This is a genomic window from Pantoea sp. CS_6, assembly GCF_041954745.1.
GTDB classification, from domain to species: Bacteria; Pseudomonadota; Gammaproteobacteria; order Enterobacterales; family Enterobacteriaceae; genus Pantoea; species Pantoea stewartii.
Genome location: NZ_JAVAYG010000001.1, coordinates 285,946 through 401,288 on the forward strand (window position 1 = coordinate 285,946; position 115,343 = coordinate 401,288).

The 115,343-nt window shown below is 54.0% G+C and carries 97 protein-coding genes and 1 tRNA gene (2 of these 98 only partly in view); 60 read left to right on the forward strand and 38 right to left on the reverse strand.

Features of this window, described 5'->3' with window-relative positions; all coding sequences use genetic code 11:
* The 5 genes from RAC90_RS01265 to RAC90_RS01285 form a co-directional block, all read left to right on the forward strand.
* On the forward strand, positions 1 to 480 hold the 3' portion of the coding sequence (locus tag RAC90_RS01265) for a flagellin (protein ID WP_006119482.1). 450 nt of this gene lie to the left of the window's left edge; only the last 480 of its 930 coding nucleotides appear in the window; its start codon lies off the left edge, out of view; it ends in the stop codon at positions 478 to 480.
* Between the two features lie 178 nt (positions 481 to 658).
* The gene (locus tag RAC90_RS01270) at positions 659 to 1,564 is read left to right on the forward strand and encodes a flagellin (protein ID WP_039342628.1); all 906 of its coding nucleotides are present in this window, start codon (positions 659 to 661) and stop codon (positions 1,562 to 1,564) included.
* 186 nt (positions 1,565 to 1,750) lie between these two features.
* Positions 1,751 to 5,443 carry a glycosyltransferase gene (locus RAC90_RS01275; RefSeq protein WP_375123847.1) on the forward strand — a complete coding sequence of 1,231 codons (3,693 nt, stop codon included), beginning with the start codon at positions 1,751 to 1,753 and terminating at the stop codon, positions 5,441 to 5,443.
* Between the two features lie 130 nt (positions 5,444 to 5,573).
* The gene (locus tag RAC90_RS01280) at positions 5,574 to 9,047 is read left to right on the forward strand and encodes a glycosyl transferase family 2 (RefSeq protein ID WP_375123848.1); all 3,474 of its coding nucleotides are present in this window, start codon (positions 5,574 to 5,576) and stop codon (positions 9,045 to 9,047) included.
* A 76-nt stretch (positions 9,048 to 9,123) separates the two neighbouring features.
* Entirely contained in the window at positions 9,124 to 10,266 is a 1,143-nt protein-coding gene (locus RAC90_RS01285) for a DegT/DnrJ/EryC1/StrS aminotransferase family protein (RefSeq protein ID WP_039342620.1), read from the forward strand.
* A 243-nt stretch (positions 10,267 to 10,509) separates the two neighbouring features.
* Here the strand turns inward: RAC90_RS01285 and RAC90_RS01290 are convergent, their stop codons facing one another.
* The 7 genes from RAC90_RS01290 to rfbA all read right to left on the reverse strand — a co-directional run bounded on the left by RAC90_RS01290 (position 10,510) and on the right by rfbA (position 17,461).
* The gene (locus RAC90_RS01290; RefSeq protein ID WP_375123849.1) at positions 10,510 to 11,616 is read right to left on the reverse strand and encodes an FkbM family methyltransferase; all 1,107 of its coding nucleotides are present in this window, start codon (positions 11,614 to 11,616) and stop codon (positions 10,510 to 10,512) included.
* A gap of 33 nt (positions 11,617 to 11,649) precedes the next feature.
* Complete coding sequence (locus RAC90_RS01295) at positions 11,650 to 12,759, reverse strand: Gfo/Idh/MocA family protein (RefSeq protein ID WP_375123850.1); 1,110 nt, start codon at positions 12,757 to 12,759, stop codon at positions 11,650 to 11,652.
* 9 nt (positions 12,760 to 12,768) lie between these two features.
* Positions 12,769 to 13,935, reverse strand: a complete 1,167-nt coding sequence (locus RAC90_RS01300; RefSeq protein WP_375123851.1) for an acetyl-CoA carboxylase biotin carboxylase subunit family protein — start codon at positions 13,933 to 13,935, stop codon at positions 12,769 to 12,771.
* A 403-nt stretch (positions 13,936 to 14,338) separates the two neighbouring features.
* Entirely contained in the window at positions 14,339 to 15,181 is an 843-nt protein-coding gene (locus RAC90_RS01305) for a WcbI family polysaccharide biosynthesis putative acetyltransferase (RefSeq protein ID WP_375123852.1), read from the reverse strand.
* Between the two features lie 12 nt (positions 15,182 to 15,193).
* Entirely contained in the window at positions 15,194 to 16,060 is an 867-nt protein-coding gene (gene rfbD, locus RAC90_RS01310; protein ID WP_039342611.1) for a dTDP-4-dehydrorhamnose reductase, read from the reverse strand.
* On the reverse strand, positions 16,060 to 16,593 hold the full coding sequence (rfbC, locus tag RAC90_RS01315; protein WP_006118884.1) for a dTDP-4-dehydrorhamnose 3,5-epimerase: 534 nt from the start codon (positions 16,591 to 16,593) through the stop codon (positions 16,060 to 16,062). The genes rfbD and rfbC overlap by 1 nt, the downstream gene beginning before the upstream one ends.
* Before the next feature lies 1 nt (position 16,594).
* On the reverse strand, positions 16,595 to 17,461 hold the full coding sequence (gene rfbA / locus RAC90_RS01320) for a glucose-1-phosphate thymidylyltransferase RfbA (RefSeq protein ID WP_058701498.1): 867 nt from the start codon (positions 17,459 to 17,461) through the stop codon (positions 16,595 to 16,597).
* A gap of 345 nt (positions 17,462 to 17,806) precedes the next feature.
* Between rfbA and RAC90_RS01325 the strand changes: the two genes are divergently transcribed.
* The 9 genes from RAC90_RS01325 to RAC90_RS01365 all read left to right on the forward strand — a co-directional run bounded on the left by RAC90_RS01325 (position 17,807) and on the right by RAC90_RS01365 (position 26,547).
* Positions 17,807 to 18,775, forward strand: a complete 969-nt coding sequence (locus RAC90_RS01325) for an HNH endonuclease signature motif containing protein (protein ID WP_006118886.1) — start codon at positions 17,807 to 17,809, stop codon at positions 18,773 to 18,775.
* 143 nt (positions 18,776 to 18,918) lie between these two features.
* Positions 18,919 to 19,641, forward strand: a complete 723-nt coding sequence (locus RAC90_RS01330) for an RNA polymerase sigma factor FliA (protein ID WP_006118887.1) — start codon at positions 18,919 to 18,921, stop codon at positions 19,639 to 19,641.
* A gap of 50 nt (positions 19,642 to 19,691) precedes the next feature.
* Positions 19,692 to 20,195, forward strand: coding sequence for a flagella biosynthesis regulatory protein FliZ (fliZ, locus tag RAC90_RS01335; protein ID WP_039342604.1), 504 nt, complete (start codon positions 19,692 to 19,694; stop codon positions 20,193 to 20,195).
* 191 nt (positions 20,196 to 20,386) lie between these two features.
* Positions 20,387 to 21,373: a D-cysteine desulfhydrase gene (locus tag RAC90_RS01340; protein ID WP_375123853.1), complete on the forward strand. Its 987-nt coding sequence runs from the start codon at positions 20,387 to 20,389 to the stop codon at positions 21,371 to 21,373.
* Between the two features lie 132 nt (positions 21,374 to 21,505).
* Positions 21,506 to 22,306: a cystine ABC transporter substrate-binding protein gene (tcyJ, locus tag RAC90_RS01345; protein ID WP_058707980.1), complete on the forward strand. Its 801-nt coding sequence runs from the start codon at positions 21,506 to 21,508 to the stop codon at positions 22,304 to 22,306.
* Positions 22,306 to 22,974: a cystine ABC transporter permease gene (gene tcyL, locus RAC90_RS01350; protein WP_375123854.1), complete on the forward strand. Its 669-nt coding sequence runs from the start codon at positions 22,306 to 22,308 to the stop codon at positions 22,972 to 22,974. Before tcyJ ends, tcyL begins: the two co-directional genes overlap by 1 nt.
* Complete coding sequence (tcyN, locus tag RAC90_RS01355) at positions 22,971 to 23,723, forward strand: L-cystine ABC transporter ATP-binding protein TcyN (RefSeq protein WP_006118892.1); 753 nt, start codon at positions 22,971 to 22,973, stop codon at positions 23,721 to 23,723. The genes tcyL and tcyN overlap by 4 nt, the downstream gene beginning before the upstream one ends.
* 237 nt (positions 23,724 to 23,960) lie before the next feature.
* Positions 23,961 to 25,043 carry an acyltransferase family protein gene (locus RAC90_RS01360; protein WP_058707981.1) on the forward strand — a complete coding sequence of 361 codons (1,083 nt, stop codon included), beginning with the start codon at positions 23,961 to 23,963 and terminating at the stop codon, positions 25,041 to 25,043.
* Between the two features lie 424 nt (positions 25,044 to 25,467).
* The gene (locus RAC90_RS01365; protein ID WP_033742227.1) at positions 25,468 to 26,547 is read left to right on the forward strand and encodes an acyltransferase family protein; all 1,080 of its coding nucleotides are present in this window, start codon (positions 25,468 to 25,470) and stop codon (positions 26,545 to 26,547) included.
* Between the two features lie 210 nt (positions 26,548 to 26,757).
* Here RAC90_RS01365 and putA read toward each other — a convergent pair whose 3' ends face one another.
* A complete protein-coding gene (putA, locus tag RAC90_RS01370) occupies positions 26,758 to 30,702 on the reverse strand; it encodes a trifunctional transcriptional regulator/proline dehydrogenase/L-glutamate gamma-semialdehyde dehydrogenase (protein ID WP_058707982.1) in 3,945 nt (1,314 codons plus the stop codon).
* Positions 30,703 to 31,143: 441 nt separating this feature from the next.
* Between putA and putP the strand changes: the two genes are divergently transcribed.
* The 5 genes from putP (at position 31,144) to phoH (ending at position 37,474) form a co-directional block, all read left to right on the forward strand.
* On the forward strand, positions 31,144 to 32,628 hold the full coding sequence (gene putP / locus RAC90_RS01375) for a sodium/proline symporter PutP (protein WP_033742030.1): 1,485 nt from the start codon (positions 31,144 to 31,146) through the stop codon (positions 32,626 to 32,628).
* A 190-nt stretch (positions 32,629 to 32,818) separates the two neighbouring features.
* Positions 32,819 to 33,646, forward strand: coding sequence for an iron uptake transporter permease EfeU (gene efeU / locus RAC90_RS01380; protein ID WP_006120218.1), 828 nt, complete (start codon positions 32,819 to 32,821; stop codon positions 33,644 to 33,646).
* A 50-nt stretch (positions 33,647 to 33,696) separates the two neighbouring features.
* Positions 33,697 to 34,818: an iron uptake system protein EfeO gene (gene efeO / locus RAC90_RS01385; RefSeq protein WP_375123855.1), complete on the forward strand. Its 1,122-nt coding sequence runs from the start codon at positions 33,697 to 33,699 to the stop codon at positions 34,816 to 34,818.
* 2 nt (positions 34,819 to 34,820) lie between these two features.
* Positions 34,821 to 36,107, forward strand: coding sequence for an iron uptake transporter deferrochelatase/peroxidase subunit (efeB, locus tag RAC90_RS01390; protein WP_375123856.1), 1,287 nt, complete (start codon positions 34,821 to 34,823; stop codon positions 36,105 to 36,107).
* Between the two features lie 578 nt (positions 36,108 to 36,685).
* Positions 36,686 to 37,474, forward strand: a complete 789-nt coding sequence (gene phoH, locus RAC90_RS01395; protein ID WP_006120221.1) for a phosphate starvation-inducible protein PhoH — start codon at positions 36,686 to 36,688, stop codon at positions 37,472 to 37,474.
* 78 nt (positions 37,475 to 37,552) lie between these two features.
* Here phoH and RAC90_RS01400 read toward each other — a convergent pair whose 3' ends face one another.
* The 5 genes from RAC90_RS01400 to ssuD all read right to left on the reverse strand — a co-directional run bounded on the left by RAC90_RS01400 (position 37,553) and on the right by ssuD (position 44,481).
* Positions 37,553 to 38,755 carry a monooxygenase gene (locus RAC90_RS01400; protein ID WP_058707985.1) on the reverse strand — a complete coding sequence of 401 codons (1,203 nt, stop codon included), beginning with the start codon at positions 38,753 to 38,755 and terminating at the stop codon, positions 37,553 to 37,555.
* Positions 38,748 to 40,202 carry an MFS transporter gene (locus RAC90_RS01405; protein WP_058707986.1) on the reverse strand — a complete coding sequence of 485 codons (1,455 nt, stop codon included), beginning with the start codon at positions 40,200 to 40,202 and terminating at the stop codon, positions 38,748 to 38,750. The genes RAC90_RS01400 and RAC90_RS01405 overlap by 8 nt, the downstream gene beginning before the upstream one ends.
* 197 nt (positions 40,203 to 40,399) lie before the next feature.
* Positions 40,400 to 41,809, reverse strand: a complete 1,410-nt coding sequence (locus RAC90_RS01410; protein ID WP_033742023.1) for an LLM class flavin-dependent oxidoreductase — start codon at positions 41,807 to 41,809, stop codon at positions 40,400 to 40,402.
* Between the two features lie 71 nt (positions 41,810 to 41,880).
* Positions 41,881 to 43,293 carry an FAD/NAD(P)-binding protein gene (locus RAC90_RS01415; RefSeq protein ID WP_375123857.1) on the reverse strand — a complete coding sequence of 471 codons (1,413 nt, stop codon included), beginning with the start codon at positions 43,291 to 43,293 and terminating at the stop codon, positions 41,881 to 41,883.
* A gap of 15 nt (positions 43,294 to 43,308) precedes the next feature.
* Positions 43,309 to 44,481, reverse strand: coding sequence for an FMNH2-dependent alkanesulfonate monooxygenase (gene ssuD / locus RAC90_RS01420; RefSeq protein ID WP_033742020.1), 1,173 nt, complete (start codon positions 44,479 to 44,481; stop codon positions 43,309 to 43,311).
* Positions 44,482 to 44,755: 274 nt separating this feature from the next.
* Between ssuD and RAC90_RS01425 the strand changes: the two genes are divergently transcribed.
* Both RAC90_RS01425 and RAC90_RS01430 read left to right on the forward strand, forming a co-directional pair.
* Entirely contained in the window at positions 44,756 to 46,645 is a 1,890-nt protein-coding gene (locus RAC90_RS01425) for an aliphatic sulfonate ABC transporter substrate-binding protein (protein WP_058707987.1), read from the forward strand.
* A gap of 94 nt (positions 46,646 to 46,739) precedes the next feature.
* Positions 46,740 to 47,687 (forward strand): sulfonate ABC transporter substrate-binding protein, encoded by a 948-nt coding sequence (locus tag RAC90_RS01430; RefSeq protein ID WP_375123858.1) that lies wholly within the window; start codon positions 46,740 to 46,742, stop codon positions 47,685 to 47,687.
* Between the two features lie 571 nt (positions 47,688 to 48,258).
* On the opposite strand, the gene RAC90_RS01435 is transcribed toward RAC90_RS01430, so the two are convergent.
* The 4 genes from RAC90_RS01435 to pmrA form a co-directional block, all read right to left on the reverse strand.
* Positions 48,259 to 48,346 (reverse strand) — tRNA-Ser (locus RAC90_RS01435).
* 197 nt (positions 48,347 to 48,543) lie between these two features.
* Positions 48,544 to 49,083 (reverse strand): peptide-methionine (S)-S-oxide reductase MsrA, encoded by a 540-nt coding sequence (msrA, locus tag RAC90_RS01440; RefSeq protein ID WP_006120229.1) that lies wholly within the window; start codon positions 49,081 to 49,083, stop codon positions 48,544 to 48,546.
* Positions 49,084 to 49,471: 388 nt separating this feature from the next.
* Positions 49,472 to 50,539, reverse strand: a complete 1,068-nt coding sequence (gene pmrB / locus RAC90_RS01445) for a two-component system sensor histidine kinase PmrB (protein ID WP_033742011.1) — start codon at positions 50,537 to 50,539, stop codon at positions 49,472 to 49,474.
* A complete protein-coding gene (pmrA, locus tag RAC90_RS01450) occupies positions 50,536 to 51,222 on the reverse strand; it encodes a two-component system response regulator PmrA (protein ID WP_054633630.1) in 687 nt (228 codons plus the stop codon). The genes pmrB and pmrA overlap by 4 nt, the downstream gene beginning before the upstream one ends.
* Before the next feature lie 844 nt (positions 51,223 to 52,066).
* On the opposite strand from pmrA, the gene otsB reads away from it, so the two are divergent.
* From otsB to RAC90_RS01535, 17 genes are all read left to right on the forward strand, one after another.
* Positions 52,067 to 52,855 carry a trehalose-phosphatase gene (otsB, locus tag RAC90_RS01455; RefSeq protein WP_375123859.1) on the forward strand — a complete coding sequence of 263 codons (789 nt, stop codon included), beginning with the start codon at positions 52,067 to 52,069 and terminating at the stop codon, positions 52,853 to 52,855.
* The gene (gene otsA / locus RAC90_RS01460; protein WP_058701775.1) at positions 52,852 to 54,288 is read left to right on the forward strand and encodes an alpha,alpha-trehalose-phosphate synthase; all 1,437 of its coding nucleotides are present in this window, start codon (positions 52,852 to 52,854) and stop codon (positions 54,286 to 54,288) included. The genes otsB and otsA overlap by 4 nt, the downstream gene beginning before the upstream one ends.
* A gap of 978 nt (positions 54,289 to 55,266) precedes the next feature.
* A complete protein-coding gene (gene flhD, locus RAC90_RS01465; RefSeq protein WP_006120236.1) occupies positions 55,267 to 55,617 on the forward strand; it encodes a flagellar transcriptional regulator FlhD in 351 nt (116 codons plus the stop codon).
* Positions 55,617 to 56,195: a flagellar transcriptional regulator FlhC gene (flhC, locus tag RAC90_RS01470; RefSeq protein ID WP_033742000.1), complete on the forward strand. Its 579-nt coding sequence runs from the start codon at positions 55,617 to 55,619 to the stop codon at positions 56,193 to 56,195. Before flhD ends, flhC begins: the two co-directional genes overlap by 1 nt.
* A 131-nt stretch (positions 56,196 to 56,326) precedes the next feature.
* Positions 56,327 to 57,214: a flagellar motor stator protein MotA gene (motA, locus tag RAC90_RS01475; RefSeq protein WP_006120238.1), complete on the forward strand. Its 888-nt coding sequence runs from the start codon at positions 56,327 to 56,329 to the stop codon at positions 57,212 to 57,214.
* Complete coding sequence (gene motB / locus RAC90_RS01480; RefSeq protein WP_033741999.1) at positions 57,211 to 58,470, forward strand: flagellar motor protein MotB; 1,260 nt, start codon at positions 57,211 to 57,213, stop codon at positions 58,468 to 58,470. Before motA ends, motB begins: the two co-directional genes overlap by 4 nt.
* Before the next feature lie 11 nt (positions 58,471 to 58,481).
* Positions 58,482 to 60,473 (forward strand): chemotaxis protein CheA, encoded by a 1,992-nt coding sequence (gene cheA / locus RAC90_RS01485; protein WP_172677647.1) that lies wholly within the window; start codon positions 58,482 to 58,484, stop codon positions 60,471 to 60,473.
* Positions 60,474 to 60,496: 23 nt separating this feature from the next.
* Positions 60,497 to 60,994, forward strand: coding sequence for a chemotaxis protein CheW (gene cheW, locus RAC90_RS01490; protein WP_006120241.1), 498 nt, complete (start codon positions 60,497 to 60,499; stop codon positions 60,992 to 60,994).
* 254 nt (positions 60,995 to 61,248) lie between these two features.
* Positions 61,249 to 62,811: a methyl-accepting chemotaxis protein gene (locus tag RAC90_RS01495; protein ID WP_039343187.1), complete on the forward strand. Its 1,563-nt coding sequence runs from the start codon at positions 61,249 to 61,251 to the stop codon at positions 62,809 to 62,811.
* Between the two features lie 109 nt (positions 62,812 to 62,920).
* A complete protein-coding gene (locus RAC90_RS01500; protein ID WP_039343223.1) occupies positions 62,921 to 64,597 on the forward strand; it encodes a methyl-accepting chemotaxis protein in 1,677 nt (558 codons plus the stop codon).
* Between the two features lie 82 nt (positions 64,598 to 64,679).
* On the forward strand, positions 64,680 to 65,552 hold the full coding sequence (gene cheR, locus RAC90_RS01505; protein WP_006120244.1) for a protein-glutamate O-methyltransferase CheR: 873 nt from the start codon (positions 64,680 to 64,682) through the stop codon (positions 65,550 to 65,552).
* The gene (locus RAC90_RS01510; RefSeq protein WP_006120245.1) at positions 65,552 to 66,601 is read left to right on the forward strand and encodes a chemotaxis response regulator protein-glutamate methylesterase; all 1,050 of its coding nucleotides are present in this window, start codon (positions 65,552 to 65,554) and stop codon (positions 66,599 to 66,601) included. The genes cheR and RAC90_RS01510 overlap by 1 nt, the downstream gene beginning before the upstream one ends.
* A gap of 39 nt (positions 66,602 to 66,640) precedes the next feature.
* Entirely contained in the window at positions 66,641 to 67,030 is a 390-nt protein-coding gene (gene cheY / locus RAC90_RS01515) for a chemotaxis response regulator CheY (protein WP_006120246.1), read from the forward strand.
* 9 nt (positions 67,031 to 67,039) lie between these two features.
* A complete protein-coding gene (cheZ, locus tag RAC90_RS01520; protein WP_006120247.1) occupies positions 67,040 to 67,681 on the forward strand; it encodes a protein phosphatase CheZ in 642 nt (213 codons plus the stop codon).
* A 190-nt stretch (positions 67,682 to 67,871) separates the two neighbouring features.
* The gene (gene flhB / locus RAC90_RS01525; RefSeq protein ID WP_162285809.1) at positions 67,872 to 69,023 is read left to right on the forward strand and encodes a flagellar biosynthesis protein FlhB; all 1,152 of its coding nucleotides are present in this window, start codon (positions 67,872 to 67,874) and stop codon (positions 69,021 to 69,023) included.
* A complete protein-coding gene (gene flhA / locus RAC90_RS01530; RefSeq protein ID WP_033741997.1) occupies positions 69,016 to 71,109 on the forward strand; it encodes a flagellar biosynthesis protein FlhA in 2,094 nt (697 codons plus the stop codon). Before flhB ends, flhA begins: the two co-directional genes overlap by 8 nt.
* Entirely contained in the window at positions 71,106 to 71,498 is a 393-nt protein-coding gene (locus tag RAC90_RS01535) for a flagellar protein FlhE (protein ID WP_375123860.1), read from the forward strand. Before flhA ends, RAC90_RS01535 begins: the two co-directional genes overlap by 4 nt.
* A 98-nt stretch (positions 71,499 to 71,596) precedes the next feature.
* Here RAC90_RS01535 and aqpZ read toward each other — a convergent pair whose 3' ends face one another.
* On the reverse strand, positions 71,597 to 72,292 hold the full coding sequence (gene aqpZ, locus RAC90_RS01540) for an aquaporin Z (protein ID WP_185199559.1): 696 nt from the start codon (positions 72,290 to 72,292) through the stop codon (positions 71,597 to 71,599).
* A gap of 322 nt (positions 72,293 to 72,614) precedes the next feature.
* Complete coding sequence (gene argS, locus RAC90_RS01545) at positions 72,615 to 74,345, reverse strand: arginine--tRNA ligase (RefSeq protein ID WP_375123861.1); 1,731 nt, start codon at positions 74,343 to 74,345, stop codon at positions 72,615 to 72,617.
* A gap of 630 nt (positions 74,346 to 74,975) precedes the next feature.
* Between argS and RAC90_RS01550 the strand changes: the two genes are divergently transcribed.
* Positions 74,976 to 75,536: a VOC family protein gene (locus tag RAC90_RS01550; RefSeq protein ID WP_375123862.1), complete on the forward strand. Its 561-nt coding sequence runs from the start codon at positions 74,976 to 74,978 to the stop codon at positions 75,534 to 75,536.
* Here the strand turns inward: RAC90_RS01550 and RAC90_RS01555 are convergent.
* Positions 75,533 to 76,675: a MalY/PatB family protein gene (locus RAC90_RS01555; protein WP_039343170.1), complete on the reverse strand. Its 1,143-nt coding sequence runs from the start codon at positions 76,673 to 76,675 to the stop codon at positions 75,533 to 75,535. The genes RAC90_RS01550 and RAC90_RS01555 overlap by 4 nt on opposite strands.
* Before the next feature lie 86 nt (positions 76,676 to 76,761).
* Here RAC90_RS01555 and cutC point away from each other — a divergent pair, with 86 nt between their 5' ends.
* Both cutC and RAC90_RS01565 read left to right on the forward strand, forming a co-directional pair.
* A complete protein-coding gene (gene cutC / locus RAC90_RS01560; protein ID WP_033741990.1) occupies positions 76,762 to 77,514 on the forward strand; it encodes a copper homeostasis protein CutC in 753 nt (250 codons plus the stop codon).
* Positions 77,515 to 77,757: 243 nt separating this feature from the next.
* Positions 77,758 to 78,603 (forward strand): hypothetical protein, encoded by an 846-nt coding sequence (locus RAC90_RS01565; protein ID WP_058701778.1) that lies wholly within the window; start codon positions 77,758 to 77,760, stop codon positions 78,601 to 78,603.
* Between the two features lie 3 nt (positions 78,604 to 78,606).
* On the opposite strand, the gene RAC90_RS01570 is transcribed toward RAC90_RS01565, so the two are convergent.
* Positions 78,607 to 79,704, reverse strand: a complete 1,098-nt coding sequence (locus RAC90_RS01570) for a glycerol dehydrogenase (RefSeq protein WP_033741989.1) — start codon at positions 79,702 to 79,704, stop codon at positions 78,607 to 78,609.
* Between the two features lie 146 nt (positions 79,705 to 79,850).
* Here RAC90_RS01570 and RAC90_RS01575 point away from each other — a divergent pair, with 146 nt between their 5' ends.
* Positions 79,851 to 80,474: a LysE family translocator gene (locus RAC90_RS01575; RefSeq protein ID WP_162285807.1), complete on the forward strand. Its 624-nt coding sequence runs from the start codon at positions 79,851 to 79,853 to the stop codon at positions 80,472 to 80,474.
* A 3-nt stretch (positions 80,475 to 80,477) separates the two neighbouring features.
* On the opposite strand, the gene cmoB is transcribed toward RAC90_RS01575, so the two are convergent.
* From cmoB to RAC90_RS01595, 4 genes are all read right to left on the reverse strand, one after another.
* Complete coding sequence (cmoB, locus tag RAC90_RS01580; protein ID WP_375123863.1) at positions 80,478 to 81,446, reverse strand: tRNA 5-methoxyuridine(34)/uridine 5-oxyacetic acid(34) synthase CmoB; 969 nt, start codon at positions 81,444 to 81,446, stop codon at positions 80,478 to 80,480.
* Positions 81,443 to 82,171, reverse strand: coding sequence for a carboxy-S-adenosyl-L-methionine synthase CmoA (cmoA, locus tag RAC90_RS01585; protein WP_039343163.1), 729 nt, complete (start codon positions 82,169 to 82,171; stop codon positions 81,443 to 81,445). The genes cmoB and cmoA overlap by 4 nt, the downstream gene beginning before the upstream one ends.
* Positions 82,172 to 82,251: 80 nt before the next feature.
* Entirely contained in the window at positions 82,252 to 82,647 is a 396-nt protein-coding gene (locus RAC90_RS01590; RefSeq protein WP_058701780.1) for an MAPEG family protein, read from the reverse strand.
* 52 nt (positions 82,648 to 82,699) lie between these two features.
* On the reverse strand, positions 82,700 to 83,521 hold the full coding sequence (locus RAC90_RS01595; protein WP_006120264.1) for a DUF72 domain-containing protein: 822 nt from the start codon (positions 83,519 to 83,521) through the stop codon (positions 82,700 to 82,702).
* A gap of 220 nt (positions 83,522 to 83,741) precedes the next feature.
* On the opposite strand from RAC90_RS01595, the gene aspS reads away from it, so the two are divergent.
* From aspS to ruvB, 6 genes are all read left to right on the forward strand, one after another.
* Positions 83,742 to 85,523, forward strand: coding sequence for an aspartate--tRNA ligase (aspS, locus tag RAC90_RS01600; protein ID WP_375123864.1), 1,782 nt, complete (start codon positions 83,742 to 83,744; stop codon positions 85,521 to 85,523).
* A complete protein-coding gene (gene nudB / locus RAC90_RS01605; protein WP_006120266.1) occupies positions 85,523 to 85,954 on the forward strand; it encodes a dihydroneopterin triphosphate diphosphatase in 432 nt (143 codons plus the stop codon). The genes aspS and nudB overlap by 1 nt, the downstream gene beginning before the upstream one ends.
* Before the next feature lie 268 nt (positions 85,955 to 86,222).
* On the forward strand, positions 86,223 to 86,966 hold the full coding sequence (locus RAC90_RS01610) for a YebC/PmpR family DNA-binding transcriptional regulator (RefSeq protein ID WP_375123865.1): 744 nt from the start codon (positions 86,223 to 86,225) through the stop codon (positions 86,964 to 86,966).
* A gap of 36 nt (positions 86,967 to 87,002) precedes the next feature.
* The gene (gene ruvC / locus RAC90_RS01615; protein ID WP_033741979.1) at positions 87,003 to 87,530 is read left to right on the forward strand and encodes a crossover junction endodeoxyribonuclease RuvC; all 528 of its coding nucleotides are present in this window, start codon (positions 87,003 to 87,005) and stop codon (positions 87,528 to 87,530) included.
* A 96-nt stretch (positions 87,531 to 87,626) separates the two neighbouring features.
* Entirely contained in the window at positions 87,627 to 88,241 is a 615-nt protein-coding gene (ruvA, locus tag RAC90_RS01620; RefSeq protein WP_006120270.1) for a Holliday junction branch migration protein RuvA, read from the forward strand.
* Positions 88,242 to 88,249: 8 nt separating this feature from the next.
* On the forward strand, positions 88,250 to 89,254 hold the full coding sequence (gene ruvB / locus RAC90_RS01625; protein ID WP_006120271.1) for a Holliday junction branch migration DNA helicase RuvB: 1,005 nt from the start codon (positions 88,250 to 88,252) through the stop codon (positions 89,252 to 89,254).
* Here ruvB and znuB read toward each other — a convergent pair whose 3' ends face one another.
* Both znuB and znuC read right to left on the reverse strand, forming a co-directional pair.
* Positions 89,255 to 90,040, reverse strand: a complete 786-nt coding sequence (znuB, locus tag RAC90_RS01630; RefSeq protein ID WP_375123866.1) for a zinc ABC transporter permease subunit ZnuB — start codon at positions 90,038 to 90,040, stop codon at positions 89,255 to 89,257. It lies immediately after the preceding gene.
* Complete coding sequence (znuC, locus tag RAC90_RS01635; protein WP_375123867.1) at positions 90,037 to 90,792, reverse strand: zinc ABC transporter ATP-binding protein ZnuC; 756 nt, start codon at positions 90,790 to 90,792, stop codon at positions 90,037 to 90,039. Before znuC ends, znuB begins: the two co-directional genes overlap by 4 nt.
* A gap of 77 nt (positions 90,793 to 90,869) precedes the next feature.
* Between znuC and znuA the strand changes: the two genes are divergently transcribed.
* From znuA to lpxM, 3 genes are all read left to right on the forward strand, one after another.
* On the forward strand, positions 90,870 to 91,817 hold the full coding sequence (znuA, locus tag RAC90_RS01640; protein ID WP_039343147.1) for a zinc ABC transporter substrate-binding protein ZnuA: 948 nt from the start codon (positions 90,870 to 90,872) through the stop codon (positions 91,815 to 91,817).
* 14 nt (positions 91,818 to 91,831) lie between these two features.
* Positions 91,832 to 93,163 (forward strand): murein DD-endopeptidase MepM, encoded by a 1,332-nt coding sequence (mepM, locus tag RAC90_RS01645; RefSeq protein ID WP_033741971.1) that lies wholly within the window; start codon positions 91,832 to 91,834, stop codon positions 93,161 to 93,163.
* 113 nt (positions 93,164 to 93,276) lie between these two features.
* Positions 93,277 to 94,251, forward strand: a complete 975-nt coding sequence (gene lpxM / locus RAC90_RS01650) for a lauroyl-Kdo(2)-lipid IV(A) myristoyltransferase (RefSeq protein WP_375123868.1) — start codon at positions 93,277 to 93,279, stop codon at positions 94,249 to 94,251.
* Positions 94,252 to 94,279: 28 nt separating this feature from the next.
* Here the strand turns inward: lpxM and RAC90_RS01655 are convergent, their stop codons facing one another.
* Both RAC90_RS01655 and pyk read right to left on the reverse strand, forming a co-directional pair.
* On the reverse strand, positions 94,280 to 95,512 hold the full coding sequence (locus tag RAC90_RS01655; RefSeq protein WP_054633646.1) for an MFS transporter: 1,233 nt from the start codon (positions 95,510 to 95,512) through the stop codon (positions 94,280 to 94,282).
* Positions 95,513 to 95,596: 84 nt separating this feature from the next.
* Positions 95,597 to 97,039: a pyruvate kinase gene (gene pyk / locus RAC90_RS01660; RefSeq protein WP_033741964.1), complete on the reverse strand. Its 1,443-nt coding sequence runs from the start codon at positions 97,037 to 97,039 to the stop codon at positions 95,597 to 95,599.
* Positions 97,040 to 97,842: 803 nt separating this feature from the next.
* On the opposite strand from pyk, the gene zwf reads away from it, so the two are divergent.
* The gene (gene zwf / locus RAC90_RS01665) at positions 97,843 to 99,318 is read left to right on the forward strand and encodes a glucose-6-phosphate dehydrogenase (RefSeq protein WP_006120280.1); all 1,476 of its coding nucleotides are present in this window, start codon (positions 97,843 to 97,845) and stop codon (positions 99,316 to 99,318) included.
* A gap of 189 nt (positions 99,319 to 99,507) precedes the next feature.
* Complete coding sequence (locus RAC90_RS01670) at positions 99,508 to 100,146, forward strand: bifunctional 4-hydroxy-2-oxoglutarate aldolase/2-dehydro-3-deoxy-phosphogluconate aldolase (RefSeq protein WP_375123869.1); 639 nt, start codon at positions 99,508 to 99,510, stop codon at positions 100,144 to 100,146.
* Between the two features lie 37 nt (positions 100,147 to 100,183).
* On the opposite strand, the gene purT is transcribed toward RAC90_RS01670, so the two are convergent.
* Positions 100,184 to 101,362 carry a formate-dependent phosphoribosylglycinamide formyltransferase gene (gene purT / locus RAC90_RS01675; protein WP_375123928.1) on the reverse strand — a complete coding sequence of 393 codons (1,179 nt, stop codon included), beginning with the start codon at positions 101,360 to 101,362 and terminating at the stop codon, positions 100,184 to 100,186.
* A gap of 172 nt (positions 101,363 to 101,534) precedes the next feature.
* On the opposite strand from purT, the gene RAC90_RS01680 reads away from it, so the two are divergent.
* Both RAC90_RS01680 and RAC90_RS01685 read left to right on the forward strand, forming a co-directional pair.
* A complete protein-coding gene (locus RAC90_RS01680; protein ID WP_033741961.1) occupies positions 101,535 to 102,179 on the forward strand; it encodes a tellurite resistance TerB family protein in 645 nt (214 codons plus the stop codon).
* Positions 102,180 to 102,296: 117 nt separating this feature from the next.
* Positions 102,297 to 104,369, forward strand: coding sequence for a prolyl oligopeptidase family serine peptidase (locus RAC90_RS01685; protein WP_375123870.1), 2,073 nt, complete (start codon positions 102,297 to 102,299; stop codon positions 104,367 to 104,369).
* Here the strand turns inward: RAC90_RS01685 and exoX are convergent.
* Positions 104,353 to 105,021, reverse strand: a complete 669-nt coding sequence (gene exoX, locus RAC90_RS01690) for an exodeoxyribonuclease X (RefSeq protein WP_375123871.1) — start codon at positions 105,019 to 105,021, stop codon at positions 104,353 to 104,355. The two genes, RAC90_RS01685 and exoX, sit on opposite strands and share 17 nt — an antisense overlap.
* Entirely contained in the window at positions 105,021 to 105,251 is a 231-nt protein-coding gene (locus RAC90_RS01695) for a DNA polymerase III subunit theta (protein WP_006120290.1), read from the reverse strand. The genes exoX and RAC90_RS01695 overlap by 1 nt, the downstream gene beginning before the upstream one ends.
* A gap of 150 nt (positions 105,252 to 105,401) precedes the next feature.
* Between RAC90_RS01695 and copC the strand changes: the two genes are divergently transcribed.
* The 4 genes from copC to RAC90_RS01715 all read left to right on the forward strand — a co-directional run bounded on the left by copC (position 105,402) and on the right by RAC90_RS01715 (position 107,848).
* The gene (copC, locus tag RAC90_RS01700) at positions 105,402 to 105,776 is read left to right on the forward strand and encodes a copper homeostasis periplasmic binding protein CopC (RefSeq protein ID WP_033741957.1); all 375 of its coding nucleotides are present in this window, start codon (positions 105,402 to 105,404) and stop codon (positions 105,774 to 105,776) included.
* Between the two features lie 4 nt (positions 105,777 to 105,780).
* Positions 105,781 to 106,656, forward strand: coding sequence for a copper homeostasis membrane protein CopD (copD, locus tag RAC90_RS01705; protein ID WP_033741956.1), 876 nt, complete (start codon positions 105,781 to 105,783; stop codon positions 106,654 to 106,656).
* Positions 106,657 to 106,684: 28 nt separating this feature from the next.
* Positions 106,685 to 107,032, forward strand: a complete 348-nt coding sequence (locus RAC90_RS01710) for a YebY family protein (RefSeq protein WP_375123872.1) — start codon at positions 106,685 to 106,687, stop codon at positions 107,030 to 107,032.
* A 357-nt stretch (positions 107,033 to 107,389) separates the two neighbouring features.
* Positions 107,390 to 107,848 (forward strand): MEKHLA domain-containing protein, encoded by a 459-nt coding sequence (locus tag RAC90_RS01715; protein WP_058701798.1) that lies wholly within the window; start codon positions 107,390 to 107,392, stop codon positions 107,846 to 107,848.
* A gap of 56 nt (positions 107,849 to 107,904) precedes the next feature.
* On the opposite strand, the gene RAC90_RS01720 is transcribed toward RAC90_RS01715, so the two are convergent.
* Entirely contained in the window at positions 107,905 to 109,449 is a 1,545-nt protein-coding gene (locus RAC90_RS01720) for a methyl-accepting chemotaxis protein (protein WP_033741952.1), read from the reverse strand.
* Between the two features lie 549 nt (positions 109,450 to 109,998).
* On the opposite strand from RAC90_RS01720, the gene RAC90_RS01725 reads away from it, so the two are divergent.
* Positions 109,999 to 110,193 carry a hypothetical protein gene (locus tag RAC90_RS01725; protein WP_006120296.1) on the forward strand — a complete coding sequence of 65 codons (195 nt, stop codon included), beginning with the start codon at positions 109,999 to 110,001 and terminating at the stop codon, positions 110,191 to 110,193.
* A gap of 42 nt (positions 110,194 to 110,235) precedes the next feature.
* Here RAC90_RS01725 and RAC90_RS01730 read toward each other — a convergent pair whose 3' ends face one another.
* The 5 genes from RAC90_RS01730 to betB all read right to left on the reverse strand — a co-directional run.
* Entirely contained in the window at positions 110,236 to 111,369 is a 1,134-nt protein-coding gene (locus RAC90_RS01730) for an acyltransferase (protein ID WP_058701800.1), read from the reverse strand.
* 309 nt (positions 111,370 to 111,678) lie between these two features.
* Positions 111,679 to 112,008: a multidrug/spermidine efflux SMR transporter subunit MdtI gene (gene mdtI / locus RAC90_RS01735; RefSeq protein ID WP_033741950.1), complete on the reverse strand. Its 330-nt coding sequence runs from the start codon at positions 112,006 to 112,008 to the stop codon at positions 111,679 to 111,681.
* Positions 111,995 to 112,339, reverse strand: coding sequence for a multidrug/spermidine efflux SMR transporter subunit MdtJ (gene mdtJ, locus RAC90_RS01740; RefSeq protein WP_006120299.1), 345 nt, complete (start codon positions 112,337 to 112,339; stop codon positions 111,995 to 111,997). The genes mdtI and mdtJ overlap by 14 nt, the downstream gene beginning before the upstream one ends.
* A 405-nt stretch (positions 112,340 to 112,744) precedes the next feature.
* Positions 112,745 to 114,427 carry a choline dehydrogenase gene (gene betA, locus RAC90_RS01745; protein ID WP_054633655.1) on the reverse strand — a complete coding sequence of 561 codons (1,683 nt, stop codon included), beginning with the start codon at positions 114,425 to 114,427 and terminating at the stop codon, positions 112,745 to 112,747.
* A gap of 23 nt (positions 114,428 to 114,450) precedes the next feature.
* Positions 114,451 to 115,343: the 3' portion of a betaine-aldehyde dehydrogenase gene (betB, locus tag RAC90_RS01750; RefSeq protein ID WP_006120301.1), read on the reverse strand. The gene runs 580 nt beyond the window's last position; only the last 893 of its 1,473 coding nucleotides appear in the window; the start codon falls outside the window, past its right edge; it ends in the stop codon at positions 114,451 to 114,453.

Below are 115,343 nucleotides of genomic sequence, written 5' to 3' on the forward strand. Positions count from 1 at the left end.
GGCGCAAAAGACGGCGAAACCATCGGTATCACCATCAGCTCAAGCGACGGCTTCGACCTGGCAGCAGCGGGCCAGTCTGGCACCACTCAGAACACCAGCTCAACAACCGGTCAGACCGTTAACGGCAACGCGCGTACCACTTCAGCTATCGGTTTCGACGTGCTGAAAGGCGCAGTAACCGGCGGTACCGGCGGTACTGCAGCAGGTACCACACCGCTGGCTGACATTGACAAGGCGATCAAAGCCGTTGACAACCAGCGCAGCCTGCTGGGTGCGTCTCAGAACCGTTTTGAGTCCACCATCAGCAACCTGAACAACACCGTGACCAACCTGACCGCTGCCCGCAGCCGTATTCAGGATGCGGACTACGCGACAGAAGTGTCGAACATGTCCCGCGCGCAGATCCTGCAGCAGGCCGGTTCTTCTGTACTGGCACAGGCCAACCAGGTGCCACAGACCATGCTGTCTCTGCTGCGTTAATCGCCGCACAGCCCGTCTGATTAAAAGCGCCCTCAGAAATGAGGGCGTTTTTTTTGCCGAATCGGTTAAAAAAATTTAAGTAATGTATAAAGTTTGTCCCCCGTTCGACGATAACAATAATGAAGGCGATAAAGCCGCAGCCCAAATCTGAACCCTATCATCATGAAGGATAATTATTATGGCAGTCATTAATACCAATACCCTGTCGCTGGTTACTCAGAACAACCTGACCAAATCTCAGTCATCACTGGGTACGGCGATTGAGCGCCTGTCTTCTGGCCTGCGTATCAACAGCGCAAAAGACGACGCAGCCGGCGAAGCTATCGCTAACCGCTTCAGCTCTAACATCAACGGCCTGACCGTTGCAGCCCGTAACGCCAACGACGGTATCTCTCTGTCGCAGACGGCTGAAGGCGCCCTGACTGAAGTGAACAACAACCTGCAGCGTGTACGTGACCTGACCGTTCAGGCGCAGAACAGCTCTAACTCAGCGTCTGACATTGACTCAATCCAGGCGGAAGTTAACCAGCGCATGGAAGAGATCAACCGCGTTACTCAGCAGACTGACTTTAACGGTATTAAAGTGTTGAATACCGGTTCAGGTTCTCAGACGTATAACTTCCAGGTTGGCGCAAAAGACGGCGAAACCATCGGTATCACCATCAGTGCAAGCAACGGTTTCAACCTGTTCAATACCTCTGGTGCGACTGCTCAGACAACCGGTCAGACTATCAATGGCAACGCGCGTACTACCGCGGCTGAAGGTTTTGACGTGATGAGCGGGACCGTAACAAGCGGTGGCACCACCGATGGTTCACCTCTGGCGGACATCGATGCGGCCATCAAAGCGGTCGACAACCAGCGCAGCCTGCTGGGTGCGTCTCAGAACCGTTTTGAATCCACCATCAGCAACCTGAACAACACCGTGACCAACCTGACCGCTGCCCGCAGCCGTATTCAGGATGCGGACTACGCGACGGAAGTGTCAAACATGTCCCGCGCGCAGATCCTGCAGCAGGCCGGTTCTTCTGTACTGGCACAGGCCAACCAGGTGCCACAGACCATGCTGTCTCTGCTGCGTTAATCGCCGCACAGCCCGTCAGATTAAAAACGCTCTCAGAAATGAGGGCGTTTTTTCTTAATCGGTCTAATTAGCCCGCTTTGCTATAGCTTTTCCCGCCCTAAATTAATACCCAAAAATTTACAATAGTCTGAAACAGGTAAGGTACTTACGTGCAGGATAGTGCTATGCACAACCAGAGGATGTCAGATGAACAGGCTTTTAATAAGCATTGACCGAGTTGAGCAGTTTTCTCTTCACGTGAATGAGGCGCTCGATATCATTGATGTTTTTTTACCCTGGGGATGGCAGGTGGATATTGTCACCAGTACCTATGGTAAAACGCTGTCGTTTGAACTGGAAAAGTACAAATCCAACCCGGCTTTCCGCATTATCAGTGATAAGCAAGGCACGCTCGCTGATGCTTACAGCCTCATCTGGGTCTATAAGGGTTTTATTGCACAAAAATTGTTACCCGTGCTGGAAACGTTAACAGGCACGGCCCCGGTTATTTTCCGCCACTTTTATGATTATCATGACATTTATATGCCGTGGGGCGCTGAGCTGGAAAATCAGCTCGCCTCCCTGTCATTGAGTTTGTCGCCTGTGGTATCAGAACGTTTGCTGCAAAACGGACTGCTATCCAGTCAGATCGCTGTTTTGCCGTTTACCGTTCCTTCCGCATTCAGTTGCTATCCATCTCGTAATGCCCGCACTGCGCTCAAACGCATACTTTATTACGCCCCGGATATTTCCGCCGAAATGTATGAGCTGCAACAGCAACTGAAAAGTCAGTCCATTACGCTGGAATGGTTCGACTGTAGCCAGCCTGTGAGTCGGATTGAGCCTGAGTGGCTGGATAACTACGATATGGTCATGGGTGGCGATGAAATTGTGGCCAAGGCATTAATACTGGGTATTCCGGTATTTTTAGCGTCTACAACCGGCGTGGAAGGTTATCTGAACACGCATAACCTTCAGGAGTTTGAACAATCGCATTTTACCGTGGTGAATCTGCAGTTTTGCCCGGAGACGGAGGAGTGGATCGCCGCACTCAAACGGGGTTTCAGTGAAGCCGTGGCATGGACCCGGGCGAACCAGGGCCGCTTTGGCGATAAATGGACGATGCCTGCTGCAATCCAGACTATCCTCAGCCAGCTCCCTGCGCCCAAACGCTGGTCCATGGATGACCCGGCGCAACATGCATTACGCTTTCACAGACAGTCCGTCCTGTCCTGGGCCGATAAAAATTACTCTATTGAGCAGTGGCTGAAAGACAGGTCAATTACCGAAGCCCGACGCGCAGCGTTACAGTCATTTATTCAGTCTGTGCCCGAAAGTGGCGATATCGGCATTGTTATTATTGATGAAAACGGCGATGCCGCAGCCTGTGAACGTTCCCTTGCCGCCGTCAGGCAGCAAACATTGCCGCCCGCGACGGTCATGTTACTGAGCGATGTCGATATTGCGTTAAATGAGGGGACGATAACCGCCTGTGCCTCAGGCTGGGTCGCTGAACTTAACGAGGTCGTTTATCACCAAACCGGGCCAGCCGCGCTGCTGCTGGTGATGGCAGGGGATGAGCTTTTGCCTGACGCGTTGCTGTTGCTGGCAGAGCAGCGTTTGCGACGCCCGGAAACGGCTGTGTGGTATGTCGATGAAACCTTTAATGATGATATGAATGAGCCGGGAGCGATTCTTCGTCCCGATCCCAATATCGATCTGTTAAGAAGTACGCCTTACGTAGGCCGCACGTTGCTGTTTGACCGCCGGAAAGTGCAGGCGGCGGGGAAGGGCGAGGATGCCGTCAATCCTCTGATCATGTATGAATGGCTGTGGCGTTGCATTGAAAATCAGGGACCGGGCGCGCTCGGACATGTGTCAGATGTCGTAGTCAGAGGCCAAAAAGAGAACGGGCGCTGGCATGAAGCGCAGTCCTGTGAAGCCGGCTATCGGCGCGTTGTCGAGGCGCATTTACAGCGTTTAGGGATAAAAGCGTCACTTGATGCCGGCGTGAATACCGATTTTGCACGGGTGCGCTATCAGTGGGACACGCAGCCTCTTATTTCCATTATCGTCCCCACGCGTGATCATGCCGCCTTACTCCGTGCCTGCATCGATACGTTGATGGAGAAAACGCGTTATCCCTATTATGAATTACTGATCGTCGACAATCAGTCCGTGGATGCGCAGGCCTGTACCTTTCTCAACGATCTCGACAAACTCAATATCGAACAGATTAAGGTACTGCGTTACGACGCGCCGTTTAATTTCGCCGCCATGCATAATCGCGCCGCAGAGCAGGCGAAGGGCGACGTCTTGTTGTTCCTGGATAACGACTGCCAGATTACGCAACCTGACTGGCTGGATGCGCTACTGGAGCATGCACTGCGGCCAGAGGTCGCATTAGTCGGGGCGCGCCTTGAATACCACGATGGCCGGGTTCAGCACGGCGGTTATCTGCTGGGGGTACAGAACGGCGTTGACAGTCCGTGGGAGGGGATGCAGGAACATGCCAGAGGTTTCCAGAGCTATCTGCAAACGGAGCACAATCTTGCTGCAGTGAGTGCGTCCTGCATGATGGTCCGCAAAGACGTGTTCTTTAGTCTGGGTGGCTTTGCTGAGAACGATTTCCCGCTTTACTTCGCGGATGTCGATTTGGGGTTACGTGCGCAGCAACAAGGTTACTTAAACGTCTGGACGCCGTGGTCGCGTGTTCGCCATATGGGCGGTGCAACGCGGTTGATGCCAGAAAAGTTCAACGTACAGGAAAGGCCGTTTCAGCATGACTATAGTCGGCTTCGCCAGCAGTGGCGCGCCACGCTGTTAAAGGATCCCAGTAACCATCCGCTGATGCAGCGGGCAGGTAAACCGTTTACGCTGGGTGCAGGGACGGCGCGTTTTCAGCAGCCGCTGCCGGGCAGGCCACTGCCTGTCGTGCTCGCACACCATGTCGACTGGCAGGGATGTGGCAATCACCGCATCCTGCAACCGTTCAAGGCCATGGAAAGTCAGTTGCTGCTTGAGGGCGGACTGACTCAGCAAATTCCCGGCGTAATGGAAGTCGCACTTCTACAGCCTGATATTATTGTGCTGGAGTCGCTGAGTGGCGGTCGTTTCCCGTCGGTCATGGCGCAATATCGCGACGTCTGCGATGCCAAAATTGTGGTTGAGTACGACGACTACCTGCTCAACGTACCGGTAAAAAATGGCAACCGTAACCAGTTCCCTAAACAGATTGTCAAAAATCTTCGCAAAGTAATGGAGTGCGCGGACTGGGTGGTTGTGTCAACCGCACCGTTAGCGGATGCCTACAGCCGTTTCCATCATGACATCCGCATTGCACAGAACCGTCTCGCAGAAGGTCAGTGGGGCCATTTGACCAGCCAGCGCGGCGTGGGGCGTAAAGTGCGTATCGGCTGGGCGGGCGGCAGTACACATGCCGGTGACCTGCAAATTTTGCTGCCGCTTATCAAGGAGCTGGAAGACAAGGTTGAATGGGTTTTCATGGGAATGAAACCGCGGGGCGTGCACTGTGAGTTCCACACTGGCGTGCCGTTTGATATGTACCCAGAAAAGCTGGCCAGCCTGAACCTGGATCTGGCGCTGGTGCCGCTCGAAGTCAACCAGTTCAATGAATGCAAAAGTAATTTGCGGTTACTGGAGATCGGCACCTGTGGCGTGCCGATCATTGCCACCAGTATCGAACCCTATCGTTGTGGCCTGCCCGTCACGCTCGTTGAAAACCGCTTTAAAGACTGGATGGGCGCTATACGCGCGCACCTTGCGGATATGGATGCCACTCGTCGTCTGGGCGATCAACTTCGCGCGGCGGTCCATCAGGACTGGTACCTGAGGGAGCAGGGATTAAACGAATGGCAGAGAGGTTGGCTTTCTGCCTGAGACAGTGGCGGCGCGTCGTCCTGATGATGACGCCGTCGTTACATGACCGGACATAACGTCTCCATAGAGACACACAACGTTCAGGCAACGCCAGCTTTTCATTGTCGCGCCTGTAGAAAAAGAGGCTGTTATGCGTGGGTTCACCTTTCCTTACTTACTTCTGGCACCGGATTACATCGAATCTTCATCCGGCGTTCAGGTTATCCATCAGCTCTGTCACATGATTAATGAACAGGGCGGTAAAGCCTGGATGGTTAATTGCCGCGTGAATCCAGAATGGAATACGCCGGTGATAAACAGTGAAGACTGGAAAGTTATTCAAAACAGCGGGCAACCCTGGATTGCCATTTACCCTGAAATCGTATCGGGTAATCCTCTTTCCGCGCCCGTATGTGTTCGCTATATGCTGAACCGGGAAGGCGTGATCATGAATAACCGGATCCATGAAGGACCGGATGATTTATTTTTCTGGTACCGCAATGAGTTTGCTGAAAAAGCCGTTGACCCACAAATATTGGGAATCGAATCCTTTGATCTGCAATTATTTTGTGACGACAACCCGCAGAAAGACCTGAATATCCTCTACCTGAATCGTGTGCCTGAGTCGGTCGTTGATTTCAGCCAGCTACCCGCGGATACCAAAATCTTGTCCATGGCAAACCCATTGACGCTGAAAGAACTTGCCGTTGTGCTCAAGCGTACGCGCGTATTTTATTCGTATGAGTCCTCGGGCACCTGCGCAATGGCGATTTTATGCGGAAGTCCTGTAGTTGCGTTAACCGCACCGGGTTATGAAAAGTATGCCATTACGCAGGAAACCGTGCGTGACAACGGTGGCGCTGGATTTTGCTGGGAAAACACCCAGGAAGCTATTGATACCGAGCGCCAGAATTTATGGAAGATGCGAGACTATTTTCTGGTCCGACGCGCGCGAAGTCAGCAACAGTTTGAAAACTTCGTTACGTTAACACAAGAAAAGGCCGAACAACGTGCCGCGCAGGATAAGCGACACGCTTTGAATGACTGGCTGTATAAGCGGCAACTTCCGGCTCCTGCTGAAGAGGTGCAGAGTCCTTCATCACTGCCACTCCTCAGAATGCTGATTGCCGTCCAGCCAGGCAGCGAAGCGGACAGGACCTCGACGCTGAATGCCTTATTGCCTCAGTTAGATCAGGTAACAGGATGCGCCGTTTTACTGGCGACGCCGCAGGAAACGTGCCACGTTTCTGACGATCGTGTCTTTCAGATTCGGTCTGATGTGTGGCTGAATGAAATGAATTGTCATCTGGAGCAGAACGTTTACGACTGGATATACGTCGTTCCTGCCGGGTGTCAGTTTACAGCGGAAAGTTTACGACTCCTTGCTGAGGCCTTGCACAGCAGAACGGGATGCGCCTTTGTTTACGCGGATGAAGGCCTCTCTGACAAGGAAGGGAAAATTCATCCTCATTTTAAGCCTGCATTTTGCCCGGACCTTTTTCTGAGTCAGCCTTCACTCTACCTTAAGCGCGGGATCTTCGCGCGAAACGCCTTGATGGCTATCGGCGGGTTTAATGCTGATTTATCCGCGTGCTATGAGCTGGATGCGATTACGCGACTGTTAGCTACGCGCGATAGCAACGTGTTTGGTCATGTTTCAGAGGTCTTTACCGTGACGCCTCTGAAAAGCTGTGTGGCACAGGATCTGCAGCAGGAACATGCTGTGTTGCAATCTTATCTTCAGCAGCAGGGCTTCAGCCAGGGTGTAGTGGAGCACCAGCCGGGTAAGCCGTGGCGGTTAAGATACAGCACGGAGCCGGTTATTTCGCTCAGCATCATACTTGTCGCTGGCACAGATATCCATCAACTGCAGTGTTGCATCACTACGTTATTTGAACAAACCCATCAACCGGTATGCCAGTTGATTGTTATTGTGACGCCGGCGACCTCTGAGGCCATCACGGCCTGGCTGACGACAAATTTGTCAACAGCGTCGGTTAACATCAACATCCTGAAAAGTCATGGCAGCCAAACCCAGGAAGCGGCGATTAATGAGGCAGTAGGGCAGGCAGAAGGCGAGTTTCTGCTGTTGTTGGATCCCCGTGTTTTATTTGTCAGCCGCGGCTGGCTGGAGGCGCTGGCATGTCATGCCCTGCGGCATGATGTTGTCTGCGTCGCGCCTCATATTATCAACCTGGACAGTCAGATCTTATGTGCCGGAGAAATTCTTGGGGTCAGGGGCCTGGCCTTCCCTGTTGGTTATGCCGAAAGATGGGGCAATGCAGGCTACCTGTCACGCTATCAAAGCGACTGTAGTTATTCGACGTTGGCCACAGACTGTCTGTTAATCAGAAAAGACAGATGGCTGGAGGTCGGTGGATTTGATACGGCTTATACACAACCTCTGCTGGCCAGACTGGACCTGAATCTGCGACTGGTTCAGCAGGGCGGTCGGGCAATATGCACACCTTACAGCGTTGTAGCAAAACAGGAAGCCGTGACGGACTTTCCGCCAGAATATGCGTTGTCGCCTTCACAGGAACTTGACCGTTTCTATCACGCCTGGCTCCCTGTTCTGGCAGATGATCCGGCTTATAATAAAAATTTAAGCCTGAACAGAACCCTTTTTACCGCAGACAGCACGTTAGTCACGGGCTGGAACCCGCTCAAACCTGGCGAAACACGTACCGTCATTTTTATCGCGCAGGATCAGAATAATACTGGCGTGCAGCGATTTACCACCGCGCTGGACAGGCTGATGAATGCCGGTGGCGTCAAAAGCGTGCTTCTTGAACAGATACCCTCCGCGCCAGAATTATTGCGGCATCATCCTGACGAGCTCGTTATCAGCGGCGAACTGACGGATCTCGCCTGCCAGACAATCAGGCAACTCAAAAACGCCATAACCTGTCGTGTTCATTATCTTATTCAGGACGATCCGAATGCGCGGAAATATAAAAAATTAATTGAAGATAATGTTATCGATAACTGGCTAACGTACAGCGATGCACTGGCCAATTGGCTCAAAAAGCGCCATAAACCTGTCGTTATTCTTCCCAATGTTTTAGTACAACCCTGTCAGGATAGAGTTAAGCAGAAAAAAGACAAATGCCGTGTCGTGTGTTTCACATACGATCTCAGGAAGAAAGATTATGAATTACTGACTCCAGCGATAACGGCAAGTGCGGAAAAGCTTGACTGGATTGTCATTGGACATTGTCCGCCGGAATGGCTGCCTTATATCAGGGAAACGTACCGTTTTCAGACTGAGGCCCGCCTGGTCGCGCAGTTGCTGCATTGTGACGCCGATATCGCCGTGCTTCCGCGCTGCAACAATGATGAAAACCGTTACAAAGATAACAACGTACTCATGCAGTTAGCAGTAATGGGGATACCGGCGATGTATAGCGATCATCCTACATTCGGTGAGTCCGTTCCCGGCTGGAGAGTAAAACATAACCCGAACGCCTGGAAAGAGGCTATCGCAACGCTTTGTACTGATACGTCGCTGAGTGACACGCTCAGTCAGCAATTGAAAGAAAAAGCTTATAACGAGGTAAACCAGGACGCGCTTATGACACTTTTCGGCCGGATACAGGCGTTATCTGAAGCCACTCAGGCATAAATGACGTGCAGAGACAGCGCGCCAGATAAAAGCCCTGTACGCATTCAACAATTATTTAAGGTCAGGAAGTTATCCGATGAAGATAAACAAACCCTCATCAAATGTGCTGGTGACAAGTCCTCTTCTGCCGCCCCTGGAAGAGTTCCTGCCTTATTTAGAACGTATCTGGGACAGTAAACAGCTCACAAATGGTGGTCCGTATCACCAGGAGCTGGAACGGGCCCTTGCCGATTATCTCGGTGTCGAGCACCTCAGTTTGTTCGCGAACGGTACCCTGGCGCTGGTGACTGCGCTTCAGGCGCTCAGAATCACGGGGGAGGTGATTACCACTCCCTATTCTTTCGTCGCGACATCCCATTCCTTATTATGGAACGGCATAAAACCCATATTCGTCGATATTGATCCTGTTACCTGCAATATCGATCCTGAAAAAATCGAATCCGCCATTACGCCTACCACCAGTGCAATTTTACCCGTTCACTGCTATGGCATTCCCTGCGATGTCGACCGCATTCAACGTATTGCCGACAATTACGGTCTGAAAGTCATCTACGATGCCGCGCACTGTTTTGGTGTTAAACAAAAAAACGTCAGTATCCTGAATCACGGCGATCTTTCTGTTTTAAGCTTCCATGCGACAAAGGTATTTAACACGTTTGAAGGCGGCGCCATTATCTGCCCGAATGAAAAAATCAAACGACGTATTGATTATTTAAAGAATTTTGGCTTTGCCGATGAAACCACGGTGGTTGCGCCGGGTATCAATGGCAAAATGAATGAAGTTCAGGCGGCATTTGGATTACTCCAGCTGAAGCATGTGGATTCAGCGCTGGCTAAGCGTAAAGTCATCTACGAAAAATATCAGCAGGCATTAGGGCATATACACGGACTTACGCTACTACCGCTCGTTGATGAAACCGACTGGAACTATGCGTATTGCCCGGTCTTTGTTCACGCGGGATTATTCCCGATGACGCGTGATGAACTGTATCATCACTTCAAAAGCCAAAATATTTATGTCAGACGGTATTTTTATCCGCTCATCTCCGATTTCCCGATGTACAAAGGCTATGAATCATCGGCTCCTTCAAATTTGCCGGTGGCCAGTCAAATTTCTCAGCAGGTGTTGTGTTTACCGGTGCATCCAAACCTGGCGGAAGCGGATCAGGATGAGATTATTAACATTATTATGCGCGCCAGCAATGTGAATGCTGCGTAAGGCTTCAATCCGGATCTTTACAAGCCCGTCAGGCAAAAGGGAACATGCGTTTGCCTGACGCTGCACATCTCACATGCTTTCCATCTGCACGATCTTGCTTTCTTAATCGTTTCTCATCTCAAAAATCGTTGCTGACAGCGGTATATCGAAAAAGAAACGGGAAGGGCACAGACGACGGATACAGGTAATGAGAACAACTCTGCCCGGCTGATACGCGAGAGCCGGGCTGATGCAAAGAAAAAATCAGGCAGGAATCGCGTACAACACCAGTTCAAAAGCATGAACAGGATGATGGGCGCGGAGATAAAATCGATACCCGGGCATAATGCTTTTGATATAAGCAGGAATCTTTATAAGATCATCCGGTTTGTGATAAGCGCTGATTGCCAACAGTGGGTAACAGCGTTGAATACTGTTTTTCGCCCCCTCCAGCGCAGAAAGCTCAGCGCCTTCAATATCCATTTTGATAAACGTCACCTTACTGTCCGCAATAACGCTATCGAGTGTGGTTAATGCGATACTGTTAGTCGTGACCTTTTCAGTAATTTTTGAATCCAACGCTTTTCCTGAGTCGAAATACAGCGTTGTCTCTTCACTCCATACGCCTGCCTGGTGGCATTCACAATACGCTTTATCCGCTGTAGCGGCACACAGCAACGGATAATTGACGTCGTCAGGTTCGAAGGCAAAGATTTTTTTCGGCGAAGGGAGTCCGCGGGTGGCCAGTGCGGCTTCGAAAGCATTCACGCTGTCACCATTATAAGCACCACAGTCAACAAAAACCTCGGACTTACTCAACGCGACAATGTCGGTTGGGAAGTAATGGTTCTCATCATACACTGTTTTAATATAGTCAGGGCGTGCGCTAATACGCTGATTCATGAATGCGATAAACGTCTCGCGAGATTTATCATCACCAAGACTTTCATATAAGGAATGCAGGGCGTCAGCATGGGCCTGACAAAAATCATAGGAAATAATATCTTCGGTGTTTACGCCCGTAAAAGAGGGGTCATAGACCAGCACTTCAGATTGAACGTCTGATAATGAATTCAAAAACGCCGGATCCACATACTGTAGTGCAATAATAAAATTATATTTTTTATTGGTGTTGAGCAAACTTTCCAGAGGGACAATAGTCAGTTCGTTTAACGTTTGACCAGGAGAAAAATACATTTCATTGACCGCTACATAATCGATATGCAAGTGATTACGCGCCATATATTCACTGGTCTTGGTAGCCAGACAGCCTGCGCCAATGAGGACTACCGGATTACCGTTTTGGTACATTTTCTCCAGCGTAACGAGAAAATGGTTATTTTTCTCGACTATTTCACTAAGAAAACTCATGAGGAACTCCGTTATATTTTATCTTTTTATTGTTCAAAGGGTACATTTTTGCTGACTTGTTGCACTTTTCGCGGCACTTTCAAGAAAGTGAAGCCCGCGAGCCGCAATGTCTGAACCCATCACGTAATCGTTAGGTTCCCCTCTCAATGCAGAGGCAATGTCAGCATAATAATTGGCAAATGCTTCAATAAAGCCAGCAGGGTGACCCGCTTTAAAACGGCAGTAACGTGCATCAGCAGCAACAATGTTGTCATTGGCTGTGCGATCGATAACAGAACGACTGCCTTGCAAACCGCTGACATACAGGAATTCAGGATCCATCTGGAGCCATTCTGCGCTGCCCTGACTTCCCATGACGCGAATCCGCAGGCCATTTCGGTATCCCAGAGCGGCTTTGCCATACCAGTAATTACACGTCATACCGCTTTGATAACGCGATAAGATATGTACGGTGTCGATAACGCCGGGAATTTTGGCGTAGGTATCATTGATCGCATAAATATCGACGGCGTGATCCCCGGTGATAAATTCAATAAGCTGGTGAACATGAACGCCAAGATCGAGCGAAACGGTTGGAATGACGGCATCCTGCTGCCGCCATCTCTGCGGTTTTGGCACATCGCCATGCTGATTATGGCGTGCAAAACCTTCCTGAGGCATTTCAACCATGACCTGCTGAATGGCCCCGAAATCGCCGCGCTGTACGCGCTTTTGCAGTTCGCGCACCATGGGATAGCCACTGTAATTATAAGTGACAAACAATTTAGCCTGATGTTGATGCTCGCTGTTCATGATGTGCAAAGCGCTTTGATGGCTTTCAACCATTGCCTTTTCGCAAATTACAGCCAGACCGTTTTCGAAACAGGCGGTGATAATTTCATGATGGTCAGGGGTAGGTGTTAACACCGCAACTGCGTCAAGATGGTGGCGCTCCTGTAAAATAAACGCCTGAATACTGTCATAAATACGTTCAGGATGAATATTCCAGCTCTCACCCGTGTGACGATTCTGCTCAGGATTGCGGCTAAAACAGCCCGCCACAAGCGTAAAATCCCCGTCGAGCTGTGAGGCAATTTTATGGGTAAGACCAATAGCCGAATTCGCGCCACCGCCAATAAAACCAAGTTGTAGTCGTTTTTTCATATCGGTTTCCTAGTACTTACCAAGCGTAAAAAAATTTTTTAACTGTGGTGTGAAGCGGGCCAGTTCATCACGTTGGTGGAATTCAGCAAAAATAAGCGCGGCGCGATCGTGAGGCGCGCGCTGGATTCTCTCGCCTGTTTTCTTAAGTGGCAGAAAAGAAAGGATATTGGCCGGTAATGCTGCGAAGCTGACGGAGGTAAAGGTTTGTTCCTGATCAACAGACACAGTATGGCGAGCGATTAATCTGACATGTTCGGGACGCCGACTGGCTGGCGTAAAAGGTGTGCCGGTAAAGGCATGGGTGAACCAGAGTGAATAAGGCGTGTCTGTAGAATATTCAATGAGTTGATTATACAGGTCACCCGGGCATCGGCGTGTCATTTCTATCAGAGAAAAGCTTTTACCATCCGAGATAAACTGTGTGTGCAGTAAACCATCACAAAGCCCGAGCTCATCAACGAGTGCCTGTATACAGTCGCTGACCTGGTCTTTTATCGACGCAGGAAGATTGAGGCTGAGGCTACTACTGTTTACCTGCCAGGGATAAACGGTACAAAATTCATCGACAAAATATTCGACCGCCACTTTTCCATTCACGATAAAAGCGGAGTGGCTGTGTAAATCGCCGGCTATCCAGCGCTCTATAAGCGCCTGGCCACAGGATGATGCCGCACAGGCATCTCGCCAGGCGGCGGAGATGTGTTCGCGCTCAGCCACCAGTGAAATCCCTAATCCGCTGTAGGAATCGACAGGTTTTATCATCAACGGTAACGGAAGTTGCGCCGCCTCTTCAGGACAGCTCACGGCCACAGGGACTGGATAACCCTTATTCTGTGCCCACTGGCGGAAGACGTCTTTTTTAAAAATAATTTCTGCTACATCAGGGCGATCAAAACCGCGTAAGCCCATTGCCTCAGCGACACTGGCACCCGTAAGGTAAGACACATCAGTAACACCAGGCAGAAGTGAAGTAATATTGAGTGATTTCGCCAGGGTCAGTACGTCCTGTACGTTGGCATAATTCAGGCAAAAAGAGTGGGTCGCGAGTTGATGACCCGGATCCTGCGGTTTGCCGCTGCATACAGCTGTTTCATAACCGGAATGCTTAAGTGCCATCAAAAGAGGCATAGCAGCAAAACCGGCATCCAGCATAAGTGCTTTTTTATTACTGCTCATTATGATTTGCCTGAGGTGGTGCAGCTAACACATTGTTTAGCTGGCAAAGTTTTTTCCTGGTATGGATGGGGTGCCAGGCGCGCTTTTATAGCAGATTGTAATCCCGGCAGGCCGAACTGATGCCGTAAATAAAGCCCTTTTTAGTGTGTATTTAACGCAAACGGGGGACAGGCAGGCTCGTCATGAACCGCGTTCCTTCTGGCGGCAACGTGAATGTTTTATGCAGAATCATAATGACCGGAACGGCAGAGACAGGCAGACGCCACAAAGCGATATAACGCTGTATTAATACAGTAAAGCAACATCGCAGTATTGATTGCATTGCCGCCGTGACTGAATGGTACTGTTTTGTGTGCTGACAAGCCTGATCGATAAGATGCATCTTCAGGCTTACAGCAAAGGCTCAGAGGTTTTGATAGCCGGATTTCAGGCTACGATAATAAGTGGAACGCAGTAAGGCTTCTGAGAGTTGTTCACGCGGTTGTGAAGAAAAGAAGTGATAGTTAATTTTACAGGCCAGAGAAAGCCCTGTTTCGCGCATCATGAAATAATGCTGTTCGCCACTGCCTACCTCTGGAGCAATATAGTTTTTAAGCAAATCGTTGCCGCCAAGATCGAAGTTCTTATTCTCTTTAAATAAATCAAAAAAGATTGCACTAAAGAAAATGCTTAAATGTTTGTTATTGGGGTGGCTTACCGTGCTGTAGCAATGTTTATCTTTTAACAGGGCGTCCCGATAAAAGTCTGAATAATCAAACGCCACCTTACCTTCTTTGAACAACCGCTGGTAGCGATTAGCGTCGTCCATGATCATGTTATGCTGCCTGGCCGCGTCGTAACTAACATTGTGGTACGCAGCAACGGCATCCGCACAGGCATGTGCGGTCAAATAGAGATGCAAAAAACGGTAATCAACATACACCATTAAATCGGGCACGGCAGCAGAATAATACCCTAGCTGCGGTGCTGATACGCTTGATTCCATTGTGGGTAATATGCGGATATCGAAATACTCGGTCAGTTTCGCGGTTGACAGCAAACCCCAGCGTTCAGAATGATACTGCATAAAAATATGATCGCAGCTTTCAAGTTCGTGCATCAGATTGATAATGTCTCGCTGAGCATCAAGTTTATACAGAGGTGTATTAACAACGTGTGTTATTGCGCCACGATGAAGCTCAGAATAATTACTTAATAACTGACCAACGACTTCGAGCTGACAGTTACCAATCGTTGCTACTTTCATTACATTATCTCCTTATAAAGTATTCGCGTAGGGAAAGGGGGTCGCCAGGTGATTCAGACAGAGGCGAAGTTTATCCTGCCAGTCTGAGGGGGGGATGCCGATGGTGCTGAGAGCGTCGCTGTTCATCACACTGCGCGCCGGCCGAATCGCCGCAGACGGATAGTGCGAGCTGATAATGCCATGCACGACCACGTCCTGTTGCGCCGCGACAAAGATTGTCTGAGCGAATTCGCACCAGCTGACGGCAACGTCGCCACAATAATGGTAAAGACCGTGCTTTTCGGGCATGTCGGCGAGCGTGATCATGGCCTGGGCTAAATCACCCGCGTAGGTCGGACAGCCATACTGATCGTTCACCACATGTAACTCGGAACGCGTCTGCGCCAGACGAAGCATGGTACTGACGAAGTTATTACCGTATTCGCTGAACATCCATGAGGTACGAATCACAATCGCCTCGGGCAGGACCTCAAAGACGCGCTTTTCACCTTCCCACTTACTCAGGCCGTAAAAATTAATCGGGCAGGGCGGATCCTGTTCGGTATAGGGCGTTTTTTTCACCCCGTCGAAAACATAATCTGTGGAAATATGAATGAAACGCGCCCCGATCATTTTGGCGGCCTGAGCCAGATTTTCAGGGCCAATCGCATTGATCTTTAAGGCTCGTGTCCGGTCGGTTTCTGCCTTGTCAACGGCGGTATAAGCCGCTGCATTCATAATGACATCGGGCTTAAATTTTTTAACCACGCGCACAACGGCAACGCGATCGGTAATATCCAGTTCCGCCGAACCACACGCCAGCGTGATCCAGTCGGCGGGAAAACGATCCAGTAAACAACGCCCTAACTGGCCATAAGCACCCGTGAGTAAAACGCGCATTACATCAACTCCTGCAACGAGAGTCCTTGTTGATCTTTTACCGACAGAATCGGCTGTTCGACAGGCCATTGAATCGCAACATCGGGGTCATTCCACATCAGACAGGCTTCATCCTTAGGGTTGTAATATTGAGTACATTTATATTCAAAGTCAGCCATGTCCGAGAGCACGACGAAACCGTGCGCGAGCCCTGGTGGGACCCATAGCTGAGTTTTATTCTCTTCTGAAAGCAAAATACTGACCCACTGACCATAGGTGGGCGAATTTGGGCGGATATCGACGGCGACATCAAAGACTTCTCCGCGCACCACGCGTACCAGTTTGCCTTGAGGCTCTGTTTTCTGGAAATGTAAGCCGCGTAAGACGTGCCGTGCAGAGCGGGAATAATTATCCTGAACAAATTCAAGGTCGGTTTGCAGGAGATCCTGATAACGGCGTTTTTCAAAGGTTTCCAAAAAGAAACCGCGCGCGTCGCCATATACGGCCGGCTGAATAATTTTAACGTCAGCAATATGGGTTGCTTTGACTTCCACGTTATTCCTCCACCAGCATTTTTAAATATTGGCCGTACTGCGTTTTGCCAAGATAATGCGCACGCTTTAACAGCGCGTTGTTGTCTGTCCAGCCTTTACGCCAGGCGATTTCTTCCAGACAGGCGATTTTAAATCCCTGACGTTTTTCAATGGTGTGAATGAAATGAGAGGCCTCAAGCAGGCTTTCATGTGTGCCTGTATCCAACCAGGCAAAACCGCGGCCCAGGATTTCAACGTTAAGTAAGCCATCATTAAGGTACATCTGATTGAGCGTGGTAATTTCCAGCTCGCCCCGTTCAGACGGTCGCACTTCACGCGCCATGGCGCAGACGTTGCTGTCATAAAAATACAACCCCGTCACGGCATAGTTGGATTTCGGTACGGCGGGTTTTTCTTCGATGGAAAGGGCGCGGAACTGCTTGTCAAATTGCACTACGCCAAAGCGCTCCGGATCCATCACCTGATAGCCAAATACGGTTGCGCCCCGATCGCGTGCAACGACATCTTCCAGCTTCTTACCGAAGCTTTGACCAAAGAAAATATTATCGCCGAGTACCAGCGCGCAGCGTTCACCGGCAACAAATGACTCACCAATAATAAACGCCTGAGCCAGACCATCAGGTGACGGCTGAACCGCATACTGCAAATTAACACCAAAATGCGAACCATCACCAAGCAGGCGCTGAAACCCAGCCAGATCTTCCGGTGTGGTGATGACCAGAATGTCCTGGATCCCCGCGAGCATTAAGACGGAAAGGGGATAATAGATCATGGGCTTGTCATAGACCGGCAGCAGTTGCTTAGAGACGCCACAGGTCACCGGATGCAGTCGGGAACCGGTTCCGCCTGCCAGTACTATGCCTTTCATCATTCGCTTCCTTCATAACTCGTCTGCGCGTGCAGCGTGATGGTGAAAGAATACGAGTGTTCGAGTGAAAGTAATGGCACGAATAACCGACAAAAAAGCGGGTAAAGTCAAGGATAAGTCCGTCCCCGCATCCATAGCGGCTAATGAAATAAATCAGCATAAGCGAAGCGGGCACATTTTATCGCGCAGTAATGCAAATCGCGTCAACCAGAAGGAAGTGATTGTGGATTAGAGTTTTCGGCGCGATAAAAGTTGGATAAACGTTACAGTTCATACAGATGGTGCCGATAACACTCTTCAGGATAAGTTTAATTTGGCTACAACTTCGCGTGTTCTGGGGTGGTTATGCGCTTCAACTATGACCTGCTACCGGGTGAACGGCTTTCCTTCGAGGAGATCGCCCGGCGCTATGCACAGCAATACCCTGATGAGAAAGAATTAACAGCGCGAGCGCTGCTGAGTCCTTCGACCAGCTTTCGGACGCTAAAGATTCGTGCTGTCTTCGCACAGGAAGAGAGCAACAGTCCGCTGGAAGACCTGTTATTTATTGCGAACGACAATGAACGTAAAAATTACCTGCGCCGTTTTGAGTATTACCTGAAGCAGCAGGCTCCTTTTCACTATTTCCGCCGGGGAGAGCAGGACAAAGCGGAGAATTTGTGGAAAGTGATTGGCCAAAGCTACGTATATGCCATGATCGATCCCCATTCAGCACAGGCGCAGAACCTGATCAACAGCCGGGGATACAAACTGGTGCTGATGCGAGAAGACGGCGACGATGCCTGGTGGCAGTTGTTTAACATGCACTCCAATCCGTGCTTTCCGCAATCACAGCGTATCCAGTTTATTGTGGTACTGAGTACACCCGGACATAAAACACCCGCCGCAGTGATGCCTGGTACTGAAGTCGGGCGGCGGGTAAAGGCTAAAGTGCTACAGCGAGCCAGCCAGGCCGAATTTATGGCCGCCGTGAAAGCCCGTTATGGTGCCTGTGTCATTACCGGCACCAGCCTGATCGATCAGCATCCGTGGCCATGGGTGGAAGCCTGCCATATTGATACGCGAGAGAATGATGAAGGTTTTCTGGCGGATAACAGTGTGGATAACGGATTATTCCTGCGCAGCGATTTACAGCGACTTTTTGTTAACCGAATGATTAGTATTGATGGTGATTCCGGCAAGGTCCGTTTTAATGGGGATGAAAAAACCCGCGAAAGCATTAGCCCTTTTTATCAGGAAATGGAAGGGCAGGTTTGTGCTTTATGGGACAGCGTGCCCTCCGCCACTCGTCAACGTTTACTGTCATTAGGTTAGCCTGTTGAGACAGAGCGGAATCTTCCGCTCTGAAACATCACAAATTTGAAATAACCTCGGTTTATCCCGCCTATTCTGCCAATCGAAAGTCCTACAGAATTGCATAATCATGCCGATAACTTCATTAACGCAGGGTAGTCAACGTGAACGATCTCTATACCGCCGAAGGCGTGATGGACAAACATTCGCTCTGGCAGCGCTACGTCCCACTGGTGCGTCATGAAGCACTGCGCTTGCAGGTTCGCCTGCCTGCCAGTGTGGAACTTGACGATCTGCTGCAAGCCGGGGGCATTGGTCTGTTGAATGCGGTGGAGCGCTACGACGCGCTTCAGGGTACCGCCTTTACCACGTATGCAGTCCAGCGCATTCGTGGCGCAATGCTTGATGAGCTTCGCAGCCGGGACTGGGCGCCACGCAGCGTCAGACGTAATGCACGTGAGGTAGCCGGAGCCATGCATCAGGTTGAGCAGATGCTGGGTCGGGCCGCTTCCGAGCAGGAAGTCGCGCAACAGTTGAATGTTTCGATAGAAGAGTACCGGCAGATTCTGTTGGATACCAACAACAGTCAGCTCTTTTCATACGACGAGTATCGGGAAGAACACGGTGACAGTGCGGAGCTGGTGACGGAAGGGCACGAAGAGGCCAATCCACTTCATCAGTTAATGGAAGGGAGTCTGCGTGAACGCGTCATAGAAGCGATCGAGGCGTTGCCTGAGCGCGAGAAAATGGTGCTGACACTGTACTACCAGGAAGAACTGAATCTTAAAGAGATTGGCGCGGTACTTGATGTCGGGGAATCCCGGGTCAGCCAACTGCACAGTCAGGCGATTAAACGCTTGCGTGCCCGACTTACGGGAGCGCGCTAGAAGGCTCAGTTCCTGGAGATCTATAAATATAAGAAATCGGGGACTCAACAGTGGGAGCCAAAACCAAAGCCAGACCTTTAAGTCGCTATCTTAAAGACTATAAACACAGCCAAACCAATTGTTCACACTGTGGCAAAGTACTAGACCGAATGGCGCTGGTTTTTCGTGGCCAGATCATCAATAAAGAGGCCATCGCACGGATGGACCAAATGATTGATGAGCCACTCTGGCTAAAACTGCAGCCAGAATTAACGGCACTTTGTCGTTTTTGCAGCGATATTTTTTGTAATACACATCCTAACTATTTTGACATTATGGCGTTTAAACAATATCTGTTTGAGCAGACGGAAATGAGCCCAAGCACGATTCGTGAGTATGTGGTTCGGTTACGTCGGCTTGACGATATGCTGAAGGCGCGAAATTTTCCGGCAGAAAAACTGAAAGGCAATAGCTGGCATCAATGCCTGGAAGAAGATTTACCCGATGCAGGCAACAATAATTATCGAATTGCGCTGCGCAAATACGACCAGTTCTTAGGCTGGCAGCAACGTTAAGGGAAAAATGCCGGGCACAGGATGCACGGTCAGTCGATTTCCCGCCCCACGTTTCTTCTCACCATCGGAAGAAACGTGGGGATGTTGTGCATTCCCGTCTTCCACGTTCCTGACCTCAATTCAGGATGATCCTTTCTTCATCTTCTGTAACACTGTAATGATAACTGCTCTGTGCCTGACTGGAGGCCGCATTGTCTTTACATCTTATTCATCAGTTTCCCCGTATTGAACTTCTGGGTGCGCCCACGCCTCTGGAATTTTTGCCCCGTCTGTCGGACTTCTTAGGTCGTGACATTTTTATCAAACGCGACGATGTAACGCCGCTGGCGCTGGGCGGCAACAAACTGCGCAAGCTGGAGTTCCTGGCGGCCGATGCGCTGCGTGAGGGGGCCGATGTGCTGCTCACCGCCGGTGCGATCCAGTCCAACCACGTGCGTCAGACCGCTGCGGTCGCGGCCAAACTTGGGCTGAAATGCGTGGCATTACTTGAAAACCCCATCGCGACCCAGAGCGAGAATTACCTCACTAACGGTAACCGGCTGCTGCTGGAACTGATGGACGTTGAAGTAATGATGGTTGATGCACTGACCGATCCTGCCGCACAACTGGCGGAACAGGCGGAACGCCTTGAGGCGCAGGGCTTTCGACCCTATACCCTGCCTGTTGGTGGATCAAACGCGCTAGGCGCGCTGGGTTACGTAGAGTGCGCCCAGGAGATCGTGCATCAAAGTGAAGGCGTGGTGGATTTTGCTGCGGTAGTTGTCGCGTCTGGCAGTGCCGGAACGCATGCGGGGCTGGCCATTGGGCTGGAACACCTCATGCCGCAAACCGAGCTGGTGGGCGTGACCGTATCGCGTCAGCGTGATGAACAGCTGCCGAAAGTGGACGCTATTCGTCAGGCGCTGGCATCGCAGTTGTCGGTAGAGGCAAAGGCCCCGGTGACGCTGTGGGATGACTACTTTGGGCCACGCTATGGCGAGCCAAATGAAGAGGGCACAGAGGCGATCAAGCTGCTGGCCCGGCTGGAAGGCCTCCTGCTCGACCCGGTTTATACTGGCAAAGCGATGGCGGGGTTAATTGATGGGATCAGTCAGAATCGTTTCCGCCGCGAAGGACCGCTCCTGTTTGTGCATACCGGCGGTGCGCCCGCGTTATTTGCTTATCACCCTTCGGTCTGAGACGTCGCGAAAAAAAGGTTTATAATCCGGCCGTTATTTTGCTGTCTCAGGTAAATAACGCCCATAATGACAGAGCGGCAAACGGGGTTTAGCCGCTCAACAGCACACTCACGAATAATAAATGGGGTACACATGGCTTTCTCACAGATTCGTCGCCAGCTGGTGACTGGAATGATGGCGGTTGCGCTGGTTGCTGGCGTTAGTGTTAAAACCTTTGCCGCAGAAGATTTGCTGCAGCAAGTGAAAAGTAAAGGCGAACTGCGTGTGGGCCTGGAAGGCACCTATCCGCCTTTCAGTTTCCAGGATGAAAAAGGCAAGCTGACCGGATTTGAGGTGGAGTTCGCCCAGGACCTGGCGAAACAAATGGGTGTGAAAGCCGTTCTGAAACCGACAAAATGGGATGGCATGCTGGCCGCGCTGGATTCCAAACGTATCGATGTGGTGATTAATCAGGTCACCATTTCCGATGAGCGTAAAAAGAAATATGACTTCTCCACACCGTACACCATTTCGGGCGTGCAGGCGCTGACGCTGAAGAAAAATGCCGGCAGCATCACCCGCCCCGAAGATCTGGCAGGTAAAAAAGTGGGCGTCGGTCTGGGCACCAACTACGAGCAGTGGTTACGTGCAAACGTGAAAGGTGTCGATGTTCGTACCTATGATGACGATCCTACCAAATACCAGGATCTGCGTTCAGGTCGCGTTGATGCGATTCTGGTGGACCGTCTGGCGGCACTGGATCTGGTGAAGAAAACCGGTGACACGATGGCCGTCGCTGGCCCTGCGTTCTCGCGTCTTGAAGCGGGCGTTGCACTGCGTAAAGGTAACGAAGATTTACTGAAAGCCATTAACCAGGCGATTGCAGAGATGCAGAAAGACGGCACGCTCAAAAAGCTGTCTGAGAAATGGTTTGGCGCGGACGTTACGCAATAATGCAGGAAAGTTTACAACTGGTGCTGGATTCAGCACCATTCCTTCTTAAAGGCGCGCTGTCTACGCTTCAGCTCAGTATTGGCGGGATGTTTTTTGGGCTGATACTGGGCTTTGTGCTGGCGCTGATGCGCTTGTCGCGCTTTTGGCCCATCAGCTGGCTGGCACGTATCTACGTGTCGATTTTTCGTGGCACGCCGCTTATCGCTCAGTTGTTTATGATCTACTACGGTCTGCCCCAGTTTGGCATTGAGCTGGATCCAATTCCTTCCGCGATGATTGGCCTGTCGCTGAATACAGCAGCCTATGCATCGGAATCGCTTCGTGGTGCCATTGCGGCGATTGAGCGCGGCCAGTGGGAAGCGGCGGCCAGCATTGGCATGACGCCGTGGCAAACGCTGCGCAGGGTTATTTTGCCTCAGGCTGCCCGTACCGCTTTACCGCCATTGGGTAACAGCTTCATCAGCCTGGTCAAAGATACCTCACTGGCGGCGACCATTCAGGTACCGGAGTTATTTCGTCAGGCCCAGTTGATTACCTCACGTACGCTGGAGGTATTTACGATGTATCTGGCGGCCTCGGTTATCTACTGGATCATGGCTACCGTGCTGTCTGCCTTACAGAACCGGCTCGAAGCACACGTTAACCGTCAGGATCAGGAGGCGAAATGAGTGCCATTGAAGTACGCCAACTGGTGAAACAGTTTAACGGCCAAACGGTACTGCACGGCATCGATCTGGATGTTGCGCCGGGTGAAATTGTGGCGATTATCGGCCCGAGCGGATCCGGTAAAACGACGCTGTTGCGCAGCATCAACCTGCTTGAAGTGCCTGAGGCCGGGCGCATCAAAGTCGGTGATATTACGATTGACGCCAGTCTGGGGATCAATAAGCAGAAAGAACAGGTGCGCCAACTCCGTCAGCAAGTGGGGTTTGTGTTTCAGAACTTCAATTTGTTTCCGCATCGCTCGGTGCTGGAAAACATTATTGAGGGGCCGGTCATCGTCAAAGGCGAAACCAAAGCGGACGCGGTTGCGCGGGCGCGTGGCCTGCTTGAAAAAGTGGGATTGCAGGGTAAAGAAGACAGCTATCCACGTCGTCTTTCCGGCGGACAGCAACAACGTGTTGCCATTGCCCGCGCGCTTGCCATGCGGCCTGAAGTCATTTTGTTTGATGAACCGACCTCGGCGCTGGATCCCGAGCTGGTGGGCGAAGTGTTGAATACGATCCGGGCGCTGGCGCAGGAAAAGCGCACGATGGTGATTGTGACCCATGAGATGAGCTTTGCCCGTGATGTCGCTGACCGGGCGATTTTCATGGATCAGGGCCGCGTGGTAGAACAGGGCCCGGCCAAAGCGTTGTTCAGCGCTCCTCAGCAGGCACGTACCCGACAGTTTCTGGATAAATTTCTTAATCAATAATCCCCAAAATGCCGCCCGACACGGGCGGCGTTTTATTTATTTTTTTCCTGCCTGCGCGCTCAGTTTCTTCTGAAAATTTACGGCTGGTCTTTCCTTAACCTGTTGTTATCGCTTCGGTTATACGGAGTGATGTTTCAATGACGTAACAGAGTGTAAATTTTAAGACCTCCCCGATTGAGGTGACAGTGAAAATATTAATAATTCTTCACAAATTCATCGCGCTATCGGGACGTTATAATGACTCACCCCAGGAAGGAAATCCTCTGGATCAATACCCTCAAAGGAGGGTGCATTTTACTTGTCGTACTGCATCACGCCATCATCACCACGTTCGCACCCTCGCTTCATCATCTGACCGCGGGTCTGCTACCGGCACAAGGATGGGTGGCGTTTAATACCTGGCTCTCGCCGTTGCGTATGCCCGCTTTCTTCTTTGTGTCTGGGTTGCTGGCCGCTAACGCGGTCGTGAAGAAAAGCTGGCAGGAAGTGTTTACGAAAAAATTCAGCAATATTGTTTACCTCTACCTGCTGTGGGGCGTGATTCAGTGGCTGAGTATCCACTACATTTCCACCCATTTAGGCGAACGGCTGTCCAGTAGCAAAAATGCCGCCTATGCGGATTCGCCTCTTGAGTTTATTAAGCTGCTGATGCTGTCGATGACCAGCCTGTGGTACCTGTACGCGCTGGCAGGGTTTTTCCTGGTGACTAAGCTTTTCCATCAACAGAAAAGGGTTCTGCTGGCGGCGGCGATAGCGGCGAACTACGCTGCGCAGTTTAACCTGATCCCCGGATGGGGCCCGGCCAGCGTGGCGCAGAACTCTCTGTATTTCCTGCTGGGCGTATTTTTCAGCGCGAGGCTAATTGAACTGAGCGCCCTCAAGGGACGTCACTGGCTGTGGCTTGGCGCGATTGCACTTGTCGGCATCGCCCATCATGCAGGTGGCATCTATAAAAACCCGTTTTACAGCCTGCTGACGATCGTGTTTGGCATCGTGCTGTGTCGTTTTCTCAATGCGCATTTCAGAATGACCTGGCTGAACGCTATCGGTCGAAATACATTACAAATCTATGTGTTACACCGCATTTTTATCGAACTGCTCGGACTGAGCGCTATCACACTGGCGCTGCATTTCGGCTGGTTCGGCAATGCCGGCTTTAGCTGGGCCTGGGCGCTGCTGATGCCGGTGACCGGTGTGGCGGTATGCACACTGCTGTCGCTCCTGGTCTGGTCGTTACTTAATCGCGGGCCGGGACGTATGTTGTTTCTCCATCCACGCCTGGTCAGTCAGCGTCAGCCTGAAACGCAAACCTTATCCTGAAGATCCGGGCCAGCGCGCTGGCCCCTTTTTTCATCCGCCAGATCACTTCTCCGTTGCCCGTCATGCCCGTCATGCCCGCGAGCCCGGAGCCAGGTCAGCGCACGCCTGACCGTGAATCCATTTTTTATCGGGTAAACGGGATAAAAGCGCCTACGTCAGTCCGTACGGTACGCCTGTTGAAAGCAGGGCAGAGCCTCGGTTTATGTCATAAGGATAACCAGACAGGAAAGGAAAAGGCGTCTGAATAACGCGCTTGCCGGGCGCAGTGTCAATAAATCCCTTTAAGTGTAAAGTACGGTCCGAAACGCACCGCAACGCGGGTATTTAAGACTTTCGCTACATTCAGCAGAAAGAACATACGGAATACTTTTCGCACAAGAGAAGGCGATGTGAATTGCCGTTTCACCGCAGCGGAAATGTGCCGATGATGAGCAAAGAAAAAGAAGAAATTGCCTGGATTAATACACTCAAAGGCCTGTGTATCCTGCTGGTTATTCTGTATCACACGGTATTACCCGGCTTTGATAATACGGTAACACATCTGACCGCGGGCCTGCTCCCGGCTGAACTGTGGGTCCGGTTTAACCTGCTACTGTCGCCGCTGCGCATGCCCGCCTTTTTCTTTGTATCGGGTCTGCTGGCCAGTCATGCCATTCTTCACCGGCCCTGGCAGTCTGTCGCCACCAGCCGCATTATGAATCTGTTTTACCTTTATCTGTTATGGGGCGTCATTCAGTGGGGATCCATTTCCGGCATCGCGACGGAAATTACCGGACAGCGTATTTCGCAAAATCTTAATGCGGCCTATGCCGGTTCGTTTTCAGAATTTCTCAGACTGACCTTTCTCGCCATGAGTACCGCCTGGTATTTATATGGTCTGGCACTCTATTTCCTGTGCGCCAAATGGTTTCAACATTACAAAATCCCGCTGCTTATCGTAGCCGCTGTGCTGAACTATCTGGCGGTCGAAAAGAGTATCCCGTTCTGGGGACCGCAAAGTCTGGCGCAGTATTTTATCTTTTTTGTATTGGGCGCATTTTGGTGGGCACCCATGCTACGACTGAGCGAAGGGCGACGGGAGAACAGGTTGCCGTGGCTGTTACTGGGACTGCTGGCTGTACTACAGGGCCTGCTTGATTTGAACAGCCGTCTTTTTCTCTGTCTGATTGCCATTCTGGCCAGCGTGGCCGCCTGCCGATGGTTAAGCCAGCTGGGCTGTATGGCCTGGCTGAACTGGACAGGCCGCCATACCTTACCCCTTTACATTATTCACCGTATTTTCATTGAATATTTCGGGATGACGGCGATTTTATATGCGCAACGTCACCAGCTTTTTGAGCTGACAGGCTTTTCATGGCTTTGGGCCTGTCTCTATCCTCCGGTGATGGTTACGATCTGCGCCTTGTGCTCCATGGCGGTCTGGTCATTGCTGAATCGGGGACCGGGACGCGCGCTGTTTCGCTTGCCACATCTGATGAAACGGCCTTCTATTCCGGCAGCCTGACCGTTGTACGCATGTCAGCCACCTGTCTCTGCGGCGCGTCCGGATTGCGTATGCGGGGGATGTGCGCGCAGAAACCACCTGATAGCGCGAATCCCTTCGCACTTCTCCACTGCTGAGGCGCTCAACGGCCGCGGGTTTTTCATCCGTCATAAAAAAAGGTTCATGCCAGGCATGAACCTTGATCACAACCAGAATGAAACGCGCCGACAGTTAACCGATCGTCATCAGGCTGGCGTTACCGCCCGCGGCGGCGGTGTTGACGCTCAAAGAGCGTTCAATCAGCAGGCGTTCCAGTAACAGGTTGGTTTCACCGCGGGCAAATCCCTGTACCGAGACAATCGCACCTTCACGCGCCGCAATCTGCTCGCACAGGCTGCGGAGCTGGTCGGCATCACCATGATAAATCACGGCATCAAACTGCGCGGTCAGCGGATCCTTCGCCAGGGTAATACGGCTCTTCACCGCTGCCGGTAAGGTATTAAGCAGCGTACGATGCAGGTCATCATCCGGCCACAGGGCCTGACTGCCGACGCTGGTTACCGCAGCCAGCTGAATCAGCGCATCGTCGTTGTTATCTGCCAGACAGAGCACCTGTTCGCGCGGGAGTAACAGGAAGGTGTTGCGCTCTCCTGTTGGGCCCGGCAGCAGACGAACCGTACCGGCCTGCGCCAGCTGTTCATAATGCTGACACAGCGCAGACAGCTGTGGCTTATCTTTTGCCCAGTCGGTCAGTGCCTGATGCGGCGCTAACAGGCGTTGACGCTGACTGTTGTCTGCGGGACGTTCCGCATCCTGACGGGCGAGGGTGGTGCTCAGCGCCTCATCCGGGCGGTGAGCCAGCAGACGATAAAGATACAGTGGGCCGCCCGCTTTTGGACCGGTACCTGAGAGGCCTTCGCCCCCAAAGGGTTGCACACCGACGACCGCGCCGACCATGTTGCGGTTAACATACAGGTTACCCACTTTGGCACTGGCGGTGACCTGCGTGATGGTTTCGTCGATGCGCGTATGAACACCCAGGGTCAGGCCATAGCCTGTGGCGTTAATCTGCTCAACGATCTGCGGCAGGTTGCTGCGGGTAAAACGCACCACGTGCAGGACAGGACCAAACACTTCCTGGGTCAGATCGCTGACCTTATCCAGCTCAATCAGCGTTGGTTTCACAAAGGTGCCTGTGGCCCATTCTTTGCTGTCCTGTGGGTTATCCTGTGCCGTCTGGTAGACCTTAAAGCCTTTATTACGCATGGCCTGAATATGGCGTTCGATGTTGGCTTTGGCTTCCTGATCGATCACCGGACCGATGTCGGTGGACAGGCGTTCCGGGTTGCCCATGCGGCATTCCGCCATCGCGCCACGCAGCATTTTTAACGTGTGGTCTGCGACGTCTTCCTGCACGCAGAGCAGACGCAGGGCGGAACAGCGTTGTCCCGCGCTGTCAAAGGCCGATGCCACGATGTCGACAACCACCTGTTCGGTCAGCGCGGAGGAGTCCACAATCATGGCATTCATTCCGCCCGTTTCCGCAATCAGCGGTGTCGGACGGCCCTGCGGATCGAGTCTGCCCGCAAGATTGCGTTGCAGCAGCGTGGCAACGGCGGTGGAGCCGGTAAACATGACGCCGCGCACCCGTTCGTCGCCGGTGAGCTGTGCCCCCACGGTTTCGCCCTGACCCGGCAGCAGTTGCAGTACACCGGCGGGCACGCCAGCGCTCAGTAAAATATTGACGGCCTGTGCGGCAATTAACGGCGTTTGCTCGGCGGGTTTCGCCAGCACGCTGTTACCTGCCGCCAGAGCCGCGGCGATTTGGCCGGTAAAAATGGCCAGCGGAAAGTTCCACGGGCTGATGCAGACCACCGGGCCAAGCGGGCGGTGGGTTTCGTTATCGAAATCATGGCGCACAATACCGGCATAGTAATAAAGGAAATCGACCGCTTCACGCACCTCGGCAATGGCGTTGTTATAGGTTTTTCCGGCTTCACGCACCAGAAGACCCAGCAGTTGCTGTAGCTGGCTTTCCATCAGCTGTGCGGCGCGCTCCAGAATGGCGGCACGCTCCTGCGGCGGCGTGGCAAACCAGATAGGGCCGGCATTAACGGCGGCCTCAATGGCCAGGGAAACCTCCTGTTCGGATGCCTGGCGCACGGTGCCCACCACATCCGCAGGGACGGCCGGATTGAGCACTGGCTCGCTTTCCCCTCCCGTTAAAGGGCCGTCGATAAGCGGTTGCGCCACATATGTTTCGGTAGCACCGCTCAGCAGCGCGCTGGACAGCGACGCAAGACGATGTTCATTCGCCATATCAAGACCGGCGGAGTTTACGCGGTCCTCGCCATACAGGTCACGTGGTAAGGGAATTTTCGGGTGCGGCAGGCCCAGTGTCCCTTCGCTGAGGCCCAGTTTTTCAACTTCGGCAACCGGATCGGCGACCAGTTCGTCGATGGGCAGGGACGTATCGGCGATGCGGTTAACGAAGGAGGTATTCGCGCCGTTCTCCAGTAAGCGTCGCACCAGATAGGCGAGCAGCGTTTCATGCGTACCGACCGGGGCATAAATACGGCAGGGACGATTAAGTTTACCGTCTGCAACCTTGCCGACCACCTGTTCATACAGCGGTTCACCCATGCCGTGCAGGCACTGGAACTCGTACTGACCCGGATAGTAGTTATTGCCTGCCAGCTGATAAATGGCGGCCAGGGTGTGCGCATTGTGCGTGGCAAACTGCGGATAGATCAGGTTCGGCACCGCCAGCAGCTTGCGCGCGCAGGCCAGGTACGAAATGTCGGTATACACTTTGCGCGTGTACACCGGATAGCCCTCCAGGCCTTCCATCTGGGCGCGTTTAATTTCGCTGTCCCAGTAAGCGCCTTTCACCAGACGAATCATCAAACGGCGGCGGCTACGTTGCGCCAGGTCGATCAGCTCATCAATAACAAACGGACAGCGCTTCATATAGGCCTGAATGACAAAGCCGATACCGTTCCAGCCCTCCAGTTCAGGCTCAAAACACAGCCTTTCGAGCATATCAAGAGAGAGTTCCAGGCGGTCGGCTTCTTCTGCATCAATATTAATGCCGATGTCGTAAGAGCGGGCCAGTAGCGTCAGCGACTTAAGCAGCGGATACAGCTCATCCATCACCCGGTCGTACTGGGCACGGCTGTAGCGCGGGTGCAGGGCAGAGAGCTTAATTGAAATGCCCGGGCCTTCATAAATGCCGCGGCCATTGGAGGCTTTGCCAATCGCATGAATCGCCTGCTGATACGAAACCAGATAGGCTTTCGCATCGCTGGCGGTCAGGGCGGCTTCGCCCAGCATATCGTAAGAGTAACGGAAACCTTTCTCTTCAAGCTTACGGGCGTTAGCCAGTGCTTCGGCGATGGTTTCACCCGTCACGAACTGTTCACCCATCAGGCGCATCGCCATATCCACGCCTTTACGGATCAGCGGTTCACCACTCTTGCCAATGATCCGGTTGAGCGAGCGCGACAGATTCGCTTCGTTATGCGTTGAGACCAGGCGGCCGGTAAATAACAGGCCCCAGGTGGCGGCGTTAACAAACATGGACGGACTGCGGCCCAGATGCGACTGCCAGTTGCCGTTACTGATCTTGTCACGGATAAGCGCATCGCGCGTCGGTTTATCCGGAATACGCAGCAACGCTTCCGCCAGGCACATCAGCGCCACGCCTTCCTGTGAAGATAATGAAAACTCCTGAAGCAGACTTTGCACCATACCGGCGCGTCCGGTTGCCCCTTTTTGGTGCCTGAGCTTCTCGGCCAGGGTAAAGGCGAGCTGCCGGGTTTTTTCAGCCAGCGGAGCGGGAAGGCGGGCTTGCTCCAGCAACATGGGAACGGCATCGGTTTCAGGTCGACGCCAGGCGGCCGTCACGGCCGAACGGGCTACCGACTGCGGCAGGATGTGCTCTGCGAAGTCAAGGAACGGCTGAACCATCTCGTCCGCAGCGACCTCATCAGAAGCCGATTCGTTGAGCTGCAGGGGAATCTCTTCCACTGCTTCACCGGCTTCTAACTGCACGAGATAGTTAAAGATCGCTTGTTTAATCAGCCAGTGCGGCGTGCGATCCATTTTCTGTGCCGCCAGTTTAATGCGACTGCGGGTGGCTTCATCCAGCTTCACCCCCATGGTCGTTGTTCCCATGATTTCTGTTCCTTAAAACGTTTTTTACCAGAGCAAGGGCTGCACTATCACTCATGTTGCAACTTTGTGCAACCGTGTTAAATGTGACCTTGCTTCCACACTTTACCGCCGCTTTTGCCATTAACATTTAAAAGCGGCACAAATCTTGCTGCAAGAAACTCGCCAATGTTGCAACCCCCTTCAATTTAAACAGGGTTGTGGTGGTAAAGGTGCAACTTAAGTGTGAGCGGGCGCAACCTGTGAACATTTAAAACAGGGAGAGAGGTGAAACTGATGTAACGGATGTGTTAAATGCATTGTGTAGAACGTGCCTTTACGGCAGGATACCGCGCCTTAAGGGAAACGGGTCTTTTATCGATGCGGTAATACGCTGACGCTACCCCGTTCCGGTGGCGCAGGAAAAGATTTCTCTTAAGAGATCGGATAATAACGGAGAAACACATGACAGTAAGTACACCCATGCTGGTGACCTTTTTAATTTATATCCTCGGGATGGTGCTCATCGGTTTTATTGCCTGGCGCTCAACCAAAAACTTTGATGACTACATTCTGGGCGGTCGCAGCCTGGGCAGTGTGGTTACCGCGCTGTCAGCGGGTGCCTCTGACATGAGCGGCTGGCTGCTGATGGGCTTACCCGGTGCCATTTTTCTCTCCGGCATTTCAGAAAGCTGGATCGCCATTGGTCTGATTATTGGTGCCTGGCTTAACTGGAAAATTGTCGCGGGTCGTTTACGCGTCCAGACAGAACATCATGATAACGCCTTAACCTTGCCCGACTTTTTCACCAGCCGCTTTGAAGATCGCAGCAAAATTCTGCGTGTGATTTCTGCGGTCGTCATCCTGATGTTTTTCACCATTTACTGTGCTTCCGGTGTGGTTGCCGGTGCGCGCCTGTTTGAAAGCACCTTTGGAATGGACTACGCCACGGCCTTATGGGCCGGTGCGGCGGCGACCATTCTCTATACGCTGGTGGGCGGATTCCTGGCGGTAAGCTGGACAGATACCGTTCAGGCCAGCCTGATGATCTTCGCCCTGATCCTGACGCCGCTTATCGTCATCATGGCCGTCGGCGGTTTAAGCGATTCGCTGGCAGTCATTCAGGCTAAAAGCACGGAAAACCTGGATATGTTCAAAGGACTGAATGTGGTTGCGGTCCTGTCGCTACTGGGCTGGGGATTAGGTTATTTTGGCCAGCCCCATATTCTGGCCCGCTTTATGGCGGCGGATTCACACCGGTCAATTCGTACCGCGCGCCGTATTGGTATGGCCTGGATGATTTTGTGTCTGGCCGGCGCCGTCGCGGTTGGCTTCTTTGGTATCGCCTATTTCCAGAACAACCCGGGCGAGGCCGCTGGTGTAACTCAAAACGGCGAGCGTGTCTTCATTGAGCTGGCACGTATTCTGTTTAACCCCTGGATTGCCGGGATTCTGCTGTCAGCCATTTTAGCGGCCGTCATGTCGACACTCAGTTGCCAACTGCTGGTGTGCTCCAGCGCCCTGACCGAAGACCTGTATAAAGGCTTTTTGCGCAAAAATGCCAGCCAGAAAGAACTGGTCTGGGTCGGTCGCCTGATGGTGCTGCTGGTCGCGCTGATTGCCATCGCACTGGCCGCCAACCCTGAAAACCGGGTATTAGGCCTGGTCAGCTATGCATGGGCGGGCTTTGGTGCGGCGTTCGGGCCGGTTGTGCTGTTCGGCGTGTGCTGGAAACGTATGAACCGCAATGGCGCATTAGCGGGCATGGTTGTCGGTGCGGTGACCGTGGTGGTCTGGAAGCAGTATGGCTGGCTCGGTCTGTACGAAATCATCCCGGGCTTTATCCTGGCCAGTCTCGCCATCGTCGTCTTTAGCCTGGCGAGTCGCGCACCGTCAACCCAGGCGATGGCACGTTTCGATGCCGCTGAGGCCGAGTTCCAGACGAAGTAATCGCCTTCTTTTTTCCACCGCCTGCCCCCGCGAGGGCAGGCTTTTTTTTGCCCGTTATCTGGCACAGACAGTTACGAAATTATTTCGTTGTGGAACTTGTATTTTTTTGAGTGGTAATGATAATCGGTATCGTTCGTTTTTACGTAACTTTACGCGTCGTTGACGCCGGTTAACATTCAAGAGGTTGGCGATGTTTGTTCCGTTTCTCATTATGCTGCGCGAAGGGCTTGAAGCCGCGTTGATCGTCAGCCTGATCGCCAGTTATCTGAAGCGCACTCAGCGCACTCAGTGGTTTCCTGCGATGTGGGCGGGCGTCTTTATCGCCGCCGCACTCTGCCTTGGGCTGGGTATCTTTATCAACCAGACCACGGGTGAATTTCCGCAGAAACAGCAAGAGCTGTTTGAAGGTATCGTGGCGGTAATCGCGGTCGTTATCCTGACCTCGATGGTGTTCTGGATGCGCCGGGTCGCGCGCAATATCAAACGGGAACTTGAACACGCCGTCGACGAGGCATTGCATAAATCGGCCGGCGGCGGCCTGGCGCTGGTGATGATGGTGTTTCTGGCCGTCGCACGCGAAGGGCTGGAATCAGTGTTCTTTCTGCTGGCCGCGTTCACACAGGATGTCGGTTATGCGCCGCCGTTGGGTGCGGTGTTGGGGCTGGCCACGGCGGTGGTGCTGGGCATGCTGATCTACTGGGGCGGCCTGCGGCTCAACATGGCGCACTTTTTCCGCTGGACCAGCATGTTCATTCTGCTGGTGGCAGCGGGCCTGGCGGCAGGGGCTATTCGCGCTTTTCATGAGGCAGGGCTGTGGAATCATTTTCAGCAGGTGGCCTTTGATATGAGCCCGATCTTGTCCACGCATTCGCTGTTTGGCACAGTGCTGGAAGGCATGCTTGGCTATCAGGAAGCACCCAGCGTCAGTGAAGTCGCTGTCTGGCTGCTCTATCTGATCCCCGCTTTATTATTGTTTGTTATGCCTGCACGCGCTGATACCTCAGCAGCTGCGCGCTAACGCGTTTACCCGGCGCGTCAGCCGCGCCTCTGACTGAACAGGGAAAAAATATGATGATGCGTTTTCACCGTAATGCGGTACTGGCTTCTCTGCTGGCGTTTTCTGGCTCTTCACTGGCTGCAGCCATTCCGCAGGTCAGCGTCACTGTGACGGACAAACAGTGTGAGCCCATGTCAGTTACGGTACAGGCCGGTAAAACTCAGTTTCTGATTAAAAATAACAGCCAAAAAGCGCTGGAATGGGAAATTCTCAAAGGCGTGATGGTGGTCGAAGAGCGCGAAAATATTGCGCCGGGCTTTAGCCAGAAACTGACGGCCAACCTGGAAGCCGGGGAATATGACATGACCTGTGGCCTGCTGACGAACCCGAAAGGCAAACTGATCGTGCAGGGCACCGGGAGCAAAAGTGCGCAACAAGGCAAACCCGAACTGATGCAACTGGCGGGCCCCATTAATGCCTATAAAGCCTATGTCACTGAGGAAGTGAGTCAGCTGGTATCCGGCACGCAGGCGTTTACGGATGCGGTGAAAGCCGGTGATGTGGCTAAAGCCAAAGCGTTATTTGCGCCCACCCGTCAGCACTACGAGCGCATTGAGCCGATCGCGGAGCTGTTTTCTGACCTTGATGGTCGTATTGATGCCCGCGAAGATGATTACGAGAAAAAAGCCGACGATCCGAAATTTACCGGCTTCCATCGTCTCGAAAAAGCCCTGTTTGCAGATAACACGACGAAAGACATGGCAGGCTATGCCGACCAGTTAAATCACGATGTGCATGACCTGCAACAACGCGTGAGTGAACTGGCATTTCCTCCGGCGAAAGTGGTGGGCGGAGCCGCCGGGCTGATTGAAGAGGTGGCAGCGACCAAAATCTCTGGCGAAGAGGATCGCTACAGCCGCACGGATCTGTGGGATTTCCGCGCGAATGTGGATGGCGCACAAAAAATTGTCACACTTTTACGTCCGGTACTGCAGCAGGTGAACCCACAGCTTTTAGCAAAAATAGACGCTAACTTCAGTAAAGTGGATGCGATTCTGGATAAATACCGCACGCAGCAAGGTTATGAATCCTATGAAAAACTGACCCAGGCTGACCGCACGGCGCTGAAAGGGCCGATCACCGCTCTGGCGGAAGATCTTTCCCTACTGCGTGGCACACTGGGCCTGAACTAATCATGGACAAGGATCAGGAATTACAGCAGCCTGCGCGGCGGCGTTTATTAAAAGGGCTGGGCATGCTGGGCGGCGCGGCTGCGGTAGGCGCGGGCTGTCCGTTTCATGCCGGGGCTGCTGAGCAGCCCGACAGTTTTGCACCGGGCACGGTTACGCCGAACGCGCGTCAGCAACGACAGCCTTTCTATGGCGTGCATCAGGCGGGCATTATTACCCCACAGCAGGCCGCCATGATGCTGGTGGCGTTTGATGTGCTGACCAGCGACAGGCGTGAGCTGCAGCGGTTGTTTCAACTGCTGACACAGCGCATTGCGTTTTTAACGGCGGGCGGCAAGGCCCCCGCCGTGGTCAACCCACAGCTGCCACCGATGGATTCCGGTATCCTGGGGGCCGAGATTGCCCCCGATAATCTGACCATCACGGTGTCAGTCGGTAACGCACTGTTTGACGGGCGTTTCGGTCTGGCTGCGCTCAAACCCGCGAAACTGCAGCCGATGACCCGGTTCCCTAATGATTCGCTGGATGCCAGTCAGTGCCATGGCGATCTGCTGTTGCAGATTTGCGCCAATACCCAGGACACGGTGATCCACGCGCTGCGCGATATCATCAAACATACGCCGGATCTGCTGGGCGTACGCTGGCGGCGGGAAGGGTTTATCTCCGATCATGCCGCGCGCAGCGCGGGCAAAGAAACGCCCATTAACTTGCTGGGCTTTAAAGACGGCACGGCAAATCCGGACACGCACAATCACGCCTTGATGGATAAGCTGCTCTGGGTCACCGCGGATCAGCACGAGCCAGCCTGGACGCGGAATGGCAGCTATCAGGCGGTAAGGTTGATTCGTTTCCACGTGGAAATGTGGGATCGCACACCGTTGGGCGAACAGCAGACCATTTTCGGTCGCGAAAAGCTGAGCGGCGCGCCGCTGGGTATGAAAAATGAACATGACGTTCCCGATTACCGTAACGATCCGGATGGCCAGATAATTGCGCTGGATGCGCATATTCGTCTGGCCAACCCCCGTACGCCCGCCACGGAAAGCAGCCTGATGGTGCGCCGGGGATACAGTTATTCGTCCGGTGTTTCCGCTTCAGGTCAACTGGAGATGGGATTACTCTTCGTCTGCTATCAGCATGATTTGGAATTGGGTTTCCTTACCGTACAGAACCGCTTAAATGGCGAAGCGCTGGAAGAGTATATACGTCCGTTTGGCGGCGGTTACTTTTTTGTCTTACCCGGCGTGGTGAATGAAAACCATTATTTAGGCCAGTCCTTACTGGAAAGTTGATTAAATTTTAGGCGCGGCATTCTGTGTCTGACAGCGCAGCGTGCCGTGTTTTCATATTGCCGTTTTTTCCCCGTACGGCTTTTTTATCGCCCCGTTTAACACGCCTTTTAACGTGACGTAAAATATACTAACCCTCTGTAATAAATACGTAATTTAATTTAAGTAAGGTCTTCGTTAACGGTCGGTTGAATATTTATTTTTCATGAAAGTGAAAATACTGTTGCAAAATACCAATAAGATGGTTCACTTTACTATGAAAGCGTAATCGGGCGTGTTGATGTCTCACACTGGAGTTCGCGCATGGATAGATGTTTTTACAGCCGTTCAGCAGTAAACAATATCGCACTCACCCGTGAGGGACGTTCTTCCTCAACCGCTTTTACATCTCAATGTGTTTTCTCTCTTCAACTTCACTCCTTTTTTACCGGTATACGGTCAGGCTGTTTTGCTGCCGGATATCAATCGTCATGGCCTGTCACGGCTCTAAAGGAAGCCAACTGAAACCTCTAAAGCGTTCACGTAATCGCAACGGGCGTATTGCCTGAAGCGGGAAATGAAACCAACTGTAAGGTGCCACTATGGGAAGACAGAAAGCAGTGATCAAAGCGCGTCGAGAAGCAAGACGAGTGCTTCGTAATGACTCACGCAGTCATCGTCAGCGTGAAGAAGAATCGGTCACTTCGCTGGTGCAAATGGGTGGGCTCGATGCAATTGGCATGGCACGCGATGTGCGTGACCGGGCGCCGATTGAAGCCCGAAATGAAGCTCAGGCGCATTATCTTAACGCCATAGAAACAAAACAGCTTATCTTCGCCACGGGCGAAGCGGGCTGCGGCAAAACCTGGATTAGTGCTGCGAAAGCAGCAGAGGCCCTGATTCATAAGGATATCGACAGGATTATCGTTACGCGCCCGGTGCTACAGGCGGATGAGGATCTGGGATTCCTTCCCGGTGATATCTCAGAGAAATTCGCCCCCTATTTCCGCCCGGTTTACGACATTCTGGTTAAACGTCTTGGCGCATCCTTTATGCAATATTGTCTGCGTCCGGAAATCGGCAAAGTGGAAATTGCGCCTTTTGCCTATATGCGCGGCCGCACCTTTGAAAATGCGGTAGTGATTCTGGACGAAGCGCAGAACGTGACGGCTGCGCAGATGAAAATGTTCCTGACCCGCCTTGGCGAAAATGTCACGGTGATTGTTAACGGCGATATTACCCAGTGCGATTTGCCCGCTGGGGTGCCTTCCGGTCTCGCAGACGCGCTGGCGCGTTTCGAAGAGGACGAGATGGTTGGCATTGTCCGTTTCGGCAAAGAGGATTGTGTGCGTTCCGCGCTGTGTCAGCGCACTCTGCACGCGTACAGCTAGCGTTCGATTGAGTCATGTAGCGACCAAACCCGGCTCCGGCCGGGTTTTTTTGTGTCTCAGACCCGCCGTCTGGCGCGATCATTCACCGCTGCCGATCTGCCAGATAAAGGTCGGATCGCGCCGGTTCACTTCCCAGTCGCCGACATTTCGACTCTTGTAGATCACCGGATTGTGGGACGCGATGGTTCGGGCATTGCGCCAGTGCCTGTCCAGCGCGTTTATCACCCGCGTATCGGACGCGCCCAGCGCATTAAATAGCTCGCTGGCCGCGCGGGTAATCCATTCAACGGCGACGACCTGCGCTTTGGCGGCCTCCACTTCGGCCTGCACGTTGGCGGCGTGAATCAGGCTTTCTGCTTGCCCTTGTTGGTGCGCATCAAACGCAAGCTGGAGCGACGGCGTAGCCTGCTGCACGGCGGCATCTGTCGCCCAGACCCAACTGCTTATCTGGCCGACAACCTGCAACACCTGCACATCCTGTTTGACCTGGCGGGCATTGCCGTGGCTGTAAATGCGTTTTCGTTGTGCAACGCTCCGGGACACATCCCGCACAATAGCGCGACCAATGCCGGCCAGCGTCGCGAGTAAGACATGCTGATAAAAAGCCGTCTGATAGCGAAAGCGTTCACTAAAGTCATACACATGCGCAGGCTCCACGTGCGCCTCGCGAAAGCGCGTAGTGCCGCTACCGGTCAGGCGTTGCCCAAATCCATCCCAGTCATCGTCCCGCTCAACGCTGTCCTGATGAGTGCTCACCACCGCAATCACGTCGCGCTGGTTGTCGGTGCGCTTAGCGTACACATCAATCCAGTCGGCATAGAGTGTGCCGGTGCTGTAAAACTTTTCGCCCGTCAGTTGCCAACCGTGCCCGGTAGGGGAAACGGTGGTATTCACGTCTCCCAGCCTGACGCTGCCCGTTTCACTCCAGCCACTGCCGACGATGTCGCCATCAACAAAGCGGCGAAACCAGCGTTGATGGTCTTCGCTGTCAGGTTGATTGAGGCGATCCTCGACAAAGGCCATATGGGCACGCAGAGCCTGAGGCAGATTGGAATCCGCTTCTGCCAGCTCGGTGAGCAAACGAAAAAGCTGCGGCAGCGAAGCCCCCAGGCCGCCATTAGCCGTTGGGATACGCAGCGTGCCAAAGCCCGCCGCCTTAAGCCAGTTTATCGGCTCATGCAACAGTGTCCGGTCGCGTTCGCGTGCAGCGGCCCCGTCGGCGATGCGGGCAAAAACAGGACGAAAGCGTTCTGCCAGACGGGTGTAATCAGGTTCAGACATGGTGTTCTCCTTGGGCTGACGGGTCATCAATATCGTGGCGCGTCGGTTCAAAGCGCACCACAAGCAGGAAAATGATGGGGATGAGAGCGGCCAGTGACACGATCCAGAACAGGTTGGTGCCATAAGCCGCCTGCAATATCGGCAGAATGAACAGCGCCAGTGCGCTTCCTGCACCAGAGATCGAACGGCTAAATCCGACGCCGGTGGCGCGAATAGATGTGGGATAGGCGAGGGCGGGATAGATCATTAACTGCGCACCGGGTCCGAACCCTTCGGCAAACAGCCACACTCCCAGCAGCAGAATGGCAAAGACCACACCGTAAGTGGCTTCAGGATGCCCGATCAAGGCCAGTGAAATCAGGGCGATAAACTGTAGCGCAAACCCCGCGATGGCCACATGACGAGAGGGAAATTTCCAGGCCAGTCGCATGCCCAGCAGGCCGCCGGTAAAGGCGAACAGCGCATTAAGTCCCAGTGAGGCGGCAATGGTTTCGAACACGCCCGCGCCCAGAAACTGCGCCAGAATCGAGGGGAGGAAAAATGCGATAGCCGTATATTCAAAAGCGATACAGGCGTTCATCACCGCTGCCACGATAGTGCGTTCGCGATATGGCTTCTGGAACAGCACGCGGAAACTGACCGCCGGTGCGACAGGCTCGATGGCAGAGGACTTATCTTCATGTGCCTGGATGCCATAGGACTCACGCAGAATACGGACCGCACCGCGTAAATCTCCCTGATTAGCCGCCCATAAAGGCGATTCGTTCATAAACTTGCTGCGCACGGCAATAATCAGCAGGGCAGGCACGGCACCAAACAACAGCGATGCCCGCCACAGCCAGTCAATGTGCTGGGCTGGCAACAGGAAGTAGAGGGCGAAGATGATGAAAAAGCAGACCGACGAGGCGGCATACCACATCGGGCACCAGGCCGCCAGTCGCGCAGCTTTGTTGCCTTTGCCCGAAAACTTCGAGAATTCGGCCAGATAGGCCATGGCCACAGGCAAATCCATTCCCACACCAATGCCCATCAAAAAGCGCGCCCCGATCAGTACCCAGACATTCGGAGCCAGACCGGCAGCGAGGGCAGAAACGACGAAAAAAAGCATGTCTGCCATAAACACCGAATAGCGACCGTATTTATCGGTCAGCCAGCCGCCAGCCAGGTTGCCCACAATGGTGCCGATCATAATGGAGGAGGTGACCAGCCCGGTTAAGGTTGGCGTTAAGCTAAACGTCTTAACGACATCATTGATGCCGTAGGACAGCGTCGTGAGGTCATAGGCATCCAGAAAAACGCCGCCCAGCGCCAGAAACACGATCCAGCGCGCATAGCTGTTTTTGTCACTTTGCGTATTGATCAGTCGGGCCACATCGTTGACGGAGCGAACCGGTGTGGAAGGCGGCGAGGGAATCGCCACATCATCATCGATATTGAGAGTGCTCATGTTATCCTCGTTATTGTCTGTACAGGTGCTGCCTTTATAAGCAGTGCATACGCAGTAAACAAACAAGAAAAAATGATAAGGATTGCTTTAAATTCAATAAGTTAATTTTTATTTTTCAGACATGAAAAAGACCGGAAACGCGGGCACGCTTCCGGTATTGGTTAGGTGAATCAGGCTAACGAAGCCGTCTCGTTATGTTATGAGGCTTCAGCAGGGACGATCAGGCCCGCTGACGAGGGCGTGCGTCGGTAGCTGGCACCAGGATGAGGATGAGTAAGGCGATCGCCCAGTCCAAAAAGCTTCTCCCGTAACGTGCCGGGCTGGTAATCCTGCTTATATACGCCGCGTTTTTGCAGTTCCGGCACCAGCAGGTTCACGACGTCAGCAAAGGTTTCATGGGTAACGGCATAAGCCAGATTAAAACCGTCAACGTCTGTTTCCTCCACCCAGCTCTGTAGTTCATCTGCCACGGTTTCGGTGCTGCCCACCAGCAACGGCCCAAAGCCGCCAATGCCTACCCAGTCGGCCATGTTTTGCACCGTCCATTCACGCTGCGGATCGGCGGTCGAGAAGCTCTCTACAACAGACTGAATCGCATCGGTATGAAGATGTTTAAACACCTGATCGGGTTGATACTGACTAAAGTCAATGCCGGTCCAGCCGGAAATCAGGGCAAGGGCACCTTCGTGGCTGACATAACGTTTGTAATCCTGCCATTTGGCCTGGGCCAGCTTATCGGTCTCGCCCACGATCACGGTTTGCATATTGAAAATGAGAATGCTGCGCGGATCGCGTCCGGCCTCCTCTGCGCGCCGACGAATATCGGCCACGGTTTTCCTGAGCAGCACCTTAGACGGCGCGGCAACAAACACGCACTCGGCATGTTGCGCGGCAAAAGCTTTACCGCGGCTGGAGGCACCCGCCTGATATAACACCGGCGTGCGCTGTGGTGACGGCTCACACAGGTGAATGCCCGGCACCTGGAAAAAGGTGCCCTGATGGTTGATCGGATGGACTTTGTTCGGATCGCTGAAGATATGGCGCTCCCGGTCGCGAATAACGGCGTCGTCTTCCCAGCTGCCTTCCAGCAGTTTATAAACCACCTGCAAATACTCATCTGCATAATCGTACCGGGCATCATGACGGGTTTGCGTGGCCTGGCCCAGATTGCGTGCGCCGCTTTCCAGATAGGAGGTGACGATGTTCCAGCCAATCCGCCCTTTGGTAAGATGGTCCAGCGTCGACATCCTGCGCGCAAACGGATAAGGATGCTCAAACGAAAGCGAGGCGGTCAGGCCGAAACCGAGATGCTGAGTGACCATCGCCATTGGGGTGATCAGCGCCAGCGGATCGTTAACCGGCACCTGAGAGGCACTGCGAAGGGCGGCATCATTGTTGCCGTTAAAGACATCATAAATGCCCAGTACATCGGCGATAAACAGGCCGTCAAATTTACCGCGCTCCAGCAGCACGGCTAAGTCTGTCCAGTATTCCAGGTCTTTGTACTGCCAGGAGCGATCGCGCGGATGCGCCCAAAGGCCGGGTGACTGATGACCCACGCAATTCATATCAAAGGCATTTAAGCGGATTTCACGTTGTTTAGGCATAGCAGGCTCCTGAGCGGATGCGGCACGCCGGTGCCGCCCACTTTTTAGGGGGATAATAAACAGGTAAGTGATTAGTCAGTCAGTGAAAGGGGACATCGCTCGTTTAGCGTAGCGGTTGTGAGATTCAGCAGTTGACGGGCAACCGCTTCCGCATGCATTGCCACCTGCGGCAGGCCCATCAGTTCACCAAACCGACCGCGGGCCGCGGGACCGACCACATACAGATGGGAATTGCTGTGGCCCTGTGCCGTTCGCGTCTGCGACAGGGCATTGACATCAATGCCAAGCGCTAAAGGATCGGGCCGGATGACGCCGTCATCACACAACTGGCGTAGCAGGGCATCATGTTGTACCAGTTTCCCGTGCGCCGGGCCGGTGGTCACGATCACCTTATCCACCTCCCGCGTCACGACTTCGCCCGAGCGAGTTTGCAGATGCAGCCGTACCGCAGAATAGCTGGACTCTGCCGCCGTCAGCCGCGCCGCCATCACCTGCAACGATCCGTTTTCCTGCCGCGCGTTCAGCACCTGGCCTGCCTGTGGCGCAATGCGGTAGCGGTGCACATCCCACCACGGCCGCAGATGGCGCAGAAAGCGCCGTTGCTCATTCAGTGGCAGGCTCTGCCAGAGGGTCTGGCCCTGCCGACGAACCTCATCAAAGACGACCTGCCACGGAAGCCCGCGCGCCGCCGCCAGACGCATGTCCTGGCGGATGCGCCGTAACCAGCAGCGCACACCCGCTGGCCTGGCAAGGTGCCCTTCAAGCGACCAACTGAGGTCATGCTGACTGATATTGGGCCGGGGAAGTTGTCCACGGCGTGAAAACACGGTGACAGGGCCGCGGTGCCCCTGGCGATGCAGCGTGGCCACCATATCCGCCATCGTTAAGCCGCTGCCCACAATGGCGATGCGCTCCTCCGGACCGACAGAGGCGAGGGCTTTCTCCTGCCAGGGATCGGCGATGATGGCGGGATGGTCAGCCAGTGCGGTTAACGCGCCAGGCAACGACGGCGCGGGATGACTGACGGCCAGGACCACAATGTCGGCGGCAAGGTGTTTGCCGGCGGCGGTGCTGACCGTGCCGTCCCGGAAAGCCACAGCGCGATCCTGCAGATGCGCCAGAACGACAGGCGACTCACGTTGTGCCGCCTCGAACTGTGCATTGACCCAACGGGCAAACTGCCTGCGCTGAGGATAGACATGACCATCGTGCCAGCGCGCGGCGGGATCGCTGACATATGCATCAGAGGCGCGATACCAGCGATCAAAGCTGCCTTCTTCCTCTCCCGCCAGCTGCATGCGTGACGCGGGTACATTAAGGCGGTGAGCCGGATCGGCCGTCGAGTAGGCAACGCCCTGCGCCAGCTGCGACCGGGGTTCGATGAGCGTGACACGCAGTCCGGCCTGGCCCAGACGACCCAGATGCACGGCCAGCGCTGTCCCGCTAAATCCACCGCCCACGATGACAATATGCTGCTCTGACATAAACCGCCTCATTTGTTAGCTGGCACTGGCGCTTTTTTCGGGACGACGATCGCCACCGATAGTTTCACCAAAGGGACCTGTATTCACGCTGCGCTGTGCTTTCCCGGCGTGCGTCGACAGCGGCAGCAGTGGCATCAGTAACTCGGCTACCCGGTGCGCTTCTTCCAGATGCGGATAGCCCGACAGAATAAAGTTATCAATCCCCAGCGCCTGGTATTCCCGAATCCGCGCAGCCACCTGCTGAGGGTTGCCGACCAGTGCAGTGCCCGCGCCGCCGCGCACCAGTCCGACGCCTGCCCATAAATTGGGGCCGATGCGTAAGCCTTCGCGTGAACCGCCGTGCAGTGCACTCATGCGCGCCTGGCCCGTCGAATCCATACGGGCAAAGATCTTCTGAGCGGATGCGATGGTTTCATCATCCAGATAAGCTATCAGTTTATCGGCTGCTGCCCAGGCTTCCTCTTCGGTTTCACGCACAATAACGTGCAGTCGAATGCCGTAGGACAACGCCCGGCCACGTTCCTGCGCCCGCTGGCGCACAACGTCCAGTTTGGCGGCAACCTGCTCAACGGGTTCGCCCCAGGTGAGATAAGTATCGACCTGACTGGCGGCCACGTCGACCGCATCGTCCGACGAACCACCAAAGTAGAGCGGTGGACCGTCGGCCTGCACAGGCGGAAACAGAATTTCAGCGCCCTCCACACGAATATGTTCACCGTGGAAGTCCACTTTCTCGCCTTTCAGCAAACGGGAATAGACCTCCAGGAACTCCCGCGTGACCTGATAGCGTTCGGCATGACTCAGGAAAATACCGTCGCCTTTATTTTCCACCGGATCGCCACCCGTCACCACATTGATCAGTAAGCGCCCGTCTGACAGACGGTCCAGCGTTGCCGCCATGCGCGCCGCCAGGCTCGGCGGCTGCAACCCCGGCCTGACCGCCACCAGATAACGCAGCTGTTTAGTGATGGGGGCCAGAGCCGCCGCCACCAGCCAGGAATCTTCACAACTTTTACCCGTGGGGATCAGTACGCCGTAGAAACCCAGATTGTCTGCCGCCAGGGCGACCTGTTGCAGATAGGGCAGATCGACCGCTCTTCCGCCCTGGGTGGTCCCCAGATAACGTCCGTCACCGTGGGTGGGTAAAAACCAGAACAGATTAATGTTTTTCTCAGAGGCTTCAGGCATTAGCAGATTCCTTTATAACGATATTTGAAATTGGCAAATGAAAAGCAATCTTTCAGTTATAAAGCCATTAGCAGAATACGTGCCAACTGTGCCTCGTCATTTTTTCCTTTGAATTTATAGCGTTATGATTTCAGCTTTCAGGTACGCGCTGTTGCACATGCAGCAGGCGTTGAACTTCAGTGCTGCATTTGCAGCACAGGGGCTCAGCCCGTGGCTCGTTTCCCTTCACGCTTAGCGTTATCGTGAGCGCTCAGTCACTTTGCAGGTATTCGCTATGGAACACGCTGGTCCCGATTTAATTGACCCGGCTTCTCTGGCCTTCAAAAGTATCCTGGATCGCCTGGCACCCACGGATGCCACGGTGTTAATCATTGGCGAAACCGGCACCGGTAAAGAGGTGATGGCGCGCTATCTGCATCACCACAGCCCGCGCCGCCGCGCGCCCTTTGTCGCCGTGAACTGCGGCGCACTGACGGAAAGTCTTGCCGAGTCAGAACTGTTTGGGCATGAGAAGGGTGCGTTTACCGGTGCCACGGAACGTCATCGTGGCTGGTTCGAGGCGGCGCAGGGCGGCACGCTGCTGCTGGATGAGATCGGTGAACTCAGTTTGCCGCTCCAGGTAAAACTGTTGCGCGTATTGCAGGAGAGAGAGATTACCCGGGTAGGTTCATCTCAGGCGATAAAGGTAAATGTTCGGGTGCTTGCCGCCACGAACCGCGACCTGACCGGTGCGATTGCCGAACGGCGCTTCCGCGAGGATCTCTATTACCGGCTGAATGTGGCCAGCGTGGCGCTGCCGCCTCTGCGCGAGCGCCGTGAGGATATACCGGTGCTGGCCGCGTATTTTCTGCAACACTATGCGCGCCGACTGGGCCGACCTCAGCTGCGTCTGAGTGAGGAGGCGATCGCGACGTTAAGCCGGTACGCCTGGCCGGGCAATATTCGGGAGCTGGAAAACACATTACATAATGCTGTTCTGCTCAGCCAGGAAACACTTATTGGCCCCCAGCATCTGCGTCTGGGCCGCGTGACTGAGGCTGAACCGGTGCCTGAACAGGATGTGATTGATCAGTTTATCCGGCAGCAACTGCAGCACAGTGAAACGCCCCTGTATCCCAGAATTATTGAATCCTTAGTGCGGAATGCCTATGCGCTGAGTCAGGGAAATCAGCTCCAGGCGGCAGCGCTGTTGGGGATCAGCCGTCACAGCCTGCGCACCCATCTGGGCCACTGCGGCATCATTAAGCCGCGCCGCAGCAGCGCCATCGCGCCATCGCGTGTTTTGACAGACTCTGTGGTGCAGGAGCGCGAGTTGCGTATTGGTTACCAGAAGTTCGGCAACCTTGGCATTCTCAAAGCCCGTCAGCATCTTGAGCAGCAGCTGGTGGGCCAGAATGTCCGCGTGTTGTGGAGTGAATTTCCTGCGGGGCCACAGTTGCTGCATGCTCTGCGCGATCAGGAAATTGACTTTGGTACGACAGGCGAAGTTCCGCCCCTGTTTGCCCAGGCCGATCAGGGCACCATGGTCTATGTGGCCTGGGAACCGCCTGCGCCGCAAAGTGTTGCCCTGATGGTCGCCAGACACAGCGCCATCACGACGATTGCCGATCTCAAAGGCAAGCGCATTGCGGTGAATAAAGGTTCTAACGTCCATTTTTTGCTGCTGCAGATCCTCGATGAAGCAGGCCTGACGCTGGACGACGTGCGTATCGTGTATGCCCCACCGAAATATCCGTTAACCGCCAGCGACCTGAATGCGGTCGATGCCTGGATGATGTGGGACCCTTTACTGAGTGAGGCCGAACGTGGCGATCAACTGCGCGTCATTGCCGATGGCGTGGGCCGGGTCAGCAACCATCAGTTCTATCTGGCGGATCGCCAGTTTGCTACGCATTCACCCGATTTACTGCGCCTGTTGATGACCGCGCTGGAGCAGACTGGCCAGTATATCGATGCCCATCCGGCCGAGGCTGCCGGGTTACTGGCAAAGGAGTTGGGCATGTCCGACAGCGCATTACGTCAGGCGCTGGCGCGGCGTAGTCATCGAACTCAGGCGATGAACTTAGCGATTATTCGCGAGCAGCAGAGAATCGCCGATCGTTTCTATGCGCTCGGTCTGTTTCCCCGCGCCATCAACGTCCGGGACAGAGTCTGGCCGCAATGACGTTTTATGACTAAGGACAGAACTTATACGCATTAAGCCCTCAGGCACGGATTTGTTATGTTGCGCTGACAACACCTTCGTTCAGGACAAAAAAATGAGAAAAATAGTGATAAGCGCACTGATTGCGCTCGCTCAACTTGGCACCTTCGTGACAGCACAGGCGGAAGACAAACCCCAGGTCGTGAATATCGGTTTCCAGAAAGCGAATATTTTTGCGCTGCTGAAATACCGTGGCACGCTCGACAGCGAATTTAAAAAGCAGGACATTGATGTGCGCTGGGTGGAGTTCCCGGCAGGCCCGCAGATGCTGGAAGGGCTTAACGTAGGCAGTATCGATCTGGCGGCCACCGGCGATGCGCCACCTGTCTTCGCGCAGGCGGCACAGGCCGATCTGGTCTACCTTGGCCACTCGCCGGCCAACCCGCAGACCGAGGCCATTGTGGTGCCGGCCGATTCCACGATCAAAAGTGTCAAGGATCTGAAAGGCAAGCGCGTGGCGCTGAACAAAGGATCGGATGTTAATTATCTGCTGGTGACTGCGCTGGAGCAGGCGGGGCTGACGTATAAAGATATTACGCCGGTTTATCTCCCGCCTGCCGATGCCCGGGCCGCCTTCCAGCGCGGTGCTGTCGATGCCTGGGTTATCTGGGATCCGTATCTGGCCGAAGTCGAAACCACGGCCCATGCGCGCCTGCTGAAAAATGCCGAAGGCTTAGTGCCGCATTACACCTTTTTTCTGGCCAGCCGCAAATTTGCTGATGGTCATCCCGAGACGGCGAAACAGGTGCTGAACGCGCTGAGTCAGCTGAGCACCTGGGCAAACAGTCATCAGGCTGACGCCGCAAAAATCCTTTCCGGCTCCACGGGGTTGCCTGTACCCATCTGGCAGCGCGCGCTGGCCCGCATGCCGTTTGGGGCGGAACGTATGACGCCCAACGTGTTTAACGAACAGCAGGCGCTGGCCGATAAATTTACCCAGATCGGTCTGTTGCCAGTGAAGGTGAATGTCAGCAGCGCGACGTGGGCACGGGATAAGCAGTAACGCGTGAGCGCGAGTGCTTTAAGGGCCTGCGGGTGAACCAGCAGGCCTTTTTTATTGGGGGCGACAGAGGACGATAGAGAAGGATTCACTCGCTGCGCTCGCCCTTTGGGTGGCCTGACGGTCATGCAAAACGGCGTTGCCGTTTTGTCGCCCCCCGGTCGGGGGTGCTCATCCCCCCTCTCAGGAGAATATGCAAAAAAAAAAGTCCAGAGGTGAGTCTGGACGCTTCTTCAAATCTGGCGGTGAGAGGGGGATTCACTCGCTGCGCTCGCCCTTCGGGTGGCCTGGCGGCCATGCAAAACGGCGTTGCCGTTTTGTCGCCCCCCGGTCGGGGGTTCTCATCCCCCTCTCAGGAGAACAGGCAAAAAAAAAGTCCAGAGGTTAGTCTGGACGCTTCTTCAAATCTGGCGGTGAGAGGGGGATTCACTCGCTGCGCTCGCCCTTCGGGTGGCCTGGCGGCCATGCAAAACGGCGTTGCCGTTTTGTCGCCCCCGGTCGGGGGTTCTCATCCCCCTCTCAGGAGAACATGCAAAAAAAAGTCCAGAGGTTAGTCTGGACTCTTCTTTGAATGTGGCGGTGAGAGGGGGATTCGAACCCCCGATACGTTGCCGTATACACACTTTCCAGGCGTGCTCCTTCAGCCACTCGGACACCTCACCGCAAATTGTTGCTGACCGCGCTGGGTCAACGGGGCGCTACTATAGGGAGTCGACCTGAAACGGTCAAGCACTATTTTTTTCTTTTTTTCTATTCGCTTAAGCTCTGAACGAATCGCGTTAAGGCTGCGCAAAATCGGGTTTTTTAATCACAAAACGCCCGTTTTTACGCAGTGTAAAGTCCGCTCAGCGGCAGGCGGTTACTGGGCGGTTTTAACCCGACTGGCAAAACTCTTGCGCAGCTTTTGCAGTTTAGGGGGAATCACCGCCATGCAATAGCCGTTTCGCTGGCCGGCACCTTCCCAGTAGTCCTGATGATAACCTTCTGCCGGATACCAGGCCTTTAATGGCTCAATGGTTGTGACAATCGGTTTATCATGATCCTGCTGAGCGCGTGCAATCGCGGCACGGGCTTCAGCTTCCTGCTCGGGTGTTTCGGGGAAAATGGCGGAGCGATACTGAGTGCCGATGTCATTGCCCTGGCGATTAAGCTGTGTTGGATCATGCGTGGCAAAGCTGATGTCCAGCAAATCGCCATAGCTGACCTTCTCAGGATCAAAGCCAATGCGAATGGCTTCTGCATGACCGGTGGCGCCACTGCAGACCTGCTCATAGGTCGGATTAGGGCGCTCGCCGCCGGTGTAACCGCTTTCGACTGACTCAACGCCAATCACGTCTTTAAAAACCGCTTCTGTACACCAGAAACAGCCGCCTGCGATTACTGCATATTCGATTGCCATAAATGTTACTCCTGTCTGGTCTGAAGGAAAGAGGTGGGGATGACGTCAGGCATTTTCAATATCTCTGAAGACGTCAGCGTAAAGAGAGCCGCGTTAAACGCCGTCTGATGTAGGGCCTTTTTGTCACACGATGCGTTTAGCGTAGCAGGGAACAGGGCAAGCGGTGGGCACCCTGTCGGGAAGGTTTAAGCAGCGACAGGGAATGTAGCGCTTAATGTTTCCTTAACACAGGGCAGCGATACTGAGGTGGATTCTACAGGAGACGCTATGAAAACCACGACTGTTACTGCCACCTCTTTTGTATCACGCCCATTCAGCGAGTACGTTGCCGTTATTCTTGCCGTCAGCGCTGTCATCAGCTTTCTGGCCTGCTGGTTTGTGAACTGAATCAGTCCACCGCGAAAAGGACCCTGGCCAGGCAACCTGAACGGTCAGGGCGATTTTCCAGCAGAAACTGTCCATGATGTAACTGCACAATCCGACTGACGATACTCAGGCCCAGCCCAATGCCACCATAGCGCGTGTCCATGCGGACAAAGGCTTTGCTTAACTCGCCGCGCCTGCTTTCATCAATGCCGTCACCTTCGTCTTCCACGATCAGCGCCGGGCCTGGTGTGTTTTCAAGCCGCACGGTGATATTGCTTTCAGATGGGCTGTAACGGTGGGCGTTTTCCACCAGATTGCGCAGAAGCATTCGTAACAGGATCGCATCGCCTTTCACCCTGAAGCTGTGCTCAACATCAAGGGTTAACGTTTGATGACGCACGGCAAGCATCGCACTCAACTCCGCTTCCATAGGCACAATCACTTCATCAATGAGGGCAACCTGCTGGTAGCTGCCCGAGGTAAACTGCTGGCCGGCACGGGTCAGCTGCAGCAACTGGGCGACATTTCCTGTCATCTGATCCAGACGATGTAATAAGGGTTGCGTATCGACGGCCTGATTTCGTTGTAGCAACTCAAGATGTAAGCGTAAACCTGCCAGCGGCGTTCGCAGCTCATGGGCCACATCGGCCGTAAACAGGCGTTCACGTTCCAGACTGTCTGTCAGACGTGCGACAAGGCGATTCACAGAGTGCGTAACAGCGTCAATCTCCTGCACCGATCCGGAAAAGGTGATAGGTTCCAGGTTTACCTCGCTCCGGTTCTCCAGTTCACGCTGCAACTGATAGAGCGGGCGGGTAATCCAGCGTACCGCCTGATAGCACAGGAGCAGCGTCAGCGTAATCATCACCAGACTGGGCAGGGCAAGACTCATCACGGCTTCGCGGACTTCTTTATGGACATGCCGGTCCATGTTGCGGTTCTGCAGATGCGCCTCAACTAAAAATTGCACCTGTTCCTGACTTTCATGCCAGAGCCAGGCCACGCTGATGAGCTGGAAAAACAGCATAATGAGGCCAATCGTGAGAAGCAGCCGAAAACGCATGGTCGTCCCGGTGCGGTCAGTATTCATGTCTCGGGCATCTCGTTATCGGTTTGGGAGGGGGACAGGGCATAGCCGAAGCCGCGAACCGTTCTGATCATGCTTTTGCCGATCTTGTCACGCAGGTTGTGGATATGCACTTCCAGCGTATTGGTCGAAGGCTCGTTATCAAAATTATAGATATCCTGATACAGCAATTCGCGGTGCACCGGATGGCCCGCTTTGAGCATCAGGCGAGACAGAATCGAAAACTCTTTAGGGGTGAGATCAAGCAAGGCGTGGTCCAGATGGATCTGGCGATGGGTCATATCCAGCGACAGGTTGCCCACCTCCACGCGCGTATCCCCCTGGTTAACATGACGTCTGATAAGGGCACGAATCCTTGCCAGCAGTTCATCCAGCGCGAAAGGCTTGATCAGATAGTCATCGGCACCTGCATCCAGCCCGGCGATGCGCTCATCAATCGTGTCCCGCGCGGTAAGAATCAATACAGGCTGCATCTGCTTCTGACGGCGAAGACGCTGCAGAAAGTGCAGTCCATCCTCATCCGGCAGGCCGACATCCAGCACGATCAAACTGTAAAGCCCGCTGGCAAGATGAGCTTCCGCGGAACGGACCGTTGAAACCGCATCGCAGACATAGCCCGTGCCTTCCAGCGCCAGAACAAGACCTTGCAGCAGCAGAGCATCGTCTTCAACAATTAATATTTTCATAAGCGCTTAACAGGATACCTCTTTTGTATCAGTACCGATGACCGGACACAGCAATAACGGGTCGCTCTTCCGCGAACTCACCTTGACAACCTTGTCCGGCAAGCGGATAAGGCAGGCCGTCCCGGTTTCGTCGGCTGTGCCTGCTTTGGGCAAACATGCCGGGATTGTTGCTGACATGACGAATGTTGTCACTCAACTTAGCTCAGCGGAAACGTTAATTAAAGATGAGATAAAGGGCTGCAAATCAGCCCCTTTTCGTCTCGCCCGGCATAATGCCTTAACCCGTAATAAGACGTTTTATCAAATGCGAAAGGGCAACATGACGGACTGACTATTAATATAAAGTCGGAATAATAAAAAATGTTATTTTATCCGGGTTGAATCATTAGTGAATGTCTCCATTATTATTGCGCTAATACATTCGCATTAACGCGCAACAATGAAAGTCAGACGGTAATAAGTGAACAGTATGGATAAGAAAGATTAGGAAAACCTTAAACAGGACCATTTATTACATTTTTATTTCTTTTTTGCGGGCGCAAAATAAGTCGGCGTGAGCAGGCCGGTAATCGCCGTTATTGTCAGCAGCAGAATTAAGCGTGACGGCTGGCACAGGAAATGCATATTTCTGGCAGAATGCAGGATTGCGTCTACACTTTATGGGGCGACAACGACAGTCAGTGAGTTTTTCAGCACTTAACGCGTATGTTTTTGGAGAAAGAGTTACCGAATTGCAGGGTTTTACCGCGCAGTCTCCTTACTTCATTCGGCCTTGCGCCGACCTCTTGCTGAACGCTCTCTGCTGCGATGTCCTGATGATGAACCCGTTTACAGGAGAAGACACGTGACCCAGACGGCAGAAAGTAATGCCTCGTTTCCGTCATTGAGCGGCGGTCTGTATGCCTTCTTTTTTGATGTTGATGGCACGCTGGCAGCGATACAGCCCCAGCCGGATGCCGCTTTCATTCCAAAACAGGTTGTAGCAGAGCTGCAACGCCTCTCTTCTTTATGCCACGGCGCGCTGGCGCTGGTATCAGGTCGTCCTGTTGAGCAACTGGATGCGCTTGCGGCACCGTTGCACGCGCCGGCTGCCGGCGTGCATGGCGCTGAACGTCGTGACGCGGAGGGCAAGGTGCACCGCGTGTCACTGCCCGAAGAGACTGAACGTCAGCTAAAACAGATGCTGGAAGCCGAAATGGCCCACTGGCCAGATACGCAGCTTGAAGTGAAAGGGATGGCGTTTGCCCTCCATTATCGTCGGGCGATGGCACATGAGCAGGACATATTGCACCTTGCGCAGGCCGCCGTCGAACGTTTCTCGGGTCTGACGTTGCAGCCCGGAAAGTGTGTGGTTGAAATTAAACCGACCGGCATTGATAAAGGCGCGGCTGTACAGGCATTTATGCAGGAAGCCCCGTTCGCGGGACGTATTCCGGTGTTCATCGGTGACGATCTGACCGATGAGAAAGGCTTTGCCGCCGTCAATGCCATGCACGGGATTTCCGTGAAAGTGGGAGAAGGCGAAAGCCAGGCACGTTATCGTTTACATGACGTTACGGATGTCTATGCCTGGCTGGAAAGAACACGATTACAATTAGAGCAAGATAACGTTGGTAAGGAGTTTAGGTTATGAGTCGTTTAGTTGTTGTATCTAACCGTATCGCCATGCCAAATGGGAACAAAACCAGCGCGGGCGGCCTTGCCGTTGGCATCCTGGATGCGCTGAAAAGCACGGGTGGACTGTGGTTTGGCTGGAACGGTGAGATAAGTGAATTTTCGGGTGAGGAAGAAAACCCGGTATCGGTAACGGAGCATGATGGTATTGAATATGCTTCCTTCCCGCTGAGCCAGAACGAGTACGATCTCTATTATTGTCAGTTTTCTAATACCGTTATCTGGCCTGCTTTCCATTACCGTTTAGATCTGGTGCAGTTCCAGCGTGAAGCCTGGGAAGGATACTGCGAAGTTAATGATGCCGTCGCGCAGCGGCTGAAACCGCTGATCAAGCCTGACGACATTCTGTGGATTCATGACTACCACTTCCTGCCGTTTGCCGCCGCGCTGCGCCGGGCAGGCATCAACAACCGCATCGGTTTCTTCCTGCATATTCCTTTCCCGACGCCCGAAATTTTCAATGCGCTGCCGCCGCACAGAGAACTGCTGGAAATGTTGTGCGAATACGATCTGTTAGGATTCCAGACGGAATCTGATCGCGTCGCCTTCCTCGACAGTTTGAGCCAGCTGACGCAGTTGCAGAATAAAGGTGACAAAAAACATCGCGCCTATGGCAATACCTTTATGACGGAGGTGTACCCGATAGGGATTGAACCTGACAGCATTAAGGAGATGGCTGAAGGGCCATTGCCACCCAAAATGGCGGCGATGAAGAAGGAGCTGGGCGATGTGCGCAATATCATTGCCTGCGAACGTCTGGATTACTCGAAAGGCCTGCCGGAACGCTTCCTGGCTTATGAAGCGCTGCTGGAAAACTACCCGCAGCATCACGGCAAGATTCGTTACTCGCAGATTGCGCCAACGTCTCGTGGCGATGTGCAGGCCTATCAGGATATTCGTCATCAGTTAGAAACCGAGGCAGGGCGCATCAACGGGAAATACGGCACCCTGGGCTGGACGCCACTCTATTATCTTAACCAGCACTTTGACCGTCGTTTATTGATGAAAATTTTCCGTTTAACGGATGTCGGCTTAGTGACGCCGTTGCGTGACGGGATGAACCTGGTGGCGAAGGAGTACGTGGCGGCGCAGGATCCGGACGATCCGGGTGTGCTGGTACTGTCCCGTTTTGCCGGTGCGGCTAACGAGCTGACGTCCGCGCTCATCGTGAACCCTTATGACCGCGATGAAGTGGCCGCGGCGCTGGATAAAGCGATTACCATGCCCCGTACCGAGCGTATCTCACGCTATAACGATATGATGGCGGTACTGCGTAAAAACGACATCACCGCATGGCGCGAAAACTTCCTGCGTGATCTTGAGAAGATTGCCCCGCGGAGTGCCGATCACGGCATGGCAAATAAGGTTGCCACCTTTCCGAAACTCGCCTGACAGCAGAGCAAGCCAGGGACGGCTTGCTGTGCGTTACATCCCGCCGCTTTTGCATACACGCTGTTGCTAATGATTGTCCCCTAACTCAAAAGCGCTTTTGCGTCGCCAGGCGTCCGTCTGACGGCAAAGTGGCGTAAAAATGTGCAATTAACACCACCATTCACTTTCTTTACCTGGTTAAGCTAAAGTTCTCTTCATTCCTGCCGATAGTTAAAATGCATAAAACTCTCCTGCCTGCAATTCATTCATATCCTTAATGTAACTCCTTGTTACATCGGTGTACGCTCTCTAAACGGGTTGCTTTCAGCCTTTACGACGGATTGTCAGAAAGCGCGTAATCAGAATTGTCGGCCTTCTGCCCCTGTTTTCCCTTTTTTTTGTCTTATCACCTAACTGACTAATTTAAATACAAATAATGCGCGCCATGGGTAGCATATTCCACTGGTTTTATGGTTTTGGCTGGTTCTAAATAGGGTGCAAATTCCATTCATTGAGATAAACAGGAATTCTGCCTGCCTTACAGAATCATCCCTGATTTTTGTAGCCAATTAAGTCCAGCTCAGGACAAATCCCTGTAAAAAAAACGTCAAATTGTGCAAAAAACAGACAGTGAGGAAGGGATAATAAAGCGTTACTGAAGAAAATAGAGGCAAAAGTGTGATCTGTGTCACACTTTATCTAAAATTTCACCGAACTGTCGTTGTATGTAAGGATCATCCGATATAGATTTGCCTTGTTTTCGGATTAGTCTTAAAAAAAGCAAGCAAGCCTCAGGGAAGAAGGTTATCGACTTAAGAATAAGGTGGACTGAAAAGATTGACTTCTGACCGGACAGACAGGGTCGCAAAAAGAAGCAGAACTCAGAACCATTGCTTTTTATGTTTAATTATTTTGCCATCTTTAGATTTACCAACCAGCAGCTCGATACGCAGAGATGTCATCTGCGGTAAGTTACGTCGCGTCTCTCAGGATGGAAAAATGGGTACATCTGAATTACTAAAACATATTTACGATATCAACTTGTCATATTTACTGCTCGCGCAGCGATTAATTAACCAGGAAAAAGCTTCTGCGATGTTTCGCCTCGGGATCGATGAAAAGATGGCTGACGCATTGTCTGAATTAACCTTACCTGAAATGGTGAAATTAGCTGAGACCAACCAACTTGTGTGTCAGTTTCGTTTTACCGATAGTACCGTTATTAATCGCCTGACGCAGGAATCACGTGTGGATGATTTACAACAAATCCATACCGGGATTCTTTTATCCAGCCGTTTATTACGCAGTGCGTCGAAAGACGCCGCGCCTACTAAAAAGAGGGCGGTATAATGGGTGAGAAAAGTATTGTTCAGGAAGCGCGTGATATTCAGCTCGCTATGGAGCTGATCACACTGGGTGCGCGCTTACAAATGCTGGAGAGCGAGACGCAGCTGAGCCGCGGTCGCTTGATCAAACTCTATAAAGAGTTGCGTGGCAGTCCACCCCCTAAAGGTATGTTGCCATTCTCGACTGACTGGTTCATGACCTGGGAACAGAACATTCATGCCTCAATGTTCTGTAATGCCTGGACGTTTTTACTGAAAACCGGTTTGAGCAAAGGGATTGATGCGGTGATTAAAGCCTACCGCCTTTATCTCGAGCAGTGCCCGCAATCGGACGAGGGCCCGCTGTTGGCGCTAACACGCGCCTGGACCCTGGTGCGATTCGTTGAAAGCGGTATGCTGGAATTATCAGATTGTAAATGCTGCAGCGGCAGCTTTATTAATCATGCACATCAGCCTGTTGGCAGCTTTGTCTGCAGCCTGTGCCAGCCACCATCACGTGCCGTAAAAAGACGTAAACTTTCTGCAGATACTGCCGATATCTTTCCACAACTGCTGGATGAACAGGTTAAACACGCCGTTTAAATTTGTTCGCAATGTGGAAGTCATCCAGCAGCGGTTAATCCCGCTGCTTTTTTTTTGCCTCCACAGGGTGAACATCTCCGGTTTCTCTGGCTTAACGTCGACCAACACGTTACGGACGTAAGGATTTTTCTGTGCTGATAATTTTAGGTTACATCGTTGTATTAGGTTCCGTGTTGGGCGGATACGCTTTAGTGGGCGGCCATCTTGGCGCGCTTTACCAGCCTGCAGAACTGCTGATGATCGCCGGGGCGGGCGTCGGCGCGTTTCTGGTGGGCAACAACGGTAAATCGATCAAGAAGACCCTCAAAGCTCTGCCGCTGCTGTTCCGCGGCTCGAAATACAACAAAGCGGTGTACATGGATCTCATGGCACTGCTTTACCGGCTGATGGCGAAATCTCGCCAGCAAGGCATGTTATCGCTTGAGCGTGATATTGAAGATCCCGCCCAGAGTGAAATTTTTGCTAATTATCCCCGCATCTTAGCCGATAAACAGTTAGTCGACTTCATCACCGATTATTTACGCCTGATGGTGAGCGGCAACATGAATGCTTTCGAAATCGAAGCATTGATGGATGAAGAGATTGAAACCTATGAACACGAGTGTGAAGTGCCGGCACAAAGTATCGCTGCCGTCGGCGATGGCCTGCCCGCTTTCGGTATCGTTGCGGCGGTAATGGGCGTGGTTCATGCCCTGGCGTCAGCTGACCGTCCAGCCGCCGAGCTGGGGGCACTGGTGGCACATGCCATGGTGGGAACGTTCCTCGGGATTTTACTGGCATACGGTTTTATTTCGCCTCTGGCGTCGGTATTACGTCAGAAGTGTGCTGAAACGACCAAGATGATGCAGTGCGTGAAAGTGACATTGCTTTCCAGCCTGAACGGTTATGCACCGCAGATCGCCGTCGAGTTTGGTCGTAAAACGCTTTATTCAGCTGAGCGTCCATCGTTCAGCGAACTGGAAGAACACGTTCGCAACGCGAAGAACCCGGCTAAACAGACTTCGGATCAGACCTCATGAAACATGGCAATCGCCCAATTGTGCTGATTAGAAAGCGCAAACATAAAAAACATGAAGGAGGACATGGCTCATGGAAAATCGCCTATGCCGACTTTATGACGGCGATGATGGCATTTTTTATGGTGATGTGGCTGCTGTCGATCGCCAGCCCACAACAGCTTATCCAGATAGCAGAGTATTTTCAGACGCCCTTGAAAGTGGCGCTGACGGGTGGACAGAGAAGTAGCGACAGTAGCAGCCCGATCCCAGGCGGAGGAGACGATGCTACGAAGAAAGAAGGTGAAGTCAAAAAGGTTGTGGATATGGATGCGCAGAAACGCAAGCTGGATGAAATTCGCCTCAACCGCCTGCGTGAAAAGCTCGACCAGTTAATCGAAGCTGATCCGCGCCTGAAAGCGCTGCGTCCGCACCTGATTATTAATATGGTTGATGAAGGGCTGCGTATTCAGATCATCGACAGCCAGAACCGCCCGATGTTCAAGACCGGCAGTGCAGAAGTTGAACCTTATATGCGTGATATTTTGCGCGCGATTGCCCCGATTTTGAATGACATCCCTAACCGTATCAGTATCGCGGGCCATACGGATGACATTCAGTATGCGACCGGAGATAAAGGGTACAGCAACTGGGAATTGTCAGCGGACCGTGCCAATGCGTCACGTCGTGAACTGGTGATTGGTGGGCTGGATGGTGGAAAGATTCTGCGTATCGTCGGCATGGCGGATACCATGAAACTGAAAAATCGCGGCGGCGATGATGCCGTTAACCGTCGTATCAGTTTGCTGGTGTTGAACCATGATACCGAAGCCGCGATTGAGAAAGAGAACGCAGAAAGTGACGCGGTTCAGATTAGCGATCCCTCTGCCTTAGAAAAAGTGACCGCGCCGTCAGCACCCGGCAGTAATGCGGCTGATAAAACATCTTCCAAACCTGCAACTGCCACGTCGGCGGATGCAGTGAAAACAGCGAACTCCGCACCGTCAGCCGCATCGACGAGCGCAGAGAAAGCCGCGACCGCCGCCTCGTCAGCGTCATCGACGAGCGCGGTGAAAACAGCAGCCTCCGCATCGTCAGCCTCACCGGCGGTCGCGGCGAAAACAGCGACCTCCGCGACGTCAACCTCTTCGGTTCGTGCGGTAACAACAATAACGCCTGCACCGTCAGCCCTACCGGCGGATGCAACGAAAACAACCTCCGCACCGCCAGCGTCTTCGGCAGGTGCGGTGAATACAGCAGCCCCCTCACAGCCGAGGTGATTCCCGTGAGCATGGACATCAGCGATTTTTACCAGACGTTTTTTGATGAAGCCGATGAGCTGTTAGCGGATATGGAGCAACACCTGTTGGGACTCGATCCCCAGGAGCCAGACTCTGAACAGCTTAACGCCATCTTCCGCGCCGCCCACTCGATTAAAGGCGGAGCCGGAACCTTTGGTTTTACGGTTTTACAGGAAACAACCCACATCCTGGAAAACATTCTGGATGGTGCTCGTCGCGGCGAGATGCAGCTCAGCACCGACATCATCAATCTGTTTTTGGAAACTAAAGATATTATGCAGGAACAGCTAGATGCTTATAAAACCGCGCAAGAGCCTAACGCGGAAAGCTTCAAGTATATCTGTGAAGCATTACGCCAGTTGGCGTTAGAGGCGAAAGGTCAGCCGGTTGAAGCACCGGTTGTGGTTGCGCTTGAAACGCCTGTCAGTCAGGCAGAATCCGCCTCCTCTGATGCTGAAGGTGTTCACCTGCAGTTGGTCGACCTGAAAGAAAAAGATATCGACCTGATGCTGGAAGAGCTGGGTAATCTTGGCACGCTCAGCAACGTGAAGAAAGGCAGCAATACGCTTGAGTGCCACATTACCGGCGTAGGCAAAGACGACATTATTGCTGTGCTGTGTTTCGTTATTGATGAAGCGCAGATTCGCTTCCCGGGTGCTGACGCTGCCGCGGCGGTAGCCGAAAGCGTGGATGCGCCTGCGGTTGCCGATGTTCAGACTGCAACCGTGACCGAATTGCCGGTTGCCGCAGTGAAACGCGAAAGCAAACGCGCTGCCGCGCCCGCGAAGACCAGCGAATCAAGCAGCATCCGTGTTGCGGTTGAGAAGGTCGATCAGCTGATTAACCTGGTGGGTGAACTGGTGATTACCCAGTCAATGCTGGCACAGCGTTCAGGTGAACTGGACCCGGTCGCGCACGGCGAACTGTTGAACAGCATGGGGCAGCTTGAGCGTAATGCGCGTGACCTGCAGGAATCTGTGATGTCGATTCGTATGATGCCTATGGAGTACGTCTTCAGTCGCTTCCCACGTCTGGTGCGTGATTTGGCCAGCAAGCTGGGCAAAGAAGTTGAACTGACGTTACTGGGTAGCTCGACGGAACTCGATAAGAGTCTGATCGAACGTATCATCGATCCGTTAACGCACCTGGTGCGTAACAGTCTTGACCACGGCATCGAAACCCCGGAAAAACGTATTGCGGCAGGTAAGGTTGCCACAGGTAATCTGACGCTGTCAGCAGAACACCAGGGCGGCAACATCTGTATCGAAGTGTCAGATGACGGTGCGGGCCTTAACCGCGAACGTATCCTGGCAAAAGCTCTGTCATCGGGACTGCCGGTGCATGAAAACATGAGCGATGAAGAAGTCGGCATGTTGATTTTCGCGCCAGGTTTCTCAACGGCAGAGCAGGTCACCGACGTATCTGGCCGCGGTGTGGGCATGGATGTGGTGAAACGTAACATTCAGGAAATGGGTGGCCATGTTGAAATTGCCTCAAAACAAGGCAAAGGCACCACCATCCGTATTCTGCTGCCGCTGACGCTGGCGATTCTGGACGGCATGTCAGTGCGCGTAGCGAACGAAGTCTTTATTCTGCCGCTGAATGCGGTGATGGAATCGTTACAGCCGCGTGCTGAAGAGCTGAAACCCCTGGCGGGCGGCGAATGTGTTCTGGAAGTACGCGGCGAATACCTGCCACTGGTTGAACTGTGGAACGTCTTTGACGTGAAAGAGGCGAAAACCGAAGCGACGCAGGGCATTGTGGTGATTCTGCAGAGCGCGGGCAAGCGTTACGCTTTGCTGGTGGACCAGTTAATCGGTCAGCACCAGGTTGTGGTCAAAAACCTGGAAAGCAACTATCGCAAAGTTCCAGGTATTTCAGCCGCCACCATCCTCGGCGATGGCAGCGTGGCGCTGATTGTAGACGTTTCGGCGTTGCAATCACTTAACCGTGAAAAACGTGTGGCCGGCGCTGCCGCCTGATTGATAACGAAAGGGTAAATAACATGAGTGGAATGGCAACCGTGACAAAAATTGCTGGCGAAACCGTTGGACAGGAGTTCCTGGTCTTCACGCTGGGTGATGAAGAGTACGGCATCGATATTCTGAAGGTTCAGGAAATTCGTGGTTACGATCAGGTAACCCGCATTGCCAACACGCCTGATTTTATTCGCGGCGTGACAAACCTGCGCGGCGTTATCGTGCCAATCATCGATTTGCGCGTGAAGTTTTCACAGCCAGACGTTGAGTACAACGAAAATACCGTGGTGATCGTGCTGAATCTCGAAAACCGCGTCGTCGGTATCGTGGTTGACGGTGTGTCTGATGTCCTGTCGCTGACGCAGGAACAGATCCGTCCTTCACCTGAGTTCGCTGTGACTATGTCAACAGAGTACCTGACAGGTCTGGGTGCACTGGGCGAGCGCATGTTGATTCTGGTCGACATCGAAAAGCTGCTGAGCAGCGAAGAGATGGCGCTGGTCGACAACCTGCGTACCGCGTAATCGTTAAACACGGGCCAGCCAACGCTGGCCCGAGTTGTTATTCTGCACGCCGAACCCGTCATCACCGCCTTTGTTTCACCCGTCGACCTTTCAAAAACACGCTGTCTGTGATCCTGCTCCAGGATTAGCATATTGCTCTGGTTTCAATAATTACAAAAGTCATTTGAACCCCTTTTTAAAAGCGGAATGGCTAAAACATCCTGCGTTGCCGCCGATACAGCCCCTGCACGTTACTTATTTAGTCGGGGAAAAAGATGTTAAAACGGATAAAAGTGGTGACCAGTCTGATTACGGTACTGATGCTTTTCGGTGCCCTGCAACTGCTGTCAGGCAGCCTGTTTTGGTCAGCGCTCAATAATGATAAAGCGGCGTTTGCCTTGTCGCAGATTTCAACACGCAACGTGGCGGCCATGACGGATGCCTATATGGCTCTGAACCAGTCACGTACTACGCTCAACCGCGCCATGTTGCGGTTACAAACCAGTCTGGCATCGCAAATGAACGGCGGTCAGCTGGACAGCCTGACGGACAAAGCCATTAGCGAAGCCAATAAAGGTGAGCAGTATCTTGCCGAGTTTAATGCCATTCCGGAAACGCCAGGCGCGGATACCGAAATGCGCGATCAGTTACAAAACCATTTTGCCGCCTATCTGACCGGTCTGCGCGGGATGATCGCCAGCCTGAAAGCCAAAGATCTGGAAGGCATGTTCAAACAGAACATTGAACAGAAGCAGCAGGCCATGCAGGCCACCTATACGGCCTGGCGTCTTAAGCAGAGCGAGCTGTCTTCGCATGGTGCAGAACAAAACCAGCAAGCCTTTACTCAGATGATGTGGTTACTGGGCATGGTCGGCGCCCTGGTGGTCGTGGTGATCATCGGTTGCTGGTTTGGCCTGCGCCAGGTGCTGATTTATCCCCTGCAACGTCTGCTGGTGGATATCCGCACGATTGCCTCCGGTGATCTGACGCAGCCAGTGAAGGTAGAAGGCCGTAATGAGATGAGCCAACTGGCCGCCGGGATCCGTGAGATGCAACAATCTCTGGTGACAACGGTGGGTGAAGTCCGCAGCGGTTGCGATGCGATCTTTACGGGTGCCAGCGAAATCGCCGCGGGCAATAACGATTTGTCCGCGCGCACGGAAGAGCAGGCGGCCTCGCTTGAGCAGACCGCCGCCAGCATGGAGCAACTGACCGCCACGGTGAAACAAAATGCGGATAATGCGCGTCAGGCTTCACAACTGGCCCATACCGCATCTGAAACCGCCTTGCAGGGTGGCAAAGTTGTGGATGGCGTCGTCAGCACAATGAAAGAAATTGCCGACAGTTCCAAGAAAATCGCTGACATTATCAGTGTGATCGATGGTATTGCTTTCCAGACGAATATCCTGGCGTTGAACGCCGCCGTCGAAGCGGCGCGTGCAGGCGAGCAGGGCCGTGGCTTCGCGGTTGTCGCCGGCGAAGTACGTAGCCTGGCGCAGCGCAGCGCGCAGGCCGCCAAAGAGATTAAAGGGCTGATTGAGGATTCTGTGGCCCGCGTTGACAGTGGTTCGCAGCAGGTCGAGAGCGCGGGCAGCACCATGAATAATATTGTGGGTGCCGTCACCCGCGTGACCGACATCATGGGTGAAATTGCCTCGGCATCGGATGAACAAAGCCGCGGTATCGATCAGGTGGGGCAGGCGGTGACAGAAATGGATCGCGTGACGCAACAGAACGCCTCGCTGGTGGAAGAGTCTGCCGCCGCCGCCGCCGCGCTGGAGCAACAGGCGAGCTCACTGTCCCAGGCCGTTTCCGTCTTCAAAATCTCCCGTACTTAAGCGTTCTGACAGTTTTTACTGCCAGCGTGATGATCAATTCACGCTGTCAGTAAAGTTCCGCCTGCGCGGGCCGATAAACAGAATCGAATTGCTAATGAATGAGGTTTCTATGTTTAGTCGAGTACGCGTTGTCACCGGCCTCCTGTGTGTACTGGGGCTTTTTGCCTTGCTGCAGGTTTTCTCGGGTGGGGTATTTTTCAAAACGGTTACGGAAGATAAAGAAAACTTTGCTTATAACCAGCGTCTTAGCACCTTGCAACGCGCCATGGGAACGTCATGGGTTGCGCTTGTCCAGGCACGTAATACCTTAAACCGTGCGGGCATTCGTTATTTGCAGGATGGGCAGATGGCAGGTTCGGGAGCCACTGTAAAAGAGCTAGTGGCGCTGGCTGACAGTGAGCTGAAACAGGCTGAAAAGGGCTATGAATTATTCAATGCCAACCTGTCAGAGAAAGGAAAAAGTGCGGCTAACGTGCTGACGCTACAGGCCAATTACAAACAATTCCACGATGGTCTGGCGGAACTGATTGTGTTTCTGGGCAACGGCAACTTTAAAGGGTTTGTTGATCAGCCGACACAAAGTTATCAGGACAAATTCCAAAAAGATTATGACGACTGGCTTAACTACAACCTGGTACTGAGCCAGAAAGGCATTGATGCCAATAATGCCGCTTATCAGCGCATGATTATGCTGGTTGCGGGGACGCTGGTCGTTACGCTGCTAGTGATCGTGCTGGTGTGGAATCTTATGCGCAGCCTGCTGATTCGCCCGTTAAAACAGAGCATCGATCATATCCAGCATATCGCACGGGGTGACCTGACGCAGCCTATCGCCATTACCGTACGTAATGAAATTGGCGATTTGCTGACGTCTCTGCAGGAGATGCAACGTGAACTGGTCCGTACGGTCAGCACCGTCCGTGATGGGGCCGATGCGATCTATACCGGCGCCAGCGAAATTGCCGTAGGGAATAACGATCTGTCGTCGCGAACAGAGCAGCAGGCGGCTTCGCTGGAGCAAACCGCTGCCAGCATGGAACAGCTTACCGCGACCGTGAAGCAAAATGCTGAAAATGCCCGTCAGGCGTCGACGCTGGCGCTGAATGCCTCTGAAACCGCACAGCAGGGCGGCAAAGTGGTGGACGGTGTCGTGACCACGATGAAAGAAATTGCGGGCAGTTCCAGAAAAATTGCCGATATCACCAGCGTGATTGATGGCATTGCTTTCCAGACCAATATCCTGGCACTGAATGCGGCCGTGGAAGCGGCACGCGCAGGTGAGCAGGGCCGTGGCTTTGCGGTGGTTGCCGGTGAGGTGCGGAATCTGGCACAGCGCAGTGCACAGGCGGCGAAAGAGATTAAAGGGCTGATTGAGGACTCCGTCAGTCGCGTGAATACCGGTTCAGTCCTGGTTGAAAGCGCAGGCGATACCATGAACGAAATCGTCAGCGCCGTCACGCGCGTCACCGACATCATGGGAGAGATTGCCTCTGCTTCAGACGAACAGAGCCGTGGCATCGACCAGGTTGGCCTGGCCGTGACCGAGATGGATCGCGTGACACAGCAGAACGCCTCGCTGGTTGAAGAGTCGGCCGCCGCCGCTGCGGCACTGGAAGATCAGGCCAGCAACTTAAAACAAGCGGTTTCTGTCTTCAATATTGGTAAAGAAATTGTCACGCAGGCCGTTAACAAGACAACGGCGGCAAAAAGTTTACGTTTAGAAAGTCCGTCAGAGGGCATTCGCCAACCCTCATCACGCAGTGATGAGAACTGGGAAACCTTCTAATTGCCTGGATGGCCCAACCGCTGATGTGCGGTTGGGCATAGCAGCAGACGTTTAACAGGTGTAGTTCAGGCCAGGTGCAAAGATGAAGAAATCGACGTTATTAGATCAACCAGAGGCGACAACGCTGCTCTCACAGATGGTGCAGCGGCTGCCCCTCTCCGATACCCATTTTCGCCGTATCAGCCAGCTCATCTATCAGCGCGCGGGTATCGTGCTGGCCGATCATAAGCGCGAGATGGTTTACAACCGTCTGGTACGTCGTCTGCGCACGCTGAATATTGATGATTTTGGTCGCTACCTGGCCCTGCTGGAGAACGATCCTAACAGTGCTGAGTGGCAGGCGTTTATCAACGCTCTGACCACTAACCTGACCGCTTTTTTCCGCGAGGCGCACCATTTTCCTATCCTGGCGGAACATGCACGTAAACGTCAGGGCAATTTCAGCGTCTGGAGCACGGCCGCCTCAACGGGCGAAGAACCTTACTCTATCGCGATTACTCTGGCCGAAACGCTGGGAACCGGACCCGGTAAATTCCAGGTCCATGCCAGTGATATCGATACCCAGGTTCTGGAAAAAGCCGTGGCGGGCGTTTACCGCCAGGAAGAATTACGGACGCTGTCGCCTGCACAGCTACAACGTTTCTTTTTACGGGGTACGGGCCCGCATGCTGGCATGGTGCGTGTGCGCCCCGAACTGGCGAATATGGTGAATTTCAGTCAGCTGAATTTGCTGGCCAACGACTGGAACCTGCCGGGTCCGTTCGATGCCATTTTCTGCCGTAACGTAATGATCTATTTCGATAAAGAAACACAAGAAAAAATTCTACGTCGTTTTGTTCCACTGCTTAAGCCTGGCGGCATCCTGTTCGCCGGACACTCAGAAAACTTTAGCCAGATTAGTAAAGAGTTCTGGCTGCGTGGGCAAACCGTTTATGGACTGACGAAGGAAAGATGATGAGCAAAATTACCGTGATGTGCGTAGATGACTCTGCGCTGATGCGGCAACTGATGACAGAAATCATCAACAGTCATCCTGATATGGAAATGGTGGCGACGGCCCCGGATCCATTAGTGGCCCGCGATTTAATTAAACAGTTTAATCCGCAGGTGTTGACGCTGGATGTTGAAATGCCGCGCATGGATGGACTGGATTTTCTTGAAAAACTGATGCGTCTTCGCCCGATGCCGGTCGTGATGGTGTCATCACTGACGGGGCAGGGTTCAGAAATCACGCTGCGCGCGCTCGAGCTCGGTGCGGTGGATTTCGTGACCAAACCACAGCTAGGCATTCGTGAAGGTATGCTGGCTTACAGCCAGATGATTGGCGATAAAATTCGCGCGGCTGCCCGGGCACGTCTGCATGTGCGCACCACCATGCCTGCCCCGGTCACGCTGAAAGCCGGTCCGCTGCTGAGTAGTGAAAAGCTGATTGCGATTGGTTCATCGACGGGCGGTACAGAAGCCATCCGCCACGTATTGCAGCCGCTACCGGCCACCAGCCCTGCGCTGCTGATTACGCAACATATGCCACCGGGATTTACACGTTCGTTTGCCGAGCGGCTAAACAAGCTCTGCCAGATTACGGTGAAAGAGGCCGAAGATGGTGAGCGTATTCTTCCTGGCCATGCTTATATCGCGCCCGGCGCGATGCACATGGAGCTGGGTCGCAGTGGTGCGAACTATGTCGTGAAGCTGAACGACGGTCCGCCAGTTAACCGTCATAAACCGTCAGTCGATGTGTTGTTTAAATCCGTGGCGATCAACGCCGGGCGAAATGCCGTTGGCGTGATCCTGACCGGTATGGGTAACGATGGGGCAGCAGGCATGCTGGAAATGCATCGTGCCGGCGCCTGGACCATCGCGCAAAATGAAGCAAGTTGTGTCGTTTTTGGCATGCCACGCGAGGCGATAGCCAGCGGCGGTGTGAGCGAAGTAGTGGATTTAAGCAACATCAGCCAGCACATGCTGGCGAAAATTAGCGCCGGACAGGCATTGCGTATTTAACAGGCCCGTCCTGCCGGGCGAGATAACACAGGAGTAGATATGGCTGACAAAAATATGCGCTTTTTAGTGGTGGACGACTTCAATACGATGCGTCGTATTGTCCGTAACCTGCTGAAAGAGCTGGGCTTCAATAACGTAGAAGAAGCGGAAGACGGCGTCGATGCGTTAACCAAACTCAAGGCAGGTGGTTTCGATTTCGTTATCTCCGACTGGAACATGCCTAACATGGATGGCCTGCAACTGCTGCAGACCATTCGCGCAGATGCGGCCATGGCCAGTCTGCCTGTGTTGATGGTGACGGCTGAAGCGAAAAAAGAAAACATCATTGCTGCCGCTCAGGCGGGTGCAAGCGGCTATGTCGTTAAGCCGTTTACGGCCGCCACGCTTGAAGAGAAGCTGGGCAAAATTTTTGAAAAACTGGGTATGTAAGGAGATGTGATGAGCGACCTTCCGAAATCAGCTGAGCAAGCCGCGGCACAAGATATCATTTCCCGCATCGGTTCACTGACACGCATGCTGCGTGATAGTTTGCGTGAGCTGGGGCTGGATCAGGCCATTGCAGAAGCTGCTGAAGCCATTCCTGACGCCCGTGATCGTCTGGACTATGTAGTGCAAAAGACCGCTCAGGCGGCCGACCGGGCGCTGAACAGCGTCGAAGCAGCGCAACCGCACCAGGACAAAATGGAAGCGGGAGCGATTGCGCTTAAAGGACGCTGGGATGCATGGTTTGAGAATCCTATTGAACTTGCCGATGCGCGCGAGCTGGTGACGGATACGCGTCAGTATTTAGGGGAAGTGCCTGAGCACACCTCTTTTACTAACAAGCAGTTGCTCGACATCATGATGGCGCAGGATTTCCAGGACCTCACCGGTCAGGTGATCAAACGCATGATGGATGTGATTCAGGAGATCGAGCGCCAGCTGTTGATGGTGCTGCTGGAAAACATGCCAGAAGTGAGCGCCGAAAAACGTCAGGTTGGCACTACGCTGCTTAACGGTCCTCAGGTTAACGCTGCCGCCCCTGGCATTGTTGCGAACCAGGATCAGGTGGATGACCTGCTGGACAGCCTCGGTTTCTAATCACCTGGCTGTCTCGCCATCGCGACGTTGCGATGGTCCCTTCTGAAAAGTGGCCTGCTCACCGCGGGCCACTCCGCTTTTCTCTTTTGCTATCCGTGAAAGAGCATGTGTTTTTCACGTTTTATCCACGCTTTAACCAAACTCAAATTTGGCATTCTATGCTCAGAATTCCTGCCAACCGAGGTTTGTGGTGTCAGAAAACAGTGATGAGGACAAAACAGAATCGCCCACGGCCCACCGACTTGAAAAAGCGCGTGAAGAGGGCCAGATTCCGCGTTCGCGTGAGTTAACCTCACTATTGATGCTGTTGGCAGGCATCATGATTTTATGGGTTGGCGGGACGGCAATGGCCCATCGACTGGCGGCAATGGTGTCAACCGGACTCAGTTTCGACCACGGCATGGTGACCGATGACAAAATTATCATCGCCCACGTCGGTAATCTGATCATGCAGGCCATTGCCGCGCTTCTGCCGCTTCTGGGCGGGCTGGTTCTGGTGGCCATTGCCTCACCGATGCTGCTGGGCGGCGTGGTCATCAGCGGCAAATCCATCAAAGTGGATTTTAGCAAGCTGAACCCGTTGCCAGGCTTCAAACGCATGTTCGCCGCGCAGGCCTGGACGGAGCTGTTTAAAGGCATTCTGAAAACCATTCTGGTGGGCTGCGTGGCAGGCTGGTACATCTGGACGCACTGGCCCGATATGCTTCGGCTGATTGCCGAGTCGCCGACCACAGCCCTGATCCATGGCATGGACATGATCGCTATCTGTTGTGCGCTGGTCATGCTCGGCCTGATCCCCATGGTGGGATACGACGTTTTCTGGCAGCTTTACAGCCACTTTAAAAAATTGCGGATGTCACGTCAGGAAATTCGCGATGAGCACAAGCAGCAGGAAGGTGACCCGCACGTGAAAGGGCGCATTCGTCAGCAGATGCGCGCGGCAGCCCGTCGTCGCATGATGGCCGATGTGCCCAGGGCCGACGTGATCGTTACCAACCCAACACACTATTCGGTTGCGCTGCAATATAACGAGAAGAAAATGAGTGCGCCCAAGGTTATTGCCAAAGGCGCTGGCGAGATCGCCTTACGCATTCGTGAACTGGGCGCAGAACACCGCATTCCGGTTCTTGAAGCACCGCCGCTGGCGCGTGCGTTATACCGTCATACCGAAATCGGGCAACACATTCCTGGCGCCCTTTATGCGGCCGTCGCGGAAGTGTTGGCCTGGGTCTGGCAGCTTCGCCGCTGGAAGCGCGAAGGTGGCCTGGTGCCCGTAAAACCTAAAGACCTGCCGGTCCCGGCAGAGATGGACTTTGCAGGAGAGAGCAAAAACGATGGCTAATCTGGCCGCTAAACTACGCCTTCCAGGCAACTTCAAAGACATGCAATGGCAGGTCCTTGCGGGTCCGGTGCTGATCATCATGATTTTGTCGATGATGGTTCTGCCCTTACCGCCGTTTATCCTTGATCTGCTGTTTACCTTTAACATTGCCTTGTCGATTATGGTGCTGCTGGTCGCCATGTTTACCCAGCGCACGCTGGAGTTTGCGGCCTTTCCCACCATTCTGCTGTTTTCGACCCTGCTGCGCCTGTCGCTGAACGTAGCCTCTACGCGTATTATTTTGCTGGAAGGGCATACCGGTGCCGCGGCGGCGGGACGGGTGGTGGAAGCCTTTGGCCACTTCCTGGTTGGCGGAAACTTCGCCATCGGGATCGTGGTGTTTATCATCCTGGTGATCATCAACTTTATGGTTATCACCAAAGGTGCGGGCCGTATCGCCGAAGTGGGTGCGCGCTTTGTGCTTGACGGGATGCCGGGTAAGCAGATGGCTATCGACGCCGACCTGAATGCGGGTCTGATTGGCGAAGATGAAGCGAAGCGTCGTCGCGCCGAAGTGACTCAGGAGGCGGACTTTTACGGTTCGATGGACGGTGCCAGTAAGTTTGTACGCGGGGATGCCATCGCCGGTATTTTGATCATGGTCATTAACGTGATCGGTGGTTTACTGGTGGGGATCGTTCAGCATGGTATGGATGCGGGCCACGCGGCAGAAACCTATACGCTGTTAACCATCGGTGACGGTCTGGTCGCACAGATCCCTGCGCTGGTCATCTCTACCGCGGCGGGTGTTATCGTGACGCGCGTGGCAACCGACCAGGACGTCGGCGAGCAGATGGTCGGGCAACTGTTCAAAGATCCGCGCGTCCTCATGCTGAGTGCCGGCGTAATCGGTTTGCTGGGGCTTGTGCCTGGCATGCCTAACTTTGTGTTCCTGCTGTTTACGGCGGCCTTACTGGGGCTGGCGTGGTGGTTACGTGGCCGCGAGATGCAGCCGAAGAAGAATGTCGAATCGCCGAGCAGCATCGCAAAATCCATGGAAACGCCTGCCTCTGCCGAAGCCTCCTGGACTGATGTGCAGCTTGAAGACACGCTGGGCATGGAAGTGGGTTACCGCCTGATTCCGATGGTCGATCACAACCAGAACGGTGAGTTGCTTGGTCGTATCCGCAGTATCCGTAAAAAAGTGGCGCAGGATGTCGGCTTTCTGCCGCCGGTGGTGCATATCCGTGACAACATGGAATTGCCACCCGCGCGCTACCGCATTTTAATGAAAGGCGTGGAGATCGGCAGCGGTGATGCCTATCCAGGACGCTGGATGGCGATTAACCCCGGCACAGCCGCGGGTACCTTGCCGGGTGAAGCAACCGTCGATCCTGCCTTTGGCCTGGCGGCGGTGTGGATTGACGGTGCGCTCAAAGAGCAGGCCCAGATTCAGGGCTTTACCGTAGTAGAAGCCAGTACCGTTGTGGCGACGCACCTTAATCATCTGATTGGCCAGTACGCCAGTGAGTTGTTTGGCCGTCAGGAAGCGCAGCAACTGCTGGACCGCGTCTCCTCAGAGATGCCGAAACTGACCGAAGATTTAGTGCCTGGCGTGATTACGCTGACAACGCTGCACAAAGTCCTCCAGAACCTGCTGGTTGAGCGCGTTTCGATTCGTGATATGCGCACCATTATTGAAACCCTGGCAGAGCATGCGCCGGTTCAAAGCGATCCGCAGGAACTCACCAGCGTGGTGCGCGTGGCGCTGGGCAGAGCGATTACGCAGCAGTGGTTCCCGGGCACGGGTGAAGTGCAGGTGATTGGCCTGGATGCGACACTGGAGCGCCTGTTGCTGCAGGCCTTGCAGGGCGGTGGCGGACTTGAGCCAGGCCTGGCCGATCGGCTGTTAGCCCAGACGCAGGAGGCCCTGCAACGGCAGGAAATGATGGGCGCGCCGCCTGTCCTGCTGGTCAATCATCCGTTACGCGCCTTACTGGCACGCTTCCTGCGCCGTAACATGCCGCAGCTGGTGGTGCTGTCCAATATGGAATTAAGCGATAACCGTCAGATTCGCATGACCGCAACCATCGGTGGCAAACAATGAGATCGCTAATGCTGTTTTCGCTGCTGCTTCCGCTGTTTGCTCAGGCCGCTGACGGTGCCTGGAGCGCCAGCGCGGCGGGTCCACTGATGGCGAATCGGGGAAACTGGCAGTCGTCGCAGCCGCTGACCCCGCCAGGTCAGGTCAGTGGGGCGATCACCGTGGTGAACTGGCGTTATCAGTTTACCCAACCGGTGCCTTCCGGTTTACAGGTCCGGCTCTGTGCAGAACAGCGTTGTACCGAACTGGACGGTGCCAGCGGCAGCACACGCGGTCTGGCTGAGGTCGCCGCCGGTGAAACGTTACATATGGTGTTTGGCTTCGCCGGTGGCGGAAGTTTGCCGCCGGGGCTGAAGGTCGTCAGCACAGCGGTGACGGTCAACTACCACTAAGCCTTTTTCGCCCTGTTCATGGCAGACTGACAAGCATCATCAAGAGACTGATGCTGTCGGTCTGCCCGATCACTCCCGATGTCATAACGCGGTTCAGGCTACGCGTCTTTTTGCAGCAGAAAGCGGTAAAGCCATCCCCCCGCAACGCCACCCGCTATCGGTACCAGCCAGAAAACCCACAGTTGCTGTAACGCCCAGCCTCCCTGAAAAACAGCCATCGCGGTACTGCGTGCCGGATTCACCGAGGTATTGGTTACCGGGATACTGATTAAGTGAATGAGCGTTAATGCCAGACCAATCGCAATGGGAGCGAAACCCGCCGGCGCGCGTTTATCCGTCGCACCCTGAATAACCATCAGGAAGAACGCGCTGAGTACGAGTTCAGTGATGACGGCCGCGCAGAGGGAATAGCCGCCTGGCGAGTGCGCCGCAAAGCCGTTGGCAGCGAAACCCTTATCTGCCATCGTAAAGTCAGCCTGACCACTGACGATCAGATACAGCACGCCCGCCGCCGCAATACCGCCAGCCATCTGTGCCACGATGTAGGGCAAGATGGTCTTGCTGTCGATGCGGCCACCGGCCCATAAGCCCAGGGTGACGGCGGGATTAAAGTGACCGCCCGAAATGTGGCCTACCGCAAAGGCCATTGTCAGTACGGCGAGGCCAAATGCCAGAGACACGCCCACAAACCCAATCCCGGTTTGGGGAAAATTCGCGGCGAGCAGGGCGCTGCCGCAGCCTCCGAATACCAGCCAGAAGGTGCCGAACAGCTCGGCAAACGCTTTTCTTAACATCAACTTATTCTTCCTTTCTCGTTAACACGTTAAACCTGATAAAACGCGGGTTTATAGTAGAGCGCGGGAATAAGAAAAGAATCTTGTCCCGACAGGACCTTGATATACACGACATCAGGGTTGCCTGAGCGGGTTTGCACGGCGCGTGCTGCGATCATCTCTGGTGCTGAAATACGAATTAACGTCTTTGTATCGTGGAGACAGGGAGGGCAATGGCAAAGATGACGCTACACGAAGGAAAATTGTGCGGGTGACGGGCAGAGCGGGAAGGGCGAGGTTGAGGCAGGCGCTGAGAACAGTCAGCTCTCAGCGCCTTAACAGATTACATGCGATCGACCGTTTTGATGCCCAGCGTATCCAGGCCCAGTTTCAGGGTTTTTGCGGTCAGTGCCGCAATCTGTAAACGGCTCAGGCGCGTCACGTCGTCCTCTGCGGCCAGAATCGGACAGTGCTCGTAGAAACCGGAGAACAGGCCCGCCAGATCGTACAAATAGGCACACATCACATGCGGTGTGCCATCGCGTGCCACCTGCGTAATGACCTCTTCAAACTGCAGCAAACGCGTTGCCAGCAGGGCTTCACGGTCATCCGTCAGCACGATTTCTGCCTGAATCGCATCGGCGTCGATACCGGCTTTGCGGAACACGGACAGCACGCGCGTATAAGCATATTGCATGTAAGGCGCCGTATTGCCCTCAAACGCCAGCATATTATCCCAGTCAAAAATGTAATCAGTGGTGCGGCTTTTTGACAGATCGGCATATTTCACGGCGCTGATGCCGACGACTTCCGCAAGCGTGCTGACTTCCTCTTCCGTCATGTCCGGGTTTTTCTCGCGTACCAGCGTGTACGCGCGTTCATAGGCTTCATCCAGCAAATCTGACAGCTTGATGGTGCCGCCGCTGCGGGTTTTAAACGGACGGCCATCTTTGCCCAACATCATACCGAACGCATGATGTTCAAGTGGAACGGACGCAGGCACATAGCCGGCTTTACGGACAATGGTCCACGCCTGCTGTAAATGCTGATGCTGACGTGAGTCGATGTAGTAAATTACGCGGTCCGCATGCAGGGTTTCATAGCGATACCTGGCACAGGCAATATCGGTGGTGGTGTAAAGATAGCCGCCATCCTTTTTCTGGATGATCACGCCCATCGGCTCACCTTCTTTGTTCTGGAATTCTTCCAGGTATACCACGGTGGCGCCTTCACTCTCGACGGCCAGACCTTTGGCTTTCAGATCGGCCACAATTTCCGGCAGCATGTCGTTATAGAGGCTCTCACCCATCACATCATCACGCGTCAGGGTGACGTTCAGACGGTTGTAGATATGCTGGTTTTGCGTCATGGTGATATCAACCAGCTTTTTCCACATCTGACGACAGTAGTCGTCACCGCCTTGCAACTTCACGACATAGCCGCGCGCACGCTCTGCAAACTCAGGATCTTCATCGTAAGTGCGCTTGGCTTCACGGTAAAAACCTTCTAAATCCGCCAGCGCCATCTCCGCGTGGTTTTCATTTTGCTGTTTTTCAAGAAACGCAATCAGCATGCCGAACTGCGTGCCCCAGTCGCCCACATGGTTCGCGCGGATCACGTTGTGGCCCAGGAACTCGAGGGTGCGCACCGCGGCGTCGCCAATGATGGTGGAACGCACATGGCCGACGTGCATCTCTTTCGCCACGTTGGGGGCAGAGTAGTCCACGACGATTGTCTGTGGTTCGACCGGGTTCACGCCAAGGCGCGGATGATTCAGCGCCTGCCGGGCATGGTCGGCCAGCCACTGACGATCCAGGAAAATGTTGATAAAGCCCGGCCCCGCGATCTCCACTTTGCTGGCAATGCCAGTGAGGTCCAGATGTTGAATCACGGTTTCAGCTAATTGTCGTGGCGCCTGGCCCAGTTTTTTCGCCACGGCCATGATGCCGTTAGCCTGATAATCACCAAACTGAACTTTAGCCGACTGACGAACCTGAGGTTCACAATCGGAGGGAGCACCAGCCAGCACCATTGCCTGACTGACTTTTGCGGAAAGAAGCGCCTGAATATTCACCGGGTTACCTTACATATGCAGAGAAAAGCACGCTATTTGGGCAGCGGGCTGTCGTCATGATTCTGCCGGGTGCAATGACCACAGGTCCTGGCCCGGCAAAAGGAAAAAATGAGGGAAAAAGTATACGTGAATTGTCAGCGTGAGTCAGTAGCGGGATAAAGGCAGGGAAACAGAGCCGAAGATGTTTCCCGCAGAGATTAGCGACGACGCGCGCGGCGCGCGTTTTTAACACTTTTGTCTGCACGTACCTTCCAGTGGCGCGCAAGGGCAAACCCCATCAGTGCAATTAAGATGGCAACTACGATGAGCATCGTCATAAAAACTTTCCTTATAATAGTGTTAATGCAAATTTAATAGAAAGCTATGCAGGCTGCAATCATGTCACTGTTAAGTAAGACTTATCTTATTGTGTTAATGATAACCATACAAAACAGTAACTTAAGTTACTTTTGTCAACGAAAAGGTGGATCTAACCAGAAGATTAATCTGAATTAAAAGCGTTAATTTTTTGCTTTTCTCGTAAAACGCCAGCCAAATAAGATGAATCTTACCCTTTTGTTCATTACGATAGTTCAGTAACAATGAGTTACAGCATTCCCTGGTCATAAAAAAGTGAGGAGACAGCTTACGGTGAGCATGATATTTCCACCCGAACTGGACGATTTACAGGCCGATTTAGCGGCTTTCGAAGAACGGTTACAAAATTTTTCACAGCGTCTGGGGTTAAACTCTACAGACCTCGACGCCGATCATGTGGCCGTGCGGTGTCATCAGAATGCGACGGCCGAACGCTGGCAAAAAGGGTTTTTGCAACTCGGGGAGCAGTTCTCGGCGGCGATGATTAACGGACGACCGGTATTTTTATTTAAGCTGCACCAACCGTTAATGATTGCCGGCTGGGCGATAGACGTCGTTGAGCTGCCCTGGCCGGGTGAAAAACGTTACCGCCACGAGCGCTGGGAACATATTGAGGTGGTATTACGAGGCGAGCCTGAAACACTGGGCATGCGTGCCATGGCGCTGCTGTCCGATCAGGCACTCACACAGCCGGGTATTTCATTCAAAACCAGCTCACCGAAAGGGGAAAACGAGCGTCTGCCGAATCCTACGCTGGCAGTGACCGATGGGGAAACCACGATTAAGTTTCACCCATGGCGACTGGACGAGATTGTGGCCAGTGAACAGCGTTAGCCCCGGGCTTCAACCGCGCGTCTGAGCCGTCTGACGGCTTCTTCCAGCAAGGCGCGGGGACAGCCGAAATTGATCCGTACAAAGCCGTCATCACCAAAGTCGCGCCCCGGCGAGAAGCCAAGCCCGTGTTTTTCAAAGTACAGCGCCGGGCTGGCAACCTGGAGTTCTCGCGCATCGATCCAGCCCAGATAACTGCCTTCCGGAGAGGTCATTTTGAGGCCGGGCAGCGCATTGACTTCGGAAACCAGCCAGTCCCGGTTGCCGCGCAGATAATCAAGCTGGGCATCAAGCCAGTCATCACAGGCCCGCCAGGCGACTTCCGCCGCAACCAGGGCCAGAATATCGACTGAGGGCACAATGCCCTGGCGCACGGCGGTGAATCGCGCCCGTAGTTCAGGATCCGGGATCACAGCGACGGAAGCGCCCAGCCCGGCAATATTGAAGGTTTTGGATGGCGAAAGCAGCGTAATGCTCCGTTGGGCCGCATCATCACTCAGGGAGGCAAAGGGGATATGTTGCAGCCCCGGCGTTAACAGTAAATCGCAATGAATTTCGTCAGAGCAGACGATTAAATCATGGTGCTGCGCAAAGGCCAGCTGCGCTTCAAGTTCTTCCCGGCGGTAAACCGTGCCGCCAGGATTTTGCGGATTGCAAAGCATCAGCAACGTTTTGTCCTGCATGTGGCCGTCTGCTGCAGTGAGATCCATGACCCAGCGGCCTTCCTGCAACGTCAGAGGCAGATTCAACTGATCACGTTCAGCCAGCTTCGCGGCTGAACGGAAAGGGGGATAAATGGGATGCGGCGCGACGGTACCCTGGTGCGGCGCGGTAAACGCCCGCACGGCCAGATTTAACCCGCAGACTACGCCGGGCAACACGACCACCCATTCCGGTTTAACTTCCCAGCGATAGCGTGATTTACAGCGGGCAATCAGCGCATCGATAAATCCCTGAGGCTTATCGCCATAGCCGAAAACACCATGATCAACGCGGGCTTTAATGGCCTCAATGATGGGGGCAGGCGAACGGAAATCCGTATCCGCTACCCACAACGGCAGAATATCCTGGCCCGCATATTTGTGCCATTTAAGGCTATCACTGTGACGGCGGTCTATCCGTTGGTCAAAATTGAATGTCATAGTTAGTTTTCCACGTAAACTGTTCTAAGGGATAAGCATACCTGACGAATTTGGCGTGAACAGGACGTCATGTAAAGGAGAAGAGAATGACCACACTGGAAATTTGTTGCTATGGGGTGGATTGTGCCTTAACCGCTCAACAGGCGGGGGCCGATCGAATTGAACTCTGTGCGGCACCGCGTGAAGGCGGCCTGACACCTTCTGCTGGCATGCTGGAAGTCGCCCGTCGTGACATTTCTGTTCCGGTGCATCCTATTGTCCGCCCGCGCGGCGGAGATTTTTGCTATTCCAGCCGGGAGTTCGAGGCAATGAAATCGGATGTCGCGCGGATTCGCGAACTGGGCTTTCCGGGCGTAGTGTTAGGGATGCTGGATGAAGATGCCCATATTCATGTGGGGCAGATGCGGCAGATCATGGCGCTGTGCGACGGCATGGCGGTGACCTTCCATCGCGCCTTCGATCTCTGCCACCGGCCAAAACGTTCGCTCGATGTTTTAACCGATTTTGGCGTGAAACGTATCCTCACTTCCGGGCAGCAGCAGAGTGCGGAAAACGGAATTGCATTATTGAGGGAACTTAATGAATACAGCAGCGGTCCTATCATTATGGCAGGTGCTGGCGTTCGTTTAAGTAACCTGCAAAAGTTTCTTGATGCAGATATTCGTGAGGTACACAGCTCGGCAAGCCACCTGGTGGCATCACCGATGCGTTACCGCAAAGCGGGTGTTTCCATGTGTTCCGAAGCCGAAATTGATGAGTTCAGCCGTTACTGCGTCGATGGTGATGTTGTAGAGGCAATGAAAAGTGTCATGCAAATGAATACCGCCCGGGTGGCCTGACTCATAACCAGTTTTGCCGCGCAGCACGCCGATTGATGACGTGATGTTTGCAAGTACCAAACCCCAGCACATTTGCTGGGGTATTTTTTGTCCGGTATTCCGCTATAGTGGATGATGAAACAACGCATTGCGTGCATTCTGTGTCGCCGTTTGCCGTCAACGCGGCTTTGCTTTCCCTGTTCTGTTCCCCGGTTGCGGGTCATCAGCTTAACCCTAATCGACATTGATGTCAGAGGCCCTGCCATGCGATGCATTCTGCTTTCCGCTGTTCTCACCGTGATGGGATGCCATGCGCCCTTAACCTTTGCCGCGTGCAAATCAAACAGTAAAGCGGTCTCTGACAGTAATAACTGGATTCTGCTGGGCGGCAGTGCGAAAGGGGCGGTACGTCAGGTTGTCGCAGGGGAGTTTGGCAAAGACGTCAATTCGCAAAAGCGGGTGCTGGGGCAGTTTGATCCCTGTGGCGACCTGCTGGTGGCGGATATCAGTTATGACAAAAATGAGCGTAACGTCATTCTGAGCATGGAACAACATCTGGTGCGTGTGCAGGAAGGTTGGGTTGCCGAATATGCGTATCTGGTAAAAGTGCTGAAACAGGGAAAGGAAGTGGTGGTGGATAACCGACAAGGCACCATCAACTGGCACAAGGGAAAAAACGGCAATATTATCAGCGCTTCAGACAAATTCATCAGCATGGGCAAATCGGGATTCACGGACACCACGTACCGCTACGATAAACACTATCGTTTGCTGAAAAGCATTGCGCGCGGAACCGATCCCGTCAGCAACGGGGAATACCGTTACGCGTGGAGTCCGCAGGGCCTCGTCACCCGCACCACCTCTGCCCGGCGAAAAGACACCTATACCTATGACGATAAAGGGCGGGAGCTGCGCCTCAACGGCACGGCATCAACCGACGTCAGCACTCTGCGTACCGTGGATGAATGCCAGTTCTGGGATGACAAGGGCAACTGCACCCTGAGTTACCTGAATGAAACCGAAGTTTTTGAGAAAGGCACGGTGCAGCGTCACCTCAGTGCGGTTTATAAGTATCAGTACTGGGACAAACCCACTGAGGCGACGGAATAGCCACTATTTTACCGTTTTACTGAACGCATCCAGGCCCAGTAGCGCATGGGCGATCTGTTCCGGTGCCAGGTTAGGATTGAGGTTTTTCAGCGTATCGCCCTCGCTGTTCGCCAGCGCGCCGATTTTTACCAGATCTTCCCAGCTCACCCCGTCCAGATGCATCTCTTTTAACGTGGTCGGCATATTGATCGAACGGTAGAAGCGGATGTAGCGGGCAATTTCTTCATCGGGACGCTGCTCAAGCACCATCTGAGTTAACGTACCGTAGGCCACTTTTTCACCGTGAGTAAGATGGTGGATATCGCCGTCAATTGCGGTGAATCCGTTATGAATCGCGTGCGCACCTGCCAGACCGGCGTTCTCAAAGCCTAAACCGGACAGCAATGTATTGGCTTCCACTACCGCTTCTACCGCTGGCGTGACGCGTTTTTCCGAGACGGCGATATAGGCACTGTAGCCCCACGTCAGCAGCGTCTCTTCACAGGCCCGGGCAATGGCAAGACCGGCAATAGTCGGATCGCCATTGACCATCGATTTCGCATGGCTACGGGCCACCGCCTGGGCTTCCACCCAGGTCGCCAGACCATCGGCGATGCCGGACGCGAACAGGCGGGCGGGCGCGGCGGCGCACACGGCGGTATCAATTAACACCAGATCGGGATTTTTACTGTAGAAACGGTAGCTTTCAAAAACGCCACTGTCGGAATAGATAACAGACAGCGCGCTACAGGGCGCATCGGTTGAGGCAATGGTGGGCACAATCACTACCGGCTGTTTGAGTTCATCGGCCACGGCTTTTACCGTATCCAGCGTTTTGCCGCCACCCAAACCAATCACCACGTTACAGCCCTGCTGCTGCGCATGCTGACTTAACCGGGTAATTTCATTACTGGAGGCTTCGCCATTGAACTGCTGACGGCTGAGGGTAATGCCTGCTTTTTCCAGCGTAGACTGCGCCCGCTCACCAATCAGCCCCCAGACGACATCGTCAGCCACCACGAAAGCGTGATTGCCCAATTCCGTGACATACTCTCCCAGTTCATCGAGCACGCCCGCACCCTGTACATATTTGCGAGGCGAAGAGAAAATAAATTTACTCATGATCGTAGCTCCTGGTTTTTCAATTGAGACCGTTACCGGCCCGCTAATAACGCCACTAAAAAGCGTAGCAGTTAATCACGCCTGGCTGTCTGTACAGCGTGAAAAACGCTTGTTATTGTTAAGCACTTCTAATCAGGAGTACGCCTGTGACGACTTCATTCCTCTCTTTTCTGTTTGCGATCATCATTTTGACCCTGACGCCGGGGTTCGATACGGCATTAATTTTGCGATCGGCGGCGGCACAGGGCTGGCGACGAGCCAGTGCGACCGCGCTGGGCGTGGCGACGGGCTGTCTGTCGTGGGGCATTGCGGTCGGGCTGGGGCTGGGGGCGCTGCTGCTGGCATCGGAAACGGCGTATAACCTGCTGAAGTGGGCTGGCGCAGCCTATCTGCTCTGGCTGGGCGTCAGGTTACTGTGGCATCCGCGTCGCCAGAATGCAGCGCTGCCCGCCGAAACGCCGTCGCAGCAAACGCATCTGGCCTGCTTTCTGCGTGGGTTACTGGGGAATCTGTTGAATCCTAAAGTGGGCGTTTTCTACGTAACATTTTTACCGCAGTTTATCCCTCAGGGCGGCTCGGTCCCGGTCTGGTGCACCCTGATGGCCCTGACACATATGGTGACTGGATTGATCTGGAGCAGCGTGCTGATTGTCAGCAGTCACTATTTTGCGGCACAGATCAGGAAGCCACGCGTGTTGACAATCATGGATCGTTTGACGGGCTGCGTCTTTATTGGCTTCGCGGCGAAACTGGCGCTGTCTCGCCGCTGAGCATTACGGCTTGGTGGCGACCAGCACCGCACGCAGCGGTGCGGGATAACCTTCAACGGTTTTGCTGCTGTCCGCAGGATCAAGGAATTCCGCCAGCGATTCGCTGGTCATCCAGTCGGTCCGGCGCTGTTCATCTGTGGTCGTTACGGCAAAGTCCACAATGCGCACATCGACAAAGCCGCATTTCTCCAGCCAGCTTTTCAGCGCCTCGGCGGAGGGGATAAAGTAGACGTTGCGCATCTGAGCATAGCGTTCGCCCGGCACCAGCACCTGATTCACATCGCCTTCAATCACCAGCGTTTCCAGGACCAGTTCGCCGCCGCTCACTAACTGATTTTTCAGCTGCATCAGATGATCCAGCGGCGAACGGCGGTGATAAAGCACGCCCATGGAAAACACGGTATCGAACGCCTGAAGCACCGGCAGCTGTTCGATGCCGAGCGGCAGCAGGTGGGCGCGGCGGTCGTCATTTAACAGCTTGCGGACGGCTTCGAACTGGCACAGAAACAGCTGCATGGGATCGATACCGACCACAAGGTGCGCGCCTGCCCCGATCATGCGCCACATATGGTAGCCACTGCCACAGCCCACATCCAGTACAGTGCGTCCGGCTAACGAGGAGATGTGTGGCAGCACGCGATCCCATTTCCAGTCTGAGCGCCATTCCGTATTAATTTCGGTGCCGTAAAGCGAATAGGGGCCTTTGCGCCAGGGCATCAGATTACGCAGCAGTTTCTCAATGCCCTGACGGTGCCGATCGCTGATATCGTCCCGATCGACGCTGACGCTGTGCAGCAGGTCCAGCCGCTGAGGTTCCAGCTGGGGTAAATATTCCAGCGACTTGTACCAGTCACGGAAGTGCCCGTGCAGATTTTCACGCTGCCACTCGCTGATTTGCGCAGGCAGCACCTCCAGCCATTTTGCCAGGGGACCCACGGCGATTTGCTGATAAAAACGGCCAAAGTCGATCATTTTAATGCCACCAACGAACCAAAATTAAAACACTGAAACCACAGCTCAGCATGAGAAAAGCCGGCCTGTTTCAGGCGCGCCTTGTGCGTTTCTACGCTATCGGTGAGCATCACATTTTCCAGCATGCTGCGTTTCTGGCTGATTTCCAGTTCGCTGTAGCCGTTGGCGCGCTTAAAGTCATGATGCATGTTGAACAACAGTTCACCGACGTCACGATCTTCAAAGCTGAACTTCTCAGAGAGCACCAACGCGCCGCCGGGATTCAGCCCCTGCCAGATTTTGGTCAGCAACGTCAGGCGGGCTGGCGGTTCAAGAAACTGCAGGGTGAAATTGAGCACCACCAGTGAGGCGTTCTCAATGGCGATATCGCAGATATCCGCTTCGACGACCGTAACCGGCGTAGCCGCCCGAAACGCGTCGATATGACGGCGGCAGCGCTCCACCATGGCCGGCGAATTATCCACAGCAATAATCTGACAGCCGGGCACGTGAATATTGCGGCGCACTGAGAGCGTGGCAGCGCCTAGTGAACAGCCCAGGTCAAATACCTGGCTGTTGGGCTGGACGAAACGTTCTGCCAGCATGCCAATCATCGAAATGATGTTGGAATAGCCCGGCACTGAGCGCTGAATCATGTCGGGAAACACTTCAGCCACGCGCTCGTCAAACGTCCAGTCGCCCAGTTTTTCAATGGGCGCAGAAAAGAGTTGATCGCGATCAGACATAACGAAAATCCGAAGAGACGGCGGAAAGGGCGCTATTCTGGCAGAAACTGCCGCGGCCTGCACCCTTTACGCCGTTAACATTAACGCAAGCTGAGCAAGAGTGGCCAGGGCAGGTAAATCAGGTTAAAAATTACCATACCGGACAGCGAGAATAACGTCAGCATCATGCCATATTTGCGTTTGCTCATGACATCGCTGCGCAGGCCCTGTGCATGCAACACCCGGCCAATGAAAAACAGGATGCCGGTCAGGTGCACCATCCAGATATTCGCGCCGTTCATCTCCAGCACAATCAGCAATAATAACCCCAGCGGGATCGTTTCAATGGCATTGCCGTGAATCCGGATGGCCATGTGTAAATCGTGATGACCGCCATCGCCATAAGCCACATGATGCTGTCGCCGTAAGCGCACAACATTCAGGGTAAATTTCATGATCAGTAAGGCCCCGATCACCACATATAACGCGCTTATCATTATTGATTCCTTATTTTTACTTTTGCCAGAGGTGTGATGCTGCCGGTCGCTATCAGAATAGCGAATCCTGTTGCGGCCAGTCCGGCCCGGGACCGATGCTGGCATCAATTTTTTGCAGTTCAGGCCACAAGGCCTGCACCAGCGGAAAGACCTGGCCCATGTCGGGCGTGTGAATGAAGACCAGCGGTTCACTTTGCGTATGCCATTCAGCCAGTTTCGTCAGCCAGATGCGAAACAGCGGCAGGCTTTCTTCAAGACTATCGCTGCCGACAAAGCGGATCATCGGGCGCGGTCCTGTTAACAGCGCATGCGGCGGGACGCGCGGTTTTTGCTGGCGGGCGTGCAGCGCCGCCGCGCTTTGTGACGTTGAGGCGTGAACCGGACGGCTGTCCAGCACCACACGATTGACGCCGCGCTGGAGCAGGCCACGATTCAGCGCGCGCTCAGCCTCACCTTTCGCGAAAAAAGCGGCATGCCGCACTTCCACGCCATAGGAAAAAGAGGCAGGCAGACTATCCAGAAAACGCCACAGATCGCTGAGTTGGGCGGGAGAAAAGCTGGCAGGCAACTGGAGCCAGTACTGACCGATGCGATCGGCAAGCGGATGCATCAGGCGAAAAAAGTCGGTCAGTAAGTCATCGGTGTTTTGCAGTGCTGCCTGATGGCTGATTGTGCTGGGGAATTTAAAACAGAAGCGAAACTGATCGTGCGTCATATCCCGCCAGCGCAACACGGTTTCGGGATCCGGCAGTGCATACAGCGTGGTATTGCCCTCAACGGTCTGGAAATAACGCGCGTAGTCCGCCAGGGTTTCAATTCCCCAGCGTTTCCAGTGTGCGTGGTGCCATTGCGGCAAACCGATACGAAGTGTCACGCCTGACTCCTGTCGTTGAGTGTGATGGTAATTATCCTGTAAGGCAGTATATTGACGCAACCCGGTGAAAAGGGAACAGGAAATGCCGTGCTTTAGCGTGGCTCCACTTATCCTGTCAGCCTTTTTCCATTATAATAGCGGCCTTTTTTGCGACAGCACCTGATAAGGTTACGCGGCCTGGTGCTGTCTGCTGCAGCGGCGAAGTTAAAAGGATAGTGTTATGCGTACAGAGTATTGTGGACAGCTCAATCTGTCTCATGTGGGTCAGCAAGTTACGCTTTGCGGCTGGGTCAATCGCCGTCGCGATCTGGGAAGCCTGATCTTTATCGATATGCGCGACCGTGAAGGCATCGCCCAGGTGTTTTTCGATGCCGATCATCAAGAAGCGTTCCAGCTGGCATCTGAACTGCGTAACGAATTCTGTATCCAGATCACCGGTACCGTCCGTGCCCGTGACGAAAAGAACCGAAACAGCGACATGGCGACCGGCGACGTGGAAGTGTTCGCCCACGCGCTGACCATCATCAACCGTGCTGACCCTCTGCCGCTGGATTCTAATCAGACCAACAGCGAAGAAGCGCGTCTGACGTATCGCTATCTGGACCTGCGTCGTCCGGAGATGGCGCAGCGTTTGAAAACCCGTGCGAAAATCACCAGCTTTGTGCGTCGCTTTATGGATAACGAAGGCTTTCTGGATATTGAAACGCCGATGCTGACTAAAGCAACGCCAGAAGGCGCGCGCGACTATCTGGTGCCCAGCCGTGTGCACAAAGGGAAGTTCTATGCGCTGCCGCAGTCACCGCAGTTGTTCAAGCAGCTGCTGATGATGTCCGGCTTCGACCGCTATTATCAGATCGTTAAGTGCTTCCGTGATGAAGACCTGCGTGCTGATCGTCAGCCAGAGTTTACCCAGATCGACGTTGAAACCTCCTTCATGACCGCCGAACAGGTGCGTGAGAAGATGGAGCGTCTGATTCGTGAGCTGTGGATGGACATCAAAGGGGTGGATCTGGGGGCGTTTCCACAGATGACCTTTGCCGAAGCCATGCATCGCTTTGGTTCGGACAAGCCTGACCTGCGCAACCCGATGGAGCTGGTGGACGTAGGCGATCTGCTGAAAAGCGTCGAATTCCAGGTCTTTGCGGGTCCCGCAAATGACCCGAAAGGCCGCGTAGCTGCGCTGCGCGTGCCCGGCGGTGCGGCGGTGACGCGTAAGCAAATCGACGAATACGGCAAGTTTGTTGAAATCTACGGGGCCAAAGGGCTGGCGTGGATGAAGATTAACGAACGTGCCAACGGCTTCGAGGGCGTGCAGAGTCCGGTGGCCAAGTTCCTCAGTGCCGACATCGTGGAAGCGATACTGAACCGCACGGGCGCACAGGATGGCGACCTGATCTTCTTCGGTGCCGATCGCGCGAAAGTCGTGGCGGATGCGCTGGGTGCGCTGCGCCTGAAAGTCGGCCGCGATTTGCGGATCACCGACGAAAACGCCTGGGCACCGCTGTGGGTAATCGACTTCCCGATGTTTGAGGATGATGAAGAGGGCGGTCTGGCTGCGATGCACCATCCGTTCACTTCACCGAAAGACATGACCGCAGAGGCGCTGGCCAGCGATCCGGTTCAGGCGGTGGCAAATGCCTACGACATGGTGATTAACGGCTACGAAGTGGGCGGCGGTTCCGTGCGTATTCACAACAGCAAAATGCAGCAGACGGTGTTCAGTATCCTCGGGATCACCGAAGAGGAGCAGCGCCTGAAGTTTGGCTTCCTGCTTGACGCGCTGAAATACGGTACACCACCGCACGCGGGCCTGGCGTTTGGTCTGGATCGCCTGACGATGCTGCTGACCGGCACCGATAACATTCGCGATGTTATCGCATTCCCGAAAACCACCGCCGCCGCGTGCATGATGACCGAAGCACCGAGCGAAGCCAATCCTGCCGCGTTGCTGGATCTGGGCATTCTGGTGGCGCCGAAGAAAGAAAAGTCAGAGAACAAGTAATGGGCAATAAACATCCGGTATCGGTGCTGGTGGTGATTTTTGCGCAAGATACTGGCCGGGTGTTAATGCTGCAGCGACGTGATGATGCCAGCTTCTGGCAGTCGGTCACAGGCAGCCTGGAAGTCGGGGAAACCCCGCGCCAGGCGGCCGAGCGTGAGGTGTCAGAGGAGCTGTCCATCAACATTGCGGACGAAAAGTTAGTGCTGGAAGACTGTCACAAACAGATCGAGTTTGAAATTTTCCCGCACTATCGCCACCGTTACGCACCGGGCATTACGCATAACCGTGAACACTGGTTCAGGCTGGCGTTACCCGCAGAGCGCGACCTGCTGCTCACCGAGCATCTTGCCGCGCGCTGGCTTGAGCCCGCCGCTGCTGCTGCCCTGACCAAGTCCTGGAGTAACCGCCAGGCGATTGAGGAATTTATCTGAATGCCTGCCGTAACGCGTTTTTCAGGCGGCAGTGACGTTAAATTTCGCGAATTCGACGAAGCTCATCCTTCGTTCCCTAAACCGGGCGCCGGTGATAAACCGGCGCCGTTAAAATTGAAGAGTCGGGCATCATCGGTATCGCGAAGCCGCGACTGTCAGTGCAGCGCAACCGGAACGTTTATAACGACGTGAGGATGGCAGGCACTGTCGGGAGGCGGATCGTAAGTCAGATAGCCCGTGCGATTGTTAAGATCGGAGAATATGCAAGATGGCTGGACATAGTAAATGGGCGAATACCAAGCACCGCAAGGCTGCTCAGGATGCCAAGCGCGGTAAAATCTTTACCAAAATCATTCGCGAGCTGGTGACCGCCGCGAAACTGGGTGGGGGCGATCCCGGTTCTAACCCACGTTTACGTGCTGCCATGGACAAAGCGCTGTCTAATAACATGACACGCGATACCATGAACCGTGCGATTGCACGCGGTGTGGGCGGCGAAGATGATTCCAACATGGAAACCATCATCTATGAAGGTTACGGTCCGGGGGGATCGGCCATCATGATCGAGTGTCTGAGTGATAACCGAAACCGTACGGTGGGTGAAGTGCGTCATGCGTTCACCAAAACCGGCGGCAACCTGGGAACCGATGGCTCCGTGTCTTACCTGTTCAGCAAAAAAGGCGTGATTTCTTACGCGCCAGGCCAGGATGAAGATGCGGTGATGGAAGCCGCGCTGGAAGCCGGTGCAGAGGACGTGGTGGCGTATGATGATGGCGCTATCGATGTCTTCACCGCCTGGGAAGAGATGGGCACTGTTCGCGATGCGCTGGAAGCCGCCGGTCTGAAAGCGGATACGGCGGAAATTGCGATGATTCCGTCAACCAAAGCGGAAATGGATGCGGAAACCGCACCGAAACTGCTGCGTCTGATCGATATGCTGGAAGACTGCGACGACGTGCAGGAGGTTTATCACAACGGTGAGATCTCCGATGAGGTGGCGGAAACGCTGTAATGCTGTACCGCTTTCATCGCTGGCTGGAGACGCGTCATGTCTATTATCCTGGGGATTGACCCCGGTTCACGCGTCACCGGTTACGGGGTGATTCGTCAGACCGGCCGTCAGCTCACCTATCTGGGCAGCGGCTGTATCCGCACCAATACGACAGAATTGCCGGCGCGCCTGAAGCTGATCTATGCTGGCGTTTGCGAAATTATCACGCAGTTTTCGCCTGATTTTTTCGCCATCGAGCAGGTGTTTATGGCGAAGAACGCCGACTCGGCGCTGAAGCTTGGCCAGGCGCGCGGTGCCGCCATCGTCGCGGCGGTAAACCATGACCTGCCGGTGTTCGAATATGCCGCACGTCAGGTGAAGCAGACGGTTGTTGGAACCGGCGGGGCAGAAAAAAGTCAGGTTCAGCATATGGTCAAATCCTTACTGAAGCTTGCAGCCAGTCCGCAGGCTGATGCCGCCGATGCGCTGGCTATCGCGATTACGCACTGCCATGTTGCACAGAATGCCGCGCGCATGAGTGAGAACACGCTGGTGCTGACCCGCGGCCGGCTGCGGCAGCGCTAACGGCAATCCCCGCAATATGCCCGTCAGGCTGGATATTCATCCAGCCTTTTTTATGGTATAAATTCCGCCACATACGTTGAATAAGGAAGGCATCAGGTGATAGGTCGTTTACGGGGAACCATTCTGGAAAAGCAGCCACCGCTGGTCCTGCTAGAGGCGCATGGCGTTGGTTATGAAGTCCATATGCCAATGACCTGTTTTTATGAACTGCCTGAGCTTAATCACGAAGCGATAATCTTTACGCAATTTGTGGTTCGTGAAGACGCGCAACTGCTGTTCGGCTTTAACAGCAAACAGGAACGTGCCCTGTTTCGTGAACTGATAAAAGTCAACGGCGTTGGGCCGAAACTGGCGCTCGCTATTCTGTCGGGCATGTCCGCTCAGCAGTTTGTCACGGCGGTGGAAAAAGAAGAGATTGCCGCGCTGGTCAAACTGCCGGGTGTGGGCAAGAAAACCGCCGAGCGTCTGGTTGTCGAGATGAAGGATCGCTTTAAAGGGATGCATGGCGATCTGTTTGGCGGTGACTCGGCCTTTACGCTGACCACGCCGGGCCCGGAACCCGAAACCAACGACGCCGAAGCGGAAGCGGTTGCAGCGCTGGTGTCCCTGGGTTATAAACCGCAGGAAGCGAGCCGCATGATCAGCAAAGTGGGTCGCCCTGACGCGGATTGTGAAACATTAATTCGCGAAGCGCTCCGCGCCGCTATTTGAGGTAATTCATGATTGAAGCCGATCGCCTGATCTCCGCCGCCAGCGTTAGCGAAGAAGAGAGCCTCGACCGCGCCATCCGGCCTAAGATGCTGACCGAGTATGTCGGCCAGCCGCAGGTGCGGGAGCAAATGGAAATTTTTATCAAAGCGGCCCAACTGCGTGGCGATGCGCTGGATCATTTGCTGATTTTTGGCCCACCCGGGCTGGGAAAAACCACCCTGGCGAACATTGTGGCTAATGAGATGGGCGTCAATCTGCGCACCACCTCCGGTCCGGTGCTGGAGAAAGCGGGCGATTTGGCGGCGATGCTGACCAACCTTGAGCCACATGATGTGCTGTTTATTGATGAGATTCACCGCCTGTCACCGGTCGTTGAAGAAGTGCTGTATCCGGCGATGGAAGACTATCAGCTGGATATCATGATTGGCGAAGGTCCGGCAGCGCGCTCGATTAAGCTTGATCTGCCGCCGTTTACGCTGATTGGTGCCACTACGCGCGCGGGCTCACTGACGTCGCCCCTGCGCGATCGTTTTGGTATCGTGCAGCGGCTGGAATTCTATCAGGTGAAAGATTTGCAGCATATCGTCGGGCGCAGTGCCGCTTGCTTGGGCCTGGCGCTGAGCGAGGAGGGGGCCCTTGAAATCGCCCGTCGCTCTCGCGGCACGCCGCGTATTGCTAACCGACTGTTACGCCGGGTGCGTGATTTTGCAGAAGTGCGGGCAAACGGTAACTTAAGCGGCGAAGTCTCAGTGACCGCGCTGGACATGCTTAACGTTGACAGCGAAGGTTTCGACTATATGGATCGTAAACTGCTGCTGGCGATTATTGATAAATTCACCGGCGGGCCGGTGGGTCTGGATAACCTTGCGGCGGCGATTGGTGAAGAGCGGGAAACGATCGAAGATGTCATCGAGCCCTTCCTGATTCAGCAGGGCTTTATTCAACGCACACCGCGCGGCCGGATGGCCACGCAGCATGCTTACCGTCATTTCGGTATCACCAAAGAGGCGTAATCACAGCGCCGGTTTGCGCACCATACTGACGATAAACAGTATGGCTGCGCACAGCACCACAGACGGCCCCGCAGGTGTGTCATAGAACGCCGAAAAGGTTAACCCGCCGGTCACTGCCATTACCCCCATCAGCACCGCAATCGCGGCCATCATTTCCGGTGAACGTGCAAAGCGTCGCGCCGTCGCAGCCGGGATAATCAGCAGCGAGGTGATGATCAGCGCCCCGACAAATTTCATCGCCACGCCAATAGTCAGCGCGGTCACCAGCATCAGGATTAACCGGGTGCGTTGAATATTCACGCCATCGACCTGCGCCAGTTCGGGGCTGATGGTCATCGACAGCAACGGGCGCCACTGCCAGGCCATGACCGCTAAAACACAACCTACGCCTGCAGCCATTGCCCCGAGATCGGCAGGGGTGACCGCCAGCAAATCGCCGAACAGGTAGGCCATCAAATCGACCCGCACATTCGACATCAGGCTGACGACCACCAGTCCCAGTGACAGCGCACTATGCGCCATAATGCCCAGCAAGGTATCAATGGCCAGATGCGGGCGGCGTTCCAGCCAGACCAGCCCCAGCGCCAGACAAACCGTGACCAGAATCACGGCATAATAAGGATTTACATCCAGCATTAAACCAAACGCAACGCCAAGCAGTGAGGCATGGGCCAGTGTGTCGCCAAAGTAAGACATCTTGCGCCAGACGACAAACGAACCCAGAGGACCGGCGGCCAGCGCCAGCATGACGCCGCCCAGCCAGCCTGGTAGCAATAATTCAATCATAGTGGACCCGGTCCCTTGCGAAGTACGATACGTCCCTTTAAGTCGTGACGATGATTATGGTGATGACGATAGATAGCCAGTTCCTGTGCGCCGCGTGGCCCAAACATGGCAATAAATTCCGGATGCTTAGAGACAGCCTCGGGCGTGCCGGAACAGCAGATATGATGATTGAGGCACAGCACTTCGTCTGTCTTGGCCATGACCAGATGCAAATCATGAGAGACCATCAATACCGCACAGTTCAGCTCATGACGAAGCTGGTTAATCAAATCATAGAGCGCGACCTGACCATTGACGTCCACGCCCTGTGTCGGCTCATCCAGCACCAGCAACTGTGGCTGATTAAGCAGCGCACGCGCAAGCAGGACGCGCTGCATTTCGCCACCGGACAGTTTCTGCAGGGGAGAGGTCAGCAGGTGACCGGCCTGAACGCGTTTGAGCGCAGGCAGAATGTCCTGATGACGTGCGCCACGTGACAAACGCATAAAACGCTCGACGGTAACCGGTAACGTCGGATCGATGTGCAGTTTCTGAGGCACATAACCAATACGCAGGTTCGCACTGCGATGCACCTGACCGGATGAGGGCGCGAGCAGGCCGAGTACCACGCGCACCAGCGTCGATTTACCCGCGCCATTGGGACCCAGCAGCGTCAAAATTTTACCAGGATGAAGCGCCAGGCTCACGCCAGACAGGACGGTGCGTTGAGCAAACTGGATGGAGACATTTTCAAGTGTGACAAGTGATGGCATAAGATTTACAGGTTGCGCAGAATTTCGAATGTTATAATATCACATCCAATCTGTTGATGACGAAGGAATGACGCATTATGTTACATAATAAAAAAGGGGTGGGTTTTACCCTGGCTGCGCTTGCTTTTGCTACCGCCGTTGCTTTGCCCGCTCATGCCAATGTAGTGGCCTCCATTAAGCCTGTTGGCTTCATTGCCTCTGCGATTGCGGACGGGGTAACACCGGTGGAGGTCTTGCTGCCTGATGGCGCATCCGAACATGATTATGCCCTGCGCCCGTCTGATGTAAAACGCTTACAAAACGCGGACTTAGTGGTCTGGGTGGGACCAGAAATGGAAGCGTTTATGACCAAATCAGCCGCCGCCCTGCCAGAAAAAAAGAATCTTGAGATAGTACAAATTCCCGGCGTAAAAACGATGTTGCTGCGGGGCGGTGAAGACGATGATCACGATGACCATGAGGCAGCAGAGCACGATCATGATGCAGAGCATCATCATCATCACGGTGAGTTTAACATGCACTTGTGGATGTCACCCGAAATCGCGCAAAAAACCGCGGTTGCAATCCATGAAAAATTATTGGAACTTATGCCGCAGGATAAAGCCAAACTTGACGCCAACCTGCAGCATTTTGAGGCAGAATTAGCGGACACAGATAAGCGCATTATCTCACAGCTTGCCCCCGTTAAAGATAAAGGGTATTTCGTTTTTCACGACGCTTACACGTACTTTGAAAAACACTACGGTCTCTCGCCCACCGGGCATTTTACCGTTAACCCAGAAATTCAACCGGGTGCACAGCGCTTACATCAAATTCGAACACAGTTGGTTGAGAAAAAGGCCGTTTGCGTCTTTGCTGAGCCACAATTCAGGCCGGCGGTCATCGATGCTGTTGCCCGTGGAACGCAGGTGCGTAAAGGCACGCTCGATCCACTGGGCACAGACATCAGCTTAGGAAAAGACAGCTATGTGAAATTCCTCTCACAGCTGTCGAGCCAGTATGAGACCTGCCTGAAAGGAGCATAGAGGAATAGTTTAACGTGCAGCAGATAGCCCGCTCTGTCGCCCTCGCATTTAATAATTTGCCGCGCCCCCACCGCGTTATGCTGGGATCGTTAACCGTTGTTACTCTGGCCGTCGCAGTCTGGCGGCCTTATGTTTACCATCCGAATGATGATGTTACGCCCATCGTCAAAGCCATTGAGTTAGACAAAAACGAGTTTCGCACACTGCTTCCTGAAGCCAGTGAACCTATCGATCAAACCACGCCCGAACCCGATGAAGAACTGCCTTCAGACGACGTCGATCAGGATGTCGCCGATACGGCAGGCACGCACGATTACACCGTCTCCTCAGGCGACACGCTCAGCAGCGCACTGAACCAGTATGGCATCGACATGAGCGACATTAATGCGCTGGTGGCCAGCGATAAAGATCTGCGTAATTTGCAGGTCGGTCAGCAGCTCAGCTGGACGCTCAATGATGCCGGCGCACTGGATACCTTTACCTGGGAAATCTCGCGTCGTGAAACCCGCACCTATACGCGCACCGATAAAGGTGGCTTTAGCATGCAGTCGCAGATGCAAAAGGGTGAATGGCGCAACAGTGTGATTCAGGGCGAAGTCCGCGGCAGCTTTGCCGCCAGCGCTATGCGTGCCGGTTTAAGCAGTGCAGAGGCCAGCAGCGTGATCAAAGCCATGCAGTGGCAGATGGATTTTCGTAAGTTACGCGCGGGCGATAAATTCAGCGTGCTGATGTCGCGCGAAATGCTGGAAGGCAAGAGCGCGCAAAGCCAGCTACTGGGTGTGCGTTTGCGCAGCGGCGGCAAAGATTATTACGCGTTCCGGGCCGAAGACGGCAAATATTACGACCGCAGCGGTGCGGGCCTGGCGCGGGGCTTTATGCGTTTCCCCACCGTGAAACAGTACCGTGTCTCGTCGAACTTTAATCCGCGCCGTCTTAATCCGGTGACGGGCCGAATTGCACCGCACAAAGGTGTCGATTTCGCGCTGCCGGTTGGTACGCCTGTGCTGGCTGTGGGCGATGGCGAAGTCGTGGTGGCCAAAAACGGCGGTGCCGCCGGTAACTATGTGGCCATCCGTCACGGCCGTCAGTATATGACGCGTTACATGCACCTCAAAAAAGTGCTGGTGAAACCGGGGCAAAAGGTAAAGCGTGGCGATCGCATTGCGCTCTCCGGCAATACCGGCCGTTCAACCGGACCGCATCTGCATTTTGAGATCTGGATTAATAATCAGGCTGTTAATCCCCTGACGGCCAAACTGCCGCGCATGGAAGGTCTGACGGGCAAAGATCGTTCGCAGTATCTTGCTCAGGTCAAAGGCTGGTTACCGCAGTTGGGGATGAAGTAAATACTTTGATAACGTCGACGGCATGGCCGTCGACTTTTTTATCTCTGGCGCAGGATGATTGCAAATTTACTCGTCGCCACTATCATTAGCCCGTCATTGATTGAGGCGAGTGCATGGAAACCCGTAAAAAAAATAACATTGAATTTATTCCCGTTTTTGAACGTTCTTTTTTAAAGCCAAAATACTGGGGCAGCTGGCTGGCCATTGGCGCGCTGGCGGGTATTGCATTGATGCCGCCTCGCGTGCGCGATCCGCTTCTGGGAGGGCTCGGCAAGTTTGCTGGTAAGCTGGCGAAGGGCGCGCGTCGCCGTGCGCTCATCAATCTCTATTACTGCCTGCCTGAATTAAGCGAATCTCAGCGTGACGCGATTGTCGATCAGATGTTTGCCACCGCACCGCAAGCCATGGCCATGATGGCCGAGCTGGGTATGCGCGATCCGGCACATATCCGCCAGCGGGTTGAGTGGCACGGTCGGGAAATTATTGATCAACTGCAGGCCGACAAGCAGAACGTGATTTTTCTGGTGCCGCATGGCTGGGCTGTGGACATTCCGGCCATGCTGCTGGCCTCAGAGGGACAGATGATGGCCGCGATGTTCCATAACCAGAGCGATCCGCTGGTGGACTATGTCTGGAACCGTGTCCGCCGTCGTTTTGGTGGCCGTATGCATGCGCGCAACGATGGCATTAAGCCGTTTATCAGTTCGGTCCGTCAGGGCTACTGGGGCTATTATCTGCCTGACCAGGATCACGGGCCGGAACACAGTGAGTTTGTCGACTTCTTTGCCACTTACAAAGCTACCTTACCCGCCGTTGGCCGGTTGATGAAAGTCTGTCGCGCCCGCGTCGTGCCGCTGTTTCCGGTGTATAACGGAGAAAGGCATAAGCTGGAAATTTACGTTCGTCCGCCGATGGATGACTTACTCGAAGCGGATGACCGTCAACTGGCGCGGCGGATGAATGAAGAGGTAGAAGTGTTTGTGCGTCCGCATCCGGAACAATATACCTGGATACTGAAACTGCTTAAAACCCGAAAAGCGGGTGATGTCGAACCCTACTCGCGAGACGAGCTTTATCCTCGTAAATAAAGAAAGGCCGCATGGCGGCCTTTATGATTTAGACGGGCGTTACTTTGGCGTGACGCCTGCGTTCCCGCAGAAACATCAGCACCAGGCCAAACCACAGGACACCACTGATAAAGTTGATCAGGCTAAACCAGATCACCCCACCGCTAAAATAGAAGTGCTTCGCCAGCTCAATGCCGGCAGCCAGTGTCAAAATGCTGATCATGCCCAGCATGGCCGCGACGCTGCCTTTACCTTCATCGCTGGCATAGAGCGTCAGCCGGTAAAGTCCGGCATTCACCATCCCGCCGCCGAACGCGTACAGGCTTAATCCTGCGGTAATCAACAAATAGCTGTGTGTGTTTATCAGCGTGGCAAATAAAGCAAGGCTTAACCCGAGTAATATGGGCCAGGCGGCAAATTTCACGGGTTGCTCAATCGGCATCCGGCCAACCAGTTTGCTCAGGGTCAGGTTACCGGCAATCATTGCCATAAATACCGGCAGCTGGAGCAGGGCGTACTCCATTCGTGAAAGTCCTTCATCACGCATCAGGATGACCGGGGACAGGGCTACCCAGGTCAGAATGGGAATGAAAACCAGTCCGATGGCAAAGGACCCAAACATCACCTGACGATCTTTTATCAGTCGGCCATAATTGCGCGCCAGCACCGGCAGCGCAATGGACTGGTGACGATCGCCGGCGGTTTCAGGCATGACCCGCCAGAGTACGATAAACGCCACGGCGCTGCAGGCGGCAAACAGCCAGAACATACTGCGCCAGCTTCCGACCGTGAGCCAGGCGGCGCCGGCCAGAGGCCCGGCGAGCGGTGCCAGCAGGGCGACATTCGCCATCAGTGCCATAATGCGCACGGCCAGTGCTTCCTCGAACGCTTCCTGAATGGCTGCATAGCCGACCGCACCAATAAAACACAGGCTAATTCCCTGCAGGAAACGCAGACTGACGAACTGCTCAATGTCACTGACCCAGGTGGTCAGAATACAGGCGGCAGCAAAAAACAGAATGCCGGACAGTAGCACGGGCCTGCGGCCATATTTATCGGACAACGGGCCAAGCAGCCATTGTAAAACCACGCCACCCAGCAAATAGGCCGTCAGAGAGGTGGAAACCCACTGATCGCCTACGTCGAATTCGGCGGTGACCAGCAACATGCCGGGTTGGATCATATCGTGAGCAATATAGGTGGCGAACTCATAAAGCACCATCGCCAGCGGAAACAGCATCACGCGTCCGGTCAACTGGCGGATGGGTTGATAACGGGCCATCTGGCCTCCTTATGAAAAAACAAAAAACGCGACTGCAAGGCAGCCGCGTTTAAATGGTAATACAGATGTGTATGAAAAGCGGTATTAATCGACGCGCAGCACCCGGCCGGTGTTAGTCGTGCCGGTTGCCCCCATCACATCCCCTTGCGTGACGACTACTAAATCACCGGAGACGAGGAAGCCTTTGTCACGCAGCAGATTAACGGCGTCATGGGCGGTGGCCACGCCTTCGTTATCGCTGTCGAAAAACACGGGCGTCACGCCGCGATACAGCGCGGTGATATTCAGCGTACGTTCGTGGCGCGACATGGCAAAGATCGGCAAACCTGATGTGATACGTGAGGTCATCAATGGCGTACGACCGGATTCCGTCATGGTAATAATGGCGGTCACGCCCTGCAGGTGGTTCGCCGTGTACATGGCTGACATGGCGATCGCTTCTTCGATATTATCGAACTGCACATCCAGACGGTGTTTAGAGACATTCACGCTTGGGATTTTCTCTGCACCCAGACAGACTTTTGCCATGGCGGCAACGGTCTCCGCCGGATACTGACCGGCAGCGGTTTCGGCTGACAGCATTACCGCATCGGTGCCGTCCAGCACGGCGTTGGCGACGTCCATGACTTCAGCGCGCGTCGGCATAGGATTGGTGATCATTGATTCCATCATCTGTGTCGCGGTGATGATGGTACGGTTCAACTGGCGCGCACGGCGTATAAGGGCTTTCTGAATCCCGACCAGTTCCGGATCGCCAATTTCCACGCCCAGGTCGCCACGGGCAACCATCACCACGTCAGAGGCCAGAATGATGTCATCCATGGCTTCCTGCGAGGCGACCGCTTCGGCACGTTCTACTTTCGCGACCATTAACGCGTCACAGCCCGCATCGCGCGCCAGACGGCGGGCATAGTGCATATCCTCACCACAACGCGGGAAGGACACCGCCAGATAGTCCACGTTGATTTTGGCGGCCGTGATAATATCGGCTTTGTCTTTCTCCGTCAGGGCTTCAGCCGACAGGCCTCCGCCCAGTTTGTTGATGCCTTTATTGTTAGAAAGTGGGCCACCTACTGTTACTTCGGTAAACACTTTGACGCCCTGAACCTCCAGCACCTTCAGCTGGACGCGACCATCATCCAGCAGCAGGATATCGCCGGGTACCACATCCTCGGGCAGACCTTTATAGTCAATGCCGACGCGTTCTTTATCGCCTTCGCCTTTGCCCAGCGCCGCATCAAGCAGGAACCGGTCGCCCACGTTCAGGAAGACTTTACCTTCTTTAAAGGTGGAGACACGAATTTTAGGGCCTTGCAAATCGCCCAGAATGGCCACATGTCGACCGAGTTTTGCCGCAATCTGACGCACTTTATCGGCACGCATCTGGTGATCTTCGGGCGTACCGTGTGAAAAGTTAAGACGCACAACGTTGGCACCAGCAGCAATGATTTTTTCGAGATTGTTGTCGCGGTCAGTGGCTGGGCCGAGAGTGGTTACGATCTTGGTTCTTCTTAAACGTCGGGACATAGAGATTCCTTTGAATTTTGGAACTGAGCTGAATCGTTACTTTTTAAGGTATTAGCCCGTCAGATACTGATTACCACACAGAGGTATTATTATACATTCGAGTGTGTCAGAACTGTGGCACTGCGCCCGGAAGACGTCCAGTAAAGGCGCTTTTGTCAGATACAATACTGAGACTCACCGAGGAAGTCATCCCCCCTTCGACGCTAGCGCCAGCTTAATTGACCAGACGCAAGTGACGCAGCCATTCTGCGTGTCACAACGCGGCAGGCTGAACAGCCCGTTCATCTGTATCGTAGTTACAGCCGGGCCGCGCTTAACAGACCAGGCTGTTGCGGTCGTTCGTTTGCCGGTGGGGAAGGCATCGTCTGTTGTTTGGCCCACGAAACCGGTGTAAACAGCGAAAAGTGTAAAGCGGCAAGTGTTGCATCGGCGCATTATCCCGACCGGATAGGGAGTAAATATCTGTTAGAATGGATAAATGCTGAGAAGAAAGACAATGCTGCCGGGGTGACCCTGTAGAATCAGCCGCGGGGCAAGGTCTGATAAGTCGGCTGGCCCTTTTTTTGCCATAATCAGCGTCGCACTGGCTGCAGCCAGACAATTTTTGACACAGAAAAATAAGCGAAAGCGCACGGGTCAACCTACCACAGACGCGAATTACGCGCAGAGTAAGTAGGGTGACGCCGCGGGCTGGTTTACCTGGCCTGGGGAAAAAAGTACATTGTGCTGAAAGTAAATAACAACATGGACCCGGTGCTCAGGATGCATCGCCACCGGGACTATCCTGCAACGAGGAGAGGAAAATGGCGGTAACACAAATAGCCCAGGCATGCGATCTGGTAATTTTCGGCGCCAAAGGCGATCTCGCCCGTCGTAAACTGTTGCCCTCGCTGTATCAGTTAGAGAAAGCGGGTCAGATTCATGAAGAAACCCGGATTATCGGCGTTGGCCGTGCAGAGTGGGATAAAGCTGAATACACCAAAGTGGTGCGTGAGGCGTTAGAAACCTTCATGAAGGAAAAGATTGACGAAGCGCTCTGGGATAAGCTCAGTAACCGTCTCGATTTCTGTAACCTTGATGTCAACGATACTTCGCATTTCCCAAGACTGGGTAAGATGCTGGATCAGAAAAACCGCACCACGATTAACTATTTCGCCATGCCGCCCAGCACCTTCGGGGCCATTTGTCAGGGCCTCGGCATGGCCAAGCTCAATGCGAAACCGGCGCGCGTGGTGATGGAAAAACCGCTCGGCACGTCGCTGGAAACGTCAAAAGAAATCAACGACAGCGTAGGCGAGTATTTCGATGAGAGTCAGGTGTTCCGTATTGACCACTATCTGGGGAAAGAAACGGTTCTGAATCTGCTTGCGCTGCGTTTCGCAAACTCCATCTTCGTGAACAACTGGGATAACCGCACCATCGATCACGTGCAGATTACCGTGGCTGAAGAGGTGGGCATTGAAGGCCGTTGGGGTTACTTCGATAAAGCCGGACAGATGCGCGATATGATCCAGAACCACCTGTTACAGGTGCTGACCATGATTGCAATGTCTCCGCCTTCCGATCTCAGTGCCGACAGCATTCGCGATGAGAAAGTGAAAGTGCTGCGTTCGCTGCGTCCTATCGATCAGACGAATGTCCGTGAGAAAACGGTGCGGGGTCAGTACACCGCCGGCTTTGTGCAGGGCAAAAAAGTCCCCGGCTACCTGGAAGAAGAGGGTGCCAACAAAACCAGCTCTACGGAAACCTTTGTGGCCATTCGCGTCGATATCGATAACTGGCGCTGGGCGGGCGTGCCCTTCTATCTGCGCACCGGTAAGCGTTTGCCGACCAAGTGTTCTGAAGTCGTGGTGTACTTCAAAAACCCGGAGATGAACCTGTTTAAAGACTCTTACTCCGAGTTACCGCAGAACAAACTGACCATCCGTCTGCAGCCGGATGAAGGGGTGGACATTGAGATCCTGAATAAGGTGCCGGGTCTGGATCACAAACACAAACTGCAGACGACCAAGCTGGATCTGAGCTACTCAGAAACCTTTAACCAGTCTCATCTGGCGGATGCGTACGAGCGTTTACTGCTGGAATCGATGCGCGGCATTCAGGCACTGTTCGTGCGCCGTGACGAGGTGGAAGCCGCCTGGACTTACGTTGACTCCATCATCAACGCCTGGGCCGCAGATGGTGATTCCTCCAAACCTTATCAGGCCGGCACCTGGGGACCGGTGGCGTCCGTCGCGATGATCACGCGAGACGGTCGTTCCTGGAATGAATTCGAATAATCCCTTCCCAGCCCGCATAATGCGGGCTTTTTTTTGCACCACCTCTCAAAAATGAACTGCTGTTTTAAAAATTTTATCCGTTGATGGACGGTGAAACGGAGAATCCTGTATGGTAGTCGTGCTGTTAACCGGACTGGCGCTGTAAAGGCTTCGGCGCAGTGATCACAATGTTATTTACCAGGGGAAGTGATGAAAAACTGGAAAACGAGTGCAGAACAGATTCTGAAAACCGGACCGGTCGTGCCGGTAATCGTGGTTAACAAGCTGGAACATGCGGTTCCCATAGCTCAGGCGCTGGTCGCCGGCGGCGTCAGGGTGCTGGAAGTGACCTTACGCACGCCCGTGGCGATGGATGCCTTACGCGCCATTATCAAACAGGTGCCAGAGGCTATTGTCGGTGCGGGAACGGTGCTGAACACACAGCAGCTCCAGGAAGTGACGGAAGCGGGCGCACAGTTTGTAATTAGCCCTGGTATCACCGAGTCCTTACTCAAGGCCGCCGTTGAAGGGCCAGTTCCGCTTATTCCCGGCATCAGCACGGTGTCAGAATTAATGACCGGCATGGATTACGGTCTGCGAGAGTTTAAATTTTTCCCGGCCGAAGCCAACGGCGGGGTAAAAGCGCTACAGGCCATCGGTGGGCCTTTCCCTCAGGTGCGTTTCTGTCCGACGGGCGGTATCTCACCAGCGAATTACCGTGATTATCTGGCGCTGAAAAGCGTACTTTGTATCGGCGGCTCCTGGCTGGTGCCGAACGAGGCGCTGGAAGCAGGGGACTGGCAGCGTATTACGCAACTGGCCAGCGAGGCCGTCGCGGGGGCCCGCTAACGGGCAGACGGTGAGCCCGCAGGCTCACCGCACTCACTTACCCCTGAACGTTGACGGCAGCCGCACTGGCTACCGCGCGCGCAACAGCCTCTTCCGTTGTCTCTGCGCAGGCCAGAGCAACACCTAAACGACGCTGACCTTCAATTTCGGGCTTGCCAAACAGGCGCAACTGCAAACCCGCCCCCAGTGCTGCTTCTACATTCGCAAACCGGACATTCTGGCTGGTTAACTGCGGCAGAATAACGGCTGAAGCAGAAGGGCCGTACTGGCGAATGGCCCCTACAGGCAGCCCCAGGAACGCGCGGACATGCAGGGCGAATTCTGACAGATCCTGCGAGATCAGCGTCACCATGCCGGTGTCGTGCGGACGCGGAGAGACTTCACTGAATACCACTTCATCGCCGCACACAAACAGCTCCACACCAAATAATCCATAGCCACCCAGTGCGTTGACCACGGTTTCCGCGATATGCTGGGCACGCTGTAGCGCCAGGTCGCTCATCTGCTGCGGCTGCCATGACTCACGGTAATCGCCGTCTTCCTGGCGATGACCGATAGGGGCGCAGAAATGAATGCCGTCAACGGCCCTGATGGTCAGCAGGGTGATTTCAAAATCAAACTTCACCACGCCTTCAACGATAACGCGTCCCGTCCCGGCGCGACCGCCTTGTTGCGCATAATCCCAGGCCTTATCCAGCTGGCTGGCATCGCGAATAAAACTCTGGCCTTTGCCGGATGAACTCATAACGGGTTTGACGATGCAGGGAAAACCAATCCCGGCGGCGGCAGCGACAAAATTTTCTTTGCTGTCGGCAAAGCGGTAGGTTGAAGTGGGCAGTGCCAGCTCCTCTGCGGCCAGACGACGAATGCCTTCGCGGTTCATGGTGAGGCGGGCAGCGCGGGCAGTGGGCACGACGCGCTGACCTTGCTGCTCCAGCTCCAGCAGTTTCTCTGTTGCGATGGCTTCAATCTCAGGCACCACGAAGTCTGGTTTCTCCTGGGCAATAACGGCGGCCAGTGCGTCGCCGTCCAGCATATTTATCACATGGCTACGGTGCGCTACATGCATCGCAGGCGCATTGGCGTAGCGGTCAACCGCAATCACTTCCACACCCAGACGCTGACATTCCAGCGCGACTTCTTTGCCCAGTTCTCCTGAGCCTAACAGCATGACGCGCGTGGCAGCAGGGCGTAGCGCAGTTCCGAGAGTCGTCATCATTTCACCTAAGCAGTCAACCAGTCAAAATTCGCGCGCAGTATAAACGAAAACGTTTGCGTTCTCACCCCTTGCGCACATTTCATCTCGTTTGCGCTACTTTTCCTGCTCTGACGTTTCCTGACATCTTTTTGGTAATGATGATGTTTCTGGATGGTAACGGGAGTAAATAATGAATAACTGGCTGCAACAGATTCAATCAGTACTGGCAAAAAAGAGCGGTGACGGCAAATCCGGCGGCGGGCTGAGTGAGATGCTGGCCCCCGGTGCGCTGGGTGGCCTGGCGGGATTGCTGGTGGCCAGTAAATCATCACGCAAGCTGTTAACTAAATATGGCGGCAAAGCCTTAATCATCGGCGGCGGGGCAGCAGCGGGCGCGGTGTTGTGGAACAAATACAAACAGCGGGTGCGTGAAACCCATCAGGACGAACCGGGTTTTGGTGAGTTACAGACGCCGGTTGATCAGCGCGCAGAACGACTGGTCACGGCCTTGGTGTTTGCCGCCAAAAGCGACGGGCATATTGATGACCGTGAACGTGCGACGATTGAGCAGAACATTCATCAGGCAGGCTATGGTCAGGATGCGGAGAAACTGATCCAGCAGGCCATGCAGCGGCCGCTGGACCCCGAATGGCTGGCGGCGGATGTTAAAAATGAAGAAGAAGCACTGGAACTCTATTTTCTCAGCTGTGCCGCCATTGATGTTGATCATTTTATGGAGCGCAGCTACCTGTCGGCACTGGGCGACGCGCTAAAAATTCCGCAGGATGTCCGAAAAGGTATCCAGCAGGATATTGATCAGCAGAAGGCCAGTTAACCCATGTCCGGGCCCGTAACAGGGCCCTGAACACGCTCATACTCACTATCCCTGACTTGGCATCTGAAGACATTAGTGCCACCCTTAATGTTGATGATGTTCAGCAGGATGGATGATATGAAAGCACCTGACGCGAAAAAAATACCTTACGAGATGTCGCTGCATGGCGAGACGCGGGTCGATAACTACTACTGGTTGCGCGATGACAAACGCGAAAACAGCGATGTGCTGGACTACCTGCGTGCTGAGAACAACTATGGTCAGAAAATCATGGCGTCACAGGAGCCATTACAAAACCGTATTCTCCACGAGATCATTGACCGACTGCCGCCTCAGGACCATTCCGTTCCCTACGTAAAAAATGGCTACCGCTACCAAAGCCGTTATGAAAGTGGTAATGAATATGCCGCCTATTACCGGCAGCCTGCCAGTTATCAGGAAACTGATGAATGGACGTTGCTGCTGGATGCCAATCAGCGGGCTTCACACAGTGATTTTTATACTATGGGCGCGCTGCATATCAGCCCGGACAATCAGGTCATGGCCCTGGCTGAAGATTTCCTTTCCCGCCGCCAGTACGGCATTCGCTTTCGCAATCTGGAAAACGGGAGCTGGTATCCTGAGGTGCTGAATGATGCCTCTTCCAGCTTTGCCTGGGCGAATGATTCACGCACGCTCTACTATGTGCGCAAGCATCCGCAAACGTTGCTGTCTTACCAGCTCTGGCGGCATGAACTGGGCACGCCACAAAGCGATGACCAGCTGGTTTATGAAGAAAAGGATGATACCTTTCACCTCAGCATTCATAAAACCACCTCAAAACAGTTCATCCTGATCGTACTGGACAGTACCAATACCAGTGAAATTCAGTTGCTGGACGCCGATTTGCCGGATGCCCTCCCACAGGTCTTTCTGCCACGGCGACGCGATCACGAGTACAGCCTCGACCACTATGACTTTACGTTTTTTATACGCTCAAACCGTGAAGGCAAAAATTTTGGCCTGTACCGCACGCGTTACCTCGACGAATCGCGTTGGGAAAGCGTGATCCCCGCGCGTGACCATGTGGTGATGGAAGACTTTCAGCTCTTCCGTGACTGGCTGGTTGTCGAGGAACGCCAGCGCGGCCTTACCAGCCTGCGGCAAATGAACTGGCACACGGGCGAAACCAGCGGTATCGCATTTGACGATCCTACGTACGTAACCTGGCTGGCTTACAACCCCACGCCACGCACCAGTAAACTGCGCTATGGCTACTCCTCCATGACCACGCCTGCCACGCTGTTCGAACTGGATATGGACACGGGTGAACGCCGTATTTTAAAGCAGAGCAGCGTCAAAGACTTCAATCCGGATGAGTACAAAAGTGAACATCACTGGATTACCGTGACTGACGGCACCGAAGTGCCGGTCTCGCTGGTCTATAACCGCAAGTACTATCAGAAGGGACAGAACCCGATGCTGGTTTACGGTTATGGTGCCTATGGCAGCAGCATGGATGCGGACTTTAGCGTCAGCCGGCTGAGTTTGCTGGATCGCGGTTTTGTCTATGCACTTGTGCATGTGCGTGGCGGCGGTGAGCTGGGGCAACAGTGGTATGACGGCGGTCGTCTGCTCAACAAGATGAACAGTTTTACCGATTTTATTGACGTTACCCATGAACTGGTGGCAAGGGGGTTCGGGCACCCGGACCGGCTTTATGCCATGGGCGGCAGTGCGGGCGGACTGCTGATGGGGGCGGTCATTAATCTCGCACCGACCCTGTATCACGGCGTCGTTGCGCAGGTGCCGTTTGTCGATGTGTTAACCACCATGCTTGATGAATCAATTCCGCTGACTACGGGCGAGTATGACGAATGGGGCAACCCAAATGAGGCGAAGTATTACCACGCTATTCGTCAGTACAGCCCGTACGACAATATTGACGCCCGGCCCTGTCCTCATCTGCTGGTTACCACAGGCCTGCACGATTCACAGGTGCAGTACTGGGAACCGGCGAAATGGGTCGCAAAACTGCGAGAACATAAAACGGATGACACACTGCTCCTGCTCTGTACCGATATGGACTCGGGGCATGGGGGCAAGTCAGGGCGTTATAAAGCCTACGAAGGCGTCGCGCTGGAGCTGACCTTTATCATTGCACTGGCCCAGGGGAGTCTGCCCCCGCCTGACCTCAGGGAAGCTGACTGAGATATTTACGCAGCGCCTGTCGCAATGGCGGGCGCAAATCTTTAACGTTCTCCAGCATCCATTTCAGATAACCCGGATCTTTGCGGGCAATAACGGCCAGCGCCTGGCCGCGATACTTACCAAACGGCAGTACGTCATCGCGCTGAGCGGCAGGCTGAGAGCGCTGGCTCATTTCAGCGGCGCTCCAGCCAGACAGGTCCATAATGCGGATCAACAGAGCCGCCGTAACATAGCAGTCGTAAAGTGCGCGGTGAGCATGTAAATCTGCGGGCGGCGTCACTTCCAGCTTCAGACTGTGCCGCAGCGCCTGATTCCCGTATTTGATACCTGTCCACAGCTGGCGTGCCAGCGTCATGGTGCAGATCCAGTCGCCGGCCATCTCAGGCAACATCCGGCGGTCGAAGCTGGCATTGTGCGCGACATAATATGCACTGCCGTGGTAGCGCGTAATGGCATCTTCAATCGGCGGCTTACCCATCACCATCGCTTCAGTGATGCGATGAACGGCCATCGCCTGGCGGCTGATAGGGCGGTCGGGTGAAACCAAATCGCTCATAGGATTGACGATCTGGCCGTCAATCACATCCACGGATGCCACTTCGACAACGCCGCCTTGCAGCCCGCAGGTTTCTGTATCAATGACACGTAACATTATTTCTGTTTAGGCTCGTAGGGCAGGCGGGACAGATTCAGAGAGGCCTGGCGATAGTGCATCAAGCGCTGACGAAACCAGTCGCGCAGGGCTTCGGGTTGTTCACTGGCCACCATTTCAGCCACCACAGGCATGTTATAGCGTTCTTTAAATGCAACGCCTGCCGCCGCCAGATCAACGTTGACTTTGTCTTTCTCTTCCTGCGACAGCAAGGCAAGGTTATGACTCATGATATTCTCCTGATATGCGTGTGCAAAAGTAATGTTTTCCTCCGCCATACGCAAGGTAAAGGATAGCATTGCTGGCCTCGACAGTTAAATTGCAGCGGCGTATTCTTGCGCCACGTTTATGGCCTTACCAGGCGTTAACAGGATGATGTTATGAAGAAAACATTACTTTCGCATGGCGCAATGATCGCGTTTGCGACCTCGACACTGGCTTTTAGTCCGTTCGCGCTGGCGCACGCGCATCTTACGTCCTCTGTCCCCGCCGCAAAAGCCGAAATATCGCCCGCGCCGCAGCAGATAACCCTGAATTTTACGGAAGATGTTGAGCCCGCGTTCAGCGGCGTTGAGGTGGTGGATGCTCAGCATAAAACGATTGCGGGCAAGATCAGCCGCGATAAAGCCCGGCATAACCAGTTACGGGTTAACTTCGCTCAGCCGCTGACTCAGGGCGCGTATCAGGTAAACTGGCATGTGCTGTCCGTGGACGGGCATAAAACAAACGGAAACTATACGTTCACCGTGAAGTAATCCTGTGACGACACTGTGGGTAGTGCTGCGGGCACTGCATTTTACGGCGGTTATAGTACTGGTCGGCAGCCATTTTTGTACGACGCTGCTGGCGCCCGTTTCGTTACGGGCGGCGCTGATATCGCGCCTGTCACGCCTGATGACAGGCAGTGCAATCCTGGCACTCCTGACTGCGCTGTGTATGCTGGCCGCGCAGACGGCATTGATGAGTGGCGACTGGCACAACCTGGCCGTGCCGGACGTATGGATGGCGGTGCTGTCTACACACTGGGGCGCGGTGTGGCAATGGCAACTCCTCTTTTCGTTGTGCAGCGTAGCCGCTATCCTGATGCGTGACCCGCAGCGGCAGTGGATCGGGTGGCTGACCAGTCTGCTACAGTGTGGTTGTCTGGCGCTCATCGGCCATGCCGCGATGCGGGAGGGGTTAGCTGGCATCGCGCAACAAGGTAATCACGTTGTACATCTGATCGCCGCATCTTTTTGGACGGGTGGCCTGGTGCCGTTACTGGTGTTGATGCAGATGGCACGGAACATTGCCTTCCGAACCACCGCAATCCGCACGATGATGCGTTTTTCCCGCTACGGGCATCTGGCTGTGGCCCTGACGCTGGTCACCGGACTGGTAAACAGCCTGCTGATTGCAGGCTGGCCGGGTGACTGGTCGCTTAACCGTTATGTTGTACTGTTGCTCTGTAAAGTCGCGCTGGTGGGCCTTATGGTGATGATTGCGCTCTGGAACCGCTACCGATTAGTTCCGCGTTTTCATGTCGCTGGCCTGGGCGCACAGCAGCAGTTTATTCGCATGACTCAGCTGGAAATTGTGCTGGCATGCGGCGTAGTGGGGTTGGTGAGTGTGTTTGCTACGCTGTCGCCAACCTGAAATGACCGACATTCAAGAAAGGAACGTTATGTTGCTGAAAAAAGCGATCCCTGCATTGCTGTTATTCACACTGGCTGGCCAGGCGCTGGCGGCACAAATTATCACCGTCAGCCGCTTCGAAATTGGCAAAGACAAATGGCCCTTTAACCGGGAAGAGGTGATGTTAACCTGCGAGAAAGACGGCGCGCTGTTTGCGATTAACCCCAGCACGCTGATGCAGTATCCCCTCAACGACAAAGCGGATGCGCAGTTCAAGGCCGGTCAGGTTAAAGCGCAGCCGATCAGCGTGATTCAGGCCCCGGATAGAGCCCATCCGGGTCAGATGATGAGTCTGCAGCCCATCGTCGATCGTGCTCAGGCGCTGTGCGCGAAATAACACGCGATACGGCAGGGTTGTCGGCAAAATTGTTTAGCCGATCACAAACCTGTCGGTTTTTTGCACAGCGTCGCTGCGCTGGCTGGAAAATCTCCTGTCTTGGCCTACGCTTTACAGGCAAGGCGAAAGCCTGAACGAATGCCAACTTTTAGCGCACGGCTCCTTGAGAGCCCTTTCCCTGGACCGAATACCTGGAATAGTGTTCGGTCTTTTTTTATACCCGACGCGTCTTAATATTCATCCCGGCCGCAAAACAGCCAAAACGCACCTGGCGCTGTCATCTTCCCGCCCTTGATCTCCCCCTGTAATCCCGCCACATTAGCGCTTCGCATTCTGATTTTCGTTACGGAGAGAAGCATGTCGTCTGAACAGCAAATCGCCTTACTGAAACGCATTGATGACCGCTACCGGATGCTGACTGGCAACGGATTATACTGTCCTGAGCACGTAGCCGATCGTTACCGCTGGCTCCACGAGGATGCGCCGTACAGTATTCTCGCGCATAACCGTGAGGCCGATCCGGTTTTTGTCTATGCCAACCGCTGTGCGCTGGATTGTTTTCACTACAGCCTGGCGGAGATGCTGCAACTGCCCTCACGGCTCAGCGCCGGGCCTGCCGACAGGGCGGAGCGGCAGCGTTTGCTGGACAGTGTGAGGCGCAATGGCATCGCCACAGGTTATAGTGGCCCGCGCGTCAATAAACAGGGTGAGACCTTCACCATCTACGAGGGTGAAGTCTGGCAGTCAGAAGAACACGAAGCGGACTGGGGGCAGGCTGCCTTGTTCTGGCCTCGTCCCCGTCAGTCGAGAAAGTAAAATAACGTCGTGCCACGTCATACCTTACCTGCGATGACGTGGCGCAATGGCGTGCGTTACACGCGGAAGGCTTCTACCATGCCGCGCAGCGCATGGGCCTGCTCGGACAGGGATTGTGAAGCCGAAGACGATTCTTCCACCAGTGCCGCGTTATTCTGCGTTACGCTGTCCATCTGACTCACCGCGACGCTGACCTGTGAAATGCCCTGCATCTGTTCGGCGGAGGCAAGGGAAATTTCATCCATCGCACTCGCGAGGTCGCCCACCATGCTGACAATTTTCAGGATACTTTCACCCGTGCCGTTGGCCACTTTGACGCCGCTTCCCACTTGCTCCACCGCCTGCTCAATCAGAGATTTTATCTCTTTTGCGGCAGTGGCGCTGCGCTGGGCCAGCGTGCGGACTTCGCCTGCCACGACCGCAAACCCGCGTCCCTGTTCACCCGCCCGCGCGGCTTCAACGGCGGCATTCAGCGCAAGAATATTGGTCTGAAAAGCAATGCCTTCTATCACGCCGGTGATATCGCGAATTTTGGCGGCGCTCAGGGAAATATCGTTCATGGTTTCTGACATGCGGTGGACATCACTCTCACCGCTGCGGGCCAGCTCTGCCGTTTCACGCGCCGTAGAGGCCGTAGTTTGAGCACCGGCGGTATTACTTTTTACCGTCGCAGTTAACTGCTCCATGCTGGCCGCCGTTTCCTGCAAGGCAGCAGCCTGCTGTTCAGTACGCGAGGAGAGTTCGGTATTTCCCTGTGCGATTTCCTCTGCCGCCAGGGCAACATTGCCCGACGTTTGTTTAATTTCTGAGACCAGCCCGCGCAGCTTCGCCTGCATACCATCCAGGGACGCAAGCAGGCTGGTGGTGTCATGGCGACGCAGCGAAACGCTGGATGTCAGGTCACCTGCCGCAATTGCAGCGGCCAGCGCCTGCGCCTGGGCGGGCTCACCGCCCAGTTGACGCATCAGCACACGCGTAATCACATAGCCGGTTGCTACCGAGAACAGGACAGAAAGCACGGCTAACAGCACCAGCGTTACCGATGCCCGGCTGGTGGACTGGCTGTTAACTTCTACGGCGTTACGGCTGCTATACATCAGAATATCGGTGGCTTTATTAAGCGCATCCAGCATATTGCGCTGCAGTGGACGCAGGGTCGTCATGAGATAGCGCGTCGCTTCTGTTTGCTCATTTTTTAGTCCCAGTTGCCCGGCCGTCACGAAGGACGCCATCATCGGTGCTTCAAGTTCCCTGATATGATTCAGGGCAGCCTGTTCTTCCGCTGTAGACTGAGTCTGCATCATGGTTTCAAGCGTCTCGCGGTTTTGAATGAACAATGCTTTCTGCGTATTAAGGCGCTGTAACTCTGGCTGCATTTCTTTGTCGTCGGTGAGCAGGGCCAGGTTTCGCACGGCTATCGCCAGATCGCGCAGTCCGCCACGCATATCCAGAATAAGTTGGTATTTTCTCATTTTGCTGTTCACGACATCGTCCATGCCTGTTTTGGCATGATGCAGGGAGGTCAGAGAAACGGCAGTACAGAGGATCAAAAGGAGAATGAGCAGGCCGAAACCCGTCGCAAGCCGTGTAGAGATTTTCATAATAAGATTCCTGATAAGGAGCGGTTTCGTTCTCTATCGGCATCAGGAGCATAAATAATTAATGGAAAATGCAAAATTTACATAAATATCGTTAATATTTTATTTCGCACTATTGAAAATGATCTTAATCAATAAATGGTCAGATAAAAGGATTTCATTGCGAAGGAGGGGGTAAATGATGAAAAAACAAAGAATTTCTTTATGTATTACATCGGGAAAGCATGTGTTTTTGAGGTGATAGATAAATATAAGTGGTGATTCCTCCCTAACTCTGATGCGCCGTACAGCGTGTGCCGAATCCGGACCCGAAAAACGTTAAGCTCAGCACGTTTTTGCGATGCGTAAGGGGGACGCGCTTGTCTTTTTGCTGAAGCATGAGGGGCGATTATCCCGAGCCCGCACAGGGCCGCGACCGTCATGCGTGTCCCCTGGATCACTGAAAATATGTGAGGCAGGTAACAATATTGACGAAAATTTTAAGTTTATCAGACACTCCCTTACCCTGATTTCTTCACCATAGCGACTCCATTCACAGCATGGGATAGCACAATGCGGAAATCATTAGCAGTGGCCTGGATGTTTTTGATTGTCTCGTTTGGTTCTGCCGCACAAAGCCTGGTACACAGCAGGCACGATCCGACGCATCTCGTCGGACTGAAAACGTACAGTAGCCTTGCCGATACGCCGGAATCACCGGATGAGCATGTGAGGGAAAAGCAGCATGATGTAGGCAATGCATTATGATGTGAGGATAAAAATGGCTCGCCCCGGCGAGCCATATTGGTATTACAGGGCAGGTTTGGGAGCCAGCACTTTTTTGCCCAGTCTGATGCCCGGTTTCTCAACATACTGGTACAGCAAAGAGGCCAGGCCATATGTCAGCGGCAGAGATACGGCACAGACAATCAGGAAACGCGTGACATCACTCTGGTAAGCAATATCCGTTTGTTTCAGCAACAGCGCGATAGCCGGAATCACAATCAGCAGATGCAGCAAATACACGGAAAAAGAGACATCGCCCAGCCATGTACTCAGGCGGTTGTTTAACACCTTACGTGGAAGCTGAATGAGCCGCGCCATCAGACTGTTTTCCTGATACTGCCACAGCACCGCCGCCATGCCGATAATCATTAAGGCTTCCATCACCACCTGAAGTTTGATCGCGCCTAACCCGATAAACACACTGACCACCGGGCCAGCAAGGGCAAAGACCACATAGAGCAGGGACCTGCGCCGTACGGCCTCCGCCAGCAGCATGCCCGAAATAAACATATTGAGTTTAATCAGAATCATGGACGGCATTTCAAAGGCTTCGTAATAGTCAGGCAGCAGATAACGGCCGGCACAGCTCAGCGCCATGATGCACAGCAATGCCGGGGCATAACCGAAGCGCATAACCGCCAGCATGATAAAGGGAAACAGCAGATAAAACTGCATTTCCAGCCCGATACTCCAGTCGGGCAGCGTGGTGTTAAAGCCATAGGCGGGCAGGACGCCAAACAGGAAAGAGAAATGCGTCACGACATTCATGAGTGACTGATCGGCATAGCGTGAGGCATCGGTCGCTGTGCCCGAATAAACATGTGCGATCGTGTCGCGCATCTCGCCAAACCAGGGGCCAGAGATGAGCGCGACCGCCAGCAGCAGATAGTAAAGCGGGGCGATGCGAAAAAAACGCCGTAGCCAGAATTTCTTGATGGTTTCCGGGCTTTGCCACGGCTCTTTTTCCTGACGTTCGACATAGTTTTTTGCCATCAGGTAGCCCGAAAGCAGGATAAACAGATCCACGCCAATCCCCGGAGAAGAGAGTAAAGTGATATGGCAATGGATAAGCAAGCTTATGTGTCCCAGCAGTACCCAAAGAGAAGCAATCCCCCGTAACCCTTCCAGTTCCGTGGACCATCCTCGCGTTGCAGACATGGTAAAACCTCGTTAATCAATTATTTATACTGGATCCAAAGGCATCACTAAGCCCTAACAGTCGGATCAAGTCCACCTGCAATGATAAAAGTAAGAGGATTCTGACATTATGATGAATAATCGATCTGCGTGATAATACACACACCTTTGAGTGGCTCAGAAGTGACTGTCGATGACAAAGGTCAACCCCTTTCTCTGACGGGCCTGCCACTGCGGATAAGAGGGACGTATTTTCATAAACAGCAGGGCAGGACGGCATTGCAGACGTACGGGTAAAGGGCGGAAAGGGGACGTCTGCGTCCCCTGTTCTCAGGCCAGTTTCAGCATAACCATGCCCAGCAACAGCAGAGCCAGGCCCGCCCAGCCTTTGCGGTTCAGGCGCTGACCAAAGAGAATGCCGCCTGCAGCAACGGTGGCGACGAGACCAAACCCGCCCCAGAGCGCGTAAGCCACGGAAAGATCGATACCTTTCACGGCCTGCGACAGCGCACTGAATGCCAGCAGCACACAGCCCAACGACGCGATGCCGGGCAGGGGCTTTTTAAAACCGTTGCTGTACTTGAGCATGATATTGGCGGCAATTTCCAGCAGGACAGCCAGTGCCAGCCAGGCAAAATGAATCAGATCAGGCAGGGTCATGATCGGCCTCCTTCTTGCTGCCGGTTTTCATCAGCAGAATGCCGACAATCAAGGTGACCAGACCGCAGATTTTCAGCGGCGATACGGTTTCATCAAACAGATGCACGCTAAACAGCGTGATCAGCATAATGCCGATACCTTCCCAGAGGGCATAAGCGACCCCCAGTGCGATACGTTTGATGGCAAAACTCAGGAAGATATACGAACAGGCAATCATGCCCAGCATAATCAGATAGCCGCTCTGGCTTTGATTCAGGCTGGACCATTTCATGGTCAGGGTACCCATGATTTCCGCAACAATAGCGAGTGCTAATAATCCCCATGCGCGCATGGTTTTTTCTCCACAACTAGCGTCGTAATTAACCCACCGTGATGCCACGGCAGAAAGGAATAAACGAGCGGAAAGGGGACTAAAGCGCGCTGCGCCAGTGCTGATCGAGGGCGTTAACGCTGAGTAATGCGAGGAACGAAAGGGCGGTAAAACGGGGAATGAACATCCTGCTCATAATTTCACAATGCATCCACGTTATTGCTTCTCTTCAGTGGACGGGTAAAGCCTCCGATAATAAACACCCACACTTTATACCACCACCGGCGTTAAAAGCACAGCGCGATATTGTAAGTTGAATTGACATAAATCAGAGCAATCATGCTTATTATTCTGATTAATGTAGGTGATAAGTGCAGAAAAAAGAAATAAGCCGGACAGTTTTCCGGCTTAAGGTCAGGGAGGCGATCAGGCTGACCGCTCAGGTGCCTTACGCACCGGGGCATCGCCTGCAACATAGTAGTCTGCGGTACTGCGCGGCAGCGGTTGACGACCACGGATGCAGTCGGCGATTTTTTCACCGATCATGATGGTGGTCGCATTCAGGTTGCCCGTAATAATTAATGGCATTATGGATGCATCGACCACGCGCAAACCTTCCAGTCCATGTACGCGGCCTTCGCCATCAACCACCGCCATCTCGTCGTTACCCATCTTACAGGTTCCGCAAGGATGGTAAGCCGTTTCGCCATGGTTACGCACGAATTCATCCAGCTCCTCGTCCGTCTGGCATTCAATGCCCGGGCTGATCTCACGGCCACGGTATTTATCCAGCGCGGGCTGATTGATGATTTCACGTGTGATACGAATCGCATCACGGAACTCATGCCAGTCCTGTTCATGCGACATATAGTTGAACAGAATTGCGGGATGGCGACGCGGATCGCGGGACTTCAGGCGCACATGTCCGCGGCTGGGTGAACGCATTGAGCCCACGTGACACTGAAAACCGTGCGCATCGACCGCATTCGAGCCGTTGTAGTTAATCGCTACCGGCAGGAAGTGGTACTGAATATTCGGCCAGGTAAACTCTTCACGGCTGCGAATAAAGCCACCCGCTTCGAACTGGTTACTGGCACCCACGCCCGTGCCGTTAAACAGCCACTCTGCGCCGATCTTCGGCTGATTCCACCACTTCAGTGCGGGATACAGAGAGACGGGCTCCTTGCATTCATACTGCAGGTACATTTCAAGGTGATCCTGCAGGTTCTCACCTACGCCCGGCAGGTCATGGACGACCGGGATGTCAAACTGCTGTAACAGTTCGGACGATCCCACACCCGAGCGCTGTAAGATTTGTGGCGAAGCAATGGCACCCGCACACAGCAGCACTTCGCGTCGCGCATGAACGGTGTGCAGCGTATTACTGTCACCGATCATATATTCCACGCCAATTGCACGCTTGCCTTCAAACAAAATACGGTCAGTGGTGGCATGGGTCACGATTTTCAGGTTCGGACGGCGTTTCGCCTGGTCAAGATAACCGCGCGCGGTGCTGGAACGTCGGCCTTCTGGCGTGACGAAGCGGTCCATCGGCCCAAAGCCTTCCTGCTGATAACCATTCAGGTCATCTGTGCGCGGATAGCCGGCCTGAACGCCTGCCTGAATCATTGCTTCAAACAGCACGTTGTTGCCTTTCTTCGGCGTGGTCACGCTGACCGGACCATCGCCGCCGTGGTAGTCATTGGCACCGGTATCGCGCGTTTCTGACTTGCGATAGTAGGGCAGACAGTCCAGATAGCTCCAGTTTTCCAGGCCGGGCATGCTTGCCCAGTTGTCCAGATCCATCGCGTTACCCCGGATATAACACATGCCGTTGATCAGCGAAGAACCGCCCAGGCCTTTACCCCGACCACACTCCATGCGGCGGTTGTTCATATACGGCTCAGGCTCAGTTTCATACGCCCAGTTATACCGTTTTCCCTGTAAAGGGTACGCCAGGGCCGCTGGCATCTGCGTCCGAAAATCGAAACGATAATCAGGCCCACCTGCTTCCAGCAGCAGAACATTCACACTACTGTCTTCAGTCAGTCGGGTGGCCAACACATTCCCTGCGGATCCGGCTCCAATGATAATGTAATCAAATTCCATTCGTCGCTCCTCAGGTAAGGGGATTAAAAGACAGACTGAAAGCGCGTCAGCTCAACCTGAACCGACTTCACCTGGGTGTAATTCTGCAACGTCATCAAGCCGTTTTCACGACCGACGCCAGAATGCTTGTAACCGCCGACAGGCATTTCAGCGGCAGATTCACCCCAGGTGTTAATCCAGCAGATGCCCGCTTCAATCTGATGAATGACGCGGTGCGCACGATTCAGATCCCGGGTCACCAGACCCGCGGCCAGACCATATTCGGTATCGTTAGCGCGACGTATCACTTCCTCTTCCGAGGTGTAACTCAGGATCGACATCACCGGCCCGAAAATTTCCTCACGGACAATTTTCATGTCGTCGCGGCAGTCGCTGAATACGGTTGGTGCCACCCACGCGCCCTGATCAAACCCGTCACCGGTTAAGCGTTTACCGCCACACAGCAGACGGGCACCTTCTGCAATACCGGACTCAATAAAGCGCATCACGTTGTCACGGTGGCTAAAGCTGACCAGCGGACCAAAGTTCGTCTCGGGATCGCGCAGATCGCCCGCTTTGATACGGGCAACACGTTCTACGATTTTGGCTTCGAACGCAGACTGCAATGCGGCCGGGACAAAAACGCGGGTACCGTTGGTACATACCTGGCCGGAACTGTAGAAGTTAGCCATCATGGCGATGTCGGCGGCCAGATCGAGATCGGCGTCATCAAAGATGATCAGCGGGGATTTGCCGCCCAGCTCCATGGTGACGTCCTTCAGGGTCGATCCTGCCGCATTTGCCATGACTTTTTTGCCGCTGACGACACCGCCGGTAAATGACACTTTATCGATACCCGGATGCTCGGTAAGCAGTTGACCGGTAACCGCGCCGGTACCGGGCAGCACGTTGAAAACGCCGTCCGGCACACCGGCTT

Bases quoted from the DNA above. Each gene is read 5' to 3' on its own strand.
- RAC90_RS01410 (WP_033742023.1), bottom strand. From the start codon at position 41,809: ATGCCTAAACAACGTGAAATCCGCTTAAATGCCTTTGATATGAATTGC.
- RAC90_RS01730 (WP_058701800.1), bottom strand. From the start codon at position 111,369: ATGTCTGCAACGCGAGGATGGTCCACGGAACTGGAAGGGTTACGGGGG.
- exoX (WP_375123871.1), bottom strand. From the start codon at position 105,021: ATGTTACGTGTCATTGATACAGAAACCTGCGGGCTGCAAGGCGGCGTT.
- RAC90_RS01565 (WP_058701778.1), top strand. From the start codon at position 77,758: ATGCGATGCATTCTGCTTTCCGCTGTTCTCACCGTGATGGGATGCCAT.
- nudB (WP_006120266.1), top strand. From the start codon at position 85,523: ATGGGCAATAAACATCCGGTATCGGTGCTGGTGGTGATTTTTGCGCAA.
- RAC90_RS01305 (WP_375123852.1), bottom strand. From the start codon at position 15,181: ATGAAAGTAGCAACGATTGGTAACTGTCAGCTCGAAGTCGTTGGTCAG.
- lpxM (WP_375123868.1), top strand. From the start codon at position 93,277: ATGGAAACCCGTAAAAAAAATAACATTGAATTTATTCCCGTTTTTGAA.
- aqpZ (WP_185199559.1), bottom strand. From the start codon at position 72,292: ATGTTAAGAAAAGCGTTTGCCGAGCTGTTCGGCACCTTCTGGCTGGTA.
- copC (WP_033741957.1), top strand. From the start codon at position 105,402: ATGAAGAAAACATTACTTTCGCATGGCGCAATGATCGCGTTTGCGACC.
- RAC90_RS01405 (WP_058707986.1), bottom strand. From the start codon at position 40,202: ATGAGCACTCTCAATATCGATGATGATGTGGCGATTCCCTCGCCGCCT.
- mdtI (WP_033741950.1), bottom strand. From the start codon at position 112,008: ATGACCCTGCCTGATCTGATTCATTTTGCCTGGCTGGCACTGGCTGTC.
- efeB (WP_375123856.1), top strand. From the start codon at position 34,821: ATGGACAAGGATCAGGAATTACAGCAGCCTGCGCGGCGGCGTTTATTA.
- znuC (WP_375123867.1), bottom strand. From the start codon at position 90,792: ATGCCATCACTTGTCACACTTGAAAATGTCTCCATCCAGTTTGCTCAA.
- cutC (WP_033741990.1), top strand. From the start codon at position 76,762: ATGACCACACTGGAAATTTGTTGCTATGGGGTGGATTGTGCCTTAACC.
- RAC90_RS01685 (WP_375123870.1), top strand. From the start codon at position 102,297: ATGAAAGCACCTGACGCGAAAAAAATACCTTACGAGATGTCGCTGCAT.
- flhD (WP_006120236.1), top strand. From the start codon at position 55,267: ATGGGTACATCTGAATTACTAAAACATATTTACGATATCAACTTGTCA.
- cmoB (WP_375123863.1), bottom strand. From the start codon at position 81,446: ATGATCGACTTTGGCCGTTTTTATCAGCAAATCGCCGTGGGTCCCCTG.
- flhA (WP_033741997.1), top strand. From the start codon at position 69,016: ATGGCTAATCTGGCCGCTAAACTACGCCTTCCAGGCAACTTCAAAGAC.
- RAC90_RS01280 (WP_375123848.1), top strand. From the start codon at position 5,574: ATGCGTGGGTTCACCTTTCCTTACTTACTTCTGGCACCGGATTACATC.
- betA (WP_054633655.1), bottom strand. From the start codon at position 114,427: ATGGAATTTGATTACATTATCATTGGAGCCGGATCCGCAGGGAATGTG.
- pmrA (WP_054633630.1), bottom strand. From the start codon at position 51,222: ATGAAAATATTAATTGTTGAAGACGATGCTCTGCTGCTGCAAGGTCTT.
- cmoA (WP_039343163.1), bottom strand. From the start codon at position 82,171: ATGTCTGATCGCGATCAACTCTTTTCTGCGCCCATTGAAAAACTGGGC.
- tcyN (WP_006118892.1), top strand. From the start codon at position 22,971: ATGAGTGCCATTGAAGTACGCCAACTGGTGAAACAGTTTAACGGCCAA.
- pyk (WP_033741964.1), bottom strand. From the start codon at position 97,039: ATGTCCCGACGTTTAAGAAGAACCAAGATCGTAACCACTCTCGGCCCA.
- cheZ (WP_006120247.1), top strand. From the start codon at position 67,040: ATGAGCGACCTTCCGAAATCAGCTGAGCAAGCCGCGGCACAAGATATC.
- RAC90_RS01425 (WP_058707987.1), top strand. From the start codon at position 44,756: ATGGAACACGCTGGTCCCGATTTAATTGACCCGGCTTCTCTGGCCTTC.
- RAC90_RS01270 (WP_039342628.1), top strand. From the start codon at position 659: ATGGCAGTCATTAATACCAATACCCTGTCGCTGGTTACTCAGAACAAC.
- RAC90_RS01610 (WP_375123865.1), top strand. From the start codon at position 86,223: ATGGCTGGACATAGTAAATGGGCGAATACCAAGCACCGCAAGGCTGCT.
- efeO (WP_375123855.1), top strand. From the start codon at position 33,697: ATGATGATGCGTTTTCACCGTAATGCGGTACTGGCTTCTCTGCTGGCG.
- RAC90_RS01710 (WP_375123872.1), top strand. From the start codon at position 106,685: ATGTTGCTGAAAAAAGCGATCCCTGCATTGCTGTTATTCACACTGGCT.
- aspS (WP_375123864.1), top strand. From the start codon at position 83,742: ATGCGTACAGAGTATTGTGGACAGCTCAATCTGTCTCATGTGGGTCAG.
- msrA (WP_006120229.1), bottom strand. From the start codon at position 49,083: ATGGCAATCGAATATGCAGTAATCGCAGGCGGCTGTTTCTGGTGTACA.
- RAC90_RS01720 (WP_033741952.1), bottom strand. From the start codon at position 109,449: ATGAAAATCTCTACACGGCTTGCGACGGGTTTCGGCCTGCTCATTCTC.
- flhC (WP_033742000.1), top strand. From the start codon at position 55,617: ATGGGTGAGAAAAGTATTGTTCAGGAAGCGCGTGATATTCAGCTCGCT.
- tcyJ (WP_058707980.1), top strand. From the start codon at position 21,506: ATGGCTTTCTCACAGATTCGTCGCCAGCTGGTGACTGGAATGATGGCG.
- RAC90_RS01415 (WP_375123857.1), bottom strand. From the start codon at position 43,293: ATGTCAGAGCAGCATATTGTCATCGTGGGCGGTGGATTTAGCGGGACA.
- ssuD (WP_033742020.1), bottom strand. From the start codon at position 44,481: ATGCCTGAAGCCTCTGAGAAAAACATTAATCTGTTCTGGTTTTTACCC.
- RAC90_RS01400 (WP_058707985.1), bottom strand. From the start codon at position 38,755: ATGTCTGAACCTGATTACACCCGTCTGGCAGAACGCTTTCGTCCTGTT.
- pmrB (WP_033742011.1), bottom strand. From the start codon at position 50,539: ATGAATACTGACCGCACCGGGACGACCATGCGTTTTCGGCTGCTTCTC.
- zwf (WP_006120280.1), top strand. From the start codon at position 97,843: ATGGCGGTAACACAAATAGCCCAGGCATGCGATCTGGTAATTTTCGGC.
- tcyL (WP_375123854.1), top strand. From the start codon at position 22,306: ATGCAGGAAAGTTTACAACTGGTGCTGGATTCAGCACCATTCCTTCTT.
- RAC90_RS01715 (WP_058701798.1), top strand. From the start codon at position 107,390: ATGTCGTCTGAACAGCAAATCGCCTTACTGAAACGCATTGATGACCGC.
- RAC90_RS01570 (WP_033741989.1), bottom strand. From the start codon at position 79,704: ATGAGTAAATTTATTTTCTCTTCGCCTCGCAAATATGTACAGGGTGCG.
- RAC90_RS01725 (WP_006120296.1), top strand. From the start codon at position 109,999: ATGCGGAAATCATTAGCAGTGGCCTGGATGTTTTTGATTGTCTCGTTT.
- rfbA (WP_058701498.1), bottom strand. From the start codon at position 17,461: ATGAAAGGCATAGTACTGGCAGGCGGAACCGGTTCCCGACTGCATCCG.
- RAC90_RS01590 (WP_058701780.1), bottom strand. From the start codon at position 82,647: ATGATAAGCGCGTTATATGTGGTGATCGGGGCCTTACTGATCATGAAA.
- putP (WP_033742030.1), top strand. From the start codon at position 31,144: ATGACAGTAAGTACACCCATGCTGGTGACCTTTTTAATTTATATCCTC.
- RAC90_RS01555 (WP_039343170.1), bottom strand. From the start codon at position 76,675: ATGACATTCAATTTTGACCAACGGATAGACCGCCGTCACAGTGATAGC.
- otsA (WP_058701775.1), top strand. From the start codon at position 52,852: ATGAGTCGTTTAGTTGTTGTATCTAACCGTATCGCCATGCCAAATGGG.
- RAC90_RS01300 (WP_375123851.1), bottom strand. From the start codon at position 13,935: ATGAGCAGTAATAAAAAAGCACTTATGCTGGATGCCGGTTTTGCTGCT.
- putA (WP_058707982.1), bottom strand. From the start codon at position 30,702: ATGGGAACAACGACCATGGGGGTGAAGCTGGATGAAGCCACCCGCAGT.
- RAC90_RS01500 (WP_039343223.1), top strand. From the start codon at position 62,921: ATGTTTAGTCGAGTACGCGTTGTCACCGGCCTCCTGTGTGTACTGGGG.
- RAC90_RS01360 (WP_058707981.1), top strand. From the start codon at position 23,961: ATGACTCACCCCAGGAAGGAAATCCTCTGGATCAATACCCTCAAAGGA.
- motB (WP_033741999.1), top strand. From the start codon at position 57,211: ATGAAACATGGCAATCGCCCAATTGTGCTGATTAGAAAGCGCAAACAT.
- RAC90_RS01430 (WP_375123858.1), top strand. From the start codon at position 46,740: ATGAGAAAAATAGTGATAAGCGCACTGATTGCGCTCGCTCAACTTGGC.
- RAC90_RS01535 (WP_375123860.1), top strand. From the start codon at position 71,106: ATGAGATCGCTAATGCTGTTTTCGCTGCTGCTTCCGCTGTTTGCTCAG.
- ruvC (WP_033741979.1), top strand. From the start codon at position 87,003: ATGTCTATTATCCTGGGGATTGACCCCGGTTCACGCGTCACCGGTTAC.
- RAC90_RS01510 (WP_006120245.1), top strand. From the start codon at position 65,552: ATGAGCAAAATTACCGTGATGTGCGTAGATGACTCTGCGCTGATGCGG.
- efeU (WP_006120218.1), top strand. From the start codon at position 32,819: ATGTTTGTTCCGTTTCTCATTATGCTGCGCGAAGGGCTTGAAGCCGCG.
- RAC90_RS01290 (WP_375123849.1), bottom strand. From the start codon at position 11,616: ATGAGTTTTCTTAGTGAAATAGTCGAGAAAAATAACCATTTTCTCGTT.
- znuB (WP_375123866.1), bottom strand. From the start codon at position 90,040: ATGATTGAATTATTGCTACCAGGCTGGCTGGGCGGCGTCATGCTGGCG.
- cheY (WP_006120246.1), top strand. From the start codon at position 66,641: ATGGCTGACAAAAATATGCGCTTTTTAGTGGTGGACGACTTCAATACG.
- cheA (WP_172677647.1), top strand. From the start codon at position 58,482: ATGGACATCAGCGATTTTTACCAGACGTTTTTTGATGAAGCCGATGAG.
- RAC90_RS01325 (WP_006118886.1), top strand. From the start codon at position 17,807: ATGCGCTTCAACTATGACCTGCTACCGGGTGAACGGCTTTCCTTCGAG.
- RAC90_RS01655 (WP_054633646.1), bottom strand. From the start codon at position 95,512: ATGGCCCGTTATCAACCCATCCGCCAGTTGACCGGACGCGTGATGCTG.
- RAC90_RS01495 (WP_039343187.1), top strand. From the start codon at position 61,249: ATGTTAAAACGGATAAAAGTGGTGACCAGTCTGATTACGGTACTGATG.
- RAC90_RS01670 (WP_375123869.1), top strand. From the start codon at position 99,508: ATGAAAAACTGGAAAACGAGTGCAGAACAGATTCTGAAAACCGGACCG.
- RAC90_RS01680 (WP_033741961.1), top strand. From the start codon at position 101,535: ATGAATAACTGGCTGCAACAGATTCAATCAGTACTGGCAAAAAAGAGC.
- RAC90_RS01295 (WP_375123850.1), bottom strand. From the start codon at position 12,759: ATGAAAAAACGACTACAACTTGGTTTTATTGGCGGTGGCGCGAATTCG.
- rfbD (WP_039342611.1), bottom strand. From the start codon at position 16,060: ATGCGCGTTTTACTCACGGGTGCTTATGGCCAGTTAGGGCGTTGTTTA.
- ruvB (WP_006120271.1), top strand. From the start codon at position 88,250: ATGATTGAAGCCGATCGCCTGATCTCCGCCGCCAGCGTTAGCGAAGAA.
- mdtJ (WP_006120299.1), bottom strand. From the start codon at position 112,339: ATGCGCGCATGGGGATTATTAGCACTCGCTATTGTTGCGGAAATCATG.
- RAC90_RS01365 (WP_033742227.1), top strand. From the start codon at position 25,468: ATGATGAGCAAAGAAAAAGAAGAAATTGCCTGGATTAATACACTCAAA.
- purT (WP_375123928.1), bottom strand. From the start codon at position 101,362: ATGACGACTCTCGGAACTGCGCTACGCCCTGCTGCCACGCGCGTCATG.
- RAC90_RS01275 (WP_375123847.1), top strand. From the start codon at position 1,751: ATGAACAGGCTTTTAATAAGCATTGACCGAGTTGAGCAGTTTTCTCTT.
- RAC90_RS01695 (WP_006120290.1), bottom strand. From the start codon at position 105,251: ATGAGTCATAACCTTGCCTTGCTGTCGCAGGAAGAGAAAGACAAAGTC.
- phoH (WP_006120221.1), top strand. From the start codon at position 36,686: ATGGGAAGACAGAAAGCAGTGATCAAAGCGCGTCGAGAAGCAAGACGA.
- znuA (WP_039343147.1), top strand. From the start codon at position 90,870: ATGTTACATAATAAAAAAGGGGTGGGTTTTACCCTGGCTGCGCTTGCT.
- cheR (WP_006120244.1), top strand. From the start codon at position 64,680: ATGAAGAAATCGACGTTATTAGATCAACCAGAGGCGACAACGCTGCTC.
- RAC90_RS01285 (WP_039342620.1), top strand. From the start codon at position 9,124: ATGAAGATAAACAAACCCTCATCAAATGTGCTGGTGACAAGTCCTCTT.
- cheW (WP_006120241.1), top strand. From the start codon at position 60,497: ATGAGTGGAATGGCAACCGTGACAAAAATTGCTGGCGAAACCGTTGGA.